Origin of the sequence: Paenibacillus chondroitinus NBRC 15376 (assembly GCF_004000765.1) — a bacterium.
GTDB classification, from domain to species: domain Bacteria; phylum Bacillota; class Bacilli; order Paenibacillales; family NBRC-103111; genus Paenibacillus_E; species Paenibacillus_E chondroitinus.
In genome coordinates, this window is the sequence record NZ_BILW01000025.1 from 1 (window position 1) to 94,719 (window position 94,719).

Annotated in this window: 87 protein-coding genes; 59 read left to right on the plus strand and 28 right to left on the minus strand. The window is 48.2% G+C overall.

All coding sequences use genetic code 11. The annotated features are described in order from the left end of the window. Positions 1-274: 274 nt before the first annotated feature. The 7 genes from PCH02S_RS23550 (at position 275) to PCH02S_RS23580 (ending at position 7,436) form a co-directional block, all read left to right on the plus strand. Positions 275-625, plus strand: a complete 351-nt coding sequence (locus PCH02S_RS23550; protein WP_127456545.1) for a DUF2294 domain-containing protein — start codon at positions 275-277, stop codon at positions 623-625. A 256-nt stretch (positions 626-881) separates the two neighbouring features. After that, the gene (locus PCH02S_RS23555) at positions 882-1,976 is read left to right on the plus strand and encodes an ABC transporter substrate-binding protein (protein ID WP_127456546.1); all 1,095 of its coding nucleotides are present in this window, start codon (positions 882-884) and stop codon (positions 1,974-1,976) included. A gap of 74 nt (positions 1,977-2,050) precedes the next feature. After that, positions 2,051-2,983 carry a nucleoside hydrolase gene (locus PCH02S_RS23560; protein WP_127456547.1) on the plus strand — a complete coding sequence of 311 codons (933 nt, stop codon included), beginning with the start codon at positions 2,051-2,053 and terminating at the stop codon, positions 2,981-2,983. Between the two features lie 27 nt (positions 2,984-3,010). Further along, complete coding sequence (locus PCH02S_RS23565; RefSeq protein ID WP_127456548.1) at positions 3,011-3,832, plus strand: ABC transporter permease; 822 nt, start codon at positions 3,011-3,013, stop codon at positions 3,830-3,832. Between the two features lie 4 nt (positions 3,833-3,836). Beyond that, positions 3,837-4,625: an ABC transporter permease gene (locus PCH02S_RS23570; RefSeq protein WP_127456549.1), complete on the plus strand. Its 789-nt coding sequence runs from the start codon at positions 3,837-3,839 to the stop codon at positions 4,623-4,625. Between the two features lie 15 nt (positions 4,626-4,640). Continuing rightward, entirely contained in the window at positions 4,641-5,702 is a 1,062-nt protein-coding gene (locus tag PCH02S_RS23575; protein WP_127456550.1) for an ABC transporter ATP-binding protein, read from the plus strand. 21 nt (positions 5,703-5,723) lie between these two features. Next, entirely contained in the window at positions 5,724-7,436 is a 1,713-nt protein-coding gene (locus tag PCH02S_RS23580) for an adenine deaminase C-terminal domain-containing protein (RefSeq protein ID WP_127456551.1), read from the plus strand. A 41-nt stretch (positions 7,437-7,477) separates the two neighbouring features. On the opposite strand, the gene PCH02S_RS23585 is transcribed toward PCH02S_RS23580, so the two are convergent. Further along, positions 7,478-7,846 (minus strand): c-type cytochrome, encoded by a 369-nt coding sequence (locus PCH02S_RS23585; protein ID WP_127456552.1) that lies wholly within the window; start codon positions 7,844-7,846, stop codon positions 7,478-7,480. Between the two features lie 201 nt (positions 7,847-8,047). Here PCH02S_RS23585 and PCH02S_RS23590 point away from each other — a divergent pair, with 201 nt between their 5' ends. From PCH02S_RS23590 to PCH02S_RS23610, 5 genes are all read left to right on the plus strand, one after another. Beyond that, the gene (locus PCH02S_RS23590; RefSeq protein ID WP_127456553.1) at positions 8,048-8,827 is read left to right on the plus strand and encodes a gluconate 2-dehydrogenase subunit 3 family protein; all 780 of its coding nucleotides are present in this window, start codon (positions 8,048-8,050) and stop codon (positions 8,825-8,827) included. A gap of 34 nt (positions 8,828-8,861) precedes the next feature. Beyond that, entirely contained in the window at positions 8,862-10,583 is a 1,722-nt protein-coding gene (locus tag PCH02S_RS23595; RefSeq protein WP_127456554.1) for a GMC family oxidoreductase, read from the plus strand. A 39-nt stretch (positions 10,584-10,622) separates the two neighbouring features. Beyond that, entirely contained in the window at positions 10,623-11,354 is a 732-nt protein-coding gene (gene tatC / locus PCH02S_RS23600; protein WP_127456555.1) for a twin-arginine translocase subunit TatC, read from the plus strand. Positions 11,355-11,441: 87 nt separating this feature from the next. Further along, complete coding sequence (tatA, locus tag PCH02S_RS23605) at positions 11,442-11,639, plus strand: twin-arginine translocase TatA/TatE family subunit (protein ID WP_127456556.1); 198 nt, start codon at positions 11,442-11,444, stop codon at positions 11,637-11,639. A gap of 399 nt (positions 11,640-12,038) precedes the next feature. Then, complete coding sequence (locus tag PCH02S_RS23610; protein ID WP_127456557.1) at positions 12,039-13,496, plus strand: sensor histidine kinase; 1,458 nt, start codon at positions 12,039-12,041, stop codon at positions 13,494-13,496. 107 nt (positions 13,497-13,603) lie between these two features. Here the strand turns inward: PCH02S_RS23610 and PCH02S_RS23615 are convergent, their stop codons facing one another. Beyond that, positions 13,604-14,011, minus strand: a complete 408-nt coding sequence (locus tag PCH02S_RS23615) for a cytochrome-c oxidase (RefSeq protein ID WP_127456558.1) — start codon at positions 14,009-14,011, stop codon at positions 13,604-13,606. 240 nt (positions 14,012-14,251) lie between these two features. Between PCH02S_RS23615 and PCH02S_RS23620 the strand changes: the two genes are divergently transcribed. The 3 genes from PCH02S_RS23620 to PCH02S_RS23630 all read left to right on the plus strand — a co-directional run bounded on the left by PCH02S_RS23620 (position 14,252) and on the right by PCH02S_RS23630 (position 16,408). Beyond that, positions 14,252-14,452: a hypothetical protein gene (locus PCH02S_RS23620; RefSeq protein WP_127456559.1), complete on the plus strand. Its 201-nt coding sequence runs from the start codon at positions 14,252-14,254 to the stop codon at positions 14,450-14,452. 113 nt (positions 14,453-14,565) lie between these two features. Continuing rightward, positions 14,566-15,894, plus strand: a complete 1,329-nt coding sequence (locus tag PCH02S_RS23625) for a DRTGG domain-containing protein (RefSeq protein ID WP_127456560.1) — start codon at positions 14,566-14,568, stop codon at positions 15,892-15,894. A 31-nt stretch (positions 15,895-15,925) separates the two neighbouring features. Then, positions 15,926-16,408 carry an SRPBCC family protein gene (locus tag PCH02S_RS23630; protein ID WP_127456561.1) on the plus strand — a complete coding sequence of 161 codons (483 nt, stop codon included), beginning with the start codon at positions 15,926-15,928 and terminating at the stop codon, positions 16,406-16,408. 421 nt (positions 16,409-16,829) lie between these two features. Here the strand turns inward: PCH02S_RS23630 and PCH02S_RS23635 are convergent, their stop codons facing one another. Continuing rightward, entirely contained in the window at positions 16,830-18,140 is a 1,311-nt protein-coding gene (locus tag PCH02S_RS23635) for an aminotransferase class I/II-fold pyridoxal phosphate-dependent enzyme (RefSeq protein WP_127456623.1), read from the minus strand. A 114-nt stretch (positions 18,141-18,254) separates the two neighbouring features. Further along, positions 18,255-18,845, minus strand: coding sequence for a GNAT family N-acetyltransferase (locus PCH02S_RS23640; RefSeq protein WP_127456562.1), 591 nt, complete (start codon positions 18,843-18,845; stop codon positions 18,255-18,257). A 132-nt stretch (positions 18,846-18,977) separates the two neighbouring features. Here PCH02S_RS23640 and pdxR point away from each other — a divergent pair, with 132 nt between their 5' ends. Continuing rightward, on the plus strand, positions 18,978-20,576 hold the full coding sequence (gene pdxR, locus PCH02S_RS23645) for a MocR-like pyridoxine biosynthesis transcription factor PdxR (RefSeq protein ID WP_127456563.1): 1,599 nt from the start codon (positions 18,978-18,980) through the stop codon (positions 20,574-20,576). A gap of 77 nt (positions 20,577-20,653) precedes the next feature. Continuing rightward, positions 20,654-22,093, plus strand: coding sequence for an NAD-dependent malic enzyme (locus PCH02S_RS23650; protein ID WP_127456564.1), 1,440 nt, complete (start codon positions 20,654-20,656; stop codon positions 22,091-22,093). A gap of 72 nt (positions 22,094-22,165) precedes the next feature. Here the strand turns inward: PCH02S_RS23650 and PCH02S_RS23655 are convergent, their stop codons facing one another. Together PCH02S_RS23655 and asd are read right to left on the minus strand one after the other, a co-directional pair. Continuing rightward, positions 22,166-23,419, minus strand: a complete 1,254-nt coding sequence (locus PCH02S_RS23655; protein ID WP_127456565.1) for an MFS transporter — start codon at positions 23,417-23,419, stop codon at positions 22,166-22,168. A gap of 15 nt (positions 23,420-23,434) precedes the next feature. Continuing rightward, positions 23,435-24,223, minus strand: a complete 789-nt coding sequence (gene asd / locus PCH02S_RS23660) for an archaetidylserine decarboxylase (protein WP_127456566.1) — start codon at positions 24,221-24,223, stop codon at positions 23,435-23,437. A 223-nt stretch (positions 24,224-24,446) separates the two neighbouring features. On the opposite strand from asd, the gene PCH02S_RS23665 reads away from it, so the two are divergent. Both PCH02S_RS23665 and nagZ read left to right on the plus strand, forming a co-directional pair. After that, positions 24,447-24,743 carry a transposase gene (locus PCH02S_RS23665; protein ID WP_127456567.1) on the plus strand — a complete coding sequence of 99 codons (297 nt, stop codon included), beginning with the start codon at positions 24,447-24,449 and terminating at the stop codon, positions 24,741-24,743. Between the two features lie 90 nt (positions 24,744-24,833). Next, positions 24,834-26,114, plus strand: coding sequence for a beta-N-acetylhexosaminidase (gene nagZ, locus PCH02S_RS23670; RefSeq protein ID WP_127456568.1), 1,281 nt, complete (start codon positions 24,834-24,836; stop codon positions 26,112-26,114). Positions 26,115-26,381: 267 nt separating this feature from the next. On the opposite strand, the gene PCH02S_RS23675 is transcribed toward nagZ, so the two are convergent. Continuing rightward, positions 26,382-27,482, minus strand: coding sequence for a YheC/YheD family endospore coat-associated protein (locus tag PCH02S_RS23675; protein WP_127456569.1), 1,101 nt, complete (start codon positions 27,480-27,482; stop codon positions 26,382-26,384). A gap of 242 nt (positions 27,483-27,724) precedes the next feature. Between PCH02S_RS23675 and PCH02S_RS23680 the strand changes: the two genes are divergently transcribed. The 4 genes from PCH02S_RS23680 (at position 27,725) to PCH02S_RS23695 (ending at position 36,210) form a co-directional block, all read left to right on the plus strand. Further along, positions 27,725-28,891: a glycosyltransferase family 4 protein gene (locus PCH02S_RS23680; protein WP_246069227.1), complete on the plus strand. Its 1,167-nt coding sequence runs from the start codon at positions 27,725-27,727 to the stop codon at positions 28,889-28,891. Between the two features lie 103 nt (positions 28,892-28,994). Beyond that, the gene (locus tag PCH02S_RS23685) at positions 28,995-33,752 is read left to right on the plus strand and encodes a WIAG-tail domain (RefSeq protein ID WP_164819709.1); all 4,758 of its coding nucleotides are present in this window, start codon (positions 28,995-28,997) and stop codon (positions 33,750-33,752) included. Positions 33,753-33,907: 155 nt separating this feature from the next. Further along, on the plus strand, positions 33,908-35,062 hold the full coding sequence (locus PCH02S_RS23690; RefSeq protein WP_164819710.1) for a glycosyltransferase family 4 protein: 1,155 nt from the start codon (positions 33,908-33,910) through the stop codon (positions 35,060-35,062). 5 nt (positions 35,063-35,067) lie between these two features. After that, positions 35,068-36,210, plus strand: coding sequence for a glycosyltransferase family 4 protein (locus PCH02S_RS23695; RefSeq protein WP_246069228.1), 1,143 nt, complete (start codon positions 35,068-35,070; stop codon positions 36,208-36,210). A 752-nt stretch (positions 36,211-36,962) separates the two neighbouring features. On the opposite strand, the gene PCH02S_RS23700 is transcribed toward PCH02S_RS23695, so the two are convergent. The 6 genes from PCH02S_RS23700 to PCH02S_RS23725 are packed head-to-tail and all read right to left on the minus strand — an operon-like array spanning position 36,963 to position 42,261. Next, the gene (locus PCH02S_RS23700) at positions 36,963-37,931 is read right to left on the minus strand and encodes a GDP-mannose 4,6-dehydratase (RefSeq protein ID WP_307719947.1); all 969 of its coding nucleotides are present in this window, start codon (positions 37,929-37,931) and stop codon (positions 36,963-36,965) included. Positions 37,932-37,953: 22 nt separating this feature from the next. Continuing rightward, entirely contained in the window at positions 37,954-38,724 is a 771-nt protein-coding gene (locus PCH02S_RS23705) for a hypothetical protein (protein WP_127456572.1), read from the minus strand. Between the two features lie 13 nt (positions 38,725-38,737). Continuing rightward, the gene (locus PCH02S_RS23710; RefSeq protein ID WP_127456573.1) at positions 38,738-39,517 is read right to left on the minus strand and encodes a hypothetical protein; all 780 of its coding nucleotides are present in this window, start codon (positions 39,515-39,517) and stop codon (positions 38,738-38,740) included. A gap of 11 nt (positions 39,518-39,528) precedes the next feature. Further along, positions 39,529-40,305 (minus strand): hypothetical protein, encoded by a 777-nt coding sequence (locus tag PCH02S_RS23715; RefSeq protein WP_127456574.1) that lies wholly within the window; start codon positions 40,303-40,305, stop codon positions 39,529-39,531. Positions 40,306-40,331: 26 nt separating this feature from the next. Beyond that, positions 40,332-41,453 carry a UDP-galactopyranose mutase gene (gene glf / locus PCH02S_RS23720; protein WP_127456575.1) on the minus strand — a complete coding sequence of 374 codons (1,122 nt, stop codon included), beginning with the start codon at positions 41,451-41,453 and terminating at the stop codon, positions 40,332-40,334. 31 nt (positions 41,454-41,484) lie between these two features. Next, positions 41,485-42,261, minus strand: coding sequence for a glycosyltransferase family 8 protein (locus PCH02S_RS23725; protein WP_164819711.1), 777 nt, complete (start codon positions 42,259-42,261; stop codon positions 41,485-41,487). 260 nt (positions 42,262-42,521) lie between these two features. Between PCH02S_RS23725 and PCH02S_RS23730 the strand changes: the two genes are divergently transcribed. The 7 genes from PCH02S_RS23730 to PCH02S_RS23760 all read left to right on the plus strand — a co-directional run bounded on the left by PCH02S_RS23730 (position 42,522) and on the right by PCH02S_RS23760 (position 50,261). Then, complete coding sequence (locus PCH02S_RS23730) at positions 42,522-43,847, plus strand: UDP-glucose dehydrogenase family protein (protein ID WP_127456577.1); 1,326 nt, start codon at positions 42,522-42,524, stop codon at positions 43,845-43,847. A gap of 43 nt (positions 43,848-43,890) precedes the next feature. Then, positions 43,891-44,757 carry a UTP--glucose-1-phosphate uridylyltransferase GalU gene (gene galU, locus PCH02S_RS23735; protein ID WP_127456578.1) on the plus strand — a complete coding sequence of 289 codons (867 nt, stop codon included), beginning with the start codon at positions 43,891-43,893 and terminating at the stop codon, positions 44,755-44,757. A gap of 27 nt (positions 44,758-44,784) precedes the next feature. Next, a complete protein-coding gene (locus PCH02S_RS23740) occupies positions 44,785-46,725 on the plus strand; it encodes a hypothetical protein (RefSeq protein WP_127456579.1) in 1,941 nt (646 codons plus the stop codon). A gap of 68 nt (positions 46,726-46,793) precedes the next feature. After that, complete coding sequence (locus PCH02S_RS23745; protein ID WP_127456580.1) at positions 46,794-47,948, plus strand: glycosyltransferase family 4 protein; 1,155 nt, start codon at positions 46,794-46,796, stop codon at positions 47,946-47,948. Positions 47,949-47,987: 39 nt separating this feature from the next. Then, positions 47,988-49,037, plus strand: coding sequence for a CotS family spore coat protein (locus PCH02S_RS23750; protein WP_127456581.1), 1,050 nt, complete (start codon positions 47,988-47,990; stop codon positions 49,035-49,037). A gap of 31 nt (positions 49,038-49,068) precedes the next feature. Further along, positions 49,069-50,043 (plus strand): CotS family spore coat protein, encoded by a 975-nt coding sequence (locus PCH02S_RS23755; protein ID WP_127456582.1) that lies wholly within the window; start codon positions 49,069-49,071, stop codon positions 50,041-50,043. Positions 50,044-50,054: 11 nt separating this feature from the next. Beyond that, complete coding sequence (locus PCH02S_RS23760; RefSeq protein WP_127456583.1) at positions 50,055-50,261, plus strand: amphi-Trp domain-containing protein; 207 nt, start codon at positions 50,055-50,057, stop codon at positions 50,259-50,261. A 22-nt stretch (positions 50,262-50,283) separates the two neighbouring features. On the opposite strand, the gene PCH02S_RS23765 is transcribed toward PCH02S_RS23760, so the two are convergent. The 8 genes from PCH02S_RS23765 to PCH02S_RS23800 form a co-directional block, all read right to left on the minus strand. Then, the gene (locus PCH02S_RS23765) at positions 50,284-51,333 is read right to left on the minus strand and encodes a hypothetical protein (RefSeq protein WP_127456584.1); all 1,050 of its coding nucleotides are present in this window, start codon (positions 51,331-51,333) and stop codon (positions 50,284-50,286) included. Positions 51,334-51,412: 79 nt separating this feature from the next. Beyond that, complete coding sequence (locus PCH02S_RS23770; protein WP_127456585.1) at positions 51,413-52,249, minus strand: dTDP-4-dehydrorhamnose reductase family protein; 837 nt, start codon at positions 52,247-52,249, stop codon at positions 51,413-51,415. Next, complete coding sequence (locus PCH02S_RS23775; protein ID WP_127456586.1) at positions 52,246-53,235, minus strand: polysaccharide biosynthesis protein; 990 nt, start codon at positions 53,233-53,235, stop codon at positions 52,246-52,248. Before PCH02S_RS23775 ends, PCH02S_RS23770 begins: the two co-directional genes overlap by 4 nt. Continuing rightward, on the minus strand, positions 53,225-54,319 hold the full coding sequence (gene wecB, locus PCH02S_RS23780) for a non-hydrolyzing UDP-N-acetylglucosamine 2-epimerase (RefSeq protein WP_127456587.1): 1,095 nt from the start codon (positions 54,317-54,319) through the stop codon (positions 53,225-53,227). The genes PCH02S_RS23775 and wecB overlap by 11 nt, the downstream gene beginning before the upstream one ends. A 16-nt stretch (positions 54,320-54,335) precedes the next feature. Beyond that, positions 54,336-55,295: a GDP-mannose 4,6-dehydratase gene (locus PCH02S_RS23785; protein WP_127456588.1), complete on the minus strand. Its 960-nt coding sequence runs from the start codon at positions 55,293-55,295 to the stop codon at positions 54,336-54,338. After that, positions 55,292-56,005, minus strand: a complete 714-nt coding sequence (locus PCH02S_RS23790) for a sugar phosphate nucleotidyltransferase (protein WP_164819712.1) — start codon at positions 56,003-56,005, stop codon at positions 55,292-55,294. The genes PCH02S_RS23785 and PCH02S_RS23790 overlap by 4 nt, the downstream gene beginning before the upstream one ends. Positions 56,006-56,018: 13 nt before the next feature. Next, entirely contained in the window at positions 56,019-57,002 is a 984-nt protein-coding gene (locus tag PCH02S_RS23795; protein WP_218033180.1) for an SDR family NAD(P)-dependent oxidoreductase, read from the minus strand. A 186-nt stretch (positions 57,003-57,188) separates the two neighbouring features. Beyond that, the gene (locus tag PCH02S_RS23800) at positions 57,189-57,599 is read right to left on the minus strand and encodes a hypothetical protein (protein ID WP_127456591.1); all 411 of its coding nucleotides are present in this window, start codon (positions 57,597-57,599) and stop codon (positions 57,189-57,191) included. Positions 57,600-57,792: 193 nt separating this feature from the next. On the opposite strand from PCH02S_RS23800, the gene PCH02S_RS23805 reads away from it, so the two are divergent. The 6 genes from PCH02S_RS23805 (at position 57,793) to PCH02S_RS23835 (ending at position 62,762) form a co-directional block, all read left to right on the plus strand. After that, on the plus strand, positions 57,793-58,554 hold the full coding sequence (locus PCH02S_RS23805) for a sulfotransferase domain-containing protein (protein WP_127456592.1): 762 nt from the start codon (positions 57,793-57,795) through the stop codon (positions 58,552-58,554). A 21-nt stretch (positions 58,555-58,575) separates the two neighbouring features. Beyond that, entirely contained in the window at positions 58,576-59,607 is a 1,032-nt protein-coding gene (locus tag PCH02S_RS23810) for a glycosyltransferase family 4 protein (RefSeq protein ID WP_127456593.1), read from the plus strand. Positions 59,608-59,629: 22 nt separating this feature from the next. Then, on the plus strand, positions 59,630-61,384 hold the full coding sequence (locus PCH02S_RS36490) for a glycosyltransferase (RefSeq protein ID WP_246069230.1): 1,755 nt from the start codon (positions 59,630-59,632) through the stop codon (positions 61,382-61,384). Positions 61,385-61,503: 119 nt separating this feature from the next. Then, complete coding sequence (locus PCH02S_RS23825) at positions 61,504-62,106, plus strand: hypothetical protein (protein ID WP_127456594.1); 603 nt, start codon at positions 61,504-61,506, stop codon at positions 62,104-62,106. A gap of 47 nt (positions 62,107-62,153) precedes the next feature. Next, positions 62,154-62,546 (plus strand): hypothetical protein, encoded by a 393-nt coding sequence (locus PCH02S_RS23830; RefSeq protein WP_127456595.1) that lies wholly within the window; start codon positions 62,154-62,156, stop codon positions 62,544-62,546. A gap of 12 nt (positions 62,547-62,558) precedes the next feature. Then, entirely contained in the window at positions 62,559-62,762 is a 204-nt protein-coding gene (locus tag PCH02S_RS23835; RefSeq protein WP_127456596.1) for a hypothetical protein, read from the plus strand. A gap of 15 nt (positions 62,763-62,777) precedes the next feature. Here PCH02S_RS23835 and PCH02S_RS23840 read toward each other — a convergent pair whose 3' ends face one another. Together PCH02S_RS23840 and cysC are read right to left on the minus strand one after the other, a co-directional pair. Continuing rightward, on the minus strand, positions 62,778-64,085 hold the full coding sequence (locus PCH02S_RS23840; RefSeq protein ID WP_127456597.1) for a glycosyltransferase family 2 protein: 1,308 nt from the start codon (positions 64,083-64,085) through the stop codon (positions 62,778-62,780). Positions 64,086-64,223: 138 nt separating this feature from the next. Then, entirely contained in the window at positions 64,224-64,844 is a 621-nt protein-coding gene (cysC, locus tag PCH02S_RS23845) for an adenylyl-sulfate kinase (RefSeq protein WP_127456598.1), read from the minus strand. A gap of 203 nt (positions 64,845-65,047) precedes the next feature. Here cysC and PCH02S_RS23850 point away from each other — a divergent pair, with 203 nt between their 5' ends. The 15 genes from PCH02S_RS23850 to PCH02S_RS23920 all read left to right on the plus strand — a co-directional run bounded on the left by PCH02S_RS23850 (position 65,048) and on the right by PCH02S_RS23920 (position 77,407). Beyond that, positions 65,048-65,338: a hypothetical protein gene (locus PCH02S_RS23850; RefSeq protein ID WP_127456599.1), complete on the plus strand. Its 291-nt coding sequence runs from the start codon at positions 65,048-65,050 to the stop codon at positions 65,336-65,338. Between the two features lie 23 nt (positions 65,339-65,361). Next, the gene (locus tag PCH02S_RS23855) at positions 65,362-65,712 is read left to right on the plus strand and encodes a restriction endonuclease subunit S (protein ID WP_127456600.1); all 351 of its coding nucleotides are present in this window, start codon (positions 65,362-65,364) and stop codon (positions 65,710-65,712) included. Beyond that, complete coding sequence (locus tag PCH02S_RS23860; RefSeq protein ID WP_127456601.1) at positions 65,709-65,990, plus strand: hypothetical protein; 282 nt, start codon at positions 65,709-65,711, stop codon at positions 65,988-65,990. Before PCH02S_RS23855 ends, PCH02S_RS23860 begins: the two co-directional genes overlap by 4 nt. Before the next feature lie 345 nt (positions 65,991-66,335). Next, entirely contained in the window at positions 66,336-67,145 is an 810-nt protein-coding gene (locus PCH02S_RS23865) for a glycosyltransferase family 2 protein (RefSeq protein ID WP_127456602.1), read from the plus strand. Positions 67,146-67,150: 5 nt separating this feature from the next. Further along, entirely contained in the window at positions 67,151-68,263 is a 1,113-nt protein-coding gene (locus tag PCH02S_RS23870) for a glycosyltransferase family 2 protein (RefSeq protein WP_127456603.1), read from the plus strand. Next, the gene (locus PCH02S_RS23875) at positions 68,260-68,997 is read left to right on the plus strand and encodes a glycosyltransferase family 2 protein (protein WP_127456604.1); all 738 of its coding nucleotides are present in this window, start codon (positions 68,260-68,262) and stop codon (positions 68,995-68,997) included. The genes PCH02S_RS23870 and PCH02S_RS23875 overlap by 4 nt, the downstream gene beginning before the upstream one ends. Positions 68,998-69,015: 18 nt before the next feature. Further along, on the plus strand, positions 69,016-69,777 hold the full coding sequence (locus PCH02S_RS23880) for a sugar phosphate nucleotidyltransferase (RefSeq protein WP_127456605.1): 762 nt from the start codon (positions 69,016-69,018) through the stop codon (positions 69,775-69,777). After that, positions 69,774-70,985 (plus strand): L-2-hydroxyglutarate oxidase, encoded by a 1,212-nt coding sequence (gene lhgO / locus PCH02S_RS23885; RefSeq protein ID WP_127456606.1) that lies wholly within the window; start codon positions 69,774-69,776, stop codon positions 70,983-70,985. The genes PCH02S_RS23880 and lhgO overlap by 4 nt, the downstream gene beginning before the upstream one ends. Continuing rightward, positions 70,982-71,548 (plus strand): dTDP-4-dehydrorhamnose 3,5-epimerase, encoded by a 567-nt coding sequence (gene rfbC, locus PCH02S_RS23890; protein ID WP_127456607.1) that lies wholly within the window; start codon positions 70,982-70,984, stop codon positions 71,546-71,548. Before lhgO ends, rfbC begins: the two co-directional genes overlap by 4 nt. Further along, entirely contained in the window at positions 71,545-72,585 is a 1,041-nt protein-coding gene (locus PCH02S_RS23895) for an NAD-dependent epimerase/dehydratase family protein (protein ID WP_127456608.1), read from the plus strand. Before rfbC ends, PCH02S_RS23895 begins: the two co-directional genes overlap by 4 nt. After that, entirely contained in the window at positions 72,585-73,481 is an 897-nt protein-coding gene (gene rfbD, locus PCH02S_RS23900) for a dTDP-4-dehydrorhamnose reductase (RefSeq protein WP_127456609.1), read from the plus strand. Before PCH02S_RS23895 ends, rfbD begins: the two co-directional genes overlap by 1 nt. Next, positions 73,478-74,689: a CgeB family protein gene (locus PCH02S_RS23905; RefSeq protein ID WP_127456610.1), complete on the plus strand. Its 1,212-nt coding sequence runs from the start codon at positions 73,478-73,480 to the stop codon at positions 74,687-74,689. The genes rfbD and PCH02S_RS23905 overlap by 4 nt, the downstream gene beginning before the upstream one ends. A gap of 4 nt (positions 74,690-74,693) precedes the next feature. After that, positions 74,694-75,725 carry a GT-D fold domain-containing protein gene (locus PCH02S_RS23910; protein WP_127456611.1) on the plus strand — a complete coding sequence of 344 codons (1,032 nt, stop codon included), beginning with the start codon at positions 74,694-74,696 and terminating at the stop codon, positions 75,723-75,725. Beyond that, the gene (locus PCH02S_RS23915) at positions 75,722-77,158 is read left to right on the plus strand and encodes a glycosyltransferase family 2 protein (RefSeq protein WP_164819713.1); all 1,437 of its coding nucleotides are present in this window, start codon (positions 75,722-75,724) and stop codon (positions 77,156-77,158) included. Before PCH02S_RS23910 ends, PCH02S_RS23915 begins: the two co-directional genes overlap by 4 nt. 15 nt (positions 77,159-77,173) lie before the next feature. Next, positions 77,174-77,407: a hypothetical protein gene (locus PCH02S_RS23920; RefSeq protein WP_127456613.1), complete on the plus strand. Its 234-nt coding sequence runs from the start codon at positions 77,174-77,176 to the stop codon at positions 77,405-77,407. Positions 77,408-77,476: 69 nt separating this feature from the next. Here PCH02S_RS23920 and PCH02S_RS23925 read toward each other — a convergent pair whose 3' ends face one another. Continuing rightward, the gene (locus tag PCH02S_RS23925; protein ID WP_164819714.1) at positions 77,477-78,466 is read right to left on the minus strand and encodes a ketoacyl-ACP synthase III; all 990 of its coding nucleotides are present in this window, start codon (positions 78,464-78,466) and stop codon (positions 77,477-77,479) included. Positions 78,467-78,663: 197 nt separating this feature from the next. Here PCH02S_RS23925 and PCH02S_RS23930 point away from each other — a divergent pair, with 197 nt between their 5' ends. From PCH02S_RS23930 to PCH02S_RS23940, 3 genes are read left to right on the plus strand one after another with little or no spacing between them, the layout of a single operon-like run. Continuing rightward, positions 78,664-80,007: a spore germination protein gene (locus PCH02S_RS23930; protein WP_127456614.1), complete on the plus strand. Its 1,344-nt coding sequence runs from the start codon at positions 78,664-78,666 to the stop codon at positions 80,005-80,007. Continuing rightward, positions 80,004-81,077, plus strand: coding sequence for a GerAB/ArcD/ProY family transporter (locus tag PCH02S_RS23935; protein WP_127456615.1), 1,074 nt, complete (start codon positions 80,004-80,006; stop codon positions 81,075-81,077). Before PCH02S_RS23930 ends, PCH02S_RS23935 begins: the two co-directional genes overlap by 4 nt. Then, on the plus strand, positions 81,074-82,159 hold the full coding sequence (locus PCH02S_RS23940; protein ID WP_127456616.1) for a Ger(x)C family spore germination protein: 1,086 nt from the start codon (positions 81,074-81,076) through the stop codon (positions 82,157-82,159). The genes PCH02S_RS23935 and PCH02S_RS23940 overlap by 4 nt, the downstream gene beginning before the upstream one ends. A gap of 46 nt (positions 82,160-82,205) precedes the next feature. On the opposite strand, the gene PCH02S_RS23945 is transcribed toward PCH02S_RS23940, so the two are convergent. Further along, complete coding sequence (locus PCH02S_RS23945; RefSeq protein ID WP_164819715.1) at positions 82,206-83,180, minus strand: GntR family transcriptional regulator; 975 nt, start codon at positions 83,178-83,180, stop codon at positions 82,206-82,208. Positions 83,181-83,343: 163 nt separating this feature from the next. Here PCH02S_RS23945 and PCH02S_RS23950 point away from each other — a divergent pair, with 163 nt between their 5' ends. Both PCH02S_RS23950 and PCH02S_RS23955 read left to right on the plus strand, forming a co-directional pair. Continuing rightward, complete coding sequence (locus PCH02S_RS23950; RefSeq protein ID WP_246069231.1) at positions 83,344-83,868, plus strand: HPP family protein; 525 nt, start codon at positions 83,344-83,346, stop codon at positions 83,866-83,868. A 109-nt stretch (positions 83,869-83,977) separates the two neighbouring features. Further along, positions 83,978-84,766, plus strand: a complete 789-nt coding sequence (locus tag PCH02S_RS23955; RefSeq protein ID WP_127456618.1) for a peptidoglycan-binding protein — start codon at positions 83,978-83,980, stop codon at positions 84,764-84,766. A gap of 200 nt (positions 84,767-84,966) precedes the next feature. Here the strand turns inward: PCH02S_RS23955 and PCH02S_RS23960 are convergent, their stop codons facing one another. Next, complete coding sequence (locus PCH02S_RS23960; protein ID WP_127456619.1) at positions 84,967-85,998, minus strand: anthranilate phosphoribosyltransferase; 1,032 nt, start codon at positions 85,996-85,998, stop codon at positions 84,967-84,969. Next, positions 85,995-86,642, minus strand: a complete 648-nt coding sequence (locus PCH02S_RS23965) for an ANTAR domain-containing response regulator (protein WP_246069232.1) — start codon at positions 86,640-86,642, stop codon at positions 85,995-85,997. Before PCH02S_RS23965 ends, PCH02S_RS23960 begins: the two co-directional genes overlap by 4 nt. Positions 86,643-87,109: 467 nt before the next feature. Between PCH02S_RS23965 and PCH02S_RS23970 the strand changes: the two genes are divergently transcribed. From PCH02S_RS23970 to nirD, 3 genes are all read left to right on the plus strand, one after another. Beyond that, positions 87,110-88,351 carry a nitrate/nitrite transporter gene (locus tag PCH02S_RS23970; protein WP_127456620.1) on the plus strand — a complete coding sequence of 414 codons (1,242 nt, stop codon included), beginning with the start codon at positions 87,110-87,112 and terminating at the stop codon, positions 88,349-88,351. Positions 88,352-88,649: 298 nt separating this feature from the next. Then, positions 88,650-91,070 (plus strand): nitrite reductase large subunit NirB, encoded by a 2,421-nt coding sequence (gene nirB / locus PCH02S_RS23975; protein WP_127456621.1) that lies wholly within the window; start codon positions 88,650-88,652, stop codon positions 91,068-91,070. Between the two features lie 25 nt (positions 91,071-91,095). Further along, positions 91,096-91,428, plus strand: a complete 333-nt coding sequence (gene nirD, locus PCH02S_RS23980) for a nitrite reductase small subunit NirD (protein WP_246069233.1) — start codon at positions 91,096-91,098, stop codon at positions 91,426-91,428. A gap of 56 nt (positions 91,429-91,484) precedes the next feature. Here the strand turns inward: nirD and PCH02S_RS23985 are convergent. After that, positions 91,485-94,719: Lhr family helicase (locus PCH02S_RS23985; protein WP_127456622.1), on the minus strand; the 3,235-nt coding region annotated here is incomplete at its 5' end.

A 94,719-nucleotide genomic window follows, 5' to 3' on the forward strand; every position in this document is an offset into this window, starting at 1 on the left:
TTTTACGAGAAAACCTTACAAATGTAAGGTTTTTTTGTTATATATCCGATTAATCAAATAACGATGAACCTGCGATATCCAATTGCTGCTAATTGAGACGATCACTTGAAAGAAAGACATTCGGAAAAACGGATATTCTACATGAGATTAGGTCGATTTACGTTAAATTCCATATAAAATCACGAACAATAACCTTGATTAATTAAGGAATCCTATGTATTATTAGTATAGCTCGAAAAAATACAGATCAATTATTCCTCTTGAAGGTGATTTAATGTCCGTACCGGATGATTCTAATGAATACAAGAAGAAGCTGTGTCACCTGTATAACGAGATATCCAAAGAATTATTCGGTTTTGGTACCACCTTGCTGAAGGTTTCCTTGGATCAGAATATCATTACTTTTCATGCAAAGCATCGCCGGTCGCCCCGCTCAACAGCTTTAGAAGGAGAGGCTCCTACGCTTAAACACGAGGTCGATTTTTACATGTCCTCGATTTACAAGAAGAGAATCCGGGAAAAGCTGGAGCAAGAACTAGGGTTGTCCATGGATGCGGTGTTAAGAGATTATGATCCGCCGACGCAATGGGCCATCACGAACATTATTCTTAAACCAACTAAATAGTCTAGACCACGGTGTATCTCTTTTGATCTATCTTAAGGGCTTACCCGCTTGAATATCACTTGATGTCTCTTTCCATTGTTTACGATGAAAAGTGCTCTTGTTAGAAGTTATCTTCTACCAAGGGCACTTTTCTATTTTTTGCAGGTCTTAGCAAGTGCGCGGCATATATTTGTGAGCCCGTGTAGAATACTAGTAAAAATTTAACAAAGGGATTTGCGCTACAAATTATATATATGATATTGGGAGGATGTTAACGATGAAACAAAAAATGCTTCGAGGTTTGATTTCTTTATCCGTAGTAGGACTGGCTTTGACGGGATGCGGTACCGCGCCTGCGAAAGATCAGGGGAATACTGGTGCCGCAACAGCTTCACCTGCGGGAACATCAGGGGAACCTACACAATTGGTTATTTCCACTTGGGGCTTTTCCGATGATTTCTTCAAGAAAGAAGTGTATGCACCTTTTGAGAAAGAGCATAATGTGAAGATTGTTTTGGAAATCGGCAATAACTCCGAGCGTTTAAACAAAGTGAAACAAGGCAGTTCCAAAGTGGATCTTATCTATTTATCCGACTACTATGCACAGCAAGGAATTGAAGCAGGACTTTTTGAGAAAATCGACCGCAGCCGTATTCCGAATTTAAAAGATATCTACGATATTGCGAAAGCACCGCTTGGTGAAGACTACGGTCCGGCCTATACCGTTGGCCGTTTCGGAATTGCTTACAATCCGAAAGCAGTAGGTAAAGAGATCACGTCGTGGAGCGACCTGTGGAGTCCTGAGCTCTCCAAGAAGCTGACGCTGCCAAACATTACGTCTACGACGGGCCCAATGGTACTGGATGCAGCATCACTGGTCTCCGGAAATGCAAAGTTCAATGAGGATCAAGCTTTTACCAAGGTCAAGGAGCTGAATAAAGGAGTCGTCAAGTACTATGGACAAACTTCTGAATTCGTGAATATGTTCGCGCAAGGAGAAATTGCTGCAGGTCCGATCATGGAGATGTATGTGAAGGATTTGAAAGCAGCAGTGCCGGATACGAAGTTCATTTCCCCGAAAGAAGGGGCATATGCCGTAATGAATACGGTCAACGTTATTAAAGGAAGCAAAAATAAGCAGCTAGCGGAAGATTTCATCAACTGGCATTTGAGCAAAGAAGTACAAGAGAAATCTGCGAAAGCAAAAGTGGATTCACCCGTAAACACGACGCTGCAACTCTCAGCTGATGAAGCGCAAGGCATTACTTATGGCGCTGATGTTGTAAACAAGCTGATCAAGTTGGATATGAAATTCGTGAATGAGCATCTTAAATCGTGGATTGATCGTTGGAACAAGGAAGTTGCTCAATAATATCAAAGTGGACAAGGGTATATGCTTGGGTGTATACCTTTGTTTTCTTAAAAGGACTTGAAGGGGGCTTGGTTATGAAAAAGAAAGTCATCCTCGACGTGGATACAGGGATCGATGATGCGTTAGGCATCCTGCTTGCTGTACGAAGCGGAGAAATGGACGTACTAGGCATCACTACGGTGAATGGAAACGTATCGCTGGAGCAAGCGACAAAGAATACATGCAAAATTCTCCAATTACTGGAGAAGGAGCATGAGATTCGTGTCATTCAAGGCGCGAATAAACCTTTGATGCGCCCGACGTTCTTTGAGCACCGCGTCCATGGTAAGGATGGGCTTGGCGGGGCATTACTTGACATGCCGGTTCACGTGGAGGCAGCGGACGGGCATGCCGTTGATTTCATCGTGGAACAAGTGAAACAGCATGCGGGAGAGGTCACATTGGTCATGACGGCTCCACTGACGAATCTGGCTTTGGCGGTTATGAAGTATCCGGAGCTGGTTCATCAGGTGAAAGAAGTGATTGTGATGGGCGGTGTCGTTCAAGGATTCGGCAATGTGACGCCTACAGCGGAGTTCAACATGTACGTCGATCCGGAAGCGGCCAAAATCGTATTCCAGGCAGGATTTCCAGACCTGACGCTTGTCGGGTTGGATGTAACAAGGAAAGCGCTGCTGACAGATGACCATATCCGTGCACTCGGAGACTCGCCGATAGCCCGATATGTGAAGGAGAGCACTGCGGAATATATGGAGCGTTATTATGAACGCAATGGTGTTAGAGCTTGTGCGCTTCATGATCCGCTTGCTGTCGGAGTTGCTCTAAATAAACAGCTGGTCACGACCCGCAAGTACTACGTCGATGTAGAAACCAAAAGTGAGCTATGCGATGGGCAAACGGTGTGCGATTTTCAGAATCGCTTGTCCAAAGCGGCCAACGTGCACGTATGCACGGAGGTTGCGGCTGACGAATTTCTCGAACTTTTTATCCGCACGTTACGTGCATAGCGAACCAAGGAACAGGAGTATAGCTGCATGAAAAAAACGTACTTATTATTACTATTGCTGCCGGGCGTATTATTCCTGACAGTTTTCATGGTAGTTCCGATCCTTCTTACGATAGGTTCGACCTTTTTCGATAAAGGAACATTTACCTTTGCAGGGTATTTAAATTTTTTCAAAGACCCCTACTTCCTCAAAATTGTGTGGACGACGCTGCGTGTCAGCTTGGTCACCACGATTCTCTGTATCATTCTTGGGTTCCCGGTAGCCTATTTTATATCCAAACAAGGACCGAGACAGAAGGCGATTTTGCTTGCGCTGGCCATTTTTCCACTGCTGACAAGCTCTGTCGTTAGATCGTTCAGCTGGATGATTATTTTAGGTAAAAAAGGGTTACTCAACAACGCGCTGATCGCGATCGGTCTCATTAAGGAGCCACTGGATATTTTGTACACGCCAACGGCCATGATGATCGGTCTCATCCATTTGTTTTTACCGCTCATCCTTATTACGTTGGTCGGTGTTCTTGAGAATATAGATCCGGATCTGATTAAAGCAGCGGAGAGCTTGGGTGCTAACCGATTTAAAGCTTTCGTGAAGGTCATTGTACCACTCAGCGTTCCCGGATTAATCATAGGAAGTATTCTTGTTTTTGTCGGCAGTTTGACGGCATATACAACGCCTGCGTTGCTCGGTGGCAAGCAGCGGGTCATCTCCACTTTCCTTTATCAGAATGCGATTACGCTTAACGACTGGCATCTTGCCTCCGTCATAGCCGTGATTATGATCGTGATTACCTTCGTCGTCATCGCGCTTATGAATAAACTGGCGACTAAATTAAATCCGAAGGGGTAGAAGTATGCGGGAAAAGAATCGAGGGCTGGCGTTTTTCACCCTTCTTGTCTATATTTTCTTGCTCGGGCCGCTCGTTATTATAGCATTTGCTTCATTTGAGCCAGGGAGTGTACTGAAATTCCCACCGACAGGATTTTCGTTGAAATGGTACCGCAACATTTGGGAAGTTAAGATGTTCATGACAACCGCGGGTACCTCTATTATTGTATCGCTGATCGGTAATTTGTTTGCTTTGCTGCTTGGAATTCCAGCGGCGTATGCGTTAAGCCGGTTTACGTTTAAAGGGAAAGAGGCGCTGAATGCCGTTTTTATTTCCCCTGTGCTTATTCCCGGTATCGTTCTTGGTTTTACGATGCTGAGGTATCTTATCGTCACGTATAACCTTCCGATCTATGCAGCTCTGCTGATTGGACATACGGTGATCATGCTTCCGTTCATTATCCGCGTCGTGGCATCAAGCTTATCGAACTTCGATTTCGCGGTAGAGGAAGCTGCTTTAAGTCTTGGCGCCGGACGGCTGAAAACGTTCTTTAAAGTAGTCCTGCCGAACATTAAATCAGGTATTATTGCAGCTATTCTGATTGCATTTTTGGAATCTTTTAATAATGTCGACATCTCGGTCTTTATGACGGGTCCCGGCATCAGCACGCTGCCTATTCAGATGCTGACGTACGTGGAGAATCATTTTGACCCTACGATTGCTGCTATTTCGGTTTTACTTATGATTTTAACTGCGGTACTTATGTTCATCATTGAACGGTTGATGGGTTTATCCTACTTCACCAAACGATAACGGAGGCTTTCATCCATGGCATTGCTTACTTTGGAAAATATTTCGGTTGCCTACGACCAGCAATATATTTTGAAGGACTTCAATTTAAGTGTAGAAAAAGGAAATTTAATATCGCTACTCGGTCCAAGCGGATGCGGGAAAACGACGACTTTACGGCTCATCGCCGGCTTTCTGGAAGCTAAATCAGGCAAATTTGCTTTAAATGGGAAGGACTACACGCGCATTCCCGTCAGCAAACGTAACTTCGGCTTCGTGTTCCAGAGTTATGCGCTGTTCCCGCACTTGTCCATCTACGATAATGTGGCGTTTGGTCTTCGTCTTCGGAAGGTAAGCGGCGCGGAGCTTGATCGTCGTGTTCGCAGCATTCTGGAAACGGTAAGCTTATCCGGCTTCGAGAAGCGTTATCCGAAGGAGCTCTCAGGCGGTCAAAGACAGCGGGTGGCCATTGCCCGGGCGCTAGTCATCGAACCTGAGCTGCTGCTCTTCGACGAGCCCCTAAGCAATCTGGACGCTAATCTGCGCATCAATATGCGTGTTGAGATTCGCCGTATTCAGCAGGAGCTTGGTATCACTACCGTCTATGTATCGCATGATCAGGAGGAGTGCTTCTCTATCTCGGATCAGGTGGCCATTATGAACAAAGGGATTATTGAGCAGCTGGGAGCTCCGGCGACGATTTTCAAATATCCCAAAACAGAGTTCGTAGCTCGTTTTATTGGTTTCACGAATTTTATCTCTTTTGATACCAGGTATGATGAAAAAGAGGTAATTGCTCTTAAAGTGAAAGATCATATGTTCACTGTAACCAAACATGCCAGTAAGGGAGAGCAGGTCGGGATGCAAGGCGCTATTCGTCCGGATGATGTCATTCTTGGTATGCCGGGAGACATCGAGGAAGGTCCCAATGTCGTGACAGGACGTGTGAAAGTGAGCACCTTCTTAGGCAGAAGCTATCAATACGTCGTTCAGACGATACTGGGAGACATTACGGTCAATAAAGAAATGGAACTCCCGTATCCGAGCGGGCAAGAGGTTCGGCTTCATTTTCCAAGCGAGAAATTGGTTCTAGTAGAGTAGTGTACTTGGAGGGAAAGGCATATGCAGGTTGATCTACTGATTGAAAATGTAAAGATTTATAATAGTTATTTTAAAACATTCATTGAAGGTAATGCAGCCATTCTGGATGGCAAGTTTCTATATATCGGGACTAAAGGTGCGGGAAGCTTTGCAGCTGCCGAACGTCTGGACGGGCAAGGGCGCTACATGATTCCAGGGCTCATTGACATCCATCTGCACATCGAAAGCACAATGGTCACTCCGGAGACGTTCTCGTACGGCCTTATTCGCAACGGGGTGACAACGATTGTTCCCGAGCCGCATGAAATTGCCAATGTTTTCGGATTGGACGGGGTCAAAGAATTCATCAAAGCAAGCCAGAATTGTGTAGCGGACATGTTCTATGCTCTTCCTAGTTCGGTTCCTGCCACGTCCATGGAAACGTCCGGCGGCTCGATTGAAATCGAGGATATGGATGAGCTTCTGCGGACGGAGCGCATTATTTGCTTAGGTGAAATTATGAACTTCGTAGATGTCATCACCGATCCGGACTGCAAAACAAATCAGATTATCAACCATATTCGCAAACACTATCCGCAACTTATTATTGAGGGGCATGTGCCGAAACTGTTGGATTTGGACCTGCATAAGATGATTTACAGCGGAGTCGACTCCGATCACACGCATCAGACGATTGAGGGGATGGAAGCCAGAATCGCTGCGGGCATGTTTATTGAAATTCAAGAGAAATCAATGACACCTGAAGTGATGGATTATTTGATTGAGCATGAAGTATCGGAGCATTTTTGCTTTGTTACCGACGATGTCATGGCGGACTCCTTCGAACGGCGCGGTCACTTGAATCACATTGTGCGTAAAGCCATCGAGATGGGCATGAAGCCTGAGCATGCGATTTATGCCAGTACTCTCTCCCCAGCCAAAAGAATGCGGATGTATGACCGTGGTGTTATTGCACCGGGCAAAGTCGGCGATTTTCAGCTGATTTCTGATCTGGAACTTCTGACAATTGACCAAGTGTTCAAGCACGGACGCAAGGTTTATGATGTTCGAGAGGCTTATACGTCAGTCACGAACGAACCTGCTTTTCCGCCGCATTATTATCAAAGCGTCCAGATGTCGCCGTTAACAGAAGCGGATTTCTCAGTTAACGTAGACTTAGAGGACGGTTCATATGCCTGCCGTGTCATGATGGTGAAAAACGGCTCTACCTTTACAGAGGAGCATCATACGGAGGTTCATGTCCGTTCTGGTGAACTTATGTGGCAGGATAGTGGAAAAGGACTTATTGCTACTTTTGAACGCTATGGTAAAAACGGAAATCGTGCCTATGGTTTAATTGGCGGCGATACGATTAAACGCGGAGCTGTGGCGACGACGTACTCCCACGATAATCATAATTTACTTGTTGTCGGTCACAATCCTCAGGATATGGTCATCGCGGCGAACGAAGTGATTAACAATCAGGGGGGCTTTAGCGTCGTAGAAGACGGAAAAGTCATCGCTTCTCTTAAGCTGCCTGTCGGCGGGATTTTGACGGAAGCTCCACTTGAGCAAGTTGCTAAAGAAGTAGAACATCTGCGTAAAGCGATGGAATCATTAGGCTACTGTCATTATAATCCTATTATGTCGATCAGCACGCATTCTTTACCTGTAAGTCCTGCTTTGAAAATTACAGACCATGGTCTAATCGACGTGAACAGCGGCAAAGTTGTACCGCTAATCGTCTCTAATTAATATAAAATCCCGCACTCATTATGAGGCGGGATTTTTTGTGTTTATTTCTTGTCGGCAAGCCAAGTAGCGAGGGATGAAATTTCATCATCGGATAACTTGCCTTTGAAGCTAGGCATTGCGCCTTTCCCGTTTGTCACCGTTGAAGCAATTTGGTCCTTAGAGAGCTTGCTGCCTACTTTTTGAAGATTAGGACCTACGGCACCTTCCAAGTTGACGCCATGGCAGCTAACACAGTTGGCTTTGAACACAGCGGATGCTTCCACCTTCGTTGTAGTCCCTGTGCTCGCAGACGGGCTAGCTGATACGACAGGGCTTGCAGAAGCGGCCGGGCTCGGTTTTGTTTCGGTTTTGCCGCAAGCAGCTAAAGAACTGGCGAGCAGCAGCGTGAGGACTAATAGCGTTTTCTTCATGTGAACTTCTCCTCATATACATAGGTTCAAGTGCAAGACAGCCACCGGTTGCATGCAAAATCTGCATAATGACTGTAAATTTACATTGCCCGAATTGCTAATTTTTCATACAACAATGAATAAGATAACGGGTCTGAGCTCATGATATCCATAACTACCATAACTAACCTATTGTTCATAAAATTCCAAGGAGGCAATCAAATGGCTGAGAAAAATGTGGAAAATTCTCCTGACCAGTCGCGACGCAGTTTCCTGAAATATACCGGTACTGCCATAGGTGGAGTGGTGGTCGGAGGAGTAATTGGCAGTGCGATTTCCGGTGGATTTACCAAAAAGTCCACGACGCCAACCCCTTCGCCATCCCCATCGGCATCCCCACAAGCTCAAGCCGGCATGGACTACAACAGAGCGCCTATGTTTTTCAATCAGGCTCAGCTGCAAATGACAGAAGCTGCGGCTGAACGCATTTTCCCCAAAGATGAAAGCGGTCCGGGGGCGACGGACTTGGGAGTTGCCTTTTACATCGATCATCAGTTGGCAAGCCCATGGGGCGTGAATGCCCGTACGTATCGGACGGGTCCCTTTGTGAAAGGGGAAGCGACGCAAGGCGACTACTTAAGTATTCAGCGCCACGAGTTGATTACGATGGGCCTGCAGAGCATGGAGGAAACGAGCAAGTCGAAATATACCAAATCCTTCGTGGAGTTGGCTCCTGAGGAACAGGATGCGATCCTGACCTCGATGGAAAAAGGCGAAATTAATGTGGTAAATGGCGTAACGGGTAAAACCTTTTTCAACCAATTCCGTGTGCTTGTGATGGAGGGCGTGTATTCAGACCCGCTATATGGTGGGAATAAGGATATGCAGGGCTGGAAGATGCGGAAATATCCGGGCAACCAAATGAGTTATACCAATATCATGGACAAGGATCAATTCGCCGTTATGGAACCTCGGAGCTTGCATGATCATTTTGTTCATTAAATATGAAATTCAATGAGGGAAGGGAATAAAGCACATGGCTACTAAAATGCCAAAAGTTCCGGTAGTTATTGTTGGAATGGGATGGGTCGGGGGCATCATTGCTGCCGAGTTGTCCAAGCAAGGAGTCAAGGTGGTTGGTTTGGAGCGCGGAAAGCCAAGAGACACCAAGGATTACTACATGGTACATGACGAGCTGCGATACGCCTCCAGATACGATCTGATGCAGGATCTATCCAAAGAAACGGTGACGTTCCGTAATACGGATAAGGTTGCGGCAGTTCCTATGCGAGAATATGGTTCCTTTTTGCTGGGGGAAGGGCTTGGCGGGTCGAGCATTCACTGGAATGGACAAACGTATCGGTTCCTTCCGTACGATTTTGAAATCTACAGCAAAACGGTCGAGAGATACGGCAAGCAGAAAATCCCGGACGGAATGACCATTCAGGACTGGGGCATTACATATGACCAATTAGAGCCTTATTTCGATAAATTTGAAAAGCTGGCTGGCATCTCGGGGGACCCGGAACAGAATCCGATGGTGGGCAAGCGTTCAAATCCGTTTCCAACCAAGGCTATGGTGAAAACGCCGGTTCTGAAACTGTTCGAGGATGCGACGAAAAAACTGGGTTATCACCCATACATGATGCCGTCAGCGAATCTATCCGAACAATACACGAATCCGGACGGTATCACCCGAGCAGCATGCCAGTATTGTGGATATTGTGAGCGTTTCGGCTGTGAGTATGGAGCCAAAGCAGATGCTGTGGTCACTGTGCTGCCAGTTGCTCAGAAGTCGGGTAACTTCGAACTGCGTTCTTACTCGAATGTGATTCAAGTGTTAAATGACGGCAAAAAAGCTAGTGGCGTTGTGTACGTCAACACAGTGACAGGAGAACAGTTCGAGCAGCCTGCCGATGTGGTCATTATGGCCAGCTATGTGTTCAACAACATTAAGCTCCTGCTGACTTCCAAATTGGGGAAACCTTATGACCCAGCTTCGGGTAAAGGAGTAATCGGTAAAAATTACTGCTACCAAACGAACGGCGGTTCGGCGACCGGATTTTTTGATGACAAAGAGTTTAATCTGTTTGCCGGTGCAGGATCGCTGGGTATGGAGATTCCGGACTTTAATGGAGATAATTTTGATCACAGTAATCTTAATTTCCTTCATGGAGCCGGTATTCGGATTTCACAAACCGGACAACGGCCGATTGCGACCAACTCCGTTCCGAAAGGCACGCCTGCGTGGGGGAAAGATTTCAAACAGAAATCGCTCAAATATGCGAACAGTGTCTTAGCTGTATCCCCGCAAGGATCAAGCTTGCCTTGGAAGCATCACTATGTCGATCTGGATCCTACCTATAAAGATGCCTATGGGCTCCCATTACCGCGAATTACCTTTGATTTCGAAGAGCAGGATCGGCAGATGATCAAATTCGTGAGCGGTAAAGCCGCTGAAATCATGAAGGAAATGAATCCAACAAGCATTGGTTCATCGGATCAGCTCGGGCCTTACAATATCGTGCCGTATCAGTCCACGCATAACACAGGCGGTGTCATCATGGGCGCGGATCCTTCTACTTCTGCTGTCAATTCCTACTTGCAAATGTGGGATGCTGAAAATGTTTTCGTAGTGGGAGCATCGGCATTCGCTCATAACAGCGGGTACAATCCGACAGGGACGGTTGGTGCTCTTGCCTACAGAGCTGCCGAAGGGGTCGCCAAATATTTGAAACAAGGCGGAATGGTCGTTTAAACAAGCTGCCGACATGACCCTATAGATCGGAGGGATCAGATGGGGCAAGAAGATTTGATTTTGCATCTCACTGAGGTTCGCAAACGGTTGATTATTGTATTTGCTTGGTTTTTGGTTATGCTTTGCGCGGGGCTGTATCTTTCCAGTGACATTTTGCTGTATTTGAAAACGCAGCCTATGATCGGTGAGATTAAGTGGAATGTGTTCTCGTTTACAGACGGGCTGATGATCTACATGAAGTGCGCTTTTCTCTTCGCTTTATTGTTTACCGTGCCGGTGATGCTCTACCAACTGTGGGCATTCGTCAGGCCAGGGCTGACAGAAGCGGAGTCCAAAAGCGCTCTTCCCTACATCCCGGTGGCTTTTGCGCTTTTCATCATCGGGGTAGCGTTCAGCTACTGGGTCGTCTTCCCCATGATGGTTCGCTTTATGATGCGCATGAATCAGACCATTGGCGCGGTGGAAACGTACGGCATTGACCGGTACTTTGGGTTTCTGTTCCAAATTGTTTTTCCGATGGCGATCGCGTTCGAACTGCCTGTGATTCTTCTATTTCTGACCAAAATAGGACTACTGACGCCGGAGCGCTTGAAAATGTCCAGGAAATACGCGTACATCGCTTTAACGATTACAGGCTCCTGCATTTCGCCTCCGGATATGGTTTCCCATCTGTCGGTTACCGTGCCCTTGCTGCTGTTGTTTGAGATTAGCGCGTTGGCTTCCAACTGGCAGTGGAGAGCGATGAGGCAAGGCAGGCTGGAGAATAGTTGAGGGATGGGGCAGAGCAGTCTGGGGAATAGTTGAGGAAGACAAACCAGTCTGAAAAATTAGCAAAGTTTTTATAAAAGGAGGATACGTATGTTTAACAATATTGGTGTATCAGGTTTAATCTTGATTTTGGCCATTGCTTTAATCGTCTTCGGCCCGTCCAAATTGCCGCAGCTTGGAAGAGCATTTGGTGATACGCTGCGAGAGTTCCGCAATTCAACGCGTAATATTATGGATGAGGGCGAACGCGAGCATCTGATTGAAAATGAGGGGAAGAAGCCTTTTTGAGCTGGTGAGTCGGCCGAATGGAAGATGAGGAACACATCAAATGGGAGGAAGGGAACTATGGTCCCCTATTTTGATGAAATGGAACATTTTCATGAAGTAGGGGAACTACGATCCTCTATTTTATCAATTTGAGCTGAAAAATGCGTCACAGGAGACAAATAAGAGCCTGTAGTTCCGCTTAGAAAGGAAACAGCTCTTTTTGCTCTGAATAAGGGACTCTAGTTTCCTTGATATGGGGATGTTCGCTTAAAGGACCGTCAGGATGTGGAATTCCTGACGGTTTTTCTTATTTTTTGATGGTTGTTTATCTACCTAAGAAAATTCATTTTATATTAATATTAAATTAATCAAAATATGGATAATTAAGGATATAAATTTGTTGTGGATGTGGTAAAACAAATGACGATTCGTTTAAGACTAACCCTACTTTATTCAGCCATTCTGGGATTCGTATTATTAGTTTTTGGTATAGCACTCTACTTTTTTTTGCAATTTTATATATTTAATGATTTAAAAAAATCGCTAAGGGAGCAGACAGACCTTATACAAAAGAACGTAGCATATCAAATAGAACGTTCCCCTAATGGCTGGAATTTATTTTTTCGGCTTGATGATTTTGATGCGGTTGGCTCCGGTATTTTTATGCAAATAACTAATTTCACTAGTGGCTACACAACAAAATCATCTAATTTATGGAATGTGGATCTTCCATTTTCAACGGAGGATTTACAAAAGAAAAGAGAAGGTTTTTATTCCTCAGTAAGTATTCATAACTCACCTTTTCTAATATACAGTGATCCACTAATATTAAATGGAAAGTTAGTTGGAGTTCTACAGGCGGCATATAACGTTGGTGTTGTAAATAATTTCCTTTCTAGTCTGCGATGGATACTTGTTATGTTATCAGTTTTTGTGGTGCTGCTCGCGATGTTTATGGGATGGTTCTTTTCTAGAAGAGCCTTAAAACCAATATATGCTTTAATCAACGCAACAAAAAATATTAAAAATAGTGAAGACTTTTCAACAAAAATAAATTATAAAGGTCCTCCGGATGAAATTGGACTTCTTAGCGAGACGATGAATAGCATGCTCCAACGTATAGACTCAATCTATGGTGAGTTAGAACAAACATCAGTCACTCAAAGAAAATTTGTTGCGGATGCTTCCCATGAGCTTAGAACGCCCCTTACAACTATTAGTGGAAATGCTGAATTTCTTGTTAAACTGATGAAATCTTTGCATCAAAAACTGTATGATCTACCTGAAAAACAAGAAATCGAAATTTCTTTAGAGGCTCTGAATGACATTACAGACGAGTCATTGAGGATGGGGAAACTTGTGAATGATCTATTGTCACTGGCGAGAGCGGATGGAGGTTTTCAGATAAATAAAGAAGTTTATGAACTACAACCTATTGTTGAAACAGTAATAAGAAAGTCTGAGTTTATGCCGAAATCAGTTGAATGGGCGGTAGGAAACATGGAGTCTTTGTTCGGGGTTTATATTTTGGCCGACAGGGATTACTTGCAGCAATTGCTTTTCATTTTTATTGAAAATGCTTTTAAGTTTACATATCGAGGGTTTGTAAACATGGAATTCGAAAGGATTGGAAATAGGATAGGATTGTTTATTAAGGATACCGGTATCGGAATGGATAATGATGAATTAAATCATATTTTTGATAGATTTTACCGAGCGGACTCTTCTAGAGGAAAGACCCCAGGAACCGGATTAGGGTTATCAATCGCAAAATGGATATTAGATGAGCATGAGGGAGTTGTTGAAGTTACTAGTTCTAAAGGTAAGGGTTCAATTTTTAAGATTTGGTTGCCTATTTATATTGAAACTAGGATTTAAGAATACATGATTACACCGTTAGGATTGGTTACTCTGATAATCAATTTCAAAGCAAAACAACCTCGACACTCCGCGAAGGATGGTCGAGGTTTTGCTTATTTATAGGATTAACCGGGGAGATCCTTCTTGTTAGTTTGTTTCACAGCTGTATTTCCGAGCTGCAGGAACAAGTTTATCGTAAAGAGGATGATGCCAATAACGACAAGCAAGGAGCTGACAATGACAAGCGGGAGCAAGGCGGAATTGCCGGAAATAATCTCAATCGCGAGTCCACCCTGCATGAGAGGCAAGCCAATGTTATGTAACCAGAAGTGAAGCTTGGCAAGGCGCGTTTCTGCTGCATGCGGATAGAAGTGATAGATGAGACCGAAGATCGCCATCGAAACCCAACCTAGCAAATTCAAGTGTGCATGGACCGAGGCCAGTCTAAAATCTTGAATAATGCCCATCAACATTCCCAGTAGAACAGCGAGCGTGATGTAAATCGCAGCAATTTTCAAAAATGTCTTAGCCATTCAGCGAATCCCCTCCAATTTTTTACTTCACACTTATTGTATGTTATATACAACGAAATACAAGTCACGAGGAATCAAATTGGATGAAATATTTTATTAAAAGGATTAGACAATACATTGTTATAAAATAAATTAAATTTTTGGCATTGTTTCACATATAATTTCATTATTTATATAATATATTGTAAATATATTTAATGTAGTAATACATTGATGAGTGTGATGAAGGGGGAGCATGTTATGAGCAGCTTGGCATCTTCGATGGAGTTCGAGAGTAAAAAGGTTCCACGACACCGCACCTACGACTTTCAGAGAGTTATGGCGAATCGGCAGGAACGAAGAGAACACGAGGAGTGTGGAGAAACAGCTTTTTATCCCATATCACCAGTAGCTTTGGCACTTTATTACGGATTTGATTATGACACAGAGCCTGTCGGGTAATCCGGCAGGTTTTTATATAGTGCAGCGGCTGATGGGGCGCTCATCTTACTTTTTCCAGTTGAATAGACTATACTTATTTCAATGTTATAGCACAGTTCAGCGAGGTGTGAACGATGAGCACAGGCCATTCGGAGCTGCATACGAAGCATGAACAAATTACGAAGTATATTGAATCTTTGCCTGTCGGCACCAAGCTGTCTGTTCGGCAAATTGCTCAAGATTTGGATGTGAGCGAAGGAACGGCTTATCGGGCCATCAAAGAGGCGGAAAACATCGGTCTGGTCAGCACCAAACGACGGATTGGTACGATACGCATGGAGAAAAAAGAAGAGCCCGTCATCGACAAGTTAACGTTCGAAGAAATCGTGAATGTGGTGGAAGGCGTTGTTCTTGGAGGATCAACAGGCATACATAAGTCACTGAACAAGTTCGTAATTGGCGCTATGCAGTTGGAAGCGATGCTGAAATATATTGAAGCGGGCAACTTGCTAATTGTCGGTAATCGCGTGCAAGCCCATATGTGCGCACTTGGCCAAGGGGCAGGGGTGCTAATTACGGGCGGGTTCGATACGACGCCTGAAGTCAAAGAGCTGGCAGATGAACTTCACCTGCCGATTATCGGAAGTTCTTTTGATACGTTCACGGTGGCTACGATGATCAATCGCGCGATGGAAGACAGGCTGATTAAGAAGAAGATACTGATGGTCGGTGACATCATGCGGAAGGACAGTCCGATTTACTCGCTGGAAGGAACGGACACCGTCAAAGATATGCAAAAGCTGGCGGAGAAAACCATGCACACGCGCTATCCTGTCATCGACGGCAAAAGGGTGCCCATTGGGATGATTACCACCAAGGATATTGTTGGTGCGAAGCCGAGCCAACTCATCAGCAGCTTAATGACGCCGAATCCGCTCATGATTAATTTAAAAACATCGGTCGCTTCAGCAGGGCACATGATGGTGTGGGAAGGGATTGAACTGCTGCCTGTTATTGATAACGAGCGGAAAATGATCGGCGTCATTAGCCGCAAAGATGTCATGAAGGCAATGCAGCATATGCAGCAGCAGCCGCAGAACGCAGAGACGTTCGAGGTGCAGATCTATGCAGGGATCGACGAAGTGCGCGATGCCGAGGGCAGGTTGTTTTTCAGAGGGGCGATTACGCCTCAAATGACGAACTTCGAGGGTTTGGTATCGGAGGGGGTACTCACCACGATTATGATTCGTGCGGCTTATCGCACGGTGAAGGAGCATAAGAAAGGCGATCTCATTCTGGATAGCTCATCCAGTTATTTTCTGATTCCGCTGCAAATGGACGAGGTCTTTGAAATTGTCCCGACGATTGTGGAAATGACGCGCCGATTCTGTAAAATTGATATGGAAATCACGGCGAATGGAGCCAGGGTGGCCAGATCGATGTTTACGGCACGCATCCTTTAAAATTGAATTAAAATCTAAGGAGGACATGCACATGCTTGCTTCGATTCATAAAAAGGAAAACGGGTATATCGCACAGTTCGATCGTCCGCTTGGGCATGCTATCAGCGAGGTTTGGGCAGTCCTTACCGATAATGAACGCCTAGAGAAATGGATGGCCAATCTTCAAGCCGATGATCTGCGCAAGGGTGGCCATATGAAATTTGATATGAAGGATGGCTCGGGGACTTTAATTGATATGGAGATTACCGATTATGAGCCGCTTTCCGTCTTGGAATTCATGTGGGGGAAGGATCGTGTCCGGTTTGAAGTTTCGGCAAGATCAGAAGGTTCTTTACTTGTTTTAAAAGAATTCATTGGCACGATGACGGATCACACGCCAAAGGACTTAGCCGGCTGGCATGTTTGTCTGGACATGTTGTCTGCGCTGCTGGATGGGCAAGTGATGGAATTCCCGATGGATGAGTGGAAGAAATGGTACGAGCAGTATGGGGAGCTGGTGAAACAGGTTGGTTGATAGGTAGGCTGATCGGAACAGTTGTCCTGGTACGCTTCCGCTTCCCTGACTCTCTAACGGACACAGCCGCTCTTATTCGGCGAATTATTGGCGTTTTGAAAATCTAACGGACACCAGCGCAGCTATTTGCGTGTTTCTACCTTGATTTCGCCTCGAAATCGGCAAATAAGGTTTCTCGTGTCCGTTAGAAGTGGGACGAGGCTATTTTGACGATTTTAACGGCAGTGGAGTCCGTTAGACTTGGTTGGCAGGTTCCCGGCAGAGGGGTATACCATGGATCAGGACAGGACAGCTGGTTACCCGGTAATCATGCTCGGGTGGCAAGTGCCTGAATGGGAAAATTTGCATAATAATCGCATAAAAAGAGGCTGCTCATAGGTCGGTATAGACCCTATAAGACAGCCTCTTTATTTCGTTTCGGCTATTTGCTAGCGGAGACGGTTTCGATTTCTTTCACGCTTTGGTAGATGAGGTTGAACAGCTCTTCCAGGCTGCTTTCTTCAATACAGGAGAAAGCGACGCGAAGATCAGTCGCTCCAAGAGCGATAGTACCTACACCATGCTGATCCAGCAAGTGGACTCGCAAAGCCTCGGCATCAACTGTTTTGAGCTTCAGGCACATGAAGTAACCGGAGTTGAACGGGTAGTAGCCCCATGCATCGTCGAACTTGCCGGAGTCCAGAATGGACTTCGTACGGTTAGCACGGCCTTTCATGATCTCATATTTCTCTTGCTTCTGCTGATTGAACTCCGGGGAGTTCAGCGCATGAAGCACGAAAGTCTGCGATGGGTGAGGGCCGCTGGAAATCGTTGCGCGGATGATTCCCATTGTTTTTTGTTCTAGTGCGCTAAGCAACGCTTCGCTTTGGCCGGCATAAGTGACAAATCCAACGCGGAAGCCCCAGACGTATTCTTCTTTGGTAGCACCGTCAATTTTGACAGCGAGCACGCGCGGGTGAATGTCAGCTAATTTACCGAACAAGGACTCATGCAGGGACCCTTCGAAGAAAAGTCCGAAATAGGCATCGTCGGTTAGTACAACAACATTGATACCAGCTTCAGCTGCATCTTTGATAGCGGCAGCAATCTCATTTCCTTCTTCTGCCCCAGGCGTGTAGCCTGTCGGGTTGTTCGGGAAATTCAAAACAACAATGGCTTTGCCTTTGGATTGTTGAGCCAGCAGCGCTTCGCGCAGGCCAGCGGCATTAAACTTCTGCTCCTCGTTGTAGAGCGGATAGTTCACAATTTTTGCGCCGCGGCGAATTTCGAAAGTGAGCTCGTAATTTTCCCAGTTTTTGTCTGGAATAATAACGGAGTCGCCTACATCAGCGAAAAGGTCCGCTGCAATACTAAGACCGTGAGTCAACGCATTCGTTACGATCGGGTTGCCGATCAGTTTGCTGCCGATCTCAGGGTTTTCTTCGAGCATTTTTTTGCGCCATGCGCTGCGGAGTTCGGGCTTACCGGCTGGCGGCGCGTATTCATATATATCTTTGGGTGCGTAGGTGGAGAGAGTATCTTGAATGACCTTCAAGTGCATCGGCTGACCGTTTTCGATCGCAATGCCAATCGTAGCATTGTATTTTTTGGCCTTTGCCTTGGCTTCAGCCGATTGGCTAAGAATGCCTTCTTTCGGGAAGTAAATCGATTTACCTAATGCAGAAAGCATGTCAAATACGTGAGAATTTTCACGTTCCAGGGTCTCGTTTAACTGTCGTGCCAGAGGATTCATAAGCATGGGTCATTCCTTCCAATGTGCTATTCATTTTTTGCAGTTATTATACCACTTTCCCTGGAGAACGTCACTGCGAGAAACAAATTTTTTTGGATGGATTTTTATTTGGATCTAAACATTTACTCGATTTAAAAATCCTTCTAGGCGTTGCTTCACATCCGGCCATTCGCGGTCAATGATGCTGAACATCACGGTGTCCCGCACATAGCCGTCATGAAGCACGCGATGTTGGCGAAGCGTACCTTCTTTCTGGGCGCCTATACGCGCAATTGCCGCTTGGGAGCGTTCGTTTCTTAGGTCTGTTTTAAGCTGCACACGCAGGAGGTCTAGGGTTTCGAAGCAGTGCCGCAGCAGCAAATACTTACACTCCGTATTGATTCTGGTTCTCCAAACACGCGGATTGTACCACGTATGGCCGATCTCGACGTGCCGATTTGCGGCAGAGTAGTCGAAAAGGCGCGTGCTGCCGACGAAACTGTCGGAGTGTTTGTCATATACGCTGAAAGGAATGCCTAGTCCGGCTTTTTGCTCATCCAGCGCTTGGTGGACAAAATGTTCAACGGCTGAAGGTTGAAGCAGCGGAGTCATGTAAGAAAAGATAGCAGGATCCGCCGCCGCCTCCACTAGTGCGCTAATGTGAGATTCCTGCATCGGCAGTAGAATAACTTGGGTATTTTCTAGCATGATGGGTTGGATATTCATGGGCATATGCTCCTTGTCAAAAAGTCGGATTTATGAGATTTTAGTAAGCATAATGGAAAAATGGTTTAATAAAAAGATCCAATTTGAGTATGTTTTTATGAACCAATTGAGAAAGGCAAAAGGGGGGCGAGTATGGATTTTCATATACCGTACCATACCTACCAGGCGAAATACGGGAGTAAATATGCGGCTTTGTATCATGCCCTGCATGACAACATTTTGGCGAATAAGCTGCTGCGCGATACGAAGCTGCCATCAAGCCGTGAATTAGCTGCACTCTATGGGCTATCGCGGGGAACTGTTAATCAAGTGTACGATATGCTGATTGCTGAGGGTTATTTGCAAGCTGATGTAGGCAGAGGGACTTATGTTGTTTATAACGGGGGGCAGGAGAAGCAGCTGCCGTTTGAAGGGAAGGATATTCGACTTTCGGACTGGGGGGCGCGGGTTTGTGAGGCAGATCGGGATGGACACGGGAAGAGGCGGGAGCAAGGACGGGAGTTAGAGCTGGAGCGAGGTCAAGGGCAAGAGCAAGAGCAAAGGCAAGGGCGAGAGCGAGAGAAAAGGCGAGAGCAAGAGCAAGAGCGAGGTCAAGGGCAAGGAGAAAATCAAGGCCAAAGTTCAGATCAAGGGAAAAAGATTGCGTTCGTGATGGGGCGGCCGCACTTGGATGAGTTCCCGCGGGAGTTGTGGAACCGCGGGATGTACGAGCAGGTGCGGAGGATGACGGAGTCGCCGCAGGAAGAGGCATACGTCGCCGAGGGGCATTATGCGCTTCGCGAAGCGATCGCACAGCACCTGAGGCGAATACGCGGCATCGATGCGCCGCCAGAGAGCATCGTCATCGTTAACGGGTCGATGCAAGCGATCGCGCTGCTGACCCAGATGCTCGTGAACGAAGGCGATCCCGTCATCCTGGAGCGCCCGGGCTACCAAGGCGCCAGCCGAGCAGTGCTGGCGGCCGGCGGTGTGCCCATCCACGCTCCTGTGGATGAGCAAGGGCTTGTCCCGCAGCCGTGGAACGCACGGCTGCTGTTCGTGACACCCAGCCGCCAATTCCCTACGGGGGCGGTGCTGGGTCTAGAGCGCCGCCAGCAGCTGCTGCGCTGGGCGGCGGAGCAAGGCGCTGTCATCGTCGAAGACGACTATGACAGCGAGTTCAGGCACCGTGGTCGGCCGATCGAGCCGCTCAAGGTGCTGGACCAGGAGGGCCGAGTGGTCTACATCGGCACCTTTTCCAAAACGATGCTGCAGGACCTGCGCATCGGATACGTCGTGCTGCCGGAGGCGCTGCACGACGCCTTTGTCGCCGCTAAGCGGCTATACGAGCCGCACCCTTCGGGGCTGCTCGAACAGCGCTCGCTCGCCGCCTTCATGGGGAGCGGCGGCTACGAGCGACACCTGCGCCGCATGCGGCGGGTGTACGCGAGCAAGTTCTTGCTCCTGCAAGCGCTGCTGCAGGAGCAGCTCTCCACCCTCTTCGACTGGGTGGAGAGTGACGCGGGGCTGCATCTGTTCGGCTGGTGGCGGGGAGATCCCCGCACCTATGCCGCCTATGCAGCCGAGTGCCGTAAGATCGGCGTCACCTGGAGTGACGCCGGTTCCTACGGCATCCCGCCGGGGAAGGCCGGGGCATGCTTTGGTTTTGCGCATCTCACGGAGCAGGAAATACGCCAAGGCGTTGCCGCCTTGCGAGAAGTTTCAGAAATTGTCATAAAATCAACAATATGATTTTGGCATGGTTGACAGAGTATGCTATGATCTAACATGTGGTCAATTAATCATTTTATTGTAGGAGTGATCCCTAAATGGCAGGATTAAATGGTGGAGGCACAAGCGTGATTGTGCGTTTGGAAATACATAAAGAACAGGTCACGTTTGGGAAAATTGCTACAGCCATAGGCGATGCCGGTGGCGATATCGTCGCGGTTGACGTGACGCGAGCCAGCAAAACAACAACAACACGTGATATTACCGTTCAAGTTAGCGATCCGGATCATACCGAAGTCATTGTTAAAGTATTGAAAGGTATTCCAGGTGTACGGTTAATTAACGTATCCGACCAGACGTTCCTTATGCATTTGGGCGGAAAAATTGAAGTCACTCCGAAGATTCCGATTAAAAATCGGGACGATCTGTCCCGTGTATATACGCCAGGAGTCGCTCGTGTCTGTATGGCGATTCATGAGGATTCATCCAAAGCGCACTCATTAACGATTAAACGTAATACAGTTGCCGTCGTTTCTGACGGAACAGCCGTCCTCGGACTTGGCAATATCGGCCCTGAAGCGGCTATGCCGGTTATGGAAGGTAAAGCTATGCTCTTCAAGCAAATGGCGGGCGTTGACGCTTTCCCAATTTGCTTGGACACACAAGATACAGAGGAAATCATTCGTACTGTCAAAGCCATCGCACCTGCGTTTGGCGGAATTAACTTAGAGGATATTTCGTCGCCGCGTTGTTTTGAAATTGAAGAACGATTGATCAATGAATTGGACATTCCGGTGTTCCATGACGATCAGCACGGAACTGCGGTTGTTATTCTTGCCGGTTTGCTTAACGCAGTTAAAGTGGTGGGCAAACAGCTGGAGTCTTGTAAGGTTGTTATCACGGGCATCGGAGCGGCAGGAATTGCCTGCACGAAAATGCTGCTTGCTGCAGGCGTCACGAACGTCATCGGTGTAGACCGTCAAGGCGCAATCGTACGCGGTGAAAGCTATACAAATTCCATGTGGGATTGGTATGCGAATAACACGAATCCTTTCAAGCTAAAAGGGACTTTGTCCGATGTAATTGCAGACGCTGATATTTTCATCGGCCTATCCGGTCCAGGCGTTCTGAAGGTAGAAGATGTGAAGAAAATGGCTACGGATCCAATCGTATTCGCGATGGCGAACCCGACACCGGAAATCACGCCGGAAGAGGCAGAACCTTACGTACGCGTCATGGCGACAGGCCGTTCGGATTATCCGAATCAGATCAATAATGTGCTCTGTTTCCCGGGTATTTTCCGCGGGGTGCTGGACTGCCGCGCTTCCCGGATCACGCAAGAAATGAAGCTCGCTGCAGCCAAAGCGATTGCCGCGGTAGTGAATGAAGATGAGCTAAATGAATATTATATTATTCCGAGCGTATTCAATCATGCCGTTGTTGAGAAAGTACGCGAAGCGGTTATGGAAGCAGCGTTTGAATCCGGTGTAGCTCGTCGCCGCAGCCAACGTGAAACACAAGAGTCTCATCACGAATAAAAATCAGTAATCAAAGCCAAAAAAACCTTGCTCCAGCAGCTGTTTCCAGCTTGCAGAGCAAGGTTTTTTGTTTTAATTCTGTTCCTCCGTCCATTCTTTTAGCTTACGGTCAGAAGGGAGAAGGAAGGTTAGAATACCGAGAAGCGGCAGGAACGCGCATAATTCCATTACGCGCGTCGTACCGATCGCATCGCAGAGATTTCCAAGCACGACACTGCCGATACCGCCGAGTCCGAAGGCGAGCCCGGTAATTAGGCCGGATACGGTTCCTACTTTGCCAGGGAACAGGCTTTGGGCATAAACAACGGTAACGGAGAAGCTGGATAATTGAATGACGCCGATAACGACAAGTAAGATATAAGACCAAGTAATCCCAACATGCGGCAGCAGCAATGCGAATGGCGCTGAGCCTAACATGGAGAAGAATATGACATTGCGCTTACCGAACCGGTCCGCGATTGGACCGCCAAAAAAAGTACCTACAGCGCCGGCAGCGAGGAACAAGAAGATGAAGTCCTGCGCACGGTTGATGGATAAGCCGTATGTATCATGCAAGAAAAAAGCGAAGTAACCACTCATTGCAGCTCCGTACCATGATCGGACGAATACAAGGAAAATCAATACATAGATAGCGAAAAACACACGTTTGCGATGCACGGGATTGACGGTCCGCTTCACAGTGGACTTGGCTCTAACCGGAGTCGTTGCGAGCTCGGCTTTGTACCAGCGAGCAATGAACATCTGAACGGCTATCGCAATCGCAGCAACGCCTGTGAACCATATGGAGCCGAAAAGTCCGAGCGGAATGAAAATCCATTTGGTCATGACCGGCGCCAAGGATTGGCCGAAGTTACCGCCCACCTGGAAGATGGACTGTGCCAAGCCTTTGCGTCCTCCGGCAGCCATATGCGACACCCGCGAGCCTTCCGGATGGAACGCAGCGGAGCCAAGCCCCACAAAGCATACAGACAGCAGCACAACCCAATATGAATGAGCGAAGGCTAACAACAGCATCCCGGTAAGCGTCGATGCCATGCCAATCGGCAGCATATAGGGCGATGGCTTGCGGTCTGAGTATAAGCCGACTACGGGCTGCATGATGGAAGCCGTGAAGTTGATGGCGAACTGTACCCAACCGACTTGGGTATAACTTAATCCCATTTCGCTTTTCAAAATGGGAAAGATGGCGGGAATGACGGATTGGATAGAGTCATTCAGCAAATGGACAAGACCGATGGCAAACAGTATCCGGTAAACAGTTGGTTTGATATCTCCTGCACCCTGCAAGCTATTGGATTTGGGAGATGGTGTTGTTATGGCAGCCATGATGCGCTCCTCTCGCTATTTATCTAGGAAACGGCCGAGGTCTTCTCCCATTTTCACTTTGGAACCAAGCTTAAGGTCCGGGCGAGGTTCGAACATATCGTCTTCAAAAAGCAGCACAACGGTTGAGCCGAACTCGAAATAAGCCAGCTCTTGACCGCGCTCCAATGTTTTGGGAAGCGGTTTGACATACTGAATCGAGCTCACGTTCAGCGCTCCGACCTTTACGACGGCAACTTCACCTGTATGATGCTGAATGAAAGTGATTAATCGCTCATTGCGACTAAGAACTCGCTTCATGTGGCGAAGCCCGAATTCATTCACCGGATACACTTTGCCGAGCACGTGCTCTTTTTCAAGGATGTCCCCCGTAATCGGAGAATGAATGCGGTGATAATCGGTTGGGCTTAAGTACAGAACGAAATAGAAGCCGTTTTTGTAATTGACTGTGCGGGGCGACCGATTAAGCAGCTCCTCAATGGTGTAATCTTGACCTTTGACGTTGACGATCAAGCCGTCTTTAATGTCCCCGATCCCGGTAATCATGGCATCAACCGGACTGACGACGCGCGTCTCGTCTTCGTGAATCGGGCGTAAACCCGGCTTTAAGCGGCGAGTAAAGAAATCATTTAGGGATTTGTAATCTTTTACATGCTTCTCAGCATCTTCAATACGTATACCGTAAGTTTGGGCAAAACGGGGAATGAACATCCGGCTTGCTCTGGACCTGGCAAAAGCTCCTGTCACTTGGGATACCCATTTACGTGAGGAGAGCTCGGTTAGCAATTTGAAGAACGGTTTTGACATAAATTAACTCCTGTTCATTCGTGGTTAGGCGGGCTTTTGACCAACGTTCAAGTTTCTTCAAAGATCCCTGTTTATGGTTCTTCGCTAATCTTGCCACAGAAAGGTAAAAGAATCAATTGTCGAATGAAGAAGAAACGGCAAGGTAGGCGGCTAAAAAAATAGTCTGAAGGCTGTTTGAGGTGAAATATGCTTGTCAATGCTGTTAATGAGGTGAACGGGTACAATGTCCATTATGATTATATTGATTCTGTTACTGATTCCAGCCTGCATGCTAGTTGGCTCATGGATGTTCATAAGCTGCCGTATTTGGTTTCATATTCTGGCTATGGTCAGTGCATATGTCTTTGGTATTATTTCCGCTTTGGCGGTTAATGACATATTACGGGACGATACGGTATTTATGACGAATATTCATGGCGTTTTCAACAACCAGTTATTCCTTTTAAGCGGAGGTTATTTGGGATGTTATGGGATCTATTTAATGTGGAAACGGCTGCTAGTAGAGATCAGGAAAGAGTAGTTTTGTGTTATTTGTAACAACCTCCTATGTAACTATTTCATTTGGCACATCGTCTAATAGGCATGACTTATCATAAAGGCAGGTGTTAAAGTGAATTTTATAATTTCCAGATATACCAAGAGTATGATGTGTGCGGCTGCGTTATCTTTCTTTTTAGCGGGGTGTGCATCTTCTCCAAAAGGCAACACGTCTTCGAGCGCACCCGTTTCGTTGGCGCCGTCTGCTTCTGCTCCAGCAACTACGCCAGTTCCTACTGCAGCGCCGACTCCAAGTCCTACGCCAACGCCAGCAAACCCGACGGCAGGTTTGTCGCTCGACGAAAAGCTGGGACAGATGATCCTGGCTGGCATCGACGGATACAGTGTAAATGCAAATACCCAAGCGTTGATTTCAACGTATCACGTGGGCGGCATTATTTTATATAAGCCAAATGTCAAAGATTCAAGCCAACTGGTTTCGCTGGTGAATGAACTGAAGCAAAAGAATGCAAAAAATAAGCAGCCGCTCTGGATCGGTGTGGACGAGGAGGGCGGAAGGGTAACACGGCTGCCGGATGAGCTCCAGAAAACGCCAACGAATCAGGAGATCGGCAAGACGAATAACAAGACGTATGCCTATAACATCGGCAATTTGCTCGGTTCAGAGCTTCGTGCGTATGGATTGAACGTTGATTTCGCTCCTGTGCTGGACATTAACAGCAATCCGAAAAATCCGGTGATCGGCGACCGTTCTTTTGGAGCAAACGCTGCTATAGTTAACGCTATGGGTATTCAAGAAATGAAGGGGCTGCGAAATCAGCAGATCACATCAGTCGTTAAGCATTTCCCGGGGCATGGCGATACATCGGTAGATTCGCATGTAGGGCTGCCCATTGTCCAGAACGATTTGGACAGATTGCGTAAGCTGGAATTAATCCCTTTCGCGGAAGCTTTTAAACAAGACGCAGATGCTGTGATGGTTGCCCATATTTTGCTGCCCAAAGTGGACGGACAGAACCCGGCATCGATGTCGAAGAAAATTATGACGGACTTGCTGCGCAAGGAGATGGGCTTCCAAGGTGTCATCATGACCGATGACATGACGATGGGAGCCATTGAACAAAACTATGATATCGGCGCTTCCGCCGTAAAATCCGTTTTGGCCGGAGCTAATGTGATTATGGTCGGACATGACTACAACAAAGTTGTAAAGGTGATCGAGGCGCTGCGGCAAGCTGTTCAGGACAAACGGATTCCGATGGAAACGGTCGATCAGAGTGTAGCAAGAATTCAGAAGCTGAAGCAGAAATATAAGCTGAAGGATGAAAGGGTCGGTTCGGTTGATGTAGCCGCCCTCAATCAAGCTGTAAAGAAAGTGCTAAGTACGAAATAGCGCAATTAAAAGAGTGCCCCTAGTCATGTTATGACGCTTGGGCACTCTTTTTGATTTTTGGGGAAGAAGCAGGACCCATGTGGTGTCATTTTGAGTGCGATAGAGAGCTGGTGGTAGAGGAGGGGAACTACAGGGCTCTATTTGTGGCGAATGGGCTAAATTGGCAGAAAATCGGGGGCTTAGCGGATCCTAGTTCCCTTTGATTTCCCAATACGCTGTGTTTCGCCAAAATAGGGGAACGTAGTTCCCATTGTAGCGCGGTATGGGCTAATAAACCGGGGTACCGCCATCCAACAAATATTTGGCATAAGCCATGGGGTTATAGTAGGTGGCTTTCCATTCTTCCAGCATGTTGGCTTCTCGGAAACTGTAACGCTGATCTTTGCCGTTGCATTCAATGAATAGAGGATAACCATCCGTGGTGATCCCGATATCCAGTCCGAGGTCGGCCAAATGCGGCAAATGCATGCTTAGAAACTTCGCTACCTGAAGGGCGAACTCCGAGATTTGCTCACACACCGCGCGGGAATTCAGCGACGGATAGTCGGCCGCCAAAATTTCCGTCAACGTCCTCACTTGGCCTCCTTGCGCCACATTGGTCAAGAACAGCTTGCGTGAAGCGACCTTGGCGACGATTCCCGTCACGCCCCAATCGCCGCAGGCTCCGCGCTGCACAGATACACGCATGTCGAAGGGACGGTTGTCATAGGTAGCCAAAGGCAGGCGCTGCTGCACGAGGTAGGCGCGGCTTTGGATTTTGCGCCGCAGGGTTAACGGCAGTTGCTTGCGAAAGTTGACCTGCCGCCAAACTTTATTGCTGATTTTCAGTGTCGCGGGATAAACAAGCTGCCAGCCCGTAGGGGTTCGATCCATTTTCATCACACCGCGCCCGATGCTGGAGTTTGTTGGTTTGATAATGATAGAGTCGTAGGCACTCATCATGACTTTCATATTTTTGAGGGTGGCGGGGTAGGTGCCGGGCAGATGGGGTCTGATGGCGTCATCCAGCAGCAAGATTTCGTGAATTTGCAGCTTGCTGTACCGATTCCATCGGTTAAACACGTGAATGCCGTGCTGTGTCCAACTTTCCAGCTCCTGATCGGAGGTGGCATCCAAGTAAATGGCGCGGTTATGAATGATTTTCGGCAGGGCAATCCATTCACGTACATATCGAGTCCCTCTTTGCACATAGGCATGAACTCTCATCGTATGAATGTGAACATCCTGCATGCGGAAGTAGCAAGGGGTGATGCCAAATTGTTTGCCAGCGTCACTGTAAAAATGGATGGCTTCATATTTTGTGTTCCCTAGGGGAATGCCTTCGTATAAGGAATCGTTCACTAATATACCCACATAGGGATTGACCATTTACTTCACTCCTTAGAGTTTTTCGCCAGAAAAACTGGCGTCGAAAGCATAGGCTTAGAGTTTTTCGCCAGAAAAACTGGCTTGCCAACACGCCGCGACACGATAGAGGCTCCTTTACAGCTTATGGAAAAGCAGTGCAGCTTGTTTGTACGGATGCTGATACTTTTACGTAAGTAGCGGACAGCTGCCCAAACTTTGCCTGTATATCCGCATATGTATAGAAGAGGAAGGGGGAGTTACGTGTGAGCCAGAGACCTATGCGTGTTGTCATTGTTACGCCAGGTTCTTTTCCCATTCCCTCAGGAAAAAGCTCTTCAGTCGAACAGGTTGTCCAAAAAACGGCCGAAAAGCTCGTTACATTTATGCCCGTTTGTGTTCTGGGGAGAAGAACGAAGTATCAACCAAGAAGTGAAATGCGGAAAGGATGTACGTATATAAGGCTTCCTTACGGGGGCTCTCGTTCCTATATTTCCGCCGTATCTCGGCAAATCGCGATGCGAAAACCCAGCGTCATTCAGGTTGAGAATCGGCCGCATTTCGTGCTCTATCTGCGCAAACGTTTTCCAAGATGCTTCATTAGTCTGGTGCTGCACTCAAAAATATTTATTTCCCTGCCTTATATCTCGCAGAAATATTTGAAGGCATGCCTAGCCGCGGCGGATGTCGTGATCGTCAATAGCGATTATCTCAAGCAGGCAGTGCAGGCGAAAGTGCCGTCCGCCGCACATAAAATTGTGACGCAGCATTTGGGCGTGGACGTTACCAAATTTACGTCAAGATGGTCTCCGGAGGGGAATGAATCCCGCACTCAAATGTTGCAAAAGCTCGGCTATGAGAATCGGAAGATCATTCTTTTCGTAGGTCGGCTTATCCCGAGAAAAGGGGTGCACCATCTGCTCAAAGCGATGAAAACGGTGATTCAGACGGAGCCGAATGCGGTCTTAATTCTAGTCGGCGGCGCCTTCTATGGCTCCAGGAGATCGACGGCTTACGTGAAAAGGCTGTACCGGGAAGGGAGCAAGATGCCTCAGAATGTGAAATTCGTCCCCTACACGTCACACACTGATATCCCGAAATGGTATCACCTCGCTGACGTTGTTGCCGTGCCTTCCGAGGAAGGAGAAGCTTTTGGACTCGTAAACATTGAGGCTATGGCATCCGGAGTTCCCGTCGTAGCGACAAACTCGGGCGGGATCGGCGAGGTCATTAAAAATGGGACGGTCGGATATTTAGTGGATTTGGGTAAGATCGAGTCGGACCTGCCCCTTTATTTATTGCGTCTTTTGGCAGATGAAGAGCTGAGACGAGCTATGGGGGAACAAGGTATTCAAAGAGTCGATCAATTGTTCACGTGGGATAAGGCGGCAGAAACGAGATATGAGTTATACAAGCATAAATTGGGGAGGTAACTATTTATCTGGGTGTCCGCACATTTTTCAGGGCTAACGTACATCTGGGATGGAGCTTGAATATGTTACAAATGACCAATTTATGTGGAATGGAGAGGAGTCTATGAGTAAGCGTAAGAGCAGCAGCAACAGAGAAAGGCCTTATGTGCAAAAAGTGAACTCCCGAACAAATGAGTTGAAATGGCTCGATGAAAGTGAACAGCCTTCACCTGCTCCGGTTAAGCAGGAGAAAGCGGAAACAAGTCCAAAGGTTACACCCGTTGAAGCAAGTCTTACTCCCAAAACGACGACGGCCAAAACACCGATAGTGAAAACGGGGATTGTTGAGCCAGCCAAGGTGAATAAGCCTGCAACGGTGGTAAATGTATCTCAGACCTCCGTGCCGGCACCTCCGCTGCTGCTGCTTTCTGAGCGTAAAACAGGCAAATTTGTAAACCCTGTCGTCTATACGGATGATATCGTGGAAGAAGCGATTACTTGGGAGAAAATCGCGAATCGTTCGGTTGACGAAAGTAAAATCAAGCCGCAGAGCATCGGGACTAAAGTCATTAAGGATTTTGCGATCGATCAATCAAAGTTAGCATCAGCCAGCGTGACGCGTGATAAAATCGCCGGCCATAGCATTTATGATGAACATATCGCTCCGCACAGCATTTCCGGTGATAAAATCCAGGATCAAACGATTCCCGGAAGCAAACTGCTGGATAACAGTATCACAGCGGATAAGCTTGCCGATCAAACGATTGATTCCATTAAGATTGCGGACGGCTCCATTTTATCGCAGCATTTATCCGAGTTGGTTATTACGAATGAGCTGATTGACGACCAGTCGATTACAGCTGATAAAATACGTAGCGGTGCAGTGCAGGCCAAACATATTTCCAATTATAGCATCGACACCGCCAAGCTGATGGATGCAGCGATAACGACGGATAAGTTAAGAGATCAAGCGGTTACGGAAGAAAAAATCGCGAATGAAAGCATTTGCTCCGTTCATATCCAGCCTAAAGTTATTTTCAACGAACATTTGGCCGATGGAAGCGTTCAGAGCCGGAGTATTGCGCCAGGTCAAATTGAAGCCGATCACATCGCTGACGGGGCCATCGACAGTTACCATCTGGAGAATCAGATTATTACAGAGGATAAACTCGCTCCTTTATCGGTCACAGAGGAGAAGTTGGCCAATCAAGCCGTAACGACTCAAAAGATCGCCCCGTTGTCGATTGAAGCTAAGCACATCGTGAAGTCTTCGATCCGCACGGAGCACTTGGCAGACGGGTCTATCCAAACCTCACATCTTGCTTCCGGCGTGATTCAATCCGGACATCTGGCAGAAGGTGCGGTGCACGCCAAACTGATCCAGGATGGCTCCATTACGGCAGACAAACTTGCTGCAAATGCAGTAGAGGATAAACATATTTTCCCGAAAGCCATTCAAATCGGACATCTCGCTGACAATATCATTTCCAATGCGAAGCTGCAGGATGAATCGATTACGTCTTCGAAGCTGGTGGAAAGTTCGATTGAAGCCAAACATATCCAACAGCAGGCGATTCAGAGCGAACATCTTGCCAACAACAGCATATCCAATGCCAAGCTGCAAGATGAGTCGATCACTTCATCCAAGCTGGTTGAAGGCACGGTTGAAGGCAAACATATCCGGCAGCAAGTGATTCAAAACTGGCATCTGGCTGACGGCATTGTTTCCAGCTCGAAATTGCAAAATCAATCCATTACATCAAGCCATTTAACAGAGAATCTCATTGAGGAAAGGCACATCAGCGAAGGGGCAATCACGCAGCTGCATTTGGCCGATGGGATCATTTCTACCTCCAAATTGGAAGAGGGAGCTGTGACGACAGATGTATTGGCGGCAGGCAGTGTAGATACGTCGAAGCTGAAGTCGCAAAGCGTGACATCCGATAAGCTTGCGGTAAGTTCAATAACCGCCGAGCATTTGAACCAAGGCATCGTTGCGAGTGAGCATTTGGCCGAAGGGGCGATTCTTGGTATCCACTTTTCGCCAGAGACGATTGGAACGACACACCTGCTCGATGGGATCATTACGAGTGAGAAGCTGGGCTTAGGCGCTATCCGCTCGGAGCATATCGGAAATGGCGAGATTGGCGCTGAACAAATCGTGGAATCGGCGATCGGGCGCGATCATATTGCTGAAGAGGCCGTGACAACGCAGCATTTGCAGGATCAAACGATTACGACAAGTAAAATTGCTGAAGAAGCGGTGACGGGTACGAAAATTGCTTCCATGAGCATTGAAACTCGTCATCTTCAGGAAAATAGTATCGATGGCAGCCATCTGAAGCCGGGGGCGATTTCGTCCCAGCACTTGGCGCAGGGCTCGATTACACTTAATATTTTCGCTGACAGGAGCTTGGATGGAACGAAGTTAATGGAACAATCCATTACCGGAGAAACGCTTGCGAAAGCGGCAGTCACCGAAGATAAGCTGGCGAATGGCGCCGTTAGTTCGCAGCATATGCAACCGGGAGCAATTTCTACCAGGTCATTGCAGGAGCAGGCCGTAACAACTAGCAAACTAGGTGAGCAGGCTGTTACTGAAGCTAAACTGGCTGATTCCAGCGTAACGGGTCGTAAAATCTCCAACAAGTCCGTGCACAGCGAGCATATTGTTGACGGCGCAATTACGGCAGCGAAGCTGGCTAATGAGAGCATTCATGGCAGTAAGCTGGTAGCCGGTGCGTTAAGCTCAAGGCATTTGGCCGATGGAGCGATCAGCAGCGCGAAGTTGGCTGCACGGGCGATTGGCAGCGAGCACATCGCGGAAGGGGCTGTGACCGGCGCGAAGCTGGCGAAGGAAAGCGTGGATAGCACGAAGTTGACAGCTGGTGCTGTGACCGGCGATAAGCTGGCCGATGGAGCCGTTAGTGGAGCGAAGCTTGGACTTGGCGTAATCGCTAATGAGCATCTGGCAGAAGCGGCGGTCGAAAATAACAACCTTGCGGCGAATTCCGTGGATGGCACCAAAGTGAGCCTTGGCGCGATTAGCAATTATCATCTTGCGGATAGCTCGGTGTATGGCGCGAAATTGGCGACAGGCAGTGTGGACAGCAGCAAGCTGACGGCTGGCGCTGTGAACCATGAGCACATCGTGGACGGTGTGATTGACGCCAGTAAGCTTGCAAAAGGCAGCGTGGACGGCAGCAAAGTGGTTCCAAGTGCTATTCAACGGGAACATTTGACGGATAGTATCATTGATTCCACGAAGCTGGCGGAAGGCGCTGTGCTCCGAAGCCATCTGGTGGCAGGGATCGTTGATGCGTCGAAGCTGGCGGACAGCAGTGTCGTTAGCTCTAAGCTGGCAGTAGGTGCTGTAAAAACAGATCATCTGGTTGACGGGGTCATCAATGGAGCGAAGTTGGCACCCGGCAGTGTGGACAGCAGCAAATTGGTGTCCGGCGCCGTGAACAGCGATCACATTGCACCAGGTGCAGTGAACGGCAGCAAGCTGGCGGCGCTTAGCGTGGACGGCAGCAAACTCGTAGATAACGCGGTGAGCAGCGAGCATCTTAGTGTGAGCTCGGTGACAGGCGCGAAACTGGCAACAGGCAGTGTGGACGGCAGTAAGCTGGTAGCCGGTGCAGTAAGCAACTACCATCTCGCTGACGGCGTAGTGGATGCTGCGAAGCTGGCGGCTGGCAGTGTCGACGGCAGCAAGTTGACCGCTGGCGCAGTGAACGGCAGCCATATCGTGGATGGCGCGATTGACAGCGGCAAGCTGGCTGCGAACAGCGTAGACAGCAGCAAATTGACCGCTGGCGCAGTCACAGGAGATCATTTGGCAGACGGCGCCCTGTTTGGCGCGAAACTGGCGGCAGGCAGCATTGACGGCAGCAAACTAGCCTCCAACGCGATCAGCAGCTACCATTTATCCGCCGGCAGTGTGGATGGCAGCAAGTTGGCAGCCGGTGCGGTGGGCAGCGGACATCTTGCGGAAGGTGCTATAGACGGCGGGAAACTGGCGGCAGGCAGTATCGATAGCAGCAAGCTTGCAGCCGGCGCGGTAAACGGCAGCCACATCGCGGATGGCGCGATCGACAGCAGCAAACTGGCTGTGAATAGCGTGGACGGCAGTAAATTGGCTCTGGGCACAGTGACGGCAGATCACTTGGCCGACGGCGCGTTGAGCGGTTCGAAGCTGGCGGCAGGCAGCATCGATGGCAGCATTTTGGCAGCCGGTGCGGTGAGTGGCGAACATCTTGCGGAAGGTGCTTTGAATGGCGCTAAGCTCCAAGCGAACAGCATCGATGGCAGCAAGCTGGCTTCCGGCTCGATTAGCGCTTTCCATCTTGGAGCAGGCTGCGTGGACAGTTCCAAACTGGCCGCTAACAGCGTGGATAGCGGCAAGCTGGCGCCGGGCAGTGTGGACGGCAGCAAGCTGGTAGCTAGCTCGATTAGCAGCTTCCATCTGTCGCCGGGCAGTGTAGACAGCGGTAAAATCATCGCCGGCGCCGTTCATGGGGAACATCTGGCTGAGGGCGCAGTCGAAGGTACGAAGCTGGCGGCTGGCAGTGTGGATGAGAGCAAGCTTAGCTTCAATGCCGTGCATACTCCTGCGGCAAAGCCGGCGGCTCTGCAACAATTCGGGTTGGTTCCTTTTGAATTGAAAGTGCAGGACGAAATCGTCGAGGTCACGTTACTCTTTGATGAGCCTTATGCGGATGTTAACTATGTCATCACAGCGACAACCAGCCACTCTTCGTGTTATGCCGTAATCAAACAAAAACAAACGCATTCAGCCCAAATGATTATTGTGCGTTCCCGTTTCTCACCGGACGCGTACGGAATCATAAACTGGATTTCCATAGGAACAAAAGGATAATGGCTTCCTCCAAAAGGATCGCGTCTCATGTGCGTGATCCTTTTTTTTGTGTGATTCGCGGAGCTTTTTTTGGATATGTACAATCATTTATGCGTCTTGAAGAATAGGATAGAGAATAACCCTAAATGGCATGTATCTACGAAAGGAGGACTTTCATGAAAATTGCCTTAGTCTGCCCGGATTCTTTGCCCTGTCCACCGATCAAAAGCGGAGCGATTGAGTTATTGATTGATCGCATGGCTCCTTGCTTAAGCAGATTGGGCCATTCGGTTACGGTTTTTTCGATACAGGATCCTTCGCTCAGTAATGATGAACGGATGAATGGTGTGAGATTCATTCGTTATGACCAATCCACTTATTTCAATGATGTGCTGAGCTACTGTGAAAAACGATTGTTTGACGTAGTTCAATTATTTAATAGACCGAATTGGGTTGAAGAAATGAAGCGAGCCGTTCCGGATGCCCGCGTTTATTTATCGCTTCACAACTTATTAATCAATCACGAGACTCGTGACCAGGCTGCACTTCAAGCTTACGAACTAGCCGATCATCTCATTACGGTCAGTAAATTCGTTGCACAGGATATCATCAAAGCCATTCCTGCAGTCAGTAGCAAAATCACCACGCTCTATACGGGAGAAGATCCTAAGCGATTTACGCCTCATTTTACAAGGGAAGGTAAAAAGATTGCTGACAAGCTAAAAGGGGAATTAGGTATTCCTCCTGGCTTCCATGTCGTCCTCTTTGTCGGCAGGCTGCTGCCCAAAAAAGGGTGCCATCATCTAATTAACGCCATGAAGCTCGTTATCAGAAAATATCCCAAAACAGCGCTAGTGATCATTGGCAGCAAGTGGTATGGTGACCGGACCATTAGCACCTATGTCACGAAACTTCGAAAAAGAGCTTTGGCTGTGTCCTCTTATATATATTTTACCAATTTTATACCGGTAGACAGGCTTCCCAGCTATTATACAATGAGCGACGTGCTTGTGGTCCCATCCCAATGGCAGGAGCCGCTTGCAAGAGTTCAATATGAGGCTATGGCAGCCGGCATACCGATCATCAGCTCGAATCGAGGCGGGAATCCCGAGCTTGTTCAAAATGAGAAAAACGGTTGTATCATTGATCTTTATACAGATCCAAGAGCTTACGCTCAGGCTATTATCACCTTATTAAACAACCGCGAAAAACGCATCCGAATAGGACGCGAGAACAGGAAATTGATTACGGATCGTTATAACTTTGAGAAGTATGCGCAACGACTATCGAATCTATATCAAACTACATCAAACCGTATACGATTGGAGTGAACAGGGTGAGGATTGCTTTGGTTTGTACGGAAATGCTAACCGTTCCTTCTATTCGGGGAGGAGCTATTCAGATTTTCATCGATGGCGTGATTCCCTATTTAAGCGAGAGCCATGAAATAACGGTATTTTGCATAAAAGATAATGACCTTCGTGACCGGGAGGTAGTAAAAGGTGTGACCTATATCCGGGTGCCGAAAAATGATTATCAAATAAACGTCGCCAACGAGTTGAAAAAGTTGAAGGCCAGTAATCGGACATTTGATGTTATCCATGTGTTTAACCGTCCCATGTATGTCCCTATTATCAAGCAGGCTATGCCTGAGAGCCGGGTTGTTTTGAGCTGTCATAATGAGATGTTTCGCCAACAGAAACTGCCGGATGACAAGGGTCGCCATGTGGTGAAAATAACCCACAACATCATGTCTATCTCCAATTACATTGGAAAAACGATCGTGGATCGTTTCCCTGAAGCTGCAAGTAAAGTGAAGACGGTGTACTCTGGTATCAATCTGGATCAGTACAAACCCATATGGCGAGAGGATGCTCAGGCCGAAAGAAAGGCATTGCGCAAAAAATACGGCGTCGAAAATAAAAAGGTTGTGTTATTCGTTGGACGGCTGTCCGCCAATAAAGGGGCAGATGTTCTGCTGCAGGCCATGCAGCGGGTCGTCCAAAAACATAATGACGCCGTGCTGGTCATCGTCGGAAGCAAATGGTTCAGCGATAACCGTGTAGACGATTATATCTCGAATTTGCGAAGGCTTGGCGATTCGCTGGGGAAAGACAGAGTTGTGTTCACGAACTTTGTGCCTCCCAGCAAGATTCCCTCGATTTACCTGCTCGGGGATGTGTTCGTCTGCAGTTCCCAGTGGCAGGAGCCGCTGGCCAGAGTGCACTATGAGGCCATGGGGGCGGGCCTCCCGATCATTACGACGAATCGCGGGGGCAATGCCGAGATCATTTCAAACCATAAGAACGGTATCGTCATAAGCGCCTATACCGATCCATGGGCATTCGCGAACTCGATCAGCCACATTTTCACGAATCCTTCGAAAGCGAATGAATTAGGTCGTGCTGGCCGCAAATTTGTGGAGGGCAACTATGGGTTTCAGCATGTTGCCAAGCGATTGCAAGAGCTGTATGTGTGAGGGTACGACAGCGGGGAGTGGGAAGGCCAACTTTACGGTTGGCCTTTTTGGGTTGTGGGGCGGCTCCGCGTTAGGGGCTGCCGCCAACGGTTGGGTAGGGCGGAGCCGGTGGGGCCAGAGCAAGGGCAGGGGCTGGAGCTGGGACCGGGGCGGGAGGAGGACCAGAACCCGGACCAGGACCAGAACCCGAGTTTGCCGCCCGGCTGAGGGGAACCACAGGCCGCTATTTCGGCGAAATAGACCGTTTTCGCACGGAAGGGGAACTAGGGTTCCTTATTTCAACGGATTTGGCTGAAATTCCGCCCAAATCGTTGAAATAAGTCCCAATAGTTCCCCAAGAATGTGAAAACGGTCCGAAACGCAGAAATAGTGCCCTCAGGTTCCTCTATGTGCTGAAAGGCGAGCATTCACTGATGCGCCTCAGCTAAAGTAGCTGGAAAAACTACCTTTAATCTTCCTGCTCAGTGGCAGGGAACGAAATAACGGTAGAAACCACAGCTAAATTGCCGATAGGAGGCGAGAATTGGGCATACTCAGCTACTTAGGAAAAAGTGGAACAATTGCAGCAAATAGCAGGAGAAATCGGCGTTATCTACAAGTAGCATGTGCTATGTACGAAGGCCAACCGCAAGGTTGGCCTTTTTAAGGGTTTGGGGCGGTTGAGGGCGACTGCGAAACGGCTGCGAGGAGCAGCGTGTGGCGGTGCTTAGTCGCCCGCTCTGCGCCGTCGTTTCCGCCAACGGCCAAGCCGCTTAAGACAACGACTCCTCCTCCAGCCACTGCACGAAGCGCGCAATGCCAACCTCCAAGCTCGTCGATGGCGTGTAGCCGAGTAGTGTGCGCGCTTTCTCGAAATTGGCCCATGTTCGCGGGACATCGCCGATCTGCATCGGCTTCCAGTGGATGATTGCTTTCTTGTTCATCGCATTCTCCAACACGGTGACAAGGTCCAGTAAACTGGTCGGGTGGTCGTTCCCGAGGTTAAACACTTCGTAGCCGGGATGGTCGAAGTCGATGGATTTACGGATGCCGGCAACGATATCGGCTACATACGTATAATCGCGACTGGTCGTGCCGTCTCCGAACAGAGAAAGCGGTTCGCCTTTTGCGATTTTTTTGGCGAACAGATGAATAGCCAGATCCGGCCGCTGCCGGGGACCGAATACGGTGAAGAAGCGCAGAGCGACAATAGGCAAGCCGAAGCAATGGCTGTAGCTGCGGCACAGCGCTTCGCCTGAAGCTTTGGTGGCGCCGTATGGCGAGGCGATGAGCAGGGTAGGGTCCGTTTCCGAGAACGGCACCTTGTCATTCAAGCCGTACACTGAGCTGGACGATCCAAAAACAAACTTGGAAACGCCGTATTTGACGGCAGCATCCAGCAGATTGACCGTGCCCGCAAGATTGACGTCGACGTAGGTGCTCGGAATTTCGAGGGATGGCCGGACCCCGGCTTTGGCGGCCAGATGGACGACGGCGTCCGGTTTCCAAGCGCTGAAGATGCGGTCCATACCGGCTCTGTCGCGAATGTCGGCTTCGATTAGTTCATATTTAGGTGAACGCAAGTGATTCTGAATGTTGTTCTCTTTCACTTTGCGCTCATAGTAGTCGTCAAAGTTATCGATCACAAGCACTTCGTAATTATCGTCCAAGAGAAGAGAGTCCACCAGGTGGCTTCCGATGAATCCCGCCCCCCCGGTAACCAGAATTTTTTGTTTCATCATGGTTTCCTCCTTGGCTGCTTGATCATAATGCGCTTATCCAAGCGCGGACAGAATCGTCTTTGACGGGATGGGCAAACATGACTTCCGACTTCTGTGAAGCCGCTTGAATTTCTTGCAAGGAAATATTCGGCCGATAGCGGAAGCACTGTCTGATTTTGCTGGGATATTCTTGGCATCTGGCTCCACACTGCATGGCTAACGTCATGTACAGGATTTCTCCCAGCGCAAAAACATCCGTTTTAGCAAGAATTTGCTCAAACAAAGGTTTGTTCACTCTGGCCAGCATCTTCTTCACAAGGCTATGCCGGTAAACCTGCATCGGGTTGAACGTGCCGTAGAAGTGATTGCTTTGGAAAAACGGCTGCCAAAGTCCCCACTCCTTCCACATGCCAAGCGCCGTTGTCCAATTGCTTTTGTGAGGCGTCTTCTCTGTTTTGAGAGCCTCTACTAAACAATCGTAGTCCTCCATGTGATTGCTCAGGAACGACTCAAATCCGCCGTGAATGAACATCACGTCATATTCGGTATACACCAAATATTCGTAGGGAATTCGCATATCTTCCAGCCATCTCATGACGTCGTAGAAGAATCTCCCAGTCCGTCCTCTGCGCAAGGGTCTGCTGTACGGACAATAGAGGATGTGCTCGCTCTGGCAGACCTCTTTGCCGAAATTCCTGTCTGTGCCGCCATTATAAAGCACGATAAAAGCATTCGGGTTATACTTCCGAAGGTTTCTAATTTGTTGGCGAAGCGCAGGTTCGTTCTCGTGGGCTAATAGAGCGAAACAAATCATGCGGCTTCCTCCTTTATTTTTTAAGGTTGAAAATCCAATCGCGAACATCAGCGTCCTTGACCGGATGGACGAACATGACCTCAGACCGCTGACTGGCCTCTTTGGCGTCGTCCAGACGAATGCGATGGTACACGCGAAGGTAATCTACACTCGGTTTAGGGTAAGCTTTTAAGCGTCCGCCGCATTTTTTGGCCAGCGTAATATAGAGCATCTCGCCTAAGGCGTATACGTTCGTAGCGCTAAACAACTGTTCCAGCATAGGCGTATCAATGATAGCCAACATCCGCTTCAGGATGGAACGCCTATACACTTGCATCGGATTAAAGGTCCCATAGAAATCGTCCGTCTGGAAGAACGGCTTCCAGCGGTGCCATTCCTTCCACATCGTTTTGCCGGGAATCCACCAATTGCGCTTGCGGTCCTTCTCATGGCGGATTAATTTCACCAGAGCGTCGTGGTCTCTAAGCTCATTCTCGACCATACGTTCAAATCCGTGATTGACGAACATCACATCATATTCGGTGTAGACTAAGTAATCGTAGTTGACGTTCTTCTCCTCTAGCCATCTCATGACATCATAATAGAAACGCCCCGTCTTCCCCTTCTGCAAAGGCCTGCTGTACGGGCAGTACATAACTTTCATTTTTTTGCAAAGGGCTTTGCCGAAGTTTGCATCCGGTCCGCCGTTGTACAAAACAATGAGTACGTTATTCGGGTTATATCTGCGAATGTTACGGATTTGTTTGTAGAGGGCGTTTTCATCAGCATGCGCTAATAGTGCAAAACAGAGCATGTTCCAGCCTCCTAGGGTTGATTAAAAATCCAATCACGAACTTCAGCGTCTTTCACGGGATGAACGAACATAACGTCAGACCGGCTTTTAGCCTCTTTGATTTCTTTCCGTGTAATGGCGGGGCGGAATCGTAGAAACCGTTTGGTGTTATCCCCGTAAATTTTACATTTGCCACCGTATTTTTTGGCTAATGTAATGTATAACATTTCACCTAGACAAGGGATATTCGACGTATCAAACAGATGCTCCAGGCGCTTCTTATTCAGTCCTCCAAGCATCTTCTTAATGATGCCATGACGGAAGACGGACATCGGGGAGGAGGTGCGGTAGAAGGCATCGGACTCGAAAATCGACTTCCACCGTTCCCAGTCCTTCCACATGTCTCTGGCAGGAGGCCACGAGGCATTCTTCGGATCGACTTCTTTGCGGAGTATTTTAACCAAGCAGTCGAAGCCATCCATTTTACTTAACAAGTACTCACGAAACCCGCCATTGACAAACATGATGTCATATTCCAAATAAACCAGGTACTCATAGGCTATTTTTTTATCCTCAAGAAACCTCATGACATCATAGAAAAACCGGCCGCTGGTACGCTGCTTCAAAGGACGGCTATAAGGACAGTACAGGACATTCTCGTCTTCGCAAACTTTTTTACCGAAATTCGTATCCTGACCGCCGTTGTAGAAGACGATTTGGACATCCTGGGGATTATATTTGCGGATATTCCGAATTTGATTACGCAATGCTTGTTCATTCTCGTGAGCTAATAAAGCCATACAGATCATGAATGCAGCCTCCTCTGCCTATACGCTTATTTCTGAATCTCGTTATGGAAAAGCGTTAACGCACGAGCGACGGCCTGATCCATATTGTAGTATTTGTAATCAGCCAATCTTCCCGCAAACAGCACGGTATCTTTGATTTTGTCAGCTTCCGCTTGATACAGCTTGTAGAGTTCTTTGTTTTCATCGCGCGGAATCGGGTAATAAGGTTCATTTTTACCTATGGTATAGGTTTCAGGGTACACGTAAGAAATGGTTGTTTTGGGAGATTGCTGGCCCGTGAGATGCTTCTGCTCCAGGACCCTTGTGTAGTCGTATTCATGCGGATAGTTGACCGTTCCGACTTCCTGATGATACTCGGTATCCAGCGTGTCAAATTCAAAGCGCATGCTGCGGTATGGAAGCTGACCGTGCATATAGTCGAAGTACTCATCAATCGGACCTGTATAGATCATTCGTTTGTACGTTATTTCGCCGATGAGCTCTTTGTAGTCGGTGTTTAGCAGGGTTTTAATATTCGGATGATTGAGCATTTTGTTGAACATAGGCGTATAGCCGTGTTTGGGGAGTCCTTGATAGGTGTCTTGAAAATAGCGGTTATCCCGTGAGATGTAGACAGGGACTCTTGCGGTTACAGACGGAGCAAGTTGTTCCGGATCTAACTCCCAGTGCTTCAGCGTGTATTTGTAGAAAACGTTTTGATAAATAAAATCGGCCAAGTCGCTTAGTTCTCCGCTTGCGCTTTGGCGAAGCTTCAAGATCGGCACTTTGACGCCATAACCGAAGTGGTCAATCAGCAGCGCTTCCAGCTTTTCTGCATATTTGGGAGGGAACAAGGCGTAGATGGAGTTGAGATTAAAAGGGACAGGCACCTTCTTGCCGTCAATCACCACGCGCACTTCATGAAAGTAAGGACGCCATGGGGTGAACATGGAGAGGTAATTCCAAACCATGCTCGAGTTCGTATGAAAGGTATGGGAGCCGTACTTATGAATCAGTATGCCGTGTTCGTCATAGCAGTCATAGGAGTTGCCGCCAATATGATCTCTTTTGTCGACAATCAGGACCTTCTCTCCCCGTTGGGAGGCAATTCGCTCTGCCAGCGTTGCGCCTGTAAAGCCTGCGCCAATGATTAACCAATCTGTTTTCATTACTCGACCTCCTGAACGTTGGGTTGTGCCGCTAGTCTAGTTTCCAATTGGTTTTTTTCGCATATTTGAGATACTCATCTTTAAACTTGGGATTGTGCCAGCTGTTCCACGGTTTTTTATCTGTAGTGTAATGAATGATGGCCGGAGCGAAACGCTGATGGTGGGAACGGTGCACTTGATAGTTCCATTTGGGGTCGAGCTTTAGCCACTTCTCGTGAAGAACGGCGTTTAAAGCATCCTGATCCATGAATTTAAGCTTCTCTGGATTTTTTCTCATATAATGTAGAACTTTCTCCGAGGTTTGATTATCACGCCATTTTTTCAAGTTCAGAAGCAGCACGCCTGCGTTAAAATAGCCAAATTTTTCAGGAATGGCAAGTTCTTCGAAACGAAGCACTTTACCGGGGATCGGCACAGCGCCGAGATGGTACTTATCAATGTTGACATCCCACAGGTTGGTAATATCCTCTTTCACAATGAGATCACAATCCAAGTAAAGCGCTTTGCGGACATCCTTCGGCAAGAGGGCTGGAATCGCAATTCGATAGTAGGTTTCTTTACTCAAATGATAACGAACGACGACATCTTGAAAGAGAGAGTCCTCTACCGTTAAAAAAGAAAGCTCCACTTGGTAGGATTTCAAGGCATTATGAAGCTTCTGCTTGTTCTCGTTAGATATTTTGCCGTCGATCACATAGAGGGAGAGGGGCCGATTCGTTGATTTATGTTCGAATAAGGAAGTAAGCATCACTGCCAAATGCTTCACGTACTTGTCATTGGTAGCCACGACGATATGGATTCTTTCCAAGCGTAATCCTCCTTCGCACACATTGGTTTTTACCCGTCTAGATATTTGTATTACCGGAGGGAAAGGGTGGTTTGTACGTTTGTCCCGAAAAGCAGAATAAAGCTTGCTCAAGTAGGTAAAAGTTGATTTTTCCTAGGGGTTAGTTATCCGTCCGAGTTTGTAATAAGACAAGGCGCATACACTTTAAGATGACAGTGATTAATGTCTACCCGCACCTGCGGTTAGCGTCAATGAACTCTACACAACAAGGGAGAGCGGCCATGAAGATTTGCATGATTGGAACTGGTTATGTAGGACTCGTGGTTGGGGCATGTTTGGCGGAAATGGGGCATGAAGTCATTTGCGTGGATAATAATCCAGCCAAAATATCCGCATTGCTGAACGGTCAATTGCCCATTTACGAACCTGGATTGGAACGGCTGGTTGAACGAAATGTGCTAGAGAGTCGGTTAAGCTTTTCACTGGATATCAGCGAATCTGTTGCACAGAGCCAATTCATTTTCATCGCTGTAGGAACTCCGCCGGCTGAAGACGGGTCTGCTGATCTTACTTATGTGATGAAGGCCGTCGAGCAGATTGGTGCAAGTATCCGGGATTATGCCATTGTGATTACGAAATCAACGGTTCCAATCGGCAGCAGCGAGCGCATACGAGGCATCATTGAAGAGCAGTTGAAGAACCGAGGGCTCACGGACTTGGAATTCGATATTGTTTCGAATCCGGAATTTTTAAGAGAAGGCGCTGCCGTCAATGATTTCTTGAACCCTAACCGAATTGTTGTCGGGAGCAGCAACCCCAGAGCACTGGCTTATATGGAGAAGCTGTATTTGCCGCTTACGAGCAAAGGATTTCCTATCGTCCACATGGATATTGCCTCTGCTGAGCTTGCCAAATACGCTTCCAACGCGATGTTGGCCACACGGATAAGTTTTATGAATGAAATGGCTGGAATCTGTGAAGCTGTCGGTGCCGATATTGAACGGGTTCGTCAAGGGATGGAGCTCGATCATCGGATTGGCAGTTACTTTTTATCTGCTGGGGTCGGTTATGGCGGCTCTTGTTTCCCTAAGGATGTACGGGCTATTATCCAAAGCGCCACAGAGCGTAACATTCCAACGCACATCTTGGAAGCTGTCGATAAAGTGAACCATAAGCAGAAGCAAAAGTTGTTTGAGATGGTGGTAGGCCATTTCGGTGAAGATTTGAAGGGACTTCGGCTTGCCGTGTGGGGATTATCCTTTAAACCGGAAACCGATGATATTCGGGAAGCACCGTCCATCGAGACCATTGAACAGTTAAGGAAACGCGGGGTTCAGATTCACGTTCATGACCCGGTCGCCCTGCAGAATGCGTACCAGGCTTTAGGCGAAGAGAATATCAAGTATTTCACAGGGCCCTATCAAGCTCTTATGGATGCGGATGCGCTGTTGATATTTACGGAGTGGAAGCAGTATCGGTCGGCGGACCTTGGCCGTATCAAGAGCTTGCTGAAGCAGCCGGTACTTTTTGACGGAAGGAATTTATTCAATCCCTACATGATGAAAGAAGAGGGATTCGTCTATCAAAGCATTGGTAGGATGAAGTGATCGTTCATCCTATCCCAATTTATACAGAAGGATGATGATCATTATGAAGGTTCGAAAGGCAATAATTCCTGCAGCAGGTCTGGGCACCCGGTTTTTGCCGGCAACCAAAGCGATGCCAAAAGAACTGCTGCCGATCATTGATAAACCTACGATTCAGTTTATCGTGGAGGAAGCGGTTGCTTCAGGCATTGAGGATATCATCATTGTGACGGGAAAAGGCAAGCGGGCGCTGGAGGATCACTTCGACAACGCTTTTGAGCTGGAATACCATTTGCAGCAAAAAGGAAAGTTAAGAATGCTGGAAAAGGTGCAGGAGCCGGCGCAGCTGATCGATATCCACTACATTCGCCAAAAAGAGCCGAAAGGCTTAGGCCACGCCATCTGGTGCGCCAGAAAGTTTATTAATGATGAGCCGTTTGCCGTTCTGCTTGGCGATACATTCGTACAGTCCGATGTTCCCTGCTTGAAACAGATGATGGATTATTTCGATAGGTACAAAACATCGATTATCGGTGTGCAGCCTGTGAATCCCAAGGATGTTTCGAGCTACGGCATCATTGATGCCCAGCTGTTGTTTGATCGCTTTTATAATATTACGAAGCTTGTGGAGAAGCCGAAGCCTCAGGAGGCTCCGTCTAATCTAGCCATGATTGGCCGATATATTTTGACTCCCGCTATTTTCGACATCCTGGAGGGGCAGGAGCCGGGCGTCGGGCAAGAAATCCAGCTGACTGATGCGATCTCGAAGCTGAATGAGCAAGAGGCGGTTCACGCTTGTGAGATTAACGGCGTCTGGCATGACGTTGGCGATCATTTGGGTTATGTGAAGGCGATTCTTGATATCTCGGTACAGCGGGAAGATTTGAGACAGCCGATTTTGGACTATATCCGGTTTATCGAAAGGAAATAACGATTGGGTTAAAAAGGAGCGAGCGAAATGACGCGATTTAAAGTCAAAGGTGACAAGAGGTTTCTTGTAATCGGCAGAGTGGGCGATACCTCTATCCATCAGCAATGGCTGCAGCCTGCGGAGTATAAAAACTTCGATCTTTGTCTTAGTTATTTCGGAAATACGCCGCAAAGGTATGCAAACGATTGTGACTTCTATCATGAAATCCCAGGGTTGAAATGGCCTACGGTGAAGGATACGATTGAAGCCTTTGGGGATGGAATCTATCACTATGATGCCATCTGGATGCCGGATGATGATATAAGCGCGAATGCTTATGACATTAATCGCATGTTTAAGATTTTCATGGAGCAAGGTCTGGAGCTTGCACAGCCGAGCTTAACACAAGACTCCTACTACGGACATGGAATCACGCTGCAAAATAGCAATTACTATTTACGATATTCCCAGTTTATTGAACCTATGGTTCCACTTTACACGAGAGAAACTTTCCAGAAGCTTTTGCCTACGTTTGAAAAAAGTGAATCGGGCTGGGGTCTTGATTTTGTTTGGCCTAAGGTCCTGGGATATCCGCATCAGAAATTAGCCATTATCGATGAGGTCGCTGTCAAACATACAAGACGTGTCGGGGGCGGCGAGCTCTATAAAAATATATCAGGCTCCCAATGGGACGATTTGTATCGAATTACTGCCGAATATGATGCACCCATTAACTTCCGGATGACCCATTATGGCGGCAAACCGAAGGGCAAACGCGTCATGTTTGCGCTGTTGGCTCACAAAGATGAGCACGTCCTTGCCGCACAGATTGAGAATATTCGTAAATTCAACCCGGAAGCCGGCATTGTCCTTTATAACGGAGGCGAAGACAGCCAATTCGGGAAAGGCATGAATGCCGCCGTCTGCGAGTACAGCCGCCACTTGACCTGGGGACACCTGGCGCCCTTTCTATGGGACGTAATGAAATGGCTGGATGAGCATAAGGTGAACTACGAATATTTGGTGAATCTTGACGATGATATGCTCTTCGTGAAGCCTGGCTTCGAGGCTTATCTGGATCATACGATGCGGGGCTACGACTGTATGGGCTGGGATATGCAAACCTGCCGCAGCGTTCGTGAGGCAGACAACATGAATAAGCAATCGATGTGGAAGGAATGGGGGCGTTGGGGCTCCTTGTTCCAGACCGACCATTTCCTTCGCTACTTTAATCCTACGCAGGTTTACCGGCGTGGCATTGTGAAGAAGATGCTGAAAGCTGCGGATGTCTCGTTGGTCGATCAATGGCTCTCCGAAAGTCAAGTTGTGGCTTTGGAGGAGTTTTTCTTCGTCACTTTCGCTGCCTCATTGGGTGGGAAATGCCGTGAGTTTCCACGGGACCAACGGTTGAATGTGATGCGGCATGAGCATGAAATTGAGCAAAATGAAGCACACGCCGCCATGCACCATTACATGTATCATACGATCCATCCTGTCAAAGGAGATCGGCTCCTTCACCTGCACAACCAGCTGATGGCCGGGGATATTCCTTATGTGGATCCGAATCCGCCACAGCCGCAGCCGCAGCCGCAAACGCAACCGCAACCGCAACCGAGTCCATCTGCGCAAGCAAGGCGTCCATTGATACGAAGGAAACGCGTTGTCCTGAAGAAAAGGCTGCTTCCGAGGAAAAAGCCGATGCTGAAAAAAGCAACGGGCAAGAGAAAGAAAGTGCTGAACAATAAAAAGCCGCTTCTAAAGAAAAGAGTGAAGACGGTTAAGGCAGTTAAGACAATTAAAACAATTAAAACAATTAGAACAATTAGAACAGTTAAACCGGTGAAGGCAGTCATTCCTAAGAAGCCCAAAAGTGGGAAGAAGCGCATTCAGCCTAAAGTAGGCATGAAGAAACTTTCGGCTCCAGGAAGAGGTTGGGCTAAGCCCCAGTCGACCATATGGAGCAAGTTTGGCAAGCAGGTGGGCGCGTAGATCTAACCATGTGGCGTAATTCTGAGGATTAAAACCTCCACGAAGAATCACTGATTGGAGTGGTAAAGATGAAGATTGCATTTATTTGCACTGAAATGCTTACCGTTCCGCCTATTAGGGGTGGCGCCATTCAAATTCTAATCAATGGCGTCACCCCGCATATTGGCAGTAGGCATGATCTCACGATTTTCTGCATTACGGACCCCGATCTCCCCAATCGGGAAGTGGTTGACGGAGTCAAATATATACGGATTCCGCGCGAGGATTATGTGAACGACGTTGCCAAAGAGCTGTCTAAGCAGCGCGCCGGCAACCAAAAGTATGATGTGATCCACGTATTTAACCGTCCGAAAAATGTGCCTGTATATAAAGCAGCCATGCCGAACGCCCGTTTTGTCGTCAGCTGCCATAATGAGATGTTCCGAGAAGGAAAGATCACACCGGAAGTGGGTCGTTCCGTAATCAAAATGGTTCATAAAATTATGTCGATTTCCAATTATATCGGCCAAACGATTATCAGCCGTTTCCCTTCGGCCAAGGGAAAAGTGAAGACGGTATACTCAGGTATCAACTTACACCATTATAAGCCGATCTGGACACCGGAAGCGCAGGATCTCCGGAAGGAACTCCGCCAAAAATATGGCGTGGACAATAAAAAGGTCATTTTATTCGTTGGGCGATTAAGCAAAACGAAAGGTCCCGACGTGTTGATCAAAGCCGTTGAGCAGGTAAGCAAAACCCACAAAGATGTCGTGCTCGTTATTATCGGAAGTAAATGGTTCCATAATGAGCAGTTGGATGAGTACGGGGCAAATCTTCGCCAACTGGCCAAATCGCTTGGGGACCAGGTGATCTTCACAGGTTTTGTTCCACCGAGCGAGATTCCCGTCCACTATTTGCTAGGAGATATTTTCGTTTGCTCTTCCCAGTGGCAGGAACCTCTGGCGAGAGTTCATTTTGAAGCGATGGGTGCGGGACTTCCAATCATTACAACCAATCGCGGAGGGAATGCAGAAATTATCAAACCGAATGCTAACGGTATTGTGATCGAAGATTACAGCAATCCAGGGGCATTCGTAAAGGCGATTACATTTCTGCTATCCAATCCTGCCGAAGCGCTGCGTTTAGGCAAAGCAGGCAGAGCGGTTGTAGAGAGCAACTTTGGTTTCGAGCATGCGGCTAAGCGGCTTGAAAACTTATACGCCCCAGACAAAAGCAAATGAGCTTAAAGCTTGAGGCCATACATCTACGGAGGTGTCAGCATGGATACTACTTTTTCGGACGTAGTGAAGAAGGTTATGACGCATTATCCTTTGAAGGTGAAAAATATTTATCTCTTATCCTTTAAAGGGAAAAAAGCAGTCTGGTCCATCCAAACCGACATGGGTGAATGGATTATGAAAAAGGTTCCATTCGATGAAACCCATATTGATTTCATGCTCCATGCCATTACCTATCTCAAAAACAATGGCGTTAACACGCCTGGTGTGCTCAAAACCAGTTCTGGCGAAGGTTATGTGAAATTAAATGGGGAATATTTCGTCGTTTTTGAAACCGTATACGGACGTTCACCGGAATATAACAATGATGGTGATTTAGCTCTCATGCTAAAAGGAATGGCAGCTTTTCATAAAGCATCAAGAGGGATTGAATCCCCCAACGGTTTCTACCCTTCCTATCTGTTGACGAAATGGAAATCGGATTTGCAAACGAGAATGGAACGCCTGAAAGCCTGGAAAGAGCAGCGCCACCAGGTTAAAAATAAAAATGAGTTTGACCGTGTCTTCCTAGCGAATGTAGATACGTTCCTACAGCAAGCGCAAGCAGCGCTTACGACACTGAATCAGCCGTATTTTGAACAGTGGGTGAAGGAAACAGAGAAGACCAAAACATTGTGCCATCAAGATTTTGCGGCGGGTAACTTGGTTGTAGGCAAAGACGGAAAGCTCTATGTCTACGACATGGATTCCTTGACGGTAGATCTGCCTGTGCGCGATATGAGGAAAATATTAAACAAGGTCATGAAGAAGGACGCCAGCTGGAACCTCCCGATGATGCTCAAAATGATGAAGTTTTACCAGCAAGTTAATCCTTTGACGAAAGAACAATATCTGATTCTGGCAGCAGATATTCAGTTTCCTCATTTATTTTACGGACAAGTGTCCAAATATTATGAAAACCGTGAGGACCAATGGACGGTTGACAAACATATCGTCCGTTTGAAAGATATGATTTCTACCGAGCTAAGTAAAAATGCGGTTCTGAAATCGTTCCTCGCCCGTCTGGATGAGGTGGTGAAACGTGGTTCCTAGTCAGGAAGAACTCAATTTGGGAAAACGTCTCATGGCACAAAGTTATCCACAGATAGTAGTCAAAAACATCCAGGTTATTCAAAGCGGAGGCATTAAAACGATATGGAAGCTGGAGACTTCTGTAGGAACCGTTTGTCTGAAGCGGATACGGAAGTCCATTCCGATCGTTAAATTCACCACAGCAGCGCAGGCTTATCTGTACCAAAAAGGAGCCAATGTTGCGGGGATTATTCCAACGAAGGATGGCCAGCTGTTTTTTGTCCATGAAGGTTATGCGTTGGTTCTCTATGCTTGGGTTGTGGGAAGCGACTTGGAAATGGATCGGGTGCCGGAGCATCTCTATACGGGGTTGAAGGGTCTCGCTCAATTCCATAAGGATACCGTAGGGTTTATCCCTCCTGATGACTGTGAGGTTTATAACCGGATGGGGGTATGGCCGAGTCATTTCAGCGGGATGTGCGAAGAGCTCAAGCTGTGGAAAGAGCAGGCTAAGCAAGGAAAAACGCTTTTCCATCAGTCTTATGTGAAGACTGGCGATGCCATGATTCAGATGGCAAGCCATGCCATCAAGCTGCTGGAAGCGTCCTGTTATGCGGATTGGGTGGCTGACATCGGTCATCACGGTTACATGTGCCACCAGGATTATGGCAAGGGCAATGCGATTGGGACGGATCGAGGCGTGTGTGTGCTGGACTTGGATAATCTGACGTACGACATTCCATTGCGTGATATTCGGAAGCTCCTGACCAAGCGTATGGAAGAGCTGGGACGCTGGGATGCCGATGAGCTGAAACGATGCATGAGCTATTATGAAGCTGTTCTTCCTTTTACACCGGAGCAAATGCAGGTGCTTTATATTGATTTGCTGTTTCCGCATAAGCATTACGGCTATGTCAAATCGCCTTTCAAAAAAGGCGAACCAGGGGACGAAAAAAAGCTGAACAAGATTGTTTTATTTGAAATGGAGAAGCTGCCTGTTCTTAAGAAACTCATCAAGGGATTCTAGGAGGGAAATTCGTGAGATCAGAAGAGGAATTTGTCGGTCGGGGGCTGCAATTTGCCGAACTGCTAAGAAAAATTGCTGATCAAATAACAGCAGGTAATCTCGTTATTCGAGGCAAACAGATCACCTTGCCGGATGTGGATATGGAATTTAAAGTGAGCCATAAGAGCGATTTGGGTGCAAATAAATTGTCCATCGGAATTGAATGGGTGGACAAATAGAGAAGAGGACGGAGTTGGGGGATTATCCCAGCTTCGTCCTCTTTTTAGTTTTGGCTGTTTTTTTCTTCGTTGCTGATCGGGAACGAAGCGGCTTTTTGGCAAGCTTCTTTAACGTTCTTTTTCGGCTGCGTAGTCCGAACTTGATTTTACGCCGTTTGAGGCGCCTTCGAGGAAGTGCTCTCTTCAGAAGTCTCTTGCGCCGCCTGATTTTTCTTCTTAGAGCGGCAGGGCGAGGAGCGGGCGGGGGACTTGCAAGGGGTTCCGGTTTGGGCAGCAAAAGCTGATGCATCTCCAGCAGGTTATCCCCTTTCACCGGATGAATCCAATAGTAGTAAGGATGATCTCGATGCCGCTGTACATTTTCAAAGGTGATGTTTTCGCCCCAGCGGACCATATCATTATACTTGGCTCCCTCGGGGTATTCCCGAACCCTTCCACCGCAGGCCATAGCCAGTGTGACAAAAAAAACTTCTTCTAAAGCAGCGGCCTCCGTTATACCAAACAGGTGATCTACGGCGGCATGGTCGACATGCGCGAGCATACGTCTGACGATATCATGCCTGTAGACTTGACCGGGATTAAAGTAGGTCAGAAAGCCGTCTGTCCGGAAAACCGGCTGCCATAAATGCCATTCTTTCATCATGTTTTGTACAGGCAGGGAGAAGTCGTGATCCCGATTGTTTTCGAGCCTCCAGCCCATGCTGTCGGACTCGGCCATCACCTCGTCCAAAAAGGGCTGGAAGCCGTGTTTCACAAACATCACATCATGATCCAGCGACATGAGATATTCATAGCCGGCGCCGATTTCTTCGAGCCATTTCATGATCTCCCACATGCCCGGCGCGATAATGCCGGCTTTTAAGGGATGGCTGTGCGGAAAGGACCAAATGTTCACGTTTTTTCCGAAATCGGGATTCGTCCCGCCGTTGTAAAGAAGAATGCCGGCTTCAGGATTGAAAAAATGAATATTTTCGACCTGCGCCGCCAATACCTGTTCGTTTTCGTGAGCGATTACGATAATGACCAATCTTTTTTGGATCAGTTCATTTATGTGAGTAGGCGTCATATCCATTGTGGCACTCACCACCTTATGATTTGTTTCGCTGCTGCGCTGTATTTATCATATTCTGGAGCTGGCAAAGTGTGAGAGGCTAGTCAGCGTGTTTCATCCACACATGCAAGTCAGCAATCATTTGGGGATAAGAAGAAACCGGATAGTCGAAGTCAGCTCTTGTGGAGACTAGGCTCTTGTCGGATAGGATAGCATCGTTAGCGTGGATCGTGACAGCATCATGATGGAATTGCTGCTGAATTAGCTTCAGCAAGTCATATTTGGAGAGCTTTGGCTGGCCGGCAAGGTGGACAAGGCCATGAATGGGGTGCTGGAGGCACCAGTCGATCGCTTTAGCCAACTCCAACGTCGTAACCCCGTTCCAGAACACCTGGCGATATCCCTGAATATCGCCTTTTTGCTGCATAAACCAATGAAAGAGCCCATTACCGTTCTGTTTTAACTCAGGCCCGATGATTGAAGTGCGGATCGTCAACACGCCCCTGCCGATGACTTCGCCCAGGCTTTTGCTTTTGCCATAAACCGACAGGGCATCCGCGAGATCAGATTCCGTATAGTTTCCGCGCGAACCTGAAAACACACAATCAGTGCTGATGTGAAAAAGGCGGAAGCCATACGGCTCCGCAAATTCAGCCAGCAGATGGGGAAACAGGCTGTTGACATAAATGGCTTCAGCCTGCCGCGTTCGAGCCTCTTCATTCAGCAAGCCGACTGCGTTGATGACGACATCCGGCCCAATCTGTTTCAACAGATGCCGCAAGTGCTCAGCGTTCCTGACGTCCAGCGCTACAGCCCGGGGGTCCGCCGGATCGGCGGATCGCACGGTCGTCCATACATCACCCTTATGCTGACGGGTAAAATAGCTCTTCAACATGTGTCCGGCCATGCCCTGACCGCCGATAATGAGTAGTTTCAAGGAAGAAATCCTCCTTTGAGCAGCATTTGTAAGATCTCTTGGGATGTCATGAGTGAATCGTTGGAGGCATACTGGGTGAAGGTTGTTTTGGGCAAATGACTGTAATGGTCATAGAGGGAGGGCGTCGCATTCGCAGGGAGGATGACAAAGTATTTCTCATTGTATTGGTAGGTAAAAGGGATTTCGTGAGAGGAAACAAGCACTTCATGCAGCTTCTCCCCGGGACGGATACCGACATCCTTCACGGACAGAGGTTGGTCCGATAATTGCTCCATGAGGACTTCAGCCAAATCAAGAATGAGGCAGGCATTCATTTTCATCACAAAGGTTTCTCCGCCTACTGCCGCTTTGGCCGCGCTTAACAGCAGTTCAATCGCTTCAGGCAGCGTCAGGAAGAAACGGGTCATGTCTTTGTGCGTAAGAGGGAGAGCTTCTCCTTGCAGAATGCGGTTTTTGAAGAAAGGAACGACGCTGCCGTTGGTGCCCAGCACATTGCCGCCTCGAATACAGACAAACTGGGTTGTGGAGCTGAAATCATTCGCCCGAACCATGAGCTTTTCTCCCAAAGCTTTCGTCATCCCGTAAAAATTGATCGGATCTACGGCTTTATCGGTGGAGACGTCGACGACTTTTTTGACACCGGCCCGAATACTGCCTCGGATGACATTTTCGGTTCCTTTTACATTCGTTTTGAGCGCTTCATCCGGTTGGGCTTCACAGATCGGCACGTGTTTGAGGGCGGCCAAATGAAAGACATAATCGACGTTCCGGCAGGCGTCCTCGACAGCTTCCTGATCCCGGACATCACCGATCATAAACGTGAGAGAAGGGTGGAAGCCGAAGTCTCGCTGCATCTTCACTTGTGAGAATTCGTTTCGGGAGAAGATGCGAATTTCCTTAGGCCCCTCCTGCAGGAGGCTGCGGGTAAGCTCCTGCCCCCAAGATCCGGTTCCCCCTGTGATGAGGATCGTTTGATTATGAAACATAGCTCTGTCCTCCTAGTACAATATTGACAACCTTACTCGATACATTCGGGTCCAGATAGCCATCCGGACACTGCCATGTATGGTGAGGCTGCATCATCAGCTTGACGCTGGCGGCGATCCGCTCAGGCACAAGACCGGAAAGTAAATTGCTGCCGCAAAGCAAGGTTTCCGGCCGCTCGGTGCTTTGACGAATGGTGACGGCCGGTACGCCCAGGATACAGCTTTCTTCCTGTACCGTGCCGCTATCCGTAATGACGCAGGCGGCATGCTTCTGCAGCTTCAGAAAGTCGAAAAATCCGAATGGCGGAAGGAAGCGAATGAGCGGGTGGGAAGCCATGACTCCAAGCTTATCGAGGCGGTCCTTCGTCCGGGGATGCGTACTGCAGATGATAGGGAGCTGTGTATCTTCGGCTACAAGCTGCAAGCCTTCGATAATTTGCCGCAGCAGGGCTTCATGATCGACATTCTCGGCCCGGTGAGCGGTAACGAGGATATACCCCTTATCCGATAGGCCTAATTCGTCTAAAATACGACTCGCACCCGCCTGCCCTTTGTAATGCTCCATCACTTCATAAATCGGATTCCCCGTCATCCAAATTCGCTGAGAAGGAACACCGTCCCGCAGCAAGTTTTCGCGCGCTCCGGGCGTATATGGCATATTGCAGGTAGAAATGGCGTCAATTGCTTTTCTATTAATCTCTTCAGGAACACGGGTATCATAACAGCGATTTCCGGCTTCCATGTGATAGACGGGAACGCCATGCCTCTCGCCTATCAGAGCGGTGAGCGCACTGTTGGTATCGCCAAGAACGAGCATGCGATCCGGTTTCTCCTTCAGCAGCACTTTCTCAACTTCGACGAACATTTGTGCAATTTGCTCGCCAACGGTTTGCGCTTGAAGCCGAACATGAACGTCCGGGAGCCGAATGCCCATTTGCTCGAAAAAGACGTCGCTAAGCGTGCGATCATAATTTTGTCCGGAATGCACGAGTAGATGTGAATCGGCAAGAAGATCCAGTTTGGCGATCACTAAGCTTAACCGGATAATTTCGGGGCGTGTTCCTAGGACTGTCATGATCTTCATCGCGTAAATCTCCTTTTCATAAGAGGCTTCGATAGTAATCCAGCGTATCGGATACCGACTGGGCGAGTGAAAGGGTGGGTGCCCAACCGGTTGCTGCGCGAAGCTTGGTGTTGTCCCCTTGAACGAGGGGGGCTTCGTTAGGGCGAATTAAACGCTCGTCGACTGCCACCTCGAAATTGATTGCTGCATAATGCTGCAGCAGATCAACAATGGCGCTAATGGGGCAGGCTGTTCCACTGCATACATTAAATACTTGGCCGAAAGGTGCTGCGGTTAGCTGCATGAGTGAGGCGTAGGCGATAACAGCATCACGTACGTCAAGAAAGTCGCGCTGTACAGCCGTGTTGCCCATAACGAGCTTAGGAGGGAGATGGCCTTTTTCCATCATCGCGACTTGCTTGGCGAGCAGGGCGCATACGCCGGTCGCGTTTCCTGGGCCAATCAAATTGAAAGTCCTGGCTATGAACGTTGGAACTCCATATACGCTGCCATACATTTGCATGAATGAAGTCATGATCTGCTTGCTCCAGGCGTAGGGGCTGACAGGCAGAATGGGCGAGGTTTCTTTCACAGGCATCGTTTGAAAATTATATTCATAAGCGGTTCCTATGGCTAGGAACCCTTGAATTCTGCTTGCTGCCGCAGATCTTACAGCTTCTAGCATGTGTAACGTACACCAAGAGTTCGTATGCAGGACTTGAACCGGATCCGCATAAGATGCACTTACATCGTTAGCTCCGGCCAAGTGGATGATATGTGTGATCGGATGCTCCTGAAGGAGCTGTGTAAGGACAGCGCTCTGCGTGATATCACCTGAAATGTAATGCAGATTCGGATGTTTTATTGGGCAGCTGATCTTGCGTCCAATCCCGAGCAGGTTCATGTTTTGATGCAAGAGATAGGCCGCCATGTGCTGCCCGACGAACCCGTTAATCCCCGTAAGGAGTACGAGTGGAGGATTCGTCATCCTCGTCATACCGGTTCACCGGGGAGTAAGAGAGATTTGAGTTTGCCGAATTGCTCATTGGCCAACGTATAATCCGTCGGCCGGCCGATATCGAGCCAGAAATCATTGTTTTCATAATGGCGGACCTTCTCATCTGCGTCTAGCAGGGCATGAATCAAATCAGGAATGTCGAAATATTGATGGGAAGGGATATAATCGGCTACTTCCGGGTTCATCATATAGATGCCCATGCTTACATAGGCCGAGCGGGTAGGTTTTTCTACAAAGTTCGTGACATACTCATCTTTTGTTTCAAGGACGCCAAGCTCAATCGGAATCCCTTTTTTCTGCGAAGCGATAGTAAGTATACTGCCTCCTTGGATATGAAAATCTCTAAAGCGGGAAAAATCCAAGGTAGTGAGGACATCACAATTAATTAACAAGAATGGACCGGACCTGCGGCTGATGAGTTTAATTGGACCCACAGTGCCCAGGGGCTCATTTTCTACATAATAAGAGATGGATACACCCCGAGAGCTTCCATCTCCGAAATAGGTCTGTATAAGCCCCGACAAGTAGCCGCATGCCATGGTGATGGAGGTAAACCCATAATTACGGAGCTGCTTCACGATGATCTCCAGTATGGGTTGTTCGCCAACGGGTAATAACCCTTTGGGAAGCACCTTGGTATAAGGCGCCATGCGCATCCCCTTGCCGCCCGTCATGATTACGACTTCCACAGAAACCAACTCCTTATACGACATATTCATTAGGCCGATACAGCTCGGGATGGTTGTTCATCCACTCAATCGTCCGAGCCAAGCCTTGCACCAGAGGAACGGTTGGCTTCCAGCCCATCAAAGCTGCGGCTTTGCTGCTGTCCGAGAAGAGGCGGTCCACTTCGCTTTTTTCCGGCCGTACCCGTTCGATGGCGATACGCACAGGCAGATCTTTTCCAATGATTTGCTTGATGGTTTGAGCAAGCTCGCCAATGGAGATTTCCGCCCCTGATCCGGCGTTTATCGTCTGCCCAATAGCTGCATCATGGCTGGCAGCACAAATAAAAGCTCTGGCGGTATCTTCTACGAAAGTAAAATCACGGGTCGCACTGAGATTGCCGAGGACGATTTCGGGTTGATGCAGCGCTTGATTAATAATGGTAGGAATGACTGCTCGCATGGACTGTCGCGGACCGTAGGCATTGAAGGGTCTGACCGTTACGACAGGCAGTGAATACGAGCAATTAAAGCTTTCAATGATCTTATCGGCGCCGATCTTACTTGCGGAGTAGGGGGATTGGCCTTGCAGCGGATGCGTTTCATCCATAGGCACATAACGTGCGCTTCCGTACACTTCACTGGTAGAGGTGTGAATCAGTTTCGCTGTCCCTAAATCCAAGGCGGCTTGCGCGATATTTAGGGTGCCGATGACATTGGCTTGCACAACATCCGTTGGATGTTGATATGAATAAGGGATAGCAATCAGTGCTCCTAAATGAAAAATGGTATCCATGCCTTTCACGGCACGATAGACGCCGTGAGGATCGCGCAAATCTCCTTTGACGACGTCAATTTCCTTCTGAACATCATGGGGCAGTTGATCGAGAAAACCGCGTGAATTCGTTGAATTATATCGAATAAAGGCTCTGACCTTCGCACCTTCCGCAACTAGCTGGTGTACGAGATGGCTGCCGATAAAGCCGGCGGCACCTGTTACCAGCACTTGCTTCCCTCTCATCATGAATGAGATCACTCCTTCCAACATATGGTTACAGTCTATTCCCTTTGTCTATGGAAGTAGTGGACTATCCCCCATTCAGAAGGATGATTAGGAAAAAATAGGTAAAAGCAGGCATGGCGAAAAGACCGCTCCAGCGGATCTTTGAGATCTTTTGGGGCAGCCTGTTTTATTCAAAGTTCTCCGTTAGCCATACGTATAAGAAATACCGGAGAGTGTAACTGGACCTGTAACCGTTGCCCCAGTTAATAAACCTGGTTCCAATTGTACAGTGAAGGAGTAACCTTGGTTCGAAGTAGCTGGCACATTAGTATCAATGGCTTGGAAGGAGACGGTTAGTTCTTGTCCAGTGGACAGAAGGGCTTCTTGTCTGGCGGAGAAAATGACGGCGTTGCCACGTAACACGTTAAATAAGAGCACAGGAGCAAGGAGAGTGGAGGAGACACCGACGGTAGCCGTTAGAAGAACTCTGTTGGGTCCTTGTGGAATCGCTAATCCGAATTCTGCGAGTGTGATGGGCGTCGTGGAGACAACACGATTGAGAGAACCGCTGGACGAACCGGGAACGCTTGTCCCAATGCTAACAATGTTTGACATGAAAATCACCTCCTTTCCTATATTCTATTAAATTTAATAGAATTTGCTTGGATGGGAGTTGGTCTTTACCATTTTATTGGTAAAATGTGTTGGTGTTCTAACTTTGTTAAGGGATATAGACGCATTAACAGGTCAAGTTGGTACTGTGACACATACGCTAAGTTTAAACAAATATTGGGAGGTGCTGCCGATCATGGATGCACGCAGAGCTTATCAGCTTCGGCCCGTTATTTTTCTAAATACGGTTCCCAAAAGTGGAACAAACCTTCTGAATCAACTTTTGTTAGGCATTCCCGGTTCGGTCATGAACGACTACGTCTTTTATGAAGGCCTGGCTAAGGATTTGCCGATACAAGCTTCAATTCTGAGCAAGGCGGTCCCGAATGATGTATATATGGGGCATGTATACTACTCGCCCGAATGGGCCAAACTCCTTGTCCGCCCTGGGATTAAAACCATTTTTATGATCAGGGATCTGCGTGATGTGCTGGTATCCCTAACGTATTACATCATCGAGAAACTCCCGGATTACCCCATTTATAAGGAGTTAGTCGCTCTGCCAAGTCAGAAGGAGCGTTATTTATTGCTGATTAATGGTCTGGATGACTACCCGAATATTAAAAATTGGTTCGGGGTTTTTCAGGGTTGGTTGTCTGTGCCGGGTATTTTTATCACGACGTATGAAAAGTTGATGATTTCGAAGGCGTCAAGGCGGAAAACGATCACAGCAATGGCGGAATTTTTGTGGGAGGGGAGCGTACCGCCTATGCCGATAGCAAAGTTGGTTCGCAGCATGGAAGCCAATATGGATAGCGGGAGCTCGTTTACTTTTCGCAAAGGTGTTGTAGGCGGTTGGAGAAATGAATTTGACGAAGAGGTTATAGCGGCCTTCAAACGTGTGGCAGGTGATGTATTGATACAAACCGGCTATGAAAAAGATTTGCTTTGGTCATAACCGGAGAAATGGAGGTTAACCATGAAAATCGTAATACCTGCGGCTGATTTGCATATTGGTGGCGGTTGTAAGGTATTGGTCGATATCGCCGGGGCGCTTACGAAAAAGGGACATGAGGTCGAGGTCGTCATCCCGAGGACGGCAACTGTGAAGTATAACATTCCTTGTAAGCTGACGATCGTTCCGAAGCTGGATGCAGACTATATCCCTTACGGTGATATTATTTTGCCTAATTTCTATACAACTTTTCAATCGGCTTTCGAGGCATGGCCGGAACAAACGGTTAGATTAAGCCTTGGCTTCGAGCCGCTTTGGGTACCTAATCGCGAGGCAGCTTTATGGACATATGCCCAAGATGTCCCGATCCTTTCTATTTCCAGCTGGTTGGATCAGCAAATATTTGATCATGTAGGGCGGCGCAGCACCGTTGTATCTCTTGGTGTAGACCCTCGGATATTTCGCCCGGAAGGTCCTCGCATTCACCCGCATCCTAGCAAGAAAACAACGAAAGTGATTCTGTATATCGCACGGGACAGGAGAGACTATGCGCTAAAAGGATTTGATGATTTCTATGCTTGTATGGAAATTATCAGAAACGAGTATGCAGGCGATTATATGGTTTATCTCATCTGCCCGGACGGCGCAGTTTCACTGGTGACACTAGGTATACCGGAGCGCATCTTTTACCCCAAAAATGAATTTGAGATGGCGAAGCTCTTCCGGACAGCCGACGTTTTCGTAGCATCCTCTTGGTTTGAGGCTTTCTCGCTGCCTCCCTTGGAGGCCATGGCCTGCGGCACGCCTGTCGTAACGACGAATTCAGGCGGTGTAATGGACTTCTGCTCGCACATGGAAAGCGCATATGTTACCAAACCAAGAGATCCAAGGCAAATGGCACAGGGGATATGCGCTGTATTATCCGATCGCCAATTGGCGGAAAAGCTCGCTCTTGGAGGCAAAGCTAGTGCGGCACGGTTAACGAAAGCCCATTTTGAACGCAATATCGTGAACGCATTGGAGGAAATTTACAACAAACGTGCCTCGCTGAACTAAGAACAAGGTAGGTGTTTCAACCGTGAATGCAAATTCCAAAGTCTCCATTGTAATACCTTTCTATAACTGTGCTTACGTCCGCACAGCGATTGAAAGTGCGCTGAGCCAAACGTATCCGAATATTGAAATCATCGTCGTTAATGATGGCTCAACGCAGCATATGGAGAAAATTGTTCCGTACATGGACCGGATTGTTTACGTGGAAAAAGCTAACGGAGGTACGGCGAGCGCGCTGAATGCCGGTATCCGGCGCGCCACTGGCGACTATTTTGCCTGGCTCAGCTCCGACGACATGTTTGAGCCGCATAAAGTAGCCAGGCAATTGGCTTTTATGCAGGAAAAAGAGGCTAAAGTCAGCTACACCTCCTATGTTCATATGGATGGGCAGGGGACCATCTTTGGAGGACCTTCAGGTATTGGCTGTTCCACCAAAATGGAATTCTATAAAACCATGCAAAAAGGCTGTATTATCAACGGTTGCACCGTGATGCTGCATATGGATGTCTTCCAGAAGTCGGGGTACTTTAATGAGACTCGCAAATATACGCAGGATTATGATTTCTGGATGCGGGTTATGAAACGGTTTCATTTCTTCTATTTAAATGAAAGCCTTGTTCGCTACCGGGTGCACCCCGAAATGGGGTCTCGCAAGCATGAAAGCGAGATTGTCAAAGAGATCCAGTCGGTACAATCCCTCTACCGGAAACAGCTGGATGCTTTGATAGCCAAAGAGAGGATGACGATTACTTTTCCTATTATTACACTCAGCATTGGCGGAGCTCAGAGAATGTTGGCCGAAATGGTCAATGGGCTTGCGGCTAAAGGCCATGACGTTACCGTTCTGATGCCGCCTGAGGGCGTCGTAAACTATACGATTAATGCCAAAATCATCCGCACCAAACAGAACTATATGATTCTTGAAAAAGATTATCCCAAAGCGGATGTCATTGTTTCCAATTTCTATACGATTGTACCCGAAGCATATCAGGCCAGCATGAACGGAAAAGGTGTGCACGTCCGCTTAAGCCTATGCTATGAGCCTGCTTTTCTTCCGGAAAATCAAATCTCTTTCCCTACTTATCATATTTCCAAACATATCGTCGTTCTCTCCAATTGGCAAAAGCAGCTCATTGCACTGAATCACGGTCATCAGGCGCATATTGTGCCGGTGGGCGTCGGTACGGCATTTAGGAACATGTATATTCGCAATACGCAGACCCAACTGCAAATATCGGCGATTATGCGGAGGCCGGAAGGCGGCTATTCCTGGCACAGAGAACAGGATTATTTGATCAACCAACTGGAAATCGTGCAGGCCAAGTATCCCGATGTCCGCATCAACCTGATGTCTCCTCCGGAAGAGTTTAGAAGCTCCCCTCTTTTACAGGCTATCAAATCCAATCATCCGACTTTTCGCTACTTAACTCCTGGGCACGATGGTGCTATGGCCTATCACTATAACGAGACGGATATATTCGTTAACTCTTCTACTTATGATTCTGCCTCACTACCAGGACTGGAGGCTATGCGCTGCGGGGCCGCTCTGGTCACAACCTACAATGGGGGAAATATGGATTACTGCCGGCATGAACAAAATGGTTTGATGTCTTACCGCTATGAGAACCGCTTGGCAGCCGATGTCGGCCGGTTGATCGAGGATGCCGAATTGCGCAAAAGACTGGCGGCTGCCGGGGAAATTGAAGCCTCGAAATGGACGTGGGAGCGAAGCGTAGATGCCTTTGAAAGAGTGCTATATGACATTCGAGCATCGCGATAGATACCCAGATTTATATATTTAGGTGATAGTCTAGGACGAGGGTCTATTCCGCTGAGTAGTATAGGAGTGTGATGGAATCCAATTTTTGTTAGGATATGTAAAAATTTTGGAGGTGCCCTATGTCCCGTATAACAGAAGACAGCGTGGTTAAGAAAACCACTCGTGTTGTTAGGAAAAATGACTGCAGCACGAGGAAAAGAGGCAAGAAAAATAAGTGTCATGTATGCAAGAAAAGATTAAGAAAAAGAACGATCAAGGTCATATGCAAGCAGCCGAAAGCTCCTATTGTCCATGTTACGACCCCTCCAGCAGAAGTCAACGTTCAAACCAGTCCCCCCGAAGTCCATGTAACAACCCCGGAAGTTCATGTCACAACACCTCCTCCTATCGTAAACATAGAGACTCCTAAACCCGATGTTCACGTCAAAGTCGAGACACCGAAAACGGAAGTAAAGGTTAAAGTGGATTACCCGGATGAGAGTTGCAACGAAGAGTTGAGAGACTTATTGGAGCAATATTGGGATACAGAGGTTGAACTGTTCACATCAAGCGGAGCAGGTTCCGGGGGAGAGCCGCCAAACCGGATCGGAATGGTTGAGAAAATTGGTAAATCGACGTTAATTCTTCGTCCGACAACGGGGAACGACATGGATCAAATCGTTATTTTCTCGATTTGCCATATCATCGGGTTCAGACCTTATACACCGGTTCCGGCTCTGTAACGGCAAGTCAGATCCAATTACAACCTAATTGAAGGAGGAAGAGTTACATGGATGTTATCGTTATTGTTGCTGGTAACAGTTATGCTACAATGCGTGCCGTTATTAACTGTTTTGACGCTACGTTAGATTTTCCCGGACTTGAAGTAGGGGCTAAGTTAACACCTGTTCTTGCCTCATTGATGGAGGCAGGATTTTCAGTGGTGGATTTCACCGGTAACGGTAACGTTACGACGTACTTCATGGTTCGTGAACAGGCAGTCACGAGCTGTAATCCGTTAACAGCAGTCGAGGGTCGATTAAATACGCAGGTTACTATTCAAACAGGCGCAGGAACAGAGAGCGGTACGCTGGTCCTTGTTGGTTCCGATGTCGTTGAAATTCTTGAGCCGTCAGGAGATATTCTCCTTATTCCAGCTTCCAGCATTGAATCCGTGATATAAGGAGGAGAAACTATGTCATTCGCAGAGTTACTGGCGAGTTTTATCGGTAGAACGGTTGAAGTGTACTTTACGAGTAATCCGCCTATTATCGGCACATTAGCTTCCGTAGACGATTGTATTTTTACTGTACAAATCAACAACACGTATTACTATAGTCCACCGGTAATCGTGACCATCGTGGCGGATCAGATAGATTTCGTACGTGTAGTAGCGTAATCGGAAGGGAGGAGATTACGTCGATGGCCTTGTGTCTCCTCCGTCCCCCCGAAGGAGGACGGTTTGTTCCTTCATCCACTTCATCCAGCCGGCATATTTCTCGGAATGTTGATGCGTAATGCTGGATTGGCGGACTCTCCGATGATAGAGAGGCTCAGGCAGATGCCTCAATTGATGAGAGTGCGACAAACGGATGATGATTTCGAAATCCTCGTATAACCTACCCCCATAAGGAGCATTCACCATCCAGCCATGGATGCTGTGAAGGGTCTCAACCCGATAGCATCGAGGTGCTATCGGAAGAGCTCCGGCAAGCAGCGCCTCAGCGTTAAAGGCAACAGGCGTCTTGCGTAACCCTCCGAAAATAAGCTGTTTTCGTGCTCCTTCTGTCCACTCGTAATAATCCCCATACAAGAGTGATGTATCCGGTGCTAGGGTATCCGCCGTTTTAAGCAAGCGCCGAATGGCGTCTGGCGGAAGCCAGTCATCGGCATCAAGCTCCAGCAGCCAAGGGGCTTCAGCTACCGATAAAGCAGCATTCAAACAATGGGATTTGCCATAGTTAGCTTGGTTTACATACGTACGAATACGCGGATCTGCGGGTAAGGATGCCAGTTTCATCTGCGTGTTGTCGCTGGAGGCGTCATCTATAATAATCAGTTCCCAATCAGGCATGTTTTGTGCAATAACGCTTCGAATCGCCCAAGGAAGATAATCGGCATTATTGTAGGTGCATATTGCGATACTAATGGCGGGAATTGGCTTTACTTTCGGCTGGACAGCGCTTGACCCTGCTTCCAGAATAGGTTTGAGCAGGTCCCACTCTTCCTGCGCCTTATGCCATTTGGGGGAATGTTTGGACTGGGGCTGCCACCATTTGCTATGGAGGGTCTGCCACGACCATTCTCTCTCTAAATGAAACTGATTATCGTGAAGCAAATAAGTGTCAAAGGGCAGTTCATCTTTCTCCAGGAAAAAGGGACGGCCACTGGATCGCACAGCGCTTGTTCTCCAAACAAGAGGAGGGGAAGAAAGATTGTGCAAGTTATTGGCAGCCCCGCGTTCATAGACCATGCCGGCACAATGCTCCGGCAGCGCAGCAAGCTGTGCGGACAGCTCGGAGATAAAGCTGCTGCTCAATAAGTCTCCTGCATGCAGAGTCATAAAAAAGGGTTGATCATAAGCAAGTAGATGATCGTTCAAGGCTGCTGCGTCGTAATCATGTAGGAGCATAATGGACCAATTCGGAGCGATATGGGACAGATTGGCTATTGTAGCATCTGTATGAGCTTTATTGGACGTTCCTAGCACGTAGACCAGCATAGGCGACTAATTCCCCCGATCATCAGCAGGCTTATTGCATTCTATGCGGATGGCAGGGGGGTGGTTCTGCTGCGGGCAAGCTCGCACTACGAATAGTTGAGCCTATTCATAGGAACTTGTCCCGAGCAGGACTCGGACTCAAAGCGTGAAACTGGATTGTGGGGCAATGACTTTATGGACAATGAGATAGTCATAGATTCGAGAGGTTGATGCTTGTAGGGAGTGCTGATTGGATGAAATCACGATTTCGGGTTTACTGGGCGGCTCATAAGGCGCTGAAATTCCCGTAAAGTTAGGAATAACGCCTGCCCGCGCTTTCACGTAAAGTCCTTTCGGATCTCGTTTCTCGCAGATTTCAAGAGGGCAATCGATGAAAACCTCGATAAATTCCCCAGAGGCGTACAAAGATCGCGCCAACTCCCGATCCGCGCGGTAGGGCGAAATGAGAGCAACAATCGTAATGATGCCTGCGTCTACGAGCAGCTTGGCTGCTTCGGCCGTCCTACGGATGTTTTCACTGCGATCATTCGGGGAAAAACCAAGGTTGCCGTTTAAACCATGCCGAAGATTGTCTCCATCCAAGACGTAAGAACGTATATGTTGGGTGAAAAGCAATCGTTCCATTTCATAAGCAATCGAAGATTTGCCTGAGCCGGAAAGCCCTGTGAGCCAAATCACACAGCTTTTGTGGGAATTCAGGTGGTGCCTCTCGCTCCTGGAAACATTGGATGGCTGCCACTGAATATGTTTATCGGACAAAGGGTTCCCCTCCTTAGCTTGTATTTCTATATGTATATGTGAGAAGAGAATGTCAGGTTCTGGTCTGAAATCCTTATAGGAATCCAATCTGATAGATGAAGAACTAGATTTTGAAAAATTGGATGAATGGGGTGTATTCCCACTTCAACCCAAACCGCATATGTTAATTGGGATAGCCTAAGCGGATGAGGAGGGAAACAAACATGCAGGATCAGATTACTTCGATTCTGGAGCATATGGCGAAGTCGCAGCACGAGTTGGCACGTACCTTGGAAGCCAAACGCGAGGTGATTGCTCATATGGCGAAGATGGTTAGTGAAATCCCTGACCATAATCCTTCCTTCGGAGAAATCGAAGCATTAATGGAACATTCCTTGAGTATGACCAAAGGGATTACCAGCTATTTAAACAGTCTTGCCGATTTAGAGGATGCCATCGCGGACAATCTTTCGCCAATTATGAAGGTTATGAAAGAACAACCCGCTGATGAATAAACGAGGGGCAGGGAGTGGGGACATTGAGCAGAAATGATAGTTACTTGTCTTACCTGGATGCTACCGCCAAGATTCAATATAATGTAGCTCTCATTCTGGAGGCTAAGGCGCTGCATGCCGAGAAGTCGCGCAACTGGATATGCCAGCACCTGTCAACGGCCGCCTATGAAAGCAATGCTGAGCATGTGAAACAAGCGGTGGATATCCATGAGCAGCTGATTGAGGTCATCGATGGCATTACCAAGATGGAGGTAGCCTTCGCCAAAAACTTGGGCGTGCTCATCGCAGAAGAGGATAATTCCAGCCTTGGCGGCAGTGCTGGCGGCGGATTTGGCGATTTGTTCGGAGGTTCAGGCCTCGATGATACCAAATGAAGATAAATGAAAGAGAGCAGCAGATCAAGCTGGATATACTAGAATCTCTCGCAAGAAGCCAGCGGGCCTTGGCCCGAATCATTGAGAGCGTTGCCGATTCGGTAGAGAGTTCGCCGCAGCTGGCCGGTCAAATAGCTGATAATCTCACAGCTATCGTGAGTTATCAACGGATTTTGACGAGGAAAATCATAGGATTGCCGATTCGTGTGAAACAGAAGGGAACGGCGAAACAACCGTGGTTAAACACGAATACCGGCGTTCTTCAAGGCAAGCGTTAGGCTCCCCCTCTTCTTAGAAGGTATAGAAGAGGATGGGGCTTTTTTTACATACGTGACGCTGATTTTCATTTTACTATAAGCGCTTTCATCAAAATCGCAGTAGTCATTCGCCAATTTCTAGCCAAGCTAGGTAAGTGCATATGAATCTGTCCCAAGGCAGTCATACTATAAAAGCAGGTCGAACGTACATGATCCAGTTGCCTTGGGAAGGGAAGGCGATCTGTGATAGATGTCCTATTTTGAGCTAGAGATAATACGGGCTTAAACGTATGCCGTGTCCATCGGGATGGATAAACATACAATGGGAACGAAAACGAAAGCACATCACAGTGGGAGGGTGTGGACATGAAACAGCGTGGGCAGCGAAAGTTGTCAGTACCCAGGAGGAGAACGAGGCCAGTTTTCAAGCCCATTTCAAATCATGAATCGCCAAAAGTATCTGTCGTCATCCCTGCAATGAACGAAGGGAAGACCATCGCGTCCGTCATTCGTCAAGCCCGGTTGGTTCATCCAGCTACAGAAGTCATTGTGGTCGTCAATGGTTCCTACGATGATACGGAGCGAATTGCACGCCGGATGGGGGCACGGGTTATTTCATTTAAGGAATCATTAGGGCATGATGTCCCCAGGGGCATTGGCGCGAGCCATGCGAGAGGGAGCACTATCCTGTTCATTGATGCGGATATGGTGATTGCAGCCAAAGATTTGCGGCCATTCGTACAGGCGGTGGATCGTGGGGTTGATGTCGCGCTAAACAGCTACTCTGGCAAAACAGAGAAGGTGGATGTGCATCCTGTTGTGCTAGCCAAACACGCGCTTAACGTTGCACTCTCCCGGCCCGACCTGCGAGGAGCTTCGATGACGACAATCCCGCACGCTATTAGTCGTAAAGCGCTAAACGAGATTCATGCCGCTAATTTAGCCGTGCCGCCACTTGCTCAAACGATAGCATGTGTGAAAGGACTCACGCTCCACAAGGTTTACAACGTAAATGTGGGTCGGACGAATCCTAGAAAACGAAGAAAATTTAAGGTGGACCCGCTGCAAAATCTTATTCTTGGAGATCACCTCGAAGCCCTGAATTGGCTGCATGAACAGACGAATGAGCGTGGTCAGCTAACGGATTTAACAAGGGACCGAACCTTTGTGGGGTGAAGCTGTTGAATAAACCAGTGAAGAAACGTGTGAAACAAAGGCCAAAAGTGAGAACCTTGAGACCTCTGAGAACCCCCGTCCCTGTACGCCGTCTGCGCAGGGCCCCCAGACCAACCAGAACATCGGCGACGCTGTCTGTTGCGTTAAGAAGAAGAGTACACGCAATTGGCGCCCGTTATGCTACGGACCACCCGTTGATCGAGGGGATGGACCCGAACTCGTATATCAACTCCCTATGGTGTTCCTTTTATACATCCGGGGAAATTGGGACGATTTCGGCGGGGCAGTACCTTCCGGTCTCCCGAGCGTTCCTTGAAGGGTATAGCGAGAAGCAGGGGATGCCAACCCCAAATCTCGTGCTTGTTCCGACAAGGCAATCCATTGGAGCCGTCATTACGGTATCTAATGAGGAAAAGACGATTGCGCGCGTGCTGAACGCGCTGGAAAGAATGCCGATGAAGGAAATTATTGTCGTCATTAACGGCTCAACCGACAACAGCGTTCATATCGCCAAGCAGTGCCCTAAGGCAACTATCATCCATTATCCGAATCTCGTAGGTCATGACGTTGGCAGGTCGATTGGCGCCAAGCTTAGCTCAGCCGACATGGTGCTGTTCCTGGATGGCGATATCCCGATTCAAACCGAGGAATTGTTGCCTTTCATTCGGGCCATCGACCAAGGCTGGGATGTTGCTTTGAACGACATTTCCCCTTATATCGGTCTCTTCATGCATCGCGATGGCGTCTCTATGGTGAAACAATTCGTAAACCGGGTTCAGGGTCGACCGGAACTGGGTGCCAACTCCATGACGGCGATTCCCCACATGCTTTCCCGCAAAGCGCTCCAGGTTATCGGCAGCGCAGCGTTAATGGTACCTCCTAAAGCTCAGGCGAAGGCAATCCGTTATGGATTGCGTATTTGTGCACCAGCAAGCATCGATGTGGTCACGGCCAATAAACCTACCCGATTGAATACAGGGAGCACGAATCCCGTTTCAGATCTGATTGTAGGCGATCATTTGGAGGCCCTCCATATGCTGCTTCATGAACGTGGAAGAAGACTTGAATTCAAGGATGTTCTTCGTACGCGAACTGCTCTGTCGGGGGGATCCATATGAACAGCACAAGTATCATCATCCCAAGTTTTAATGAAAGACAGTTGCTTCTAGATTGCATTTACTCCATCAGAGAACATACACGAATCCCCTATGAAATTATTGTGGTCGACAATGCCTCTACCGATGGGACACTGGATGCTTTGATTCGTGAGCAGGTCCCCTTCGTGTCCTTCTCCGAAAACAAAGGGTTTCCTGCAGCCTGTAACGCCGGCATGAAGCTGGCCAGGGGCAGCTCTGTGCTTTTGCTGAATAATGACGTTCTGCTAACACCTAATTGGTTGGATCATATGCTCACTTGTCTGTATTCTCGACATGATATTGGTATCGTAGGTCCAATGACCAACTATGCCAGCGGTATTCAACAAATGAAAGAGCCATATACGAATCTGCCGGATATGGTTCTGAAGTACAATGTGGGAAATAAAGGGAAATACAAAGAAGTTCAGCGTTTGATTGGCTTCTGCTTTTTGTTCAAACGTGAAGTGATGGATAAGATCGGTTACCTGGATGAACAATTCAGTCCTGGGCATTACGAAGATGACGACTATTGCTATCGCGCAAGGAAAGCCGGCTACAAGCTGATGCTGACCGAAGATACCTTTATCTTCCATCATGGCAGCGCGAGCTTCGGCAAGAAAAGCGAAAGCCAACTGCAAGCTATCGTGGAGCGTTCGCGCAAGATTTTTATAGAAAAGTGGGGCGTCGATCCCCAAGCATTTTTTGAGAAAGCATGATGAAAGGATGTCGTTGCTATGAAGGGAGTCATTCTAGCGGGGGGAACTGGCACACGTCTGCGACCCTTGACGAAAATGATTAACAAACATCTTCTACCCGTCGGTAAATATCCTATGATTTATTATGGGATTGAGAAGCTGAGAGCAGCGGGAATCACCGATATCCTTCTGATCACGGGTAAACACTCCGTATCCCTCTATACGGAATTTCTGGGGAGCGGGAAGGAGTGGGGCGTTAACATTTCCTACAAAATACAGGAAGAGGCCGGCGGCATTGCCGATGCGCTGGAGCTTGCCCACAACTTCGTGCACCCGGGCGAGAAGCTGCTTGTGCTGCTTGGCGATAATCTGTTCGAGGATTCGCTGGCTGGGTACGTGAAGCAATTTGAAACTCAGCCGGAAGGAGCCAAAGTGTTTCTGAAGGAAGTAGAGGACGCCAGAAGATACGGGGTTCCGGTCATGGAAGGCGATCTGATCAAGCGGATTGAAGAGAAACCCGAGCATCCGCAATCCTCGTATTGCGTCACAGGGATTTATCTGTACGATTCTACGGTATTCGACTTGATTAAGACGGTAGAGCCATCTGCGCGTGGCGAGATGGAGATTACCGATGTGAATAACCTATATGCGAGTCAAGGCAAGCTCAGCTATCACTTGCTGACAGGGTGGTGGATCGACGCCGGCACCTTTCCTTCTTGGTTCGAAGCGTCCGATAAGCTGCGCGAATATCCGAACGTTGAGGCTGCAGCACCCAAGTCGGGCGCCGGTGATGACAAGTGAGGAAGTACGATTACATCATCATCGGAGCGGGGATTATTGGCCTCACGATCGCCCGTGAGCTGAAGCAACGAGAGCCAGAAGTGTCCATTTGCATCCTGGAAAAAGAGTCCGATGTGGCTGCACATGCAAGTGGACGCAACAGCGGAGTTCTGCACGCCGGCTTCTATTATTCAGCGAACAGCTTGAAAGCGAAGTTCACGAAAGAAGGCAATCAGGCCATGCGAGCTTACTGTAAGCTTAACGGCCTGCAGTTGAATGAATGCGGCAAACTGGTCGTCGCCAAAGATGAAACGGAGTTAGCCGGCCTGGAAGAGCTGAAGCTGCGCGCAGACATCAATGGCGTGCAGCTCACCTGGATGAATGAGCAAGAGATTGCTTCCATTGATCCGAATGCGAAGACATACCGGAAAGCTTTGTATTCACCAACAACGGCATCGGTTGATCCCGTAGAAGTTTGCAGGACTCTGAAGCGTGAAAATGTAGAGAACGGTGTAGAATTCCATTTCTTGACGAAATATCGCAAGCACCGGGGAGATCTCCTTTTTACGAGCTCAGGCACCTTCAAGTTCAATTATTTGATCAATTGCGCCGGGCTTTACGCCGACAGCATTGCCCATGATTTCGGATTCGGAGGGAAATATACGATCATTCCGTTCAAAGGCATTTACTTGAAATATACGAAAAACAAAACGGATGTCGTCACGAACATCTATCCCGTTCCCAATTTGAAAAACCCATTTCTCGGGGTTCATTATACCAAAACGGTGGATGGCAGCATTAAGATCGGGCCTACGGCAATGCCGGCTTTTTGGCGGGAAAATTACCAAGGGCTGCAGGGCTTTAACTTGAAGGAATTTCTGCAAATTGTCGGCTTTGAGCTGAAGCTGTTTATCACAAATTCGTTTCACTTTAGACGCTTGGCCTTTCAGGAAATGCGCAAGTATATCAAATCCTATTTCATCGGTTTAGGGATGGGAATGGTCAGAGAAATCGACCCCAAGGGCTTCGGACATTTTCTCAGACCGGGTATTCGAGCGCAGCTGCTCAACGTTGAAACCTTGGAGCTTGTGCAAGATTTTGTCATCGAAGGCGACAAACGCTCGATGCATGTACTCAATGCGGTCTCACCGGCATTTACGTGTTCGATGCCATTTGCCGCTTATGTCGTGGATCATATTATGAAACAACGAGGAGGAGCCCTTTCATGAAAGTGATTTCGACCAAGCTGCCGGGGGTCCTGGTGCTCGAACCGAAAGCGCATGGTGATCATCGCGGTTTTTTTATGGAAAGTTACAACCAACAAACGTTAGCTGGCGAGGGCATTCATCATGCCTTTATTCAGGATAATCATTCCCTTTCCGTAGAATCGGGGGTGCTTCGAGGCCTGCACTACCAATTGGCGCCGAAAGCGCTAACGAAACTCGTTCGCGTTGTATCCGGTGCGGTTTATGACGTCGTTGTTGATATCCGCAAAGGTTCCCCGACTTATGGACAGTGGGTCGGCGTTATCCTAAGCGCGGAAAACAAACGGCAAATCCTGGTTCCGAAGGGCTTTGCCCATGGCGCATGCACCTTGGTTCCGAATACGCAGCTGCTGTACAAAGTGGATGATTATTATTCCCCGGAGCATGACCGAGGCATCGCATGGAATGATCCTGCCCTTGGTATCGATTGGCCTGTATCGAATCCGATCTTGTCGGATAGGGATCGTCAGCAGCCTACGCTTGCGCTAGCGGACAATGACTTTGTTTATGGAGGGGACTTATCATGAAAACCATTTTGGTCACGGGAGCGGGCGGGTACATCGGCAGTGTGCTGGTGCCGAAATTGCTGGATAAAGGTTATGCCGTTAAGGCAGTTGACCGCTTTTTCTTCGGTATCGATAAGCTCCCGCAGCATCCGAATCTCGTAACGATCAAAGAGGACTCCCGTCGTCTGAAAGAGGAAGCCTTCGCTGACGTTTATGCCGTCATTGACTTAGTGGCGATCTCCAACGATCCGAGCGGTGAGTTGTTTCAGGAAGCAACGCACCAGATTAACCATATTTCCCGTGTGAGCACGGCACATAAAGCGAAGAAACTTGGCGTGAAGCGGTACATTCTCCCGTCTTCCTGCAGCTTATACGGCTTCCAGGCGCCGGAAGTCATCGTCGATGAAAATTCGCCGACAAACCCGCTCACGACATATGCCAAAGCAAACGAAATGGCGGAACACGGCGTGCTTCCGCTAGCTGATGAGGCCTTCACCGTCGTTGTCATTCGGCAGGCCACTGTCTACGGCCATTCTCCCCGACTTCGCTTCGATTTGGCCATTAATGGCATGGCGTTAGGCGCTTATCAGAATGGGGTTATTCCCTTAATGAGAGACGGTTCTCAGTGGAGACCGTTCGTTCATGTTCAGGACACAACGGATGTCATGTGCTTGCTGCTGGAAGCTGATCCGAAAGTCATTAACGGCGAAATCTACAACGTGGGTTCGGACAGCAACAATTATCAGCTCGGCCAATTAGCACAAGAAATTACCGCAGTCATTCCTAAACCTGTAACGATTGCCTGGTATGGAGCGCCCGATCACCGTTCCTATCGCGTTAATTTTGACAAAATCGAGAAAGCCTTGGGTTGGCAGGGCAAATGGACGGCTGCACAGGGGGCATTAGAGATTTATAACGCTCTGGCTGCAGGCGAGGTACCAAGCATGGATCAAACGATTACGCTGGATTGGTACAGCGAGCTTATCAAGTGGCACAAAATTATTAAGGACGTTACGCTCTATGGCGGTATCTTGGATATTCAAGGATCGAGCGAGTAATGAAACGCATCGCGCTGCTAGGCGCCAAAGGCCAGCTAGGCTCCGATATTCATCGGGTATTGCAGGAAAACAGCCAGTTCGAGATCATCCCGGTCACGAGGGATATGCTGGATGTGGAGAATACAGAAACGATTATCCCCATTCTTGAAAAGCTTGGCCGCATTGACGTGCTCATTAACTGCACGGCGTTTCATAACACGGAACAGTGTGAAGCCGATCCGCTCAAAGCTCTCCGCATTAATTCCATTGCCGTTCTGCGTATGGCGACTTATTGCAAACAGAATAGCACGCTCTTTATTCATTTCAGCACGGATTACGTGTTCGACGGCAGCAAGCAAGCGCCATATACGGAAGAAGACCGGGTGAGCCCCCTGAATGCTTACGGCAGCAGTAAAGCAGCAGGAGAGGAAGCTATTGCAGCTTACTTGGATACCTACTTTGTTTTTCGTGTATCCTCGTTGTTTGGCGAAGCTGGGGCCAGTGGGAAGGGCGGCAATTTTGTAGAGACAATGATTAGACTTTCGAAACAAGGCAAACCTATTTCGGTTGTTCAGGATGTCATCATGTCACCTACGCATACACAAGATGTTGCTGAAACTGTGAGGGTTTTCCTTGAAAAAGAGATAACGGATTACGGTGTGTATCACTGTTCGGGTGAAGGAGCCTGCAGCTGGTATGAGCTGGCAGTCCAAACGTTTGCATTTTGCGGGATTACCTGCGAGACGATACCGATAATGAACAGCGCGTACGCTGCCAAAGTGCGCAGACCGTTATACAGTGTGCTGGACAACAACAAACTGAATCGTATTTATCCGATGAGAAGCTGGCAAAGCGCCTTGGAGCAGTATTTGCAGCGCAAAGGATATGTCGTTATCCATGGAGGTGAGATGGAATGAGCGCTTTAAGAGCCGTGAAATCGAAGAAGTTGCCGATCAGACCGCTGAAAAATCAGAGAAGACGTGTACGCAGAGCCGTGAAAGTGAAGAAGCAGCCGGCTCCCCTGTCTCGCTACCGGGATGAATGGCGAAGAGGGAGTGACCAGGGGTACGGAAAAGGCTGGTCGCATGGTTTTCACATGGGACGCTGCCAAAGCATCATGCGGGACATTCCGCAGGAGCGGGGCATTATCTGGGATTTGAAGGTGATGTTCGTTAGAGCTAACGGACTGCCTTATACCGCGATGGATGAAGGGATCGAGGCTAGTCTGCGGGACATGGTGAGAGAAGTCATTGTCGTGAATCCCGTTGACCCTCTTGTTCAAATTGCGGCGGAGACAAGGCCGGACCTTGTCCTTGTGCTCGATGCCATTGGGCAATCCTTGCCGGGAGATGTGGTGCAGGCCATTCGGGCGCATGGCATTCGCACGGCGATTTGGCTGCCGGATGATCCGTATCATTCAGATCAGTCGACCGGACTCGTCCCGCACTTTGATTATGTATTCACCCTGGAGAAAAGCTGTGTTGAGCCTTATAAGGCACTCGGCTGCCAGAATGTGCATTATTTGCCGTTCGGCATAAATCCGGATTCCGTGAAGCTGGACTATGTACCTACGAATTTTCGCAAAGATATTTGTTTCATTGGCACAGCTTTCTGGAATAGGGTTGCGTTCATTGATGAAATAGCCGATTATCTGCAGCACAAGGACGTGATGATTAACGGTTATTGGTGGGATCGGCTAAGTTCTTACGACAAGTTGTCTTCCAAAATTCAAGGCTTATGGTTGAGCCCGCAAGATACGATGAAGTATTACCATGGGGCCAAAATCGTGATCAATCTTCACCGGGCGACAGATGACAAATCCCATAACAGCAACAGCAGGCAAATCCCCGCTTTCTCGCCTAATCCTCGGCTTTTTGACATTACAGCAGCGGGCACATTGCAATTAACGGATGTCCGTGACGAATTGACAACCTTCTATAAACCTGGGGAAGAGATTGACACCTTCAGTTCCCCACAGGAGCTTATCCAGAAAATAGAGTACTATTTAGCCCATGAAGAAGAGCGGCAGCATATCGCATTGCGAGGATTGGCGCGGACGCTGAAGGATCATACGTATCGCAAACGATTAAATGAATTGTTAACGATAACGAACAAAGGCGGGTGAACGTATGTTGCCCATAAAAAAGAAACAAAGCGCTAAGAAGTTAGGCAAAGTGATCTCCTTCCGGCGAGGCAAGCTTTCTCGCAAGCGCAAAGGCTTATTCTCTTCTCTCCGCAAAAAGAAAAAACGCCGGAGACTTGCCGCGCTGCCGCTGACAAGGCTCATGCCGATTGAAACCGTGACCGTCTACGACCAGGGGTATAATGCGGGGTATGACAAAGGTTTCGATAAAGGGCACCGGGATGGAAAACATGATGGGGGCGATGCGATCGTCGATCGCTTGCTCCCGGACTACCAGATCCTGCCCGAAATTACGATTGAGCAGATTGTTGCCGCCGGCGTGGAACATTTGCGGCCGCACATCTATCACCTGCTTACGGCAAGGGATCTGGGAGACCGGATCATCGCTGCGCTTGACGCCAGAGCGCCATTTTCCCTCGTCCGACTAGGTGACGGGGAGCTGCTTACCCTAGCGCAGGAGACCATTTTACCGATTGAGCAGATTAAGCAAGACGGTCCGTTTCTCTCATATGCCGGCGTAGAAGTACCGGATTTGGAAATTAAAGCGGAGCTAGTGCAGGCGATTCGCGGAGCTAGCGTCGTAGGTATTCCGAAGCTGCGGGTGCGCAATTTCCAACCGCTCGCGTTCGCGGTGTTTAAAGCGGAACATATAAACTACCATGAACTTACTTTGACGGATTCGCTGGTGAATTATTATATCTATCACGAGGGGTATCTGTCACGGATTACACAGAGCAGAAGGGTGCTGCTGGTTGGCAACTTAGCGCCGCATTTGGCAGAAGTGCTTCGCGCGCACGGCGTGAATATTGTTGGCGAGATTACGCCGGTCCATGGCGTGAAGGATATCCCGCACATTAAGGAAAACATCGCCGGTTATGATTTTGATATCGCGCTGGTTTCCGCAGGGATCTCGGCTGTCATTATTTCCGAATGGATTGCGTCGAGTATGGGGAAAGTAGCGATCGATTTCGGGCATTTGGCGGACTCTATCGTGAAAGGGGAGGCTCCTTACCGATGAGAACAGCAGTGAAGCGACGTGTCAACAAACCCATGGGCGAATCCCGCAAGTTTCGTAAGCTCGGCAAACTGGGCAGGGTAGGCAAGCCGGGTAAGGTTGCCTCCTCCCAAGCAAGTTATAATCGCGGTTACAATGAAGGTTTTAACATGGCTTATGACAGCGCGCACGATCATGCCTTCCAGCTTGGCTGGGATGCAGGGGTAACCCCCTCGAAGTTTCAGGGAACGAGCATCATCATCGTTACGACGAATGATCAGCGCCACCACCTCCAGAATTGTATCGAAAGCATTTATGAATATACGCCGGAGCCCTTCGAACTCATCGTCATCGATAATGCCTCAACGGATGATACGGCCGAGTACTTGAAGTCCCTGACGGGGAAAATCCGCTACAAAATCTTTACTTCCAATCTCGGCTTCGCCGGAGGGACGAATCAAGGTTTAAGGATGGCGCGCGGTTCCAACCTGCTGTTTTTAAACAATGACACCATTGTGACCAAGGATTGGCTGAAAAATATGCTGACTTGCCTTTACAGTAATGAGAAATTCGGGCTTGTCGGCCCGATGACGAATTACATTAGCGGCGAGCAGCTGCTGCAGACGAATTACACCTCCACGGAGGAAATGCACCATTTCGCTGCAAACTTTAATCAGTCGAACCCTGCCAAATGGCATGTGACCACGAGATTAACAGGCTTCTGTGTCCTTATGCGTCGCGCGGTTTTCGAGCGGTTGGGGTATTTGGATGAAGGCTTTGAGATTGGAAACTGCGAGGATGACGACTTCGGTTTTCGAACGCGCATCATGGGATTAGAACTTGTTATTGCTATGGATACCTTCATTCATCATGTCGGAAGCGTCTCGATCAAAGCGTTGGGCGAGCAGCGTTTTGAAGAAGTATATGGCAGAAATTTGGAGTTTTACGCGCGAAAATGGGGAGAAACCCACAGTTTGCTGCATGAAGTCCACCAAAAGCTCGGTGGCGGAAGTGCAGCGATGGTTGATTTCTACCCAAGCCATATCGTTGTGCGAGGGGTAACATCCGAGCTCTATTGGATTGAGAATGGCCACCGCCACCCGATCGAAGGGGAGTCGCATCTTTTGTCGGCTACCCGCGTTTCGCAAGTCGATCTGCGAAGCTGGCCGAAGGGACATTCCTTATCGCAACATGACGTACAGAACAAGCTTGCTGCTCTTGCACAGGGCGTTTACGTCGATGGGCACTTGCAGGAAGGTGCGCTTGCACGGACCGAAGATCATGTCGTCTATCAAATCAAAAACGGTAAAATGCAGCGATTCATTAACGATTGGCCGCTGCGCTACTGGAATTTGGATCTGCGTCACCAAACGGCCATGAGCTGGGATGACTTTCATCGGTTTGCGCCAGCGCTGCCGATTATTGCCCCCGCTATCATCGTGGCGAATAATGTCTAAAGGAGTGAGGAATCTATGAAAGTGAAGTCATCTGTGCGCAGAAAGGCTGCTGGCAAGCTTCTCAAGAAAGCGAAGCCGGTTCGCGGCAAAAAAGTGCTCCTGAGAAAAAGAAATCGCCCTGCCAAAGCACTCCTGACACATCGGGGAGGCTTCGATAAGGGCTTTGACAATGGATACGATAGAGGGTATATGGATGGGTTTCACAAAGGTTTCGAACAAGGCTTCGACCATCTCTATTCAGCCTCCTAAGCAAGTGGCGGCAGCTTGATTGTGGCATGTGGATGCTGCCGCCTCCTTTGTTTAACTTAGACCGAGCGTTTATCCCCAACGTAAAATAAGTCCAGCGTGCGTTAGTCCCCCGCCAAAACCGTATAGCAGGAGCGTATCACCTGCCTGCACCCTGCCATCTTTTACGCCTAAATCAAGCGCCAGAGGAATAGAGGCTGCAGAGGTATTGCCGTAATACTCAAGGCTGTATAGAGCTTTCTCGAAAGGAATTTCGCTCTTTTCGCAAATCGACTGAATGATCCGCAGATTAGCGCTATGCGGGATGAACCAATCAATCGCGGAATGCGGCAGACCGCTTTTGGCTAGCAAGTGCTCAATCCCTTCCGGTACGGTCGATACCGCAAATTTATAAACTTCGCGGCCGTTTTGGACTAGCTTTCCGCCGCCAGTGAGCGGTATGTCCTGCCACTGTTCGGACAGGCCGGTGCGATAAACATGCTTGCCGCCGGAGCCGTCTGAGCCAACATGATGAGCCAGGAATGCCGGATGCTCCTCCTCGCGTTCCACCACCACGGCTCCTGCGCCGTCGCCGAACAGAATGCAGGTCGACCGGTCCGTATAGTCGGTGATTTTGGACATCGCGTCGCCGCCGACCACGAGCACCTTGCGGTGCAAGCCTGCCGCGACTAGTCCGCTAGCGGTATGGACCGCATAGGCGAACCCTGCGCAGGTGGCGTTAAGGTCGTAGGCGCCGACAGCAGGGAGGTCGAAATGAGCTTGAATCATGCAAGCTACCGGTGTTGATGGCAGGTCTGGCGTATGCGTAGTGACAATGACCAGATCCACATCGTTCAGCGCTTCCGGATATCGGTCAAGCATGTTTTGGACGGCAGCTATACATAAATGGCTAGTGAATTCCTCGGCAGCGGCGATTCTGCGTTCCCGCATGCCAGTGCGTTGAACAATCCACTCATCGTTGGTTTCCACCATAGCTTCAAGATCGGCGTTGCTTAAAATATGCGAAGGCACATAACTGCCTATTGCTGAAATACGGGCATTCAAGGGATTTGAGACAGGCATAAGAAGCTCGCTCCTTTTATTATCAAGTATTAGTACCAGGTACTAATTATAATTCAACTTTACTGTAAAATGTGATTGCTGTCAATGTGTTGTTTTGCTCAATTATTTCGATTTGACCTTGTAAATTCGGAGTAATTCACACACAAACGGAGGATATTAAAAGAAGAGGAAATTACATGTAAAAGGCGAGATGAGAGATGAACACCTCGACAAGGGAAGCAAAACTCACTTATATCGATCAAATTTTTGAGCTTAATTCTGATTTTGTACATAGGGAAGTCCATATTTATCAAGATCAAGTCCAAGTATGCTATTTGGAGACACTGGTTCATTATGAACAAACGTATGACACATTAATAACGAGATTGTCACATTTACATGGCGTGGATAGCCCGATCGACCAAATCGCGTTATCTCCTTCAACGAGAGTGAATGTCTCTTTAACCGAGCTTGTGAACGCTATATTAGTAGGGATGTTGATTATTTTTCCCCAAGAAGGTTACGACAACATCGTGATAGAGCCCTCTTCGGTCAACAACAGTCGAAGCATTGTGGAAGCCCAAACGGAGAATCCGATCCAAACCTCACTAGATGCTTTTACGGAAGATATGTATGTCAACATAAGTCTCCTTCGCAGAAAAATGAGAATCAAAAACTTGCATGTTCAGAACTACACCCTTGGTACGGATCTTCCTCGTGAAGTAGCTGTCCTTTATGTGGAAGGTCAAGCCGATCCGAAGATCGTTCAACTCATCGATACCTATTTGAATGAAAACGCCATGATGGATATTTCTGATGTTCAAGGACTACTCAAAGCTCTCAAACAGCCTAGTTATAGTCTAGTTCCTACTTATACGACTTCTGAGCTTCCTGTCACTACCAAACATAACTTAATGGAAGGCCGAGTGGTGCTCCTATTGGATCATTTTCCGTTCTCACTTTCGTTTCCCTCTATTATTTCGGATTTTTGGGATGTAAAAACGGATAAAGACCAACCGAAACTGTTTATGTATTTATACAAGATAATTCGTATCACTAGTTTAATCATCGCCATTACTTTGCCAGGATTATATGTGGTTCTCAATTCTGTCAACCCTGAACTTTTGCGTATTCAGCTGGCTGTATCGATCACAGACTCCAGGGAGGGCGTTCCTTATCCTGTTCTTGTGGAATTGTTGATGATGCTGTTCATCATTGAAATGGTCATAGAAGCGAGTATTCGTCTTCCCAAAAGTATTGGTCCAACCATTACGATGGTAGGGGGTATTATCCTGGGTCAGGCAGTCGTTTCAGCCCGGTTAGTCAGTTACTTTCTTATTATTGTCGTAGCCGGCTCGACTATCGCGCATTTTACGATGGGCACATATATGAACACAGTCTCCATTCGGTTGTACAAGTACGTCGTAATCTTGTTTAGCGCTTTGTATGGCATACTTGGGCTTATGTCGTCGATTGTCTTGTTTTGCTTTTACCTTGGCACGATTACAACGTTTGGGGTACCTTATTTGAGCCTCTCCACCAAAAGAGGGAGATCCGAATGAGCAATAGAGCCCTATTAACGATGTTCGTAGTCGTTCATCTCTCGTTGTATTTTTATATCTATCCTGTAAAAATGATTGAAGCCACATCCTCAGGGCATTGGGAGCCTATTCTTGTTGGTTTTCTTATAGAAATGTGTTGTGTATGGGGATATGTGAAGGGGCTTTCTGCTTTTCCTGGAAAGGACATTGTAGATATATGTACAACTGTAATGGGGAAATGGCTTGCTCTCCTTCTGCTTATTCCTTTGCTGCTCTATTTTTTTCTGAGTTCCAACATTACGCACAGTTTTGAGATGGCATCGATCAGCATCCTTCTGCTTCCTAATACCCCAACGTATTTCATTTTGTTTCTTTATATTATTCCTCTGTATATTGCATGGAAAGGTTACGAAGCCATTTCACGCGGGGGGATCTTAGTATTTATTTGCGTGCTTCCTTTGGTTATTTTCTCGTTGGTCAGCTCGATGAGTAATTTTGATCTCGACAACATCTTTCCCATCTATGATACACGCTTGAGTTTCTTCAAGAAGCCGATGTTTTATTCTGCTTTTTTTGCTCATGCCGGTTTCTTGTTTTTAGGTTTTGTTAAAATGAACTACAAATTTCCAATGCGTAAAGTCGCTCCTATTTTAGGGGTGCTTCTTATTTTTGCTTTATGCTCTGTCTATGTGCCCATGCTCATTTTCGGTCAGGAATCGATTATCTATTTCCGCTTTCCGAATGTTTTGACATCAGATACGGTTGACAGTGAGTGGGTTGTATTTGATTGGCTCCCTACTTTTTTTGTTATTGCGATGATTGCGATCGCGATGGTTGAAGCAGCAGTGAGTTTCTGGATGATGGCAACTTTGATTGAAAAGCTATTTATGAAGAAGAGGTCAAAGCAGAAAAGGGGGATAGCTGTCATCATCGTTGCCATACCTTCTTATTTCTTCAGCTTATATTTGGACAATATTGATACTTTGGCGCGTTATACTCACGTGAGTACCTACCTCTGCTTTTACAGCATTATAGGTATACCGCTTGCCGTCATTTTCATGAGTTTGAGGTATAGGAGGAAACCTGCTTGATCCATCGCTCATTCCTATCGGTTATACTGTTGCTATGCACCTTAAGCGCGCTCCTTACAGGCTGTTGGGACACCAAAGATATTAATAAGCGACTCATGCCCGTTGTTATGGGAATTTGCAAGGAGAAAAATCAGGATTACCGAATTGTCTTGCAAATTCCTAGTCCTGAGAAGCAAGGGTCTCAGTATATGGAGAGCAGTTCCGCGACAATCACCAATGCAATTGACAACATTCGAACAAAAGCAGAAAAAAGTATCGACCTTCTACATATCCGATTGTTTCTTGTCTGTGAAAAAACGGCAAAAGAAGATATGGGTGATATCATCGATTACGCGATCCAGGCAAACGACATCTCCATTAAAGGGTTGCTAGCGATTGTTAGGGGGGACTTCGACGAAGTGATCCATCATCAAATAAAAGCGAATCCAGAGCTATCTTCTTATGATTTTTTCAGTGAGCAATCTGGCTGGACACCTGAAAGTACGATCATACGCCTATGGGAAGCATACCGGAATATCAAGTCTTATACACAAGATATGTCCATTCCGATTCTCACAAAAGGCACGGATACGCTGTATCGATTTGATGGCTCAGCCATCATTCGTGTAGATAAAATGGTAGGTCAAATTTCTACAGAAGAAGTATTGATCTACAATATTTTTCAGGAGAAGTATACGGGCGGCACCATCGAGATTGCCGATCAAAGCAGTGTTAAGATTAAAAGAGCAAGTATCAAACATGCCATCGCTTGGACGTCATCAGGACCTCAATTAAAGAGTCGTATTCTGCTGAAAGTAGAGATTATTGAGAATAAAAATGAACAAACTGAAGAGAAGATTACAACGAAGCTCAAAGAAGCCATTGAGAAAAGAGCTGATAAATTACTAACTCAGCTTAAAAGTGACAGATCAGACGCTCTTGGCATAGGGCAGCTCTTTCGAAGAAAGATGAACGAAGAACAGCTTAAACAATGGAAACAACAATGGTATTTGGATTTGGACCACGAAATTACGGTAGAAGTTACCATACTCAACAGCATTTATTTAAAATCTCCGAATAAGATCAAAAAACCTGCCAACTAGGAGACGAATTCTATATACAAAAGAAATAAATCCCCATTCAGGGGATTTATTTCTTTTGCGCCGCTATTTCATGCAATAAATTCTCGCTGCTTTGTTCCAGCTTCATAGGGAATAGCGATGTTTTATCAGGCTGCAGCTTCTTCAGTTCAGAAAATACGGCGGCAGATGCGTAAATTTTGTGCGAGTGCTGAAGAGCATCATTCAGACGTTCGGGTTCGTTCATGCCTGCAATATCAACATGAAGTTGATGAATCCCTGCTTCCCGAATCCGGTTGGCCATCCATTCCCCGCCTGTTCTACCCAGACAAACAAAGGCGACATGCGTACCCGCCTGCAGTTTGGCAATCTCAAGCAGCTGTGAGGCTTCAAGCGTTGCACCGATTACAATCACTTTACTGTCATAGCGAGCAAACAATGCTTTGGTTTCCTCGGCATGATTCAAGGTTGTAATAACAACGTCCGAACGCATAACGGCTTCTTTTACGACTTCCTCATTAAGGGAACTGTCACCCAGAAATAAAGTCTCCACTTCACCATCGGTTGCTCGTTCGATTTCCTGCCGGTAGAAAGGGTAGTCGTGACCTCGGCATTCCACCAGCAAAATCCGCAGCTTGCGGGCAGGGGAAGGAGGCTGCAGCAAGGAGTAGGCAAGACCGGCGATGAAAAAGGACGGCAAATCAAATCCCATAGCCGCGGCCTCGCGAATCGTATCATTCAAAAGCTGCTGCATGGGTTTGCGCTCTTCCAAGAGATGTTTGGTCTCGAACCCGCCTGCGATCTGCGTTCCGCGTCCTTTCTGTATGGAAACAAGCCCCTCGTCACGCAATTGGTTGTATACCCAGTTAACCGTATTTCGATTGAGGCCAAGCTCATCCGCCAATTGACTGGCCGTCGGCAGCATATCGCCGGCTTCCATTTGTTCAATGCCGATTAGCCATTTCAGTTGTTCTTTGATTTGTGTGTTTACGTTAAAGGTTAATTGGGGATTAACCTGAAGAATATATTTTTTATCATCTTTCACTGTGAAAAAACCCCTTTTCATAGTTAACTAGTTATATTATAACCCTTACTCTTTCGAAATCCAACAAAATGCGTGATAATAGAAGGAAAGAGACGGTTGACATGTCGGTAAATTAATTATATAACTAGTTGACTAGTTATATAACGAAAAGGTGGTGAACAAAATGAATATCCATAACGAGTCAGGATTTTGGCAGAAAATGAGAACCCAAAACAGAAGCCCGCTAAAAGTGGTTCCAAAAAATGCGTTGATCGGCTCGATGGGGGGATTTATCGCCATAGCTCTTTTAGCTTTCCTAACGGATTTGACTGCGAATGCTTGGATCATGGCCCCATTTGGTGCAACCTGCGTGTTGGCTTTTGGTCTTTGGGATGCACCGCTGTCTCAGCCACGCAATATCATCGGAGGGCATTTGATTTCAACCTTAGTAGGACTCATCTTTTTCCATCTGTTTGGCCGAGGCTTTTGGGTTATGGCCATAGCGGTAGGTTTGGCAATTGGTTTGATGATGCTGACCAAAACAACGCATCCCCCTGCCGGGGCTGACCCTTTGGTCGTTATTTTAAGCGGCAGCAGTTGGTCCTTTCTGTTTGCACCGGTATTGATTGGATCTGTGCTTATCGTATTCATTGCTTTGATCGTTAACAATCTGGATAAGAAGCGCAGGTATCCGACCTTTTGGTATTGATTAAAATTATTCATGCAAATGGATAAAATCCAAAAAATAGGTCACTCTAAGTGCAGTCGCCCATGTCGGGCGAATGATACTGACGACGACAGGGAGTGAACGTAAACGCATGTTTCATGGCAAGAAAAAGCATGTCTGGATCATACTTATCTGTATCGCTTTGTTCTGCTCTACCTCAACGACCGCTTTTGCCTATGGAAAAGGGGCCAAGGGGCCGGATGTTTATGCGGTTCAAGGGATGCTGAAATCCCTGGGTTACTATAGCGGACCCATTACAGGCTACTACGGCAATCAAACACAATCAGGTGTTAAAGCTTTTCAAAGCCGTTACGGCCTTCCGGTTACCGGAAACGTTGATGATCAAACCCTGCAGTCTATCCTATGGGCTTATGGAAATTTGAAAATTCCCAAGAAGCAGACGCCGCCAGCCCCAGCCCCGCCGCGTTCCGAACCGGCACCGTCCCAGCCTGAGCCAGCACCGGCACCGGCACCCCAAGCTCCTCCGAGTGCGGATTTAACGGCAGAGGAGCAGCAAATGTTGGACTTGGTGAACAAGGAGCGAGCTGCTGTGGGATTAGTTGCTCTAGTCGCAGATCCTGAACTGACCAAGACAGCAAGACTCAAAAGCCAGGATATGGTCGATAACAAATATTTCTCTCACGATTCACCGACATATGGCTCGCCTTTTGATATGATGGAGAAATTCGGTATTACCTATAACGCGGCAGGAGAAAATATCGCTTGTAATCAATCCGTGCAAGCTGCGCATGAGGCGCTGATGAATTCGCCTGGTCACAAAGCGAATATTCTAAGCAAAGATTACACGCACATTGGTATCGGTATTGTCGCCGGAGGACCGTGCGGTAAAATGTTCACCCAGCAGTTTATCGGGAAGTAAATAGTGGTCTGTCAGCCTCTGCCTGAACGAAGGGCAGGGGCTTTTTGGGTACAACCTGACGAGAGGATCATTGGCAGCCTGCATACGGGGGATCCCGGCAAAATCCCCGCTGGGCAAGCACGTGTTTCAGCTAGTGAGCGCTTAACGGTCATGGCCTAATAAAAAAACTCCGCAGAAAATTTCTGCGGAGGTCATATTACTTAAGTTGCAGATACCGGCTTAATCGCTTCTGTCCACTCGGTGTAGGTCTGAAGTGCTTTTCCTTGCTCGATCGCATGACGGGCCATGTAGATGCCTTCTTCAATGGAGCCGGCTTTCTGGGAAACCCAGAGGCGAACAGCGCTGTTCAGCAGCACCATGTTCAAGTAAGGAAGTTCAGCTTCTCCGCGCAAGACGGCCATCGCCGTTTCACCTTGCAGCTGCGCTGTCCATTCAATTTCAGGCACTTCAACCATTAATTCATAAATTTCTGGATCTACAATGAATAGTTCACTGGAGCCATTTTGAATGACGTAGGTCCTCGTACGTTTCTCGATGGATAGATCTTCAGAGCCTTCCATGCCTTGCACAACGATTCCGCTGGTAATTCCCAGCTCGATGAGTAAATTCGTTATTTTCTCGAAAACCGTGCCATGAAACACACCGACGGCCATGAACGGGGCCTCCGTGAAACGAAGCAGCTTCTCGGCGGTGTTAAACACAGTCCGCAAGCCGAGCTCCTTGCGGAGTTCGCGCAGCTCGCCAAGCGGTGCGCACCAGCTTTCAGTAGGCGCGAATAGGAAGCCTGTTCGCGCCGCTGCGGATACCAGCGCCTCGCGTGACGAGGTTAGCGCCGGAACGCCAAGTGCGTCCAGCACGTCAGTCAGCGTGATGCCCCATTTGGGCGGCATGCTCGGGCTGCCGTGCAGCGTAGTCGGGAGGCCGCAAGCCGCAAGCACAAATGCGGTCGGCAAGGTCGCAATGAACGTGCGGGTGCGTCCGTCGTAAGGTCCTGCACAGTCCATGCTGCCAGGTATCGGATAGGAAAACGTACGTTTACGAAGCGCGTGGATGAAGGCTTTGATCTCATCCGGCGATTCCATCTTAATCCGCTCAGCTACAAGAAATGCACCCATTTGAGCCTGAGTAGCGCCGCCGGTTAACATAAGTTCTGCTGCTTGGGATGCCTCTTCATACGAAAGATCTCTTGCTCCGCGTTTTCCGCGTCCTACTTCTTTTAGTAAAGATATCATCGTTTGCGGCCTCCTTGATTCTGATCTCGTAGTAATTGGTACACCTTGACGATGGAGGTAGCGACATCTACCAGACGTTTACGCTCATTCATGGCTTGTTTGCGCAAAAAGTCGTAGGCTTCCGCTTCGGAAATCCCTTTAATCTCGCATAAGATCCGCTTGGCTTGATCGACCCATTTGCGCTCCTCCAGCTTGGAGAGAAGCTGTTCGCGCTCCTGCTGCCATTCGGTTCGATGAAAATAGTGATTTACGCCTAATAGCAGAGCGCAGTGAATTTCAAGCGGACTCATCGTTGAACCGATTAAACCATCTATACCTGCATCCATTCTGCATTCATTAGAAGGAAAAGTGTGCGAATCACACCACCAGAAGAGGGGGAGGCTGCGCTCAGCCAATATGCGTTTGCGCCAGGTTTCCACTTGATCGGGGCTTACACTTAATAGAACAGCATCAACTTTAGGAATGATGAAGGAAACTTCTTTACTTGTGGATGCCGTATAGACGCGAAAGCCCAAGTCTTTCAATACCTCGTCAGGTATGGATGCTTGTGTACGATTAGAATAGCTCATCTCGTTTGTTGATGGTGAGGAGGTAGCTGAGCGAGTTTGCTTCAACTCGTCGATCAGTATAAATGATTGCAACATTTGAATACCTCCATCGTTGTAAGCTTTTACTCTATGGTAACTTCATGTGAGGTTTATTGGGTGTTTGAATGGTTATACGGCATTACTATAGCATATGAATTTGATTTTTGTCGATATAATAGGTGGAATGGATGACCTGAATTTTTTTGTGTTACGTTTATTGACATAGGTGCAAAGCCGTACTATAATCAAGTTAGAAATCGGCACAATGGTGTGCCCCTAACGCAGGCAATGGCGCCTATCCCCTTACAAATACGTAACCGGATAGGCTTTTTATGTTTACTTTTCAAAATACGACGAAACATGCTGTTCACGAAGATGTGGCAGCAGTGGCAAAGAGGCCGACAAACATCCCGATGTATGTAGGGGTATGTTTGTCGGCCTTTTCTGTCCATGGGTGTGCAGACAGAGAGCAAACAGGATAGGGAAAAAAGAAGGCGAAAAGCCTCAAAAGGAGAGGGACGCACATGGTTGATCGGAAAAGTTTTTTGCAAGTGGGACACAAAGGGTCTTTGTTCAGTTCATTCTTGTATTTTGACATGAGCTTCATGGTATGGGTGATTTTAGGGCCTTTGGCGGTTGTACTCGCGAATGATTTCCACTTGAACGCTGCTGAAAAAGCAAACCTCGTTGCCTTGCCTACATTAGGTGGAGCGGTACTCCGACTGGTGCTTGGCGTACTGACCGATAAGATTGGTCCTAAGCTTACAGGTCAAATTGGACTTGCGCTAACCTTGATCCCATTGTTCTGGGGATGGCAGTTCGCTGACACGATGGGCGATATGTACTTCGTAGCGTTGATGCTCGGTATTGCCGGGGCGAGTTTTGCAGCCGCATTGCCGTTAGCCAGTTCCTGGTATCCACCGCAATATCAAGGTCTGGCGATGGGCATCGCTGGAGCAGGGAATAGCGGGACGATCTTCGCTACGCTTTTTGCCAACCGGATTGCCCAGCATTATGGCGATTGGCATGTTGTTTTCGGTATTGCGATGATTCCAATAGCGGTCACTTTGGTTGTTTTCAGTATTTTAGCTAAAAACAGCCCGAATAAACCAGCACCTAAGACCGTTGCTGAATATGGCAGAGTTTTGAAACAGAAGGATTCCTGGTTGTTCTGTATTTTATATAGCGTAACGTTCGGCGGTTTCGTCGGCATGTCCACCTACTTAACCATCTTCTTTAATACACAATATGGTCTTTCACCGGTACGTGCTGCTGATTTTACAACCCTATGCGTAATCGGCGGTAGTTTCTTCCGACCAGTAGGCGGTTGGTTAGCCGATAAATTAGGCGGCATTCGGATGTTGATGGGATTGTATGGAGTTGTCGCATTAATGATGGCGGGGATTTCAACGCTTCCGGCGCTTTCGGTTACAACGGTCTTGTTATTCATCGCGATGATGGCTTTTGGCATGGGGAACGGTTCGGTCTTCCAGCTTGTGCCTCAACGCTTCAAGTCGGAAATCGGCGTGGTCACGGGTATTGTCGGCGCTGCCGGCGGCTTGGGCGGATATTTCCTGCCTAAAATTCTCGGGAATGTGAAATTGGCCACAGGTTCTTTTGCACCAGGGTTCCTTATTTTAAGTGCAATTGCCGTGTGCTGCGTGATTCTGATCGCCTCTGTGCAAGGACAATGGAAGCGCAGCTGGATTGGCGATGGCGGTAAAGTGAAAGCAGCTCCACCAGCCATTGATAGCGTGCATGCTTAAGTATGGGCAGAATGCTGGTCCTGTGAGGAATTAACAACAGGATCAGCAGCTCCTTCCAAGTGAAAGTAAAGGGTTTGCTCATGCAGCTTGCGCCCTTCTGCAGGCTGTATGCGCAAAGACGTTTACGACTTGCCGTCTTTGGCAGTTCAACCCGAGCTGCTTAATCTCCATATCCCATAATTGCCATTTGGGAGTATCCGTATCGAGCAGATCACTGCTCCCGAATGGACTTTTTAAACGGGATATGGGTAACAAAATGGGATATAGAGATAGACACAGTAGAGAGGAAGATGAGACCATGACTCAAAAAGAAAAGTTGGTTTTAGTCGGAAATGGCATGGCGGGTGTTAATGCAGTTGAACATTTGCTTAAACTTGCTCCGGATAAATATGAGGTAACGATTTTTGGGAGTGAGCCTCATCCGAACTATAATCGGATTTTGCTGTCCTATGTCCTTTCGGGGGATTCCAACATTGAAGATATTGTTATTCATCCTTATGAATGGTACAGAAACAACCATATAACGCTTTATACCAACCAAACTGTGACGGCACTCGATACCGCAGCTCAAACGGTCACGAGCGATAAAGGTATAACCGTTCCTTACGATAAATTGATTTTGGCGACAGGGTCCAATCCTTTTATGATTCCAATGCCAGGTGCAGATAAAGAAGGAGTCATGGCCTACCGAACTATTCGTGATTGTGAAATCATGATGGACTCCGCGAAAAAGTATAAAAAGGCGGTTGTCATCGGCGGAGGGTTGCTCGGTTTGGAAGCCGCCAGAGGTTTCCTGAACCTAGGGATGAAAGTGGATGTCGTTCATATCTCAGACGCGATCATGGATCGTCAGCTGGATCGCACAGCGTCCAAAATGCTGCAAGCAGCTCTGGAGGAACAAGGCATTAACTTCCTGCTGGCGAAGCAGTCCGCAGAAATCGTCGGCCACAAACGGGTTACCGGCTTGAAATTCAAGGACGGCACCATGACGGATGCGGATCTGGTCGTCATGGCAGTGGGGATTCGGCCAAATGTAGAACTTGCCAAAAATTCTGGTGTGGAATGCAATCCCGGTATTATTGTAAATGACTACATGCAAACAAATGTTCCTAATGTGTATGCGGTTGGGGAATGTGCGATGCATCGCGGCGTTGCCTACGGGCTGGTTGCGCCGCTCTACGAGCAAGGCGCTGTGTTAGCGAAGCATTTGGCAGGCGTGGAAACAGGTCCTTATGAAGGCTCAGTTCTTTATACGAAGCTGAAAGTGTCAGGTGTTGACGTATTCTCTGGCGGGAAATTTGTGGATGAAGAAGGCACCAAAGCGATTCGAATTCATGACGAATTCACTGGCGTGTACAAAAAAGTGGTCATTAAGGACAACAAAATTATTGGTGCTGTACTCTTTGGAGATACGTCAGACGGCACGCGGCTCATGCAAATGATTCGTGAGGAAACCGATATCAGCGGGATGGCCAAAACAGCGATTTTGACGGATTCAGCGAGCGGTGGCGGAGCAGCATCCGGTGTTGCCGAGATGAAAGACGATGCGATTATTTGCGGATGTAACGGGGTAACGAAGGGGACGATCTGTTCTGCGATTAAAGATCAAGGTTTGACCTCAGTTGAAGAGGTGAAAAATTGCACGACAGCTTCCCGTTCCTGCGGCGGATGTAAACCGCTTGTCAGCGATTTGTTAGCTTATACGCTAGGCTCCTCCTACGATAAAAATGCCGTTAAAGAATCCATTTGTTCTTGCACAGCACATACACGGGATGAAGTGGTCGAAGCGATTCGTGAAAAAGGATTATCGCATGTTCGTGAAGTCATGAGCGTGCTCGGTTGGAAAAATGAAGAGGGCTGCTCCAAATGCCGCCCTGCGCTTAACTACTACCTGGGCATGATTAGCCCTGAAACGTATAAGGACGACAGCACTTCGCGCTTCGTTAACGAGCGTATGCATGCGAATATTCAAAAGGACGGTACGTACTCCGTTGTTCCACGGATTTATGGCGGCGTTACGAATCCGACGGAATTGAAGCGTATTGCTGAAGTAGCGGAGCAGTTCAATGTTCCGACTGTGAAGTTCACGGGCGGGCAACGTCTAGATTTGCTAGGCGTGAAAAAGGAAGATCTGACGGCCATGTGGGAAGCGCTGGATATGCCGTCCGGTTATGCCTACGGTAAAGCCCTGCGTACGGTCAAAACATGTGTCGGCGACACGTTCTGCCGGTTCGGTACAGGGGATTCCATGGCGGTGGGCATCGAGCTGGAGAAGCGTTTTGAGCGCTTAAATACTCCGGCCAAAGTGAAGCTCGCGGTATCAGGATGTCCCCGGAACTGTGCGGAATCCGGTATCAAGGATTTGGGCATCGTCTCCGTTGATGGCGGGTGGGAGCTGTATGCCGGAGGTAACGGCGGCGTGAAGGTGCGCGTCGGCGATCTTTTAACAACCGTGAAAACAGAACAAGACATTATTGAATATACCGAAGCTTATTTGCAGTATTATCGCGAAACCGGGAAATACGGCGAACGTACAAGCGAATGGGTGCACCGTTTGGGAATTGAGCAGATTCGTGCTGTTGTAGAAAACGAGGAAGAGCGCAAACAACTATGCGCCCGGATTGATCAAGCGCTTGCCGTTACGAAGGACCCTTGGAAACAAGCCATCGATAGCAAGAAAATTCAACGCGATCTCTATGAAGTCGTCGAGCTTACCTAACGAAATCACTCAGGAGGAGAAGACCATGAAGACACAAGAAGAGCAAATGATTTGGGTTGAGGCCGTATCTTATGAGGATTTAGCGGTAAATACAGGCAAGACGTTTCGGTATCAAGGGGAGGAAGTAGCCCTCTTCAAGATGAACAGCGGCAAACTGTCGGCAATTCAAAATCGTTGTCCACATAAAGCAGGCGTGCTTGCGGAAGGTATCGTCTGTGACGAGCACGTCTTCTGTCCGATGCATGATCGCAAAATCCATCTTTCAACGGGGCTCGTGCAAGCCCCGGATACGGGATGCGTGCGGACCTATTCGACGAAAGTTCATAATGGCCTTGTATTCATTGGGTTTCTGGTATGAGCACTCGAGCAACGTGCTGACGAACGTTGCCCTCGAACCGTGCATAGAAGACCGTATCAGCTTAATTGGCTAGGCCAAAGAACGAAGTTGGTACGGTCTTTTTCTGCGCCAAGAAGCTTCAAAACTTCCTGTTCAGGCGCATCGGAAATACGGACGCCGTTCCATGTCTCGATGACGATTTTGCGCAGCTGATGCTGTTTTAGCAGTTGCCGGAACATGAGCTTGAGCTCGTGGGCAGTCTCAGCTAAATCATGGTTTTCTGCAGAGAGCTGGTAGATGCGCTTCCCGTTGTTTTCGATCCAATACAACCACTCGCTGCCTTTGAGAGCTAAGTAATTGCCGGTTTTGCGCGAGAAGGAAATACCGGGTTTTTCAGGCCAGGGAACAAGCAGCCCACAAGGATTGGCTGGATCGACAGCACTAACTAGCGTGAAAGAAGACGAGTGGTCAGTTCCTTGTGCCATTGGCTGATGCAGAAGACGAATAAAGTCTTTCGTCGCGAATTGAAGAGCATGCAAATCGGTGATGAACAGCCCTCGGACGACAAGCCCCCACTCTTCCAATTGACGCAAGGCGGTATGAATCGCCTCCCATGGATAGGGACAAAGCGCAGAGACGAGGTCCTTGGTAATAAGACCATAACGCTCTAACAGATGATGCGTCCACTGCATGGCGGAGGATTGCTTATCAAAGGCCTCATTATGCAGTGTGCTCAGGGCATACCAACGGCCAAGCCCTGATTGGAATTTGTCCCCTTTCTTCGAAGAGGATACGCCCGTGGCATGAAGCCGCAGCGGCGCGAACTGATCATTAGCCGCGTGACCATCCCAGACAAGTTGGAGCAACTCTTCTAATAATAAAGAAGGGGTTTTTCCGGTTTCAAGGCCAAGCTTGCTGAGAAACACAGCCCCTTTGGCTTCCATAAGGCTCAGGAGTTCCGGAGAAGAGGCAGGTCTATGGTGCATCCTGGCAAGGCAGGGTTCGAATAGTGTGGAACTTTCTGCTAGAAAGAAAGCGATGCGACCTTCTTTTTCGCCCTCTTCCTTGTGGCCTATCCAGATAACTTCACCTGATGAACATAACATATCCAAGTCCTGTTTCCGGTAGGATAACTGCCTTGTCGGGAAGAAAACGGATTCCCAGAGTGAAATGGGCAAAAAGAAACCTTGCAAATCGGTGATGATTTCACGCAGCTGCTCCATACCGGGAACATATGTTCTGCTGATGAGTTTACGCATGAGCGGCATGTGCAGCAGATAGGTAAGCGGAGGAATAGCTGAGCTCTCGCGTCTTAGAATCTGCAGAGATTGGCGTACTAAGCGGGAAGCGACCTTGCTGCTTGTCCAAAGCGACTCCACTTCAGGATCGGCGAAAGGTGCAGGTTCCAATAAGCGGGAAGCGACAGCTTCTTCGATCCAGCTTTCAATATGCGCAATCTCCAGCTCGTAGCGGTCTGAGAGCTCTTCAGCTGTGAAAGACAGCCGCCCGTCCGCATATCGTTGGAAGATGAACGTTCTGGCAAGAGGATCTAAGGTGAGCGAAGTATAAAATGTGACTTCATCGCTGCATATATAACGCGTCTCGCCGGTGAAGGAGATGGCGGAGGTTTTGCCTTGCTCCAGCAGTTCCTTTATCCATGTCTGAGCTGAGGCTTCAGTGGTAGATCCAGCTTTGACGAGTTCGGTGACGGAAGCGTCTCCGCGTTCTTTTAAATAACGAAAGACTTGTTGAGGAGATGTCCATGCTTCTTCCGCCCAGGAAAGTTTGGTTTCTTCGTCTTCCAGGACTTGAGGATTTATCGCGTTACGAACCGTCTCCGCTCCAAAAATATCGGCGGCCATCTGCCGGCTGAAGCCTAGTAATTCCACTTGCAAATCCTGAGATAAGCTATCGGATTCATAGATTTTTTGGGCAACATAATCGGATTGAAATTGAGCGGCCAGCGGTGAAGGGAAGTGGTTGCGATGAACCGCAAAGTGGATTTCTCCTGCTTGCATCCCCTCCAGGATGCTTCGCAAATGCTCCAAATCGACATGCTCTTCCAAACATTCGCGCATGGCTTCTTGAAAGAGCGGAAACCGCTCTTTGTAGGGCAGCGCTTCTTTCATCAACTCCTGGCCGCGAAGCCTTTTCAGCCAAGCGGGCATTCGTGTGAAACTGCGGGAAAGCAGCAGGGAGGTTTCCGCAAGCCGCTGGAAGGCCGCACCGAACATGCCGGATTCCGCGACAGCTCCGATAACCAATTGTTCCGCTTCATTATAGGAAAGGGACATGATAGCCTGCGTAATCGTTTCTTGATAGCTGGGAAAAATCAATTCGATGCCGTTGTCCTTGGCATTTGTATAGATGGCCTGATGTCCGTTTTGGTTCAGATGCTTCTCGAGCGCCATAAGCCAAGTCCGGTTGACTTTCCGTCCAAATAAGCTGTGAAGCACGTAATGCGTTTGGTTCTGTTCATCGGCGAAAGTTTCAATAACAACCGTTTGATCGGTCGGTACCGTGTTGACCGCAATTTGATTGCGAATGAGCCCAATCAAGGCATGACTGGCTTCCGTATCGAAAAAGTACTGCTCTATGAGCCATTCTTGGACGTCTACATCTCCCTTTGTATGAGACTGCGCATTCAAGCGATCCCGCAGCTCACGCCAAAGCAACCCCGTTTGAACCCCGAGCTGATAGGATTTCCCGCCAGTTTCCCCGCGCCAGAAGGGGATTTCGCTGTACCGGTTCTCGGCTTCCTGCACATAAATGCGCTCCGGGCGCTTGCGAACGATGCGCCACGAAGCCGTACCCAGCTGGAATACGTCGCCGATCGACGATTCATGAATGAACTCTTCATCCAGCTCGCCCAGATGAAGGCCGGTTTCATTATGATGCACGGGATAAGCCGTGCTCTGAGGAATCGTGCCCGCGCCTGTCAGCGCGGCCATCTGCGAGGCCGCTACGCGTTCCAAGCGGCCGGTTTCGCGATCCCATGCGATAAGCGGACGCGCAAAGGGGTATAACCCCGCGAGCACCTCCAGCATCGCGAGCCAGCGCTCCCGCGGCATCTCGCGGAAGGAGTCGCTCTGTGCGAGCAGGCGCGCCAGGAGCGCGACATCCAGCTCGTCGCTGAGCGACGCCATCGCGACGAGCTGCTGTGCCAGGACATCGAGGCTGCCCCGCGGGATGCGGATGGCCTCGATGTCGCGCGCGGCGATCCGCCGGCTGAGCACGGCGAGCTCCGGCAGCAGGCTGCGGCTGCGCGCCAGCAGCACGCCGCGGCTGACGCTGCCGACGGCATGGCCGGCG

Excerpts from the sequence above, each read along its gene's own strand:
- PCH02S_RS23550 (WP_127456545.1), top strand. The coding sequence starts at position 275 with ATGTCCGTACCGGATGATTCTAATGAATACAAGAAGAAGCTGTGTCAC.
- PCH02S_RS23555 (WP_127456546.1), top strand. The coding sequence starts at position 882 with ATGAAACAAAAAATGCTTCGAGGTTTGATTTCTTTATCCGTAGTAGGA.
- PCH02S_RS23560 (WP_127456547.1), top strand. The coding sequence starts at position 2,051 with ATGAAAAAGAAAGTCATCCTCGACGTGGATACAGGGATCGATGATGCG.
- PCH02S_RS23565 (WP_127456548.1), top strand. The coding sequence starts at position 3,011 with ATGAAAAAAACGTACTTATTATTACTATTGCTGCCGGGCGTATTATTC.
- PCH02S_RS23570 (WP_127456549.1), top strand. The coding sequence starts at position 3,837 with ATGCGGGAAAAGAATCGAGGGCTGGCGTTTTTCACCCTTCTTGTCTAT.
- PCH02S_RS23575 (WP_127456550.1), top strand. The coding sequence starts at position 4,641 with ATGGCATTGCTTACTTTGGAAAATATTTCGGTTGCCTACGACCAGCAA.
- PCH02S_RS23580 (WP_127456551.1), top strand. The coding sequence starts at position 5,724 with ATGCAGGTTGATCTACTGATTGAAAATGTAAAGATTTATAATAGTTAT.
- PCH02S_RS23585 (WP_127456552.1), bottom strand. The coding sequence starts at position 7,846 with ATGAAGAAAACGCTATTAGTCCTCACGCTGCTGCTCGCCAGTTCTTTA.
- PCH02S_RS23590 (WP_127456553.1), top strand. The coding sequence starts at position 8,048 with ATGGCTGAGAAAAATGTGGAAAATTCTCCTGACCAGTCGCGACGCAGT.
- PCH02S_RS23595 (WP_127456554.1), top strand. The coding sequence starts at position 8,862 with ATGGCTACTAAAATGCCAAAAGTTCCGGTAGTTATTGTTGGAATGGGA.
- tatC (WP_127456555.1), top strand. The coding sequence starts at position 10,623 with ATGGGGCAAGAAGATTTGATTTTGCATCTCACTGAGGTTCGCAAACGG.
- tatA (WP_127456556.1), top strand. The coding sequence starts at position 11,442 with ATGTTTAACAATATTGGTGTATCAGGTTTAATCTTGATTTTGGCCATT.
- PCH02S_RS23610 (WP_127456557.1), top strand. The coding sequence starts at position 12,039 with ATGACGATTCGTTTAAGACTAACCCTACTTTATTCAGCCATTCTGGGA.
- PCH02S_RS23615 (WP_127456558.1), bottom strand. The coding sequence starts at position 14,011 with ATGGCTAAGACATTTTTGAAAATTGCTGCGATTTACATCACGCTCGCT.
- PCH02S_RS23620 (WP_127456559.1), top strand. The coding sequence starts at position 14,252 with ATGAGCAGCTTGGCATCTTCGATGGAGTTCGAGAGTAAAAAGGTTCCA.
- PCH02S_RS23625 (WP_127456560.1), top strand. The coding sequence starts at position 14,566 with ATGAGCACAGGCCATTCGGAGCTGCATACGAAGCATGAACAAATTACG.
- PCH02S_RS23630 (WP_127456561.1), top strand. The coding sequence starts at position 15,926 with ATGCTTGCTTCGATTCATAAAAAGGAAAACGGGTATATCGCACAGTTC.
- PCH02S_RS23635 (WP_127456623.1), bottom strand. The coding sequence starts at position 18,140 with ATGAATCCTCTGGCACGACAGTTAAACGAGACCCTGGAACGTGAAAAT.
- PCH02S_RS23640 (WP_127456562.1), bottom strand. The coding sequence starts at position 18,845 with ATGAATATCCAACCCATCATGCTAGAAAATACCCAAGTTATTCTACTG.
- pdxR (WP_127456563.1), top strand. The coding sequence starts at position 18,978 with ATGGATTTTCATATACCGTACCATACCTACCAGGCGAAATACGGGAGT.
- PCH02S_RS23650 (WP_127456564.1), top strand. The coding sequence starts at position 20,654 with ATGGCAGGATTAAATGGTGGAGGCACAAGCGTGATTGTGCGTTTGGAA.
- PCH02S_RS23655 (WP_127456565.1), bottom strand. The coding sequence starts at position 23,419 with ATGGCTGCCATAACAACACCATCTCCCAAATCCAATAGCTTGCAGGGT.
- asd (WP_127456566.1), bottom strand. The coding sequence starts at position 24,223 with ATGTCAAAACCGTTCTTCAAATTGCTAACCGAGCTCTCCTCACGTAAA.
- PCH02S_RS23665 (WP_127456567.1), top strand. The coding sequence starts at position 24,447 with ATGTCCATTATGATTATATTGATTCTGTTACTGATTCCAGCCTGCATG.
- PCH02S_RS23675 (WP_127456569.1), bottom strand. The coding sequence starts at position 27,482 with ATGGTCAATCCCTATGTGGGTATATTAGTGAACGATTCCTTATACGAA.
- PCH02S_RS23685 (WP_164819709.1), top strand. The coding sequence starts at position 28,995 with ATGAGTAAGCGTAAGAGCAGCAGCAACAGAGAAAGGCCTTATGTGCAA.
- PCH02S_RS23690 (WP_164819710.1), top strand. The coding sequence starts at position 33,908 with ATGAAAATTGCCTTAGTCTGCCCGGATTCTTTGCCCTGTCCACCGATC.
- PCH02S_RS23700 (WP_307719947.1), bottom strand. The coding sequence starts at position 37,931 with ATGATGAAACAAAAAATTCTGGTTACCGGGGGGGCGGGATTCATCGGA.
- PCH02S_RS23705 (WP_127456572.1), bottom strand. The coding sequence starts at position 38,724 with ATGATTTGTTTCGCTCTATTAGCCCACGAGAACGAACCTGCGCTTCGC.
- PCH02S_RS23710 (WP_127456573.1), bottom strand. The coding sequence starts at position 39,517 with ATGCTCTGTTTTGCACTATTAGCGCATGCTGATGAAAACGCCCTCTAC.
- PCH02S_RS23715 (WP_127456574.1), bottom strand. The coding sequence starts at position 40,305 with ATGATCTGTATGGCTTTATTAGCTCACGAGAATGAACAAGCATTGCGT.
- glf (WP_127456575.1), bottom strand. The coding sequence starts at position 41,453 with ATGAAAACAGATTGGTTAATCATTGGCGCAGGCTTTACAGGCGCAACG.
- PCH02S_RS23730 (WP_127456577.1), top strand. The coding sequence starts at position 42,522 with ATGAAGATTTGCATGATTGGAACTGGTTATGTAGGACTCGTGGTTGGG.
- galU (WP_127456578.1), top strand. The coding sequence starts at position 43,891 with ATGAAGGTTCGAAAGGCAATAATTCCTGCAGCAGGTCTGGGCACCCGG.
- PCH02S_RS23740 (WP_127456579.1), top strand. The coding sequence starts at position 44,785 with ATGACGCGATTTAAAGTCAAAGGTGACAAGAGGTTTCTTGTAATCGGC.
- PCH02S_RS23745 (WP_127456580.1), top strand. The coding sequence starts at position 46,794 with ATGAAGATTGCATTTATTTGCACTGAAATGCTTACCGTTCCGCCTATT.
- PCH02S_RS23750 (WP_127456581.1), top strand. The coding sequence starts at position 47,988 with ATGGATACTACTTTTTCGGACGTAGTGAAGAAGGTTATGACGCATTAT.
- PCH02S_RS23755 (WP_127456582.1), top strand. The coding sequence starts at position 49,069 with ATGGCACAAAGTTATCCACAGATAGTAGTCAAAAACATCCAGGTTATT.
- PCH02S_RS23765 (WP_127456584.1), bottom strand. The coding sequence starts at position 51,333 with ATGGATATGACGCCTACTCACATAAATGAACTGATCCAAAAAAGATTG.
- PCH02S_RS23775 (WP_127456586.1), bottom strand. The coding sequence starts at position 53,235 with ATGTTTCATAATCAAACGATCCTCATCACAGGGGGAACCGGATCTTGG.
- wecB (WP_127456587.1), bottom strand. The coding sequence starts at position 54,319 with ATGAAGATCATGACAGTCCTAGGAACACGCCCCGAAATTATCCGGTTA.
- PCH02S_RS23785 (WP_127456588.1), bottom strand. The coding sequence starts at position 55,295 with ATGACGAGGATGACGAATCCTCCACTCGTACTCCTTACGGGGATTAAC.
- PCH02S_RS23795 (WP_218033180.1), bottom strand. The coding sequence starts at position 57,002 with ATGAGAGGGAAGCAAGTGCTGGTAACAGGTGCCGCCGGCTTTATCGGC.
- PCH02S_RS23800 (WP_127456591.1), bottom strand. The coding sequence starts at position 57,599 with ATGTCAAACATTGTTAGCATTGGGACAAGCGTTCCCGGTTCGTCCAGC.
- PCH02S_RS23805 (WP_127456592.1), top strand. The coding sequence starts at position 57,793 with ATGGATGCACGCAGAGCTTATCAGCTTCGGCCCGTTATTTTTCTAAAT.
- PCH02S_RS23810 (WP_127456593.1), top strand. The coding sequence starts at position 58,576 with ATGAAAATCGTAATACCTGCGGCTGATTTGCATATTGGTGGCGGTTGT.
- PCH02S_RS23825 (WP_127456594.1), top strand. The coding sequence starts at position 61,504 with ATGTCCCGTATAACAGAAGACAGCGTGGTTAAGAAAACCACTCGTGTT.
- PCH02S_RS23830 (WP_127456595.1), top strand. The coding sequence starts at position 62,154 with ATGGATGTTATCGTTATTGTTGCTGGTAACAGTTATGCTACAATGCGT.
- PCH02S_RS23835 (WP_127456596.1), top strand. The coding sequence starts at position 62,559 with ATGTCATTCGCAGAGTTACTGGCGAGTTTTATCGGTAGAACGGTTGAA.
- PCH02S_RS23840 (WP_127456597.1), bottom strand. The coding sequence starts at position 64,085 with ATGCTGGTCTACGTGCTAGGAACGTCCAATAAAGCTCATACAGATGCT.
- PCH02S_RS23850 (WP_127456599.1), top strand. The coding sequence starts at position 65,048 with ATGCAGGATCAGATTACTTCGATTCTGGAGCATATGGCGAAGTCGCAG.
- PCH02S_RS23860 (WP_127456601.1), top strand. The coding sequence starts at position 65,709 with ATGAAGATAAATGAAAGAGAGCAGCAGATCAAGCTGGATATACTAGAA.
- PCH02S_RS23865 (WP_127456602.1), top strand. The coding sequence starts at position 66,336 with ATGAAACAGCGTGGGCAGCGAAAGTTGTCAGTACCCAGGAGGAGAACG.
- PCH02S_RS23875 (WP_127456604.1), top strand. The coding sequence starts at position 68,260 with ATGAACAGCACAAGTATCATCATCCCAAGTTTTAATGAAAGACAGTTG.
- PCH02S_RS23880 (WP_127456605.1), top strand. The coding sequence starts at position 69,016 with ATGAAGGGAGTCATTCTAGCGGGGGGAACTGGCACACGTCTGCGACCC.
- rfbC (WP_127456607.1), top strand. The coding sequence starts at position 70,982 with ATGAAAGTGATTTCGACCAAGCTGCCGGGGGTCCTGGTGCTCGAACCG.
- PCH02S_RS23895 (WP_127456608.1), top strand. The coding sequence starts at position 71,545 with ATGAAAACCATTTTGGTCACGGGAGCGGGCGGGTACATCGGCAGTGTG.
- rfbD (WP_127456609.1), top strand. The coding sequence starts at position 72,585 with ATGAAACGCATCGCGCTGCTAGGCGCCAAAGGCCAGCTAGGCTCCGAT.
- PCH02S_RS23905 (WP_127456610.1), top strand. The coding sequence starts at position 73,478 with ATGAGCGCTTTAAGAGCCGTGAAATCGAAGAAGTTGCCGATCAGACCG.
- PCH02S_RS23910 (WP_127456611.1), top strand. The coding sequence starts at position 74,694 with ATGTTGCCCATAAAAAAGAAACAAAGCGCTAAGAAGTTAGGCAAAGTG.
- PCH02S_RS23915 (WP_164819713.1), top strand. The coding sequence starts at position 75,722 with ATGAGAACAGCAGTGAAGCGACGTGTCAACAAACCCATGGGCGAATCC.
- PCH02S_RS23920 (WP_127456613.1), top strand. The coding sequence starts at position 77,174 with ATGAAAGTGAAGTCATCTGTGCGCAGAAAGGCTGCTGGCAAGCTTCTC.
- PCH02S_RS23925 (WP_164819714.1), bottom strand. The coding sequence starts at position 78,466 with ATGCCTGTCTCAAATCCCTTGAATGCCCGTATTTCAGCAATAGGCAGT.
- PCH02S_RS23930 (WP_127456614.1), top strand. The coding sequence starts at position 78,664 with ATGAACACCTCGACAAGGGAAGCAAAACTCACTTATATCGATCAAATT.
- PCH02S_RS23935 (WP_127456615.1), top strand. The coding sequence starts at position 80,004 with ATGAGCAATAGAGCCCTATTAACGATGTTCGTAGTCGTTCATCTCTCG.
- PCH02S_RS23950 (WP_246069231.1), top strand. The coding sequence starts at position 83,344 with ATGAATATCCATAACGAGTCAGGATTTTGGCAGAAAATGAGAACCCAA.
- PCH02S_RS23955 (WP_127456618.1), top strand. The coding sequence starts at position 83,978 with ATGTTTCATGGCAAGAAAAAGCATGTCTGGATCATACTTATCTGTATC.
- PCH02S_RS23960 (WP_127456619.1), bottom strand. The coding sequence starts at position 85,998 with ATGATATCTTTACTAAAAGAAGTAGGACGCGGAAAACGCGGAGCAAGA.
- PCH02S_RS23965 (WP_246069232.1), bottom strand. The coding sequence starts at position 86,642 with ATGTTGCAATCATTTATACTGATCGACGAGTTGAAGCAAACTCGCTCA.
- PCH02S_RS23970 (WP_127456620.1), top strand. The coding sequence starts at position 87,110 with ATGGTTGATCGGAAAAGTTTTTTGCAAGTGGGACACAAAGGGTCTTTG.
- nirB (WP_127456621.1), top strand. The coding sequence starts at position 88,650 with ATGACTCAAAAAGAAAAGTTGGTTTTAGTCGGAAATGGCATGGCGGGT.
- nirD (WP_246069233.1), top strand. The coding sequence starts at position 91,096 with ATGAAGACACAAGAAGAGCAAATGATTTGGGTTGAGGCCGTATCTTAT.